This is a genomic window from Dokdonella sp., from assembly GCF_017744955.1.
Taxonomy (GTDB): Bacteria; Pseudomonadota; Gammaproteobacteria; order Xanthomonadales; family Rhodanobacteraceae; genus Dokdonella_A.
This window is the reverse complement of the sequence record NZ_JAGIAG010000002.1, coordinates 511,746-627,088: the sequence shown is the minus strand read 5'-3', so window position 1 is coordinate 627,088 and position 115,343 is coordinate 511,746. Positions and strand designations below refer to the sequence as shown.

Sequence of the window (115,343 nt, the reverse complement as noted above, 5' to 3'; positions counted from 1 at the left end):
CTCTACGGCGTACCGTGGTACGTCGACACGCGATTGCTGTTCTATCGAAAGGACCTGCTCGCGCAAGCCGGCTTCGCCGAGCCGCCACGCGACTGGGACGAGTGGCGACAGGCGCTGGCGGCGATCAAGCGCAACGCCGGCCCGGACAAGTACGCGATCCTGCTGCCGCTGAACGAGTACGAGCCGCTGCTGAATCTCGCCGTGCAGATGCCCGATCCGCTGCTGCGCGAGCGCGACACGCGCGGCAACTTCGAAAGCGCGGGCTTCCGCCGCGCGTTCGAGTTCTACCTGGACATGTTCCAGCAGGACTGGGCGCCGCCGATGAGCGCGACGCAGATCTCCAACGTCTGGGACGAATTCGCCAAGGGCTTCTACGCGTTCTACATCACCGGCCCGTGGAACGTCGGCGAGTTCCGCCGGCGCCTGCCGGCGGAACTGCAGGACGACTGGGGCACCGCGCCCCTGCCCGGCCCGGACGGCCCCGGCGCCGCGGTCGGCGGCGGCAGCAGTCTGGTGATGTTCGCCAGCTCCGCGCGCAAGCCGGAAGTCTGGCAGCTGATCGAATTCCTCTCGGCGCCCGAGCAGCAGCGCCGCCTGCACGAACTCTGCGGCGACCTGCCGCCGCGGCGCAGCTCCTGGAACGCACCCGCACTCGCCGACGACCGCTACGCGCGCGCGTTCCGCGACCAGCTCGAACGCGTGAAACCCACGCCGAAGATCCCGGAGTGGGAACGCATCGCGCAGGAACTGCGCCTGGCCGCCGAGCGCGCCGTGCGCGGCCGCGAACCGCTCGACCAGGTGCTGCCGCAGCTCGACGCGCGCACCGATGCGATCCTCGACAAGCGCCGCTGGATGCTCGCGCACGAGGCGGCGCGATGAGCGAACGCCGCGCCGCCTGGCTGTTCGCCGCGCCCGCGCTGATCGTCATCGGCGGCTTCTTCTTCGTGCCGGTGCTGGCTGCGTTCGCCCTGAGCCTGACCGACTTCGACCTGTACGCGCTGGCCGACCTGCGCAACCTGCGCTTCGTCGGCCTGCACAACTACCTCGACATCCTGCAGACGCCGCTGTTCTGGAAGTCGCTGCTCAACACACTCTATTTCGTCGGTGTCGGCGTGCCGCTGTCGATCGCCGCCTCGCTCGGCGCCGCGCTGCTGCTCGATTCCAAGCTCGCGCGCTGGAAAGGCTTCTTCCGCACCGCGCTGTTCGCGCCGGTGGTCACCACGATCGTCGCCGTCGCGGTGATCTGGCGGTATCTCCTGCACACGCGCTACGGCCTGATCAACTACACGCTCGCGCATTTCGGCATCGCACCGATCGACTGGCTCGGCGATCCGCACTGGTCGATGCCGGCGATCATCCTGTTCGCGGTGTGGAAGAACTTCGGCTACAACATGATCATCCTGCTCGCCGCGCTGCAGGGCATTCCGGGCGAGCTCTACGAAGCGGCGCACATCGACGGCGCCTCGTTCCGGCAGCGCCTGCGCCACATCACGCTGCCGATGCTGCGCCCGGCCCTGCTGCTGGTCGCGATCATCACGGTGTCCGGCTACTTCCAACTGTTCGCCGAGCCGTACGTGATGACCCAGGGCGATCCGCTGCAGAGCACCGTCAGTGTGCTGTACTTCATGTACGAGGAAGGCTTCAAGTGGTGGAGCCTCGGCCGCGCCTCGGCGATCGCGTTCCTGTTGTTCGCGCTGATCCTGCTGGTGACGCGGGTGCTGCTGCGCTTCGGCCGCCGCGGAGACTACGCATGAAGAGCCCGCTGTGGCAGCGCTTTGCCGTCAATGGCCTGCTGATCGCGATGGCCTTCGTCGCGCTGTTTCCCTTGCTGTGGATGCTCTCGGTGTCGTTCATGCAGCGCGGCGAGGCGAGCACGTTCCCGCCGCCGCTGCTGCCGGCGCAGGCGACGCTGGCGAACTACCGCGAATTGTTCGAGCGCGCCGGCATGGGGCGCTACCTGCTCAACAGCCTGATCGTCGCCGGCGCGACGACGCTGCTCTCGCTGGCCTTCAACCTCGCCGCCGGCTACGCCTTCGCCAAGCTGCGCTTCGCCGGGCGCGAGCGCGTGTTCCAGGTGCTGCTCGGCGCGCTGGTGATTCCGGCCCAGGTCACGATGATCCCGCTGTTCCTGATGATGAAATGGCTCGGCCTGGTCAACAGCTACGGCGGCGTGGTGGTGCCGCTGCTGGCCGGCGTGTTCGGCATCTTCCTGGTGCGCCAGTACGCGCGCTCGATCCCGGACGACCTGCTCGAAGCCGCGCGCATCGACGGCGCCGGCGAGCTGCGCATTTTCCTGGCCATCGTGCAGCCGGTGCTGAAGCCGATCGTCGTCACGCTGGCGATCTTCACCTTCCTGGCCAGCTGGAACGATTTCATGTGGCCGCTGATCGTGCTCAGCGACCAGACCTGGCAGACCGCGCCGGTCGCGCTGGCGTCGCTGTCGCGCGAGCACGTGCAGGACAACGAATTGATGATGGCCGGTTCCGTGGTGACGATCGTGCCGGTGCTGGTCCTGTTCCTGGCGCTGCAGCGGCACTACATCCAGGGCCTTCTGCTCGGGAGCGTGAAGGGATGAGACTCGGCATCGCGCTGGCCGCCGCGCTCCTCCTCCGCACTGTCCTCGCCGGCGCGACCGAAGCACGCCTGCTCGACGATTTCGCCGATCCGCAGGCCTGGACCGCCGTCGCCTCCGATCAAGTCGAGGCGAAGCTGCGGCCGCTGCGCGACGGCGCCGCGAATGCGCTCTGCCTCGACTTCGACTTCCACGGCGTCTCCGGCTACGCCGCGATGCGCCGCACGCTGCCGGTCGACTATCCGGACAATTACGAATTCTCGTTCCGCGTGCGCGGCGAGGCGCCGGACAATGCCCTGCAATTCAAGCTCGCCGACGCCAGCGGCGACAATGTCTGGTGGGTGAATCGGCCCGATTTCTCCGTTCCGCGCGAATGGCGCGAGCAGCGCTACAAGCGCCGCCAGGTCGACTTCGCCTGGGGGCCGATCAAGGACAAGACGCTGCGCCACAGCGACAGCGTCGAATTCACGCTCTACGCCGGCAACGGCGGCCGCGGTTCGGTCTGCTTCGACCGGCTGACCTTGCGCGAACTGCCGCCGGCGCCGACGAGCTGGCCGGCGCCGCACGCGCGCGCGAGTTCCGAACGAGCCGATGCACCGGCCGCGAACGCCGTCGACGGCGATGCGAACACGCGCTGGCGCAGCCGCCGCGGCGGCGAGCAGACGCTGACGCTCGATTTCGGCGCGCCGCGCGAATTCGGCGGTCTGCTCCTGCGCTGGGCCGACGGCGCGCATGCCTCGCGCTACGACGTCGACCTCTCCGACGACGGCGAGCACTGGCGCACCGTGCGGCGCGTGACGCAAGGCAACGGCGGCATCGACCCGCTGCATCTGCCCGAATCCGAATCGCGCTACCTGCGCCTGAGTCTGCACGACGGGCCGCGCAAGGACTACGCGATCGAGGAGATCGAGATCAAGGATCTCGCCTTCGGCGCCTCGGCCAACTCGTTCTTCGCCGAACTCGCCCAGGCCGCGCCGCGCGGTCGCTATCCGCGCGGCTTCTACGACGAGCAGACCTACTGGACCGTGGTCGGCGTCGACGGCGGCCACCAGACCGGACTGTTCTCCGAGGACGGCGCGCTCGAAGTCGCGCGCGGCGGATTCTCGATCGAGCCGTTTCTGCTCGAGACGGAAGGCCGGCAGCGCCGCCTGCTGAGCTGGGCCGACGTCGACCTCTCGCACAGCCTGCAGGACGGCTACCTGCCGATTCCGCGCGTGCACTGGCGCCGCGACGACCTCGCTCTCGACGTCGAGACGTTCGCGACGTCGACTGCCGGACCGGCTGCACCAGAAGCGCAGGACTCGAACCTCTACGCGAGCTACACGCTGAAGAACGAAGGCGCGAAACCACGTTCGCTCACCCTCGCGCTCGCGCTGCGGCCGTTCCAGGTCAACCCGTCGGTGCAGTTCCTCAACACGCCGGGCGGCATCAGCCCGATCCACGAGCTGGCTTGGCGCAAGCCGTCGGACGACGGGCGCGAGGCGGTCTACGTCGACGGCAAGCCGCGCGTCTACCCGCTCGACCACGCCGACGGTTTCCGTGCCAGCGCGTTCGACGCCGGCATGGCGACCGATCGTCTCGCCGACGGCACGCTGCCGGACGCGAGCGCGGTGCGCGACGACACCGGCTTCGCCTCCGGCGTGCTGCTCTATCGCGTGGACCTGCCGCCGAATGCCGCGCGCACGATCGTGTTGCAGATGCCGCTCGACGGCGCCGCACCCGCCGACCAGTTCCAGGTCTTCGCCGAGACCTGGTATCGCCTGTTGCGCGACAAGACCGCGCAGGAGTGGCGCGAAAAGCTCGACCAGGTGCGCTTGCGCGTGCCGGCCGCGGGCCGCGCGCTGGCGGACACACTGCGCACCGCGCTCGCACACATCCTGATCAACCGCGACGGTGCGGCGATCCGGCCCGGCACGCGCGCCTACGCGCGCTCGTGGATCCGCGACGGCGCGATGACCTCCGAGGCGCTGCTGCGCCTCGGCCGCGACGACGTCGCGCGCGACTACCTCGCGTGGTACGCGCCGTACCAATTCAAGAACGGCAAGGTGCCCTGCTGCGTCGACCGGCGCGGCTCCGATCCGGTGCCGGAGAACGACAGCCACGGCGAGCTGATCCACCTCGTCGCCGAAGTCTGGCGCCACGGCGGCGACCGTGCCCTTCTCGAAACGATGTGGCCGCACGTCGATGCCGCCGCGCGCTACATGGACGAGCTGCGCGCGAGCGAACGCACGCCGGCCAACCGCTCCGGCGAACGCAAGGCGCTGTACGGCCTGATGCCGGCGTCGATCAGCCACGAGGGCTACTCGGCCAAGCCGATGCATTCGTACTGGGACGACTTCTGGGCGTTGACCGGCTACAAGGACGCCGTCGACCTCGCGACCGCGCTCGGCAAGGACGACGCGGCGCGGCGTCTGGCGCGTTCGCGCGACCAGTTCCGCACCGACCTCTACGCCTCGATCCGCGCCGCGGTCGCGGCGCATCGCATCGACTACCTGCCCGGCGCCGCCGAACTCGGCGACTTCGACGCGACCTCGACCACGATCGCGCTGTCGCCCGGCGGCGAGCAGGCGCGCCTGCCGCAGGACCTGCTGCGCAACACCTTCGAGCGCTACTGGAAACAGTTCGCCGAACGCCGCGACTCGACCGCCTGGAAGGACTACACACCGTACGAATGGCGCACGGTCGGCACCTTCGTGCGGCTCCGCTGGCGCGAGCGCGCGCACGAGGCGATCGAGTGGTTCTTGCACGATCGCCGCCCGGCCGAGTGGAACCAGTGGGCCGAAGTGGTCGGACGGCTGCCGCGCGAATCGCGCTTCATCGGCGACATGCCGCACGGCTGGGTGGCATCGGATTTCATCCGCTCCGCACTCGACCTGTTCGCCTACGAACGCGAGGACGATCGTGCCCTGGTGCTCGCCGCGGGCGTACCGGACGCATGGCTGTCCGGCGACGGCGTCGCGATCGAGAACCTGCGCACGCCGTACGGAAAACTCAGCTATTCACTGCAACGCGAAGGCGACGCTCTGCACCTGCGCATCGCCGATACCGGCGCGAAGCCGCCGGGCGGTTTCGTCTTCGCCGCGCCGAAGGAATACGTCGGCGGCGAGGCGTGGCTCGGCCGCGAGGCATTGAAGTGGCGCAGCGGCGAGCTGGTCGTACGCGACCTGCCGGCCGACGTGATCCTGCAGCCGGCGGCGCAGCGCTGACAGGTTGCGTGATGGTCACCTCTCCCGCTCGCGGGAGAGGTCGGCGCGCGCAGCGCGACGGGTGAGGGAAATCCGCAATGCCCTGTCGAGCAGGTCCTACCCTCTCGCGCAAGCGAGAGAGGGTAAGGGCGAGCAACCTTACGATCTAGACGAGCGCCACCGCGTCGACCAGGCGCCGCGCGCGCGCCGCTGCGGCAGCGACCTCGTCGTACTTGCCCGCGGCCAGCCACTCGCGCGGCACCATCCACGAACCGCCGACGCAGACCACGTTCGGCTGCGCCAGATACTCCGGCGCCTCGGCCTCGGTGATGCCGCCGCTCGGCGCCAGCAGCAGGTCCGGCAGCGGACCTTGCAGCAGGCGGATCAGTTTCAATCCGCCGAGCGCGCCGACCGGGAACAGTTTCGCGATGCGGAAGCCGCGCGAGGCGAGTTCGAGCAGTTCGGTCGGCGTCGCCGCCGCCGGCGTCGCCGGAATGCCCGATTCGACCAATGCCTCGGCCAGCGCCGCCGTCGTGCCCGGCGTGACCAGGAAATCGGCGCCGGCCGCGCGGGCGCGCTCGACATCCTCCGGCACGCGCACGGTGCCGGCACCGACGATCACCGCAGGCAACTCCTGCTTGATCGCCGCGATCGCGTCGCGCGCAGCCGGCGTGCGCAATGCGATCTCGATGGTGCCGAGGCCGCCCTGCGCCAGCGCGCGCGCGACCGCGACGCCCTGCGCGGCGGAATCGACCGTCACCACCGGCAGCACGCCGGCGGCGCGCAAGGTCCGGATGGCGACGTCCTGACTGGATTGAAAATCGGAATGGGTCTTCATGGAGAACGCGCCGAAGTCGGAGGAAGATCGAGCAGCGCAGAGGCGATCGGCGATGCCGGCCGCGCGACGCGGCGAATCGAGTGCGTCAGGATGCCTGATTCCACCGGCCGCTCCAACCGCGACGGGTTCACCGCGCGCTGTCGTCCAGCCCGCGACACATCGCATTGACGCGATGCCGGGGCGCGTCCAAGCTCGCCGCAAGGCGGGAGCGACCCCATGTCAGGGCAGTACTGGCAGCGTCTCGAAGATCTCTTCGCGCAGGCGTGCGACGTGCCCGCGTCGGCGCGCGATGCGTTCATCGCGGGGCGCTGCGCGGACGATCCGACCCTGCGCGACGAACTGGCGGCGCTGCTGCGCGCGCACGACGCCGCGGCGGAATTTCTCGAAAGCCCCCGCTTCCAGGCCGACGCGATCACCGTCGAAGCGCCGGGTCTCCTCGCCGGCAGCCGTTTCGGCGCCTGGCGCGTCGTGCGCGCGATCGGACGCGGCGGCATGGGCGAGGTCTACGAAGTCTCGCGCGCGGTCGGCGGCTTCGAACAACGCGCCGCGCTGAAGCTACTGCGTCACGAAGCGGCTGCGCAGACCGAGCGCTTCCATGCCGAGCGCAGCATTCTCGCGCGGCTCGACCATCCGGGCATCGCGCGTCTGCTCGACGGCGGCGTCGCCGACGACGGCCGCCCCTGGGCCGCGCTCGAATACGTCGAAGGCCAGACGATCACCGCCTGGTGCGAAACGCACCGAGCCGATGTGAATCGACGCCTGGAGCTGTTCCTCCAGGCCTGCGCGGCGGTCGCCTACGCGCATCGCAACCTGATCGTGCATCGCGACCTGAAGCCGTCGAACATCCTGGTCGACGAACGGGGGCGCGTGCGCTTGCTCGACTTCGGCATCGCCAAGCTGCTCGATCCGGCGCTCGGTCGCTCGAGCGACACCACGCAGATGATGCTGACGCCCGACTACTGCGCGCCGGAGCAACTGGTCGGCGAGCCGGTGACCACCGCGACCGACGTATACGTGCTCGGGCTGCTGCTGTACGAACTGCTCACCGGCGCCAAGGCATCGCCCGTCCAGGGTCTGCCGATCATGCGCGCGATGCTCGCCCTGGTCGACCCGGACACGCCGAAACCGAGCGCGACCGCGCTGTCGCTCGCCGATGCGCCGGTGCCCGCGCGCCTCCTGCGCGGCGACCTCGACGCGATCGTCGCGCGCACCTTGCGCAAAGAGCCCGCGCACCGCTACGCGACGGTCGACGCGCTGCACGCGGACGTCGAACGCCACCTGCGCGGCCAGCCGGTCGCCGCGCGCAGCGGCGCGCGCCTGTACGTGTTCGGACGCTTCCTGCGCCGCTATCGCTGGGTGGTGGCCGGCGTCGCCGCCCTGATCCTCGCCCTCGGTGCCGGCCTGGCCGGCACCGTCTGGCAGGCGCGGCGCGCCGAGGCGCAGGCAGCGCGCGCCGAACGCGAAGCGCGTACCGCCACGGCGGTGCAGGATTTCCTGCGCGATATCTTCCGCGCCAATTCGAGCGCGCAGAGCGACCCGGTCAAGGCGCGCGCGACCACCGCGCGGCAGCTACTGAACCTCGGCGCGGACAAGATCGACACGGCGATGGCCGACGCGCCGGAAGCGAAGCTCGGCGTCCTGCAACTGCTCGGCGGCCTCTACAAGGACCTCGCGATGCGCGACGAACGCATCCGCGTCCTGCGCCAGAGCGTCGCCCTGGCGCGCGACCACTACGCGGTCGACGCGCCGGAACTCGCCGCCGCCCTGGTCGATCTCGCCGACGCGATGTACGGATCGAGCGAGAACCCGGAAAGCGAGAGCCTGCTGCGCGAAGCGCAAGCCATCCTCGACCGCCGCCGCGACGACCGCTCCGCGCTTCGCGGTCGTCTGCTGGTCGCACAGGCGCAGTACTACCGTTTCGTCGATCCGTCGCTGGCCGACGACGCCGTCGACCGCGCCGTCCGCCTGTACGAAGCGCTGCCGCCATCGCGCGGCCTGGCCGACGCGCTGCAGTTGCAGGGCGGCGCCGAATGGATCGACGGCGACCGCGCGGCGGCGATCGCCTCGATGAAGCGCGTCATCGAGGTGCTGAGCGCCTTGCCGGAGGAACGCTTCGGGCTGGTCAACGCCTACAGCGATCTGGCCACGCTGCAATACGAAGTGGTCGACGTCACCGGCGCGGAAAAGAACGCGCGCCTGGCCCTGGCGACGGCGCTGGCCATCAACGGCGAGCAGCACGTCGGCACGATCCTGGAGAAGACCTGGCTCGGCGGTACGCTGTTCGCGCTCGGCCACGTGCGCGAGGGTCTGGACCTGCATGCGCAGGCCAAGCGGCAGGTGCTCGCCCTCCCCGGCGCGGAGAACCAGACCGAGATCGCCAGCGTGCTGGAGAACCGCGGCGGCGATCTCGCCGAAGCAGGCGATCTCGAGGCCGGACTGGACGACCTCGACGCGGCGCTCGCCATACGCCGACGCGGTCCGAGAAACCTGGTGCTGGCGACCTTGCTCGACAACACCTCCGTGGTTCTGGCGGAGCTGGGACGCTACGACGCCGCGCGCAAGGACTCGCAGGAAGCGGCCGGCATTCGCGCGGCGGCGGGCGGCACGCTGGCGCCGACCGCGGTCGTCGACATGCGCGTGGTGCTGCCGTTGCGGCAAGGCCGTTTCGCCGACGCACGCCGGGCGCTCGACGGCTATGCCGTGTCGAACGTCTCGGGGCAACGCCTGTCGCGCTCGGCCATCCAGCGCTGGCTCTACGCCGCCGAGATCGCAGTGCGCTCGGGCGATGTCGACGGAGTCGCCGAGCCCGTCGCGAACGTGCGCGAAGCGATCCGCTCGGCGGGACTCGGCGATTCGTTCAAAGGCGCCCTGGCCAGCGCCGATCTGTTCGACGGGATGGCCAAGCTCGCCGGCCGCGACGCGGCCGGCGCGCTGCCGTTGCTGCGGCATGCGCTGCTGCTGCGCGAGGAGCTGTTCCTGCCGACGAGCCCGAAGATCGCCGAAGCGCAGATCGAACTCGCCCGATGCCAGCTCGCGCTCGGGCGCGTCGCGCAGGCGCGCGAACTGGCCGCGCAAGCGCAAGCCATCCATGCGCGGCACAAGGAGCTCGGCGAGCATTACCGCGAGCCCTTGCGCCGCCTGCTCCGGCAACTGTCCGCCCCTGCGCGCAGCTAGCGGGTGCGGCGAAATCGGTTCGGCCGAACGCGCAGCACCTCGCTCGAACCGGTTCGCCGGCGGTGCTACGCGTCCTTCGCCTCGAACGGAGCGTATGCGGTCAGCCGGCCGACGTCGTATTCCGTTTCGGTACGACGCTTGTCGTCGCCCTGCCCCGTGAACGGACCGCAGGAAATCGACAGCGCGCCCTCGTCGGCCGGGCCCACGTTGGCGCGGTTGAACGCGAACAACGCGCGACCAATGTCCTGGCCCGCCGGCGCGGTATTCGGTGCCGGACGGCGTGCGCGCCACTCCTCCTCGGCGACGGCGAGATCGAGCCGGCCGTGCTCGCAATCGAGCACGACGATGTCGCCGTCGCGCACGCAGGCGATGGCGCCGCCGACCGCCGCTTCCGGCGTCACGTGGATCGCCGACAGCACCTTGCCCGACGCGCCGGACAGGCGGCCGTCGGTGACCAGCGCGACGCGACGGCCCTGGTTCTGCAGCATGCCGAGCAGCGGCATCAGGCTATGCATCTCCGGCATGCCGTTGGCGCGCGGTCCCTGGTAGCGCACCACCGCGACGAAGTCGCGCGGCAGCGTGCCGGCCTTGTGCCGCGCGCGGAGTTCTGCCGGATCGTCGAGCACCACGGCCGGCGCCTCGATGCGTCGGTATTCGGGCTTCACCGCCGACACCTTCGCCAGCGCACGGCCGAGCGCGCCGCGCACGAGGCGCAGGCCCCCGGTCGCCTCGAACGGATCGGACGCCGGACGCAGCACCGCCTCGTCGGCGCTGGCGGCGACTGCGTCGGCCCACACCAGCCGCTCGTCGACGAACAGCGGCTCCTGCGCGTAGCCGCGCGTGCCGCCCGCGACGACGGTCTCCAGATCGAACAGCAGCCCCGCATCGAACAATTCGCGCAGCAGGAATGGCGTGCCGCCGGCGGCGTGGAAATGGTTCACGTCAGCCTCGCCGTTCGGATAGATGCGCGCGAGCAGCGGCACGACTTCGGCGAGATCGTCGAAATCCTCCCAGGTCACGACCAGCCCGGCGGCGCGCGCGACGGCGACGAAATGGATCGTGTGGTTGGTCGAGCCGCCGGTCGCCAGCAAGGCGACGATCGCGTTGACGATCGCGCGCTCGTCGACGAGGCGGCCGATCGGCCGGTAGTCCTCGCCGAGCGCGGTGATCGCCGCGGCGCGCGCAGTCGCCGCGTCGGTCAGCGCGTCGCGCAAGCGCGTGCCCGGATTGACGAACGAGGCGCCCGGCAGCTGCAGGCCCATCGCTTCGAGCAGGATCTGGTTCGAGTTGGCGGTGCCGTAAAACGTGCAGGTACCGGGCGCGTGGTACGACGCCGACTCGGTGTCGAGCAGCTCCGCGCGCGTCGCCTGGCCGGCCGCGTAGCGCTCGCGCACCTCGGCCTTGGCCTTGTTGGCGATGCCGGACGGCATCGGGCCCGCCGGCGCGAACACCACCGGCAGGTGGCCGAACGCGAGCGCGCCGATCAGAAGGCCCGGCACGATCTTGTCGCACACGCCGAGCATCACGGCCGCGTCGAACATGTCGTGGCTGAGCGCGATCGCGGTCGCCTGCGCGATCACGTCGCGCGAGAACAACGACAGCTCCATGCCGACGCGCCCCTGGGTGACGCCGTCGCACATCGCCGGCACGCCGCCGGCGACCTGCGCCGTCGCGCCCGCAGCGCGCGCGGCCTGCTTGATGCGCTCGGGATAGGTCTCGAACGGCTGGTGCGCCGAGAGCATGTCGTTGAACGCGGTGACGATGCCGATGTTCGGCGCCGCGCCGTTCTTCAACGCGTCCTTGTCGGCCACGCCGCAGGCGGCGAAGCCGTGCGCGAGGTTGCCGCAGGACAGATGCGCGCGATGCGGTCCGCGCGCGCGCGAGGCTTCGATCTGGTCGAGATAGGCGCGGCGGCTGACGCGGCTGCGCTCGCGGATGCGGGCGGCGACTTGTTCGAGACGTGGATGCATGGATGCCGTGGTCTTCCTCGTGACAGTCAAGATACCGTTGCGGCGGACCGCTCAGACGGAGCCGATATCGGCCAGCTGTTCGACCAGCAACGGCATTCGCCTCTCCCGCTTGCGGGAGAGGTCGCGCCGCAGGCGCCGGTGAGGGAATCGAAGCATCGCGCTCCGCCCTCTCTCATCCGGCCCTTCGGGCCACCTTCTCCCGCGAGCGGGAGAAGAAAAGCAGAGAAACGACACTTCCGATCGTTTCTAGGGACACCAATAGACGTGGAGCGGCTCGCCCGCCAGATCAACCGCAACGCGGATCGGCAGCTCGCTCGCCGCGCCGTCCTTCAGCGCGCGTTCGAGCACGGCGCGCTTGGCGGCGCCGCGGATCAGCAGCACTCGCTGCTGCGAACGCGCCAATCCGGCCGGAGTCAGACTGATGCGCCACGGATACGCGCCGGCGACGGCGCAGCCGCGAGCGTCGATCGCCGCGTAAGGTTCTCGGCTCGCCAGCGCTTCGGTGAGATCGGCCGCGCCGGGAAACAGCGACGCGGTGTGGCCGTCCTCGCCCATGCCGAGCGCGCACAGCGCGATCGGCGCATCGGTCAGGCGCGCGTTCGCGCTCGTCACCGCCTGCGCCAACGATTGTCCTGGCCCGCGCAGCGGTTCGAAGCGCGCGCTGGCCGCCTGTCCGCGCAGCAGCGATTCGCGCACCAGCCGCGCGTTGCTGCCGTCCGCGTCCGGTTCGACGTCGCGTTCGTCGACCAGGCCGACGACCACGCGCGACCAGTCGAGCGTCCGCGCGGCCAGCGCGCGATAGACCGGCGCCGGCGTGCTGCCGCCCGACAAGAGCAGGCGCACGTTGCCGGGGACCGCCAAGGCCGCGCGCAGCCCCTCCGCGACGGCCGTCGCGGAGGCGTCGATCCATTCGTGCTCGTCGCCGGCCTCGTGCCAGACGACGCGATCGGCGCGCCCCGTCATGCCGACGTTCCTCGCTGCTGCAGCGCGAACGCGGCGGCGCCGAGCAAGCCGGCGTCGCGATGCAGGATCGCCGTGCTCGGCACCTGCGCCATCGCCTCGACGAAACGTCCCTTGTCCTCGAAACGGCGGCGGAAACCGCCGCGCTCCAGCCACGGCAGCAGCAGCGGCGTCAGGCCGCCGGCGAGCCAGGCGCCATCCCAGGCGCCGAAGGCGAGCACGAAATCGCCGGCGACCGCGCCGAGCAGTTCGCAAAACATCTCGACCGCTCGCACGCAGCCGGCATCCTCGCCGAGGTCCGCGCGGCGCGTGATTTCCTCCGGCGTCAGGCGGCCGTCGTAGATGCCGTGCAGGTCGCCGAGCGCCTCGTGCAGGTTGGAAAGGCCGCTGCCGCAGAGCAGGCGCTCGTTGGAAACGCGGCCGAAGCGCGCGGTGAGGCGCCGCAGCACCTCCACTTCCTCTTCCGTGCGCGGCGCGAAGCTGGTGTGGCCGCCTTCCGTTTCCAGCGCGGCGGGAACGCCGTCGCGCAGCAGCAGCGCGCCGACGCCGAGACCGGTGCCGGGCCCGATGACGGCGTAGGTGCGCGTGCCGGTCAGCGGCGCGGGCGAGGCATGGCCGATCACGTGGCGGTCGCCCTCGGCCAGCAGCGGCAGGCACAGGCTCATCGCGGCGAAATCGTTGATGAAGGTCGCGCTCTCCAGCGCCAGCTCGGAGCGCACGCGCTCGCGCGAGACCGACCAGCTGTGGTTGGTGACCTGCACCTCGCCGTCGCGCACTTGCCCGGCGAAGGCGAACACGCCGCGGCGCGCGCGCGCTCCGCTGCTACCGAGGTAGGCCAGCGCGGCGTCGGTGAAGGTAGCGTAGTCGGCGACGCGGTAGCGGCGCACGCTGTCGGACACCAGCGGCTGCGCGCGCGACGGATCGGCCAGCGCGAAGCGCACGTTGGTGCCGCCGACGTCGGCCAGCAGCACCGGATCGAGCGGAACGGCGCCGCTCACGGCGTACGCCGCTGTCGCTGCGCGCCGAGCGAACGCGCCGGCGCCTGCGGCAGGAAGTTCGCCGCCGCGGCCGGTCCCCACGAGCCGGCCATGTACGGCAGGATCGGCGCCTCGGCCTCGCGCCAGGCGGCGATGATGCTGTCGATCCAGGTCCACGCCGCCTCGACCTCGTCGCTGCGCACGAACAAGGTCGAGTTGCCGTTCAGCGCGTCGAGCAGCAGGCGCTCGTAGGCGATGCGCCGCTGCACGGTCGGCATCGACAGGTCCAGCGGCAGCGGTTGCAGCTCCAGCGCGCCCCACTCCGGCCCGGCCAGGCTGCTCATCAGCTCGAGCTCGACGTTCTCCTGCGGCTGCAGGCGCAGCACCAGGCGGTTCGGCGTGGCACGCTCACGGCGAGGTTTCTCGAATACCCAGTGCGAGGTCGGCCGGAACGTGACCACCACCTGGGTCACGCGCTCGGCCAGGCGCTTGCCGGTGCACAGGCGGAACGGCACGCCGGCCCAGCGCCAGTTGTCGATCGAGGCGCGCAGCGCGACGAAGGTCTCGACCGGCTCGCGCGCCTGCACCGCCTGCAGCGAGAAGCCGCGCACCGGCTCGCCGTCGATCAGGCCGGCCTCGTAGCGTCCGCGCACCGAATCGGTCAGCGCGCTGTCGGCGCGGAACGGTCTGAGTGCGCGCAGCACCTTCAGCTTCTCGTCGCGCAGCACCGCCGCCTCGAGCGAGGCCGGCGGCTCCATCGCGATCAGGCAGAGCAGCTGCAGCACGTGGTTCTGCACCATGTCGCGCAGCGCGCCGTAGTCGGCGTAGTAGCTCTCGCGACCGTCGACGCCGGCGGTCTCCGCGACAAGGATGTCGACCGATTCGATCCAGCGGTGGTGCCAGACCGCTTCGAGCAGGGTATTGCCGAAGCGCAGCGCGAGCAGGTTCTGCACCGCCGCCTTGCCGAGGTAGTGGTCGATGCGGAAGATGCGGTCTTCGCTGAGGCAGGCACCGAGCGCGGCGTTGATCGCGCGCGCCGATTCGAGGTCGCTGCCGATCGGCTTCTCGAGCACCAGCCGCGACGGCTCCTCGAGCAGGCCGGCCGCCTTCAGGCCTTGCGCGATCGGCACGAACAGGTACGGCGGCGTCGACAGGTAGCTGACGCAGCGATGGCCGTCGGCGTAGCCGCGCAGGGTCTGCGCGATCGCCTCGGGCTTGCTGAGGTCGACCGCGACGTACTCGATCCGGCGCAGCAGCTCGGCGCGCACGTCGGCGCCGTTCTCCTGGTCGGCCAGGCGCTCGCCGAGCCAGGCGCGGAAGCCGTCGTCGTCGTAGTCGTGCCGGGCGACCGCGACGATGCGGAAATCCTCCGGCAGCAGCCGGTCGCGCAGCAGGTGCAGCAGCGAGGGAAACAGTTGCCGCGCGGCGAGATCGCCGGTGGCGCCGAACAGCAGCAGCGTGTCGTGCACTCGCAGGCTCTCCGAAAGTTGGGACGCGCCGAACGGCGGGTTTCTCGCAGAGAGGCGGAGAACGCAGAGAATAAAGACTCTGCGGATTCTTCCTCGTCTTTCTCTGCGGCCTCTGCGCCTCTGCGAGAGAACGGCTTTTTGTTACGCCGACTCCGACAAGGCACGTCCGTTCGAGGCAACGATCTTCGCATACAAGCGGCCGCTTGCCTTCGGCGTGCGCTTCTGCGTCTGGAAGTCGACGTGCACGATGCCGAAGCGCTTGGAGAAACCGAGCGACCATTCCAGGTTGTCGAGCAGCGACCAGGCCATGTAGCCGCGCACGTCGCAGCCCTGCCCGATCGCGTCGTGGATCGCGCGCAGGTGCTTCCTGAGGTAGTCCACGCGCAGCGGATCGTCGAGCGTGTCGCCTTCCACCGTCGGCGGATCGTAGAAGGCCGAGCCGTTCTCGGTGATGTAGACGGGCGGATTGCCGTAGCGGTCGCGCAGCCAGGCGAGCGTATCGGTGAGTCCCTGCGGGAAGACTTCCCAGCCGGTCTCGCTGTAGGTCGCATGCTGGCGCACGACGCCGGCGCGCAGCGGCCAGGCATGCTCGTCGTGGCGCGTCACGCTGCGCGTGTAGTAGTTGAAGCCGAGCCAGTCGATCGGCTGGCGGATCAGCGCGTAGTCTTCCTCCGGCCACTCCGGCCAAGCTTCGCCGAAGATCTCCTTCATCTCGTCCGGATAGCGGCCGAAGAACACCGGATCGAGGTACTGGCGGTTCATGTAGGCGTCGGCGCGCTGCACGGCGGCGCGGTCCTCGGCGCTGTCGCTGGCCGGATACTTCGGTTCGAGGTTCACCACCAGGCCGATCTCGTGCTTGCCTTCGGCGCGATACGCCTGCACCGCCGCGCCGTGCGAGCGCAGCAGGTGGTGGCTGGCGATCGGCGCCTCGAAGCGGTTGCGATGCCCCGGCGCGAGCGCGCCGTGCAGATAGCCGCCGTCGGTGACGACCCACGGCTCGTTCAAGGTCGCCCAGCGCTTCACGCGGCCGTCGAGCCTGCGGTACATCACGCTGGCGTAGTCGGCGAACCAGTGCGCGACGTCGGGGTTCAGCCAGCCGCCGCGGTCGTCGAGCGCGGCCGGCAGGTCCCAGTGGTACAGCGTCAGCAGCGGCTCGATGCCGTTCTCGAGCAGGGTGTCGACCAGGCGCTCGTAGAAATCCAGGCCGCCCGGATTCACTCGCCCGCGGCCTTCGGGCATCACGCGTGCCCAGGCCACGCTGAAGCGGTAGGCCTTGAGACCGAGATCGCGCATCAGCTTCACGTCGTCCTTGTAGCGCCGGTAGTGGTCGCAGGCGACGTCGCCGGTGTCGCCGTCCTTGACCATCCCTGGCGTGCGCACGAAGCGATGCCAGATGCTCGGCCCGGCGCCGTCGGCCAGCGGCGAACCCTCGATCTGGTAGGCCGAGGTCGCGCTGCCCCACAAAAAGTCCGGCGGAAACTGGTAGTCCTTGCTCATCGGTTCGCCTTGCCCTTCAAAATGCTGGAAATGCGCGGATGAAAACGATTACATTCAGTGTAGCCCAGCGCTTTGCGAAGCAAAAGCTCTGCGGCGAGGAGCCGCCGGACGCGGCCGGCGAGGCAGCAGGAATCCGCAAGTTCGCGCCTGCGCTCGTTCGTGCCGTTCGCGTTCCTCGTGCTTCAATCTTTTCGTCCTCCGCCATCGGCAATCCGGGAAAGCATGGCCAGCGTCCGACTCGATCAGCTGCGCAAGGTCTACGACAACGGCTACGTCGGCGTCGCCGATGCCAGCTTCGACATCGCGCACGGCGAGCTGCTGGTGCTGGTCGGCCCGTCCGGCTGCGGCAAGTCGACCCTGTTGCGCATGATCGCCGGGCTGGAATCGATCACCTCGGGCACGCTGACGATCGGCGAGCGCGTGGTCAACGAGGTCTCGCCGCGCGACCGCGACATCGCGATGGTGTTCCAGAACTACGCGCTGTACCCACACATGAGCGTGGCCGACAACCTCGCCTTCGGACTCAAGCTGCGCGGCACGCCGAAGGGCGACGTCGAGCGGCGCGTGCGCGAGGCGTCGGCGATGCTCGATCTCGACCGCCTGCTGCCGTTGAAGCCGGCGCAATTGTCCGGCGGCCAGCGCCAGCGCGTTGCGCTCGGCCGCGCCCTGGTGCGCCAGCCGGCGGTGTTCCTGCTCGACGAGCCGCTGTCCAACCTCGACGCCAAGCTGCGCCTGTCCACGCGCGTGGAGATCGCCAAGCTGCATCGCCAGCTCGACGCGACGATGATCTACGTCACCCACGACCAGATCGAGGCGATGACGCTCGGCCATCGCATCGTGGTGATGAAGGACGGCCGCATCCAGCAGATCGACACGCCGATGCGACTGTACGAGCGCCCGGTCAACACCTTCGTGGCGACCTTCCTCGGCAGCCCGAAGATGAACCTGCTGCACGGCACGCTGGTCGACGGCGAAGGCGGCCTGCGTCTGCGCGTCACCGACGGCGTCGAGCTGCCGCTGGCGCCGCCGCCGGCGCTGCTGCGGACGTTGCGCGGCCGCATCGGCCGCGAGCTGATCGTCGGACTGCGTCCCGAGGATCTGCATCCGGCCCGCGACGGCGAGGCCGATGGCCTGCCGGCGCAGGTCGAGACGGTCGAGCCGGTCGGCAACGAGGCGTTCTTGAACCTCGCCTGCGGCGGCGGCGAGCTGGTCGTGCGCGTGCCGCCGCACGACCTGCCCGGCGCCGGCGAGCGCATCCGCCTCGGCTACGACACCGCGCGCATGCACTATTTCGATCACGACAGCGAACTGCGTCTGGAGGAGGAAGCCGCATGACGTGCGCCCCGCTCCGCCGCCTCGCCACCCGCGCGGCGCTGGTGTCGCTGCTCCTGCTCGGCGGCGCCGCCTCCGCGCAACGAGCGCCGGCCGACGTCTGGGAAGCGGACATGCAGCGCTTCGCCGCCGCCGACCGCGCGCAGCCGCCCGCTCCCGGCGGCATCGTCTTCGTCGGCAGTTCCTCGATCCGCCTGTGGACGGGCCTGGCCGAGGACTTCCCCGGCCGCCACGTGCTCAACCGCGGCTTCGGCGGCTCGACGATCGCCGACGCCACGCAGCATGTTGACCAGCTCGTCACGCGGTACACGCCGCGCACGATCGTGTTCTACGCCGGCGACAACGACCTCGCCGCCGGCGCCGCGCCGGCGCAGGTGCGCGCCGACTTCGACGCCTTCGTGCGCGCCGTGCGCGAGCGGCTGCCGGACGCGCGCATCCTGTTCGTCTCGATCAAGCCGAGCCCGTCGCGCATCGCTCTGCTGCCGGCGATGCGCGAGGCGAACGCGCTGATCCGCGACGACGCGCGGCAGCTGAACAACGTCGGCTACGTCGACGTGTTCGCGCCGATGCTCGACGCACAGGGCCGTCCGCGCGCCGAGTTGTTCGGCGCCGACGGCCTGCACATGAATCGGGCCGGCTATGCGCTGTGGGTCTCGATCATCACGCCGGCGCTCGACGGATAGGCAGGTCGCGCGGAGGGATTTCTCGCAGAGGCGCAAAGGCGCAGAGAAAGAACTTGTCGACCTCTGCGCACTCCGCGGCTCGGCGAGTGCCGTTTCTCGGGCGAGGCCGATCTCAGGCCTTCGCCGAATGCAGCAGGACGACGCCGAACACGATCAGGCCGACGCCGGAAAGACGCAGCGGCGTCAGTGCCTCGGCGAAGAAGAATGCCCCGGCGAGCAAGGTGCCGGCTGCGCCGATGCCGGTCCACACCGCGTAGGCACTGCCGACCGGCAAGGCGGTCAGCGCGCGCCCGAGCAGGAACACGAACGTCGCCAGCGCCAGCAGCGAGACGATCGTCCACAGCGGTCGCGTGTAGCCGTGCGAGAGTTTCATCGTCGTGGCCCAGACCACGTCGACGATGCCGGCGACGATCAGCATCGCCCAGGCGGCGGAGGCGCTCATCGCTGCTCCGCCGCGGCGGCCTTCTCCAGGCGCAAGGCGCTCGCCACGCTGTCGCGGCCGCGCACGCGTTCGAGATAGGCGGCGAGGTGCGGATACGGCTCCAGCGAGATGCGGGTCGCGCGCGCCCAGTCGGCGATCGTGAACAGGTAGGCGTCGGCGATGCCGAAGCGCTCGCCGAGCAGGAAGTCCCGATCGCGCAGGTGCCGCTCGACCAGGGCGAAGCGCTGCGCGATGCGCGTTCGCGCGACCTCGGCAGCCTGCTCGCCGTATTTGGGGTGGAACAGCCACGGACTGAACGACTTGTGCAGCTCGGCGCTGATGAAGGTCAGCCAGCGATGCAGCTCGACGCGTTCGCGCGTTCCCGCCGGCGGAGCCAGCCCGGCTTGCGGCACCAGATCGGCGAGGTACAGCAGGATCGCGACGCCTTCGCTGAGCAGGCTGCCGTCGTCGAGTTCGAGCAAGGGCACGTAGCCGAGCGGGTTCAGCGTGCGGTAGTCGCGGCCGTCGGCGAGGACGACGGCGTCGGCGCCGAGGCGCACGCGGCGCAGTTCCGCGTCCAGACCGAGTTCGCGCAGCACGATGTGCGGCGCCAGCGAGCAGGTGCCGGGAGTGAAGTAGAGTTTCATGACGGACTCCTTAGGTGTGTGGAGCCGCCAATTTCGGCGCCGCGGCGCCGCGTTCCAACACGGCGTACGCACAAGGATTGCTTGCAGATGCGACAAGAACGGCTGTCCCTCGACGATCTCGACCTGCTGCGCGCGATCGGCGCGCACGGCAGCCTGACCGGCGCCGCCAAGGCCCTCGCGATCGAGCATTCCAGCGCATTCCGGCGCCTCGCCGCGATCGAGGCGCGCGTCGGCAGCGCGCTGTTCCGGCGCAGCCGGCGCGGCTACGCGCCGACCGAGGCCGGCGAGCTGGCGATCGTCGGCGCGCAGCGCCTGCTGGTCGACGTCGACGAGCTGCAGCGCCAGCTCGCCGGGCGCGACGCGCGTACCGAGGGTCGCATCCGCGTGACGATCCCCGACACGCTGGCCGGCCTCGCTGCGCGCCTGTGCCGCGAATTCCACGCGGCGCATCCGGCGCTGCGCTGCGACCTGGTCGTCGCGAATGCGTTCTTCAGCCTGCAGCAGCCGGAAGCCGAGGTCGCGCTGCGCGCGAGCGCCACGCCACCGGACGGCCTGTCGGCCCGGCGCATCGGTGCGATCGCCACCGCGGCGTACGCGCCGGCCGACCACGGCGACGACCTCGCGCCGGCGGACGCGGACTGGATCGGTTTCGACGACACGCTGGCGCATCTCTCGTCGGCGCGCTGGCTGCGCACGCACGTACCACCGCAACGCATCGCGATGCGCGTCAACTCGCTGCCGGCGGCGCTGGCGGCCTGCCAGGCGGGCATCGGGCGCGCGTTGTTGCCTTGCTATCTCGCCGAGGCGGCGGCGGGCGTGCAGCGGCTGCCGGGAACGTTCGAGGAGATCCGTACCGATCTGTGGTTCGTCACGCACCCGGATCTGCGCCGGTCGGCGAAGATCCGCCTGTTGCGCGAGTTCGCGATGCGCTGGTTGCCGGAGCGGATTGCTTAGCTCATTCCTCGTGCGAGGCATTCATCTCTCCAGCTTGCGGGAGAGGTCGCGCCACAGGCGCGGTGAGGGAGTGGTGAGGCAGCCTCGCAGGAGACGACTTCGCCAATGACTGCCTCGCAAAAAAGAACCCTCACCCCGGCCCTCTCCCGCAAGCGAGAGAGGGAGAACAGCGCTGCTGTCGCCGCCATTCCCCTTGCCGTCACCTCTCCCGCTTGCGGGAGAGGTCGCGCCGAAGGCGCGGGTGAGGAAGTCGTGAGGCAGCCTCGCAGGAGACAACCTCGCTAGTGAGCGCCTCGCAAAGGAACCCTCACCCCGGCCCTCTCCCGCAAGCGGAAGAGGGAGAACAGCGCCGCGGCCGTCGCTGCCTTGCCGTCGCCTCTCCCGTTTGCGGGAGGAGGAATGTCACCGGACGCCCGCCGAAGCTTCAGTCCGGCTTCGCCGCCGCGCGGCAATCGGCGCACACGCCGTGCACTTCCAGCGTCTGCGCACGCGCGCCGAAGCCGCGTTCGCGCGCCTGCTCGCTGAGCAGCTGCGAGACGCGCTCGTCGCAGATCTCCTCCGCGCCGGAGCAGACGTCGCAGATCAGGAACGGCACCTGATGCGCCTCGTTCGGGTGATGGCAGCCGACGAAGGCGTTGATCGATTCGAGCTTGTGAATGAAGCGGTTCTCGAGCAGGAAGTCGAGCGCGCGATAGATCGTCGGCGGCGCCGCGCCGCTGTGCTCGTCCTTGAGGCGGTCGAGCAGATCGTAGGCCTTGACCGGCTTCTCCTCGGCCGCGATCAGCTCGAGCACGCGCAGGCGCAGCGGCGTCAGGCGCAGGCCGCGCGATTCGCAGGCGCTGGCGACCTCGCCGACGAACGCGGCGGCATCGTGGCGATGATCGTGGTGCGGGTGCTGGCGGGCGGCTTGCGACATGACGGGGATGATAACGCGGGAACGCCGTACCGATCTGGCGGCGTGACGCGCGCAATGCAAGCGTGACGGCCGGAGCGGCGGCCCTCGGCGCGCGTCAATCGCGCTTGCGGCTGGCCCAGTCGTCGCGTTTCAGGCGCGAACGCTCCGAGCGCTGCGATGCTCTGCGCACGTCGACGCCGCAGTGCCGGCACACCTTGGCCGACGGCGCGTTCGGCTGGCCGCAGTCGGGACATTCGACGAAGCCGGACTTCGACAAGGCGACGATCAGCCAGCCGATCGGGCCGAGCGCGGCGCCCCACAGCAGACCGGCCAGCCAGCGGCCCTTCGCCTTGCCGATGAGCGCGCCGATCACGGCGCAGGCGACGGTGATCGCCAGCGCCCATTCCCACAGCATCGGATCGAACAGCGATTCGATGCAGGTCTGCAGCAGCGCCTGCACGGCGTCCGGATCGGTCTGATCCAGACTCGTCAACGCGGACAGCGTACAGGCCTGTTCCACGGGCGTCAGTCCACGCGCTGCAAGGCCGCTTCGATGCGGCGCAATGCCTCGTCGCGGCCGGCGAGATAGGCGGTGTGGTCGATCGACGGCGACACCTGCGTGCCGGTCAGCGCGACGCGCAGCGGCTGCGCGATCTTGCCCATGCCCTCGCCGATCGCCGCCGCGGCGGCTTCGATCGCGCCGTGGATCGCCTCGACCTTCCACTCGGCCAGCGCCGCCAGCTGCGCGTGCGCGGCTTCCAGCGCGGCGCGCGCGGTCGGCGTCTTCAGGTGCTTGCTCACCGCCTGTTCGTCGTAGCTTTCCAGCGGCGCGTACCAGACGCGCGCCTTCTCGGCCATTTCCTTCAACGTCTTCGCGCGGTCGCGCAGGGCGACGATCACCTCGGCCGGATCGGGGCCTTGCGTCGGGTCGATGCCGGCGGCGCGCAGGTGCCACTCGAAATGCGGCGCGATCTCGCGCGGATCGTCGTTCTTCAGGTACTGCTGGTTCAGCCAGGACAGCTTCTCCAGGTCGAAGCGCGAGGCCGACTTGTTGACGTCGGCGGCGTCGAACAGTTCGATCATCTGCGCGATCGAGAAGATCTCCTGGTCGCCGTGCGACCAGCCCAGGCGCACCAGGTAGTTCAGCAGCGCGTGCGGCAGGAAACCGTCGTCGCGGTACTGCATCACGCTGACCGCGCCGTGGCGCTTGGACAGCTTCTGCCCGTCCGGCCCGAGGATCATCGGCAGGTGCGCGAAGCTCGGCACCTGCGCGCCGAGCGCGTGGTAGATGTTGATCTGGCGCGGCGTGTTGTTGACGTGGTCGTCGCCGCGGATCACGTCGGTGATGCGCATGTCGATGTCGTCGACGACCACGGCGAAGTTGTAGGTCGGAAAGCCGTCGGAGCGGATCAGCACGAGGTCGTCGAGCTCCTCGTTGCTCCACTCGATGCGGCCCTTGACCTTGTCCTCGAACACGACGCTGCCGCCGAGCGGGTTCTTGAAGCGCAGCACGCGGTTCGGGTCGTCGCGCAGCGGCTCGTCGCGGTCGCGGTAGTGGCCGTTGTAGCGCGGCTTGAGCCCCTTGGCCATCGCCTCGGCGCGCATCGCCTCCAGTTCCTCCTTGGTCTCGTAGGCGTAGTAGGCCTTGCCGGCCTTGACCAGATCGGCGGCGACTTCGCGGTAGCGCTCCATGCGCAGGGTCTGGTAGTACGGGCCTTCGTCGTGCGCCAGGCCGAGCCAGCTCATGCCGTCGAGGATCGCCTGCACGGCGGCGTCGGTGGAGCGCTCGCGGTCGGTGTCCTCGATGCGCAGGATGAACTCGCCGCCGCGATGGCGCGCCTCGAGCCAGCAGTACAGCGCGGTGCGCGCGCCGCCGATGTGCAGGTAGCCGGTGGGACTCGGGGCGAAGCGGGTACGTACGGTCATTGGAAACGTTCGCAGGACGGGGCGCGAAGTTTAATCGAAGGCGGGACGGCGGCGGAGGCGATGGCGCAGTGCGTCGCGACTTGCCCCGCCGCGCTCGCTAGCATCGCGCGGATGACGCCAGCCCGCTCCCGCACCGCCGCCGGACGCCAGCCAGCCGCCGCACGCGCCGCCGCGCGCGGGCTGCTCGCCGATGCGCGTTACACCGCGGCGGTGATTCCGACCACGATCCTCGCCGTCCTCGCCCAGCTCGCCGACGCCGAGGGCGTGGCGGTCGAGCCCTGGCTGGCCGGTCTCGGCATCACGCGCGCGCAGATCGACGACGCCTCGGTGCGCGTGTCGTACCGCCAGGCCAGCCTGATCATCAAGCGCGCCCTGCGCGCGATCCCGCGCAGCGAATTCGGCCTGGAAGTCGGCTCGCACCAGTCCAACGGCACCTTCGGCGTGATGGGCCTGGCGATGATGACCGCGCGCACGTTCGGCGACGCGGTGGCGATCGGCGTCGAGTACGCCGACATCACCGGCGCGCTGATGGACGTGGAGACCGAGACGCCGAACGCGCACGAAGTCGCGCTGGTGGCGCGGCCGCGCTTTCCGGACGAGGAGATCCTGGTGTTCCTGTGCGAGGAACTGTTCGCCAGCACGCTGCAGCTCGCGCGCGGCCTGGTCGGCGGGACGTTCAAGCCGGAATGCCTCGAACTCACCTATCCGGCACCGCCGCACGCGGCCGACTACCGCAAGCTGTTCGGCTGCGAGATCCGCTTCGGCGCCAGCCGCAACCGCATGGTGGTCGGCGCGCGCTGGCTCGAACAGCGCCTGCCGACGCACCACCCGGTCTCCGCGCAGCAGGCGCTGGCGATCTGCCGCGAGCAGGCCGCGCAGATCCGGCGCCAGAGCGAGATCATCGCCTCGGTCGAACGCATCCTGCGCCGCCGGCTGGCCGAGCATCCGACCTTGAGCGAGATCGCGCAGAACCTGAACCTGTCCGAGCGCACGCTGCGCCGCCATCTGGCCACCGCCGGGCGCGTCTACCGCGACATCCACGACCAGCTGCGCGCCGAGCGCGCGCTCGAACTGCTCAGTGCCGGCGCGCTCAGCATCGCCGCGATCGGCAGCGAGGTCGGCTATTCCGATGCGCGCGAATTCCGCCGCGCGTTCAAGCGCTGGACCGGGGCGCCGCCGACCGCGATGCGACACGCGGCGGTGGCGGAGTAGCACCGCGTGGCGCCTGCGGCCACACGAGAATGGCCGCTTTGCCCCCCAATTTGGCCCGGCGCCCCCTACCTTCGAACGTTCGTTCGGCGCACATTCCCACGTCGGATATCGAAGGGGTCTCGATCATGCGCAAACTCGCCGCCAGCCTTGCTCTGTGCGTCCTCGCCACCGGCTGCGGGCCGGGCACACCACCGCCGCCAAGCGATGCGGAGGCCGCGTTCGAGAAGAAGCTGCAGGAGCAGTTCCTCGACGCCAAGCCGGGCTCGGTGATCGACATCCCGGCCGGCAGGCATTCGCTGACGCGCGTGCTGACCCTGCGCGCCAGCGGCGTGACCGTGCGCGGCGCCGGCTCGGACAAGACGATCCTGTCGTTCAAGAACCAGGTGTCCGGTCCCGAGGGCATGCTCGTCTACGCCAACGACTTCACCGTCGAGCACCTGGCGATCGAGGACTCCAAGGGCGACGGACTGAAGATCAACGACGGCGAGAACATCACGATCCGCGACGTGCGCGTGGAGTGGACCGCCGGCCCGTCGAAGGACAACGGCGCCTACGGCATCTATCCGGTCAAGTGCAAGAACGTGCTGATCGAGGATTCCTCCTCGTACGCCGCGCGCGACGCCGGCATCTACGTCGGCCAGTCGCAGGACATCGTCGTGCGCCGCAACCGCGCCGAGCGGAACGTCGCCGGCATCGAGATCGAGAACTCGATGCGCGCCGACGTCTACGAGAACACCGCGACCAACAACACCGGCGGCATCCTGGTCTTCAACATGCCGGACCTGACCCTACACGGCGAGCACACGCGCGTGTACAAGAACAAGGTCGTCGCCAACAACCTCGGCAACTTCGCCGCCAAGGGCACCGCGGTGGCGAGCGTGCCGGCCGGCACCGGCGTGCTGATCATGTCCAACCCGAAGGTCGAGATCTTCGACAACGACATCGGCGACAACCGCACCGCCAACGTGATCATCGCCAGCTACTTCATAAGCAACTTCGCCGACAAGAAGCCGAGCGAGGGCTACGATCCGTATCCGAAATCGATCTTCATCTACGACAACCGCTTCAGCGGCGGCGGCGACTCGCCCGACGGGCTCGACTGGAAGGCGCTGAAGGTGTCGATGTTCGGCTTGAACGGCCACTTCCCCGACGTGCTCTGGGACGGCTATGTCGACACCAAGGCGATGACCAACGGCCAGTATCCGGCCGAGCAGCGCATCTGCATCCGCAACGGCGACGTCGAGGTGCTCAACGTCGACGGCCCGCACGGCTTCGACAAGCCGAAGGTCGGCAAGGAAGAGTACCAGTGCGACCTGCCCAAGCTGGCGGCGGTCGAGTTGAAGGGCAAGGCGTGACGATGCGCGTGGCCGAGTCGACGTTTTTCCCGAAAAGCTCCGGTACGCCGTCGCTCCCGCGAACGCGGGATGGCATGTCCGCTTTTGCTTCGCAAGCCGGGATCCGGATGGATTCCCGCGTTCGCGGGAACGGTGCCGCCCTGAAAAGCCTGGTGTTGTGCGCCGCCCTCCTCGCCGGCTGCGCGCGTGCGCCGCAGCCCGTGCACTTCTTCGCCGAGGGCAAGCCGGCGAAGCTGAGCGACTGGCACCTGGTCGAAGCGCAGGGCGGCAAGCTCGCGCCGAATGCCGACGTCGTGCCGTACGACTTGAACACGCCGCTGTTCAGCGATTATGCGCACAAGTTCCGCACCGTGTGGATGCCCAAGGGCACGCCGGCGAAGTACGACGCCGAAGGCCCGTTCGATTTTCCGGTCGGCACCGTGCTGACCAAGACGTTCTACTACCCACGGGTGGCGAACGAGGCCGGCGCAAGCAAGGCTGTCGCGCGCACGTACGATCAGACGCCCGACTTCGCCGCAGGCTCGGCCGGCGCGCTCGATCTTTCCAAGGTACGCCTGATCGAGACGCGCCTGCTGGTGCGCCGTGAACAAGGCTGGGAAGCGATCCCCTACGTCTGGAACGCGGCGCAGACCGACGCGGAACTCGCGCGCACGGGCGATGCGATCGCGCTCGAACTGGTCGACACGGAAGCGGCGAAAGGCGACCGCGACGCCGCGCATCCGGCGAGCGAACGGGAAGCCTTCACCTACGTCGTGCCGAACGAGAACCAGTGCGCCGGCTGCCACGTCACCAACGTGAAGGCGAAGCGGATCGAACCGCTGGGCCCGAGAGCGCGTCATCTCAACCGCGACTACGCCTACGCCGACGGCAAGGCGAACCAGCTCGCGCACTGGAGCGAGAAGGGTTACCTGAGCGGCCTGCCGACCGCGGACCTGCCGCGCGACGCCGACTGGCGCGACACGACGCAGCCGCTCGAGGCGCGCGCACGCGCCTATCTCGACGTCAATTGCAGCCAGTGCCACAGCCCGACGGGGCCGGCCAACACGACCGCGCTCGACCTGCGCAGCGCGGCCACCGACTTGCGCCGCCTCGGCCTGTGCAAGCCGCCGGTCGCGGCCGGACGCGGCACCGGCGACCGCCTGCTCGACATCGTGCCCGGCAAGCCGGACGAGTCGATCCTGCTCTATCGCATGCTGTCGAACGAACCCGGCGTGATGATGCCCGAGATGGGCCGCAACACGACGCACCGCGAAGGCGTCGACCTGATCGGCCAGTGGATCGCCGCGATGCCGGGAAACTGCGACGCCTGATGACGGCGTCTGATGACAACGAGGGGGAGGCTTTCGTGAAGAAAATCCATACCAGGCCGTTGGCCTTGCACGTGCGCGCGGCGCTGATCGCCGGCGCCGCCACGCTGATGACGAGCGGCATGGCGTTCGCCACCGCCGCCGAAGACGCCGACAAGAGCGAAGCGCAGGAACAGACCGCGCCCGCCGAGCAGGATCCGGCACCGGCCCCGGCCGCCGCCGACGCCGCGCAGCAGCTCGGCAACATCACGGTCACCGCGCAGAGCCGCACGCAGCAGGTGCAGGAAGTGCCGATCGCGATGCAGGTGGTCACCGCCGCGCAGATCGACAAGCTCGCCGCCACCGACCTGTCGAAGATGGACATGTACATCCCCGGTCTGTCCGTCGACGGCAACCAGGCGACGCAGCCGTTCTTCGGCCTGCGCGGCATCTCGCAGAGCGACTTCGGCATCGGCACCGATTCGCCGGTCGGCGTGTACGCGAACGGCGTGTATCTCGGCAAGACCGGCGGTGCGCTGATGATGTTCAACGACATCGAGCGCGTGGAAGTCCTGAAGGGTCCGCAAGGCACGCTGTTCGGCCGCAACAGCGCGGCCGGCGCGATCTCGGTCGCGACTGTCGCGCCCGGCTCGGAATTCGAGGTGCAGGGGCGCACGCGCATCGGCAACCACGGCCAGCGCTATCTCGACGGCGTGCTGAACCTGCCGCTGGGACAGGACTTCGCCGCGCGTTTCAGCTTCGTCGACAATCAGAGCGACGGCTGGCTGCGTGACGCGGCGAATGGTGATCGCTACAAGAAGGACGACGACTGGGGCTTGCGCTCGCAACTGCAGTGGAACGTGCCGACCGGCACCACCGTCAACCTGTCCTGGGAACACGAGCGCCTGAAGCAGCCGTCGCGGCCGGCGATCGGCGTCACGCGCCTGCCCGACTGGCCGGCGCTGCCGCCGACCGACCCCGACGTCAGCACCTATCTCGACCCGCGCAAGGCGCCGGTGCTGAACGACACGATCGACAACCGCGAATCGCGCACCTACGACTCCTTCGTGCTGCGCGTGGAGCATCCGTTCGCGTTCGGCGACTTCACCTCGCTGACCTCGTTCCAGCGCTACCACACGTTCAACCGCGCCGACCAGGACGGCACCAACCGCCTCTATCTCTACCTCGACGACGTCAACATCGAGCGCCACAAGACCTGGTCGCAGGAATTCAAGCTCGCCGGCAAGACCGATCTCGCCGACTGGGTCGGCGGCGTCAGCTGGTACAAGGACGACGGCCGCCAGACCAGCCAGATCAACCTGTTCACCAACAGCATCGACACGCTGCTGAACAACCTCGGCATCGCACCCGGCGGCTTGTACGGCCCGCTGACGCAGGGCATCCAGGCGGCCGGCTTCCAGTATTCCCTGCTCGGCGATCCGTGGCAGGAGAACATGAACAATCGCGGCGTCTCCAAGGCGGCGGCGATCTACGGCGACGTGATCTGGCACCTGACCGACCGCCTGAACCTGACCACCGGCGCGCGCTTCACGCGCGACCAGCGCGACTTCAGCTGGTCCACGCCGCCGCGCGTCGCCGACGAGCTCGACAGGACCCTGCTCAGCCTGCAGTCGCTCGGCCTGCTCGACGCGCTCGGCATTCCGATCGAGACCTTCCAGCAGAACATCTATTTCGTCACGCCGTCGACCCTGCACCATCCGGTCGCGCTGAAGCGCAGCTGGAACGACACCAGCCCGCGCGTGGTGCTCGACTACAAGCTGACGCCCGACGTGATGCTGTACGCCTCGGCGACCAAGGGCTACCAGGCCGGCGGCTTCAACGCGCTCGAAGTCGCCTCGGTGTACCGGCCGCAGACGGTGCGCAACTACGAGGCCGGCATCAAGAGCTGGTTCCCCGACTACAAGCTGCTGCTCAACGCCTCGGTCTACTACTACAAGTATTCCAACCTGCCGAACCTGACCCTGGTCTCCAACGGCGGCGGCAGCGGCGAGGACCTGCCGCAATACCAGATCATCCCGAGCGACCAGGAAGCCAAGGGCCTGGAATTCGAGGCGCGCTGGCAGGCCACCGACAGCCTGCGCGTGACCGCCGCCGCGGCCTACATCGACCAGACCTACAAGAAGTACACGACCTCCGACGGCCGCGACCTGTCCGGCCAGGCGACCGGCCTGCCGCTGTGGTCCGGCACGCTGGGCCTGGACTACGTGCTGCACGACGTCTTCCACGGCGACCTCGACTTCACCCTGCAGGGGGCGTTCACCGGCAAGACGCGCTGCAACGCCGACTCGGCCCTGCAAGGCACCTGCATCAGCGCGCTGCCGTTCAAGGTCGGCGAACGCCACACGCGCGCCGACTTCCGCGTCGGCTGGTCGTCGCCGGACATGCCGTGGAGCTTCGCGGTGTTCGTCAACAACGTGTTCGACAAGCGCTACGTGACCGGCATCAACAACATCAGCACCTCGGTGCTCGGCACGACCAGCGCCGGCATCACCGCGCCGCGCCTGTGGGGCGTGGAGGCGGCGGTGAAGTTCTAGGCATGCGTTCACCTCCACCGCTCGAGGGATGAGGTCGCGCCGCAGGCGCGGGTGAGGGGAACGGTGATGCCGCGCTCCGACTTCCCTCACCCCAGCCCTCTCCCGCAAGCGGGAGAGGGGGAAATGCAGCGCCGTCGCGAATGCGCGAAGCAGCCGCAGTGGCGGTGGCGGTGGCGGTGGCGGTGGCGGCAGTGACGGTGGCAGCGGCAGTGAAATTTGGGCATGCGTTCACCTCTCCCGCTCGCGGGAGAGGTCGCGCCGCAGGCGCGGGTGAGGGAAGCGGGCGAGAGCCCCGACGACCTGCCGTCACACGACATCAGGCAAAATGGCCGGCATACCTTTCGCTCCGATGCCCTGCCATGATCCGATTCCCGTCGCGCGACCGCCTCGCGCCGCTGTCCTTGCTGCTGGCCGCCGCTCTGACCGCCTGCGCGTCCGCGCCGTCCACGACACGACATCCGGAGAAGAAGGTCGTCGTCCCCGAGGGCGCCCGCGCGACCCTGGCCCTGCTCGAATCGACCGACATCCACTCCAACATCCGCAGCTACGACTACTACCAGCTCGCCGACGACCCGTCGCTCGGCTTCGAGCGGCTGGCGACCCTGATCAAGCAGGCGCGCGCGCAGTACCGCAATTCCCTGCTGTTCGACGCCGGCGACACCATCCAGGGCACCGCCCTCGCCGACTACCAGGCGCAGGTCTTGCCGATCGGCTGCGACGAGGAACTGGCCATGTACCGCGCGATGGACGCGCTCGGCTACGACGGCGGCACGGTCGGCAACCACGAGTTCAACTACGGTCTGCCGTTCCTCGCGCAGGTCACCAAGAACCCGATGAACGTCGACGGCGTGTCGGCGCAAAAATGCAAGGGCCCGAACTTCCCGCTGGTGCTGTCGAACGTGTTCAGCGCGCGCGACGGCCAGCCGATCTACGCACCGTACGGCTGGGTCGACGCGAAGATCGCCTACCGCACACCCGACGGGAAGGAAGCCGAGGACGACCTGCGCGTCGGCCTGCTCGGCTTCACGCCGCCGCCGATCCTGCAATGGGACAAGCGCAACCTCGAAGGCAAGCTCACCACCAAGGGCCTGGTCGAAGCCGCGCGCGAATTCCTGCCGACGCTGCGCGAGCAGAACACCGACCTCGTCGTCGCGATCTCGCACGGCGGCCTCGACGCCTCGCCCTACAGCGACCAGATGGAGAACGCGAACTGGTATCTCGCGCAGGAGCCCGGCATCGACGCGCTGCTGCTCGGCCACTCGCACGCGGCGTTCCCGGATCCCGGCAACGCGAAGTCGCGCTTCGCCAACATGCCCGAGGTCGACAACCAGCGCGGCTTCGTGCACGGCAAGCCGGCGGTGATGGGCAGCTTCTGGGGCAAGGGTCTCGGCGTGATCGAGCTCGCCCTGGTGCGCAAGGACGGCCGCTGGCAGATCGACCCCGCCGCGACGCATTCGGAAGTGCGCAGCATCAAGCAGGCCGACGGCCGCTTCGTCGAGCCCGACGCCGAGATCGCGCGACTCGTCGACGACGTGCACCAGGCGACGATCCGCTACGTCTCCACGCCGATCGGCGACAGCGACTTCGCGATGACGACCTACTTCGCCGACGTCGGCGACGTCAGCGCGCTGCAACCGGTCAACAGTGCGCAGCGCGACTACGTCGAGCGCTACGTCGCCAAGAACCTGCCACAGTACGCGAACGTGCCGGTGCTGTCGGCGGCGGCGCCGTTCAAGGGCGGCTTCGGCGGACCGGCCGATTACACCGACATCCCGGCCGGACCGCTGGCGATCCGCAACGCGGCCGATCTCTACCTGTATCCGAACACGCTCACCGCGGTGAAGATCGACGGCAAAGGACTGAAGGCATGGCTGGAACGCTCGGCCGGCCGCTTCAATCGCATCGACCCGGCGCAGACGGCGCCGCAGGAGCTGATCAACCGCAAGTTCGTCGGCTACAACTTCGACGTGCTGCAGGGCGACTTGAGCTACGAGATCGACGTGACGCAGCCGGAAGGCTCGCGCATCCGCCGTCTGCGCCATCGCGGCAAGCCGGTCGACGATGCGCAGCCGTTCCTGGTCGTCACCAACAACTATCGCGCCAGCGGCGGCGGCCACTTTCCCGGCCTCGACGGCAGCAACGTCGTGCTGTCGGCACCGGACGCGAACCGCGACGTACTGATCGAGTGGGTGAAGGAACGCAAGCACCTCACGCGCAAGCAGGACGGCTCGGATCGCAGCTGGCGTTTCGCGCCGGCGAAGACCAAGGGGCCGGTCGTGTTCACCTCGGCCTCTGGCAAGCTCGGTCTGGCCGAAGCCGCCGGCCTCAAGGGCATCCGCCAGCGGGAAGACGGCGGCGACGGCAAGGCGACCTACACCATCGACCTCGCCGCGCAGCGCTGAGCTTTGCGGCGCGGCATGCAAGTCCTGCGGGGGCTGAGCTAAAGTCCGCGCGCGGCCGTTCGCGCCGCGCTGCGGAGATCGTCGATGTCGCGTCTGCTACGCCTGTTGTCTCTTTGCGCCCTGCTGGTGGCCTGCAGTTCCTCGCCGCCGCAGAAGGCCGAGGCCATCTCCGATCCGCCGCTGATGTCCAATGCCGACGAGCATTTCGCCGATCTCTCGCGGCGCTGGCTCGACGGCTATTTCAAGCTCTCCCCGGTCGGCGCGACGCAGATCGGCGAGCACCGCTACGACGGTGAACTCGACGACCTCAGCGAAGCCGGCCGCCGCCGCGGCCTGGAATTCTCGCGCGGCATGCTCGCCGAGCTGGAGAAGATCGACCGCAGCAAGCTCACGCGCGAGAACCAGGTCGACTACAGCATCCTGCGCAACCAGCTGCGCTCGGACATCTGGAACGTCGAGACGCTGCAGAGCTGGGCCTGGGATCCGCTGGTCTACAGCCAGCTCGCCGGCGGCGCGCTGTACAGCCTGATGGCGCGCGACTTCGCGCCGCTGCCCGAGCGCCTGCGCTCGGCCACGGCGCGCATGGAAAAGCTGCCCGACCTGTTCACGCAGATGCACGCCAACCTCGACCCGGCGCGCGTGCCGAAGATCCACGCCGACACCGTGTCGAAGCAGAACAAGGGCGTGCTCAGCCTGGTCGACGGCCTGATCGTGCCGCATGCGAAGGAACTGCCCGAGGCGGATCGGCAGCGGCTGGAAGCGGCGATCGCCGGCCTGCGCCACGCGGTCGAGCAGAACCAGACCTGGATCGACCGCGAGCTGGTGCCGAACGCGAAGGGCGATTTCCGCATCGGCGCGGAACGCTACGACGCCAAGCTCGCCTTCGCGCTGAACTCGCCGTTGACGCGCCAGGACATCCGCCAGCGCGCCGAGGCCGCGCTGAAGAGCACGCGCGAGGAGATGTACGGCATCGCACGCCAGGTGCTGGCCGGCAAGCGCAAGGCGCCGCCGACGCCGGAGAAACCGACCGAAGCGCAGCAGCAGAAGGCGATCCAGGCCGCGCTCGAGCTGGCCTATGCCGAGCGCCCGAAGCGCGACCAGGTCATCGCCACCGCCGAGGCTGCGCTCGCCAGCGCCAGCGAATTCGTGCGCGCGAAGAACATCGTCGGCATGCCCGACGCGCCGCTGAAGATCATCCCGATGCCGGAGTTCCAGCGCGGCGTCGCCCTCGCCTACTGCGACTCGCCGGGCCCGCTCGACAAGAACCTCGACACCTTCTACGCGGTATCGCCGATCCCGAACGACTGGACGAAGAAACAGGTCGACTCCTTCCTGCGCGAATACAACACGCGCTCGATCGAGGAGCTGACCATCCACGAGGCGATGCCGGGCCACTATCTGCAGCTGTGGCATTCCAACAAGTATCCGTCGGTGCTGCGCGCGGTGCTGTCGTCCGGCGCCTTCATCGAGGGCTGGGCGATGTTCGCCGAGAAGGTCATGGCCGACGAGGGCTATCTCGACGGCGACCCGCTCTATCGCCTGGTGCATCTGAAGTGGGATCTGCGCGCGATCGCCAATGCCCTGCTCGACCAGGCCATCCACGTCGACGGCATGACGCGCGAGCAGGCGATGCGCCTGATGACGGTGCAGACCTTCCAGGAGGAGCGCGAAGCGGCCGGCAAGTGGGTACGCGCGCAGCTGACCTCGGCGCAGCTGCCGACCTACTTCGTCGGCTGGCAGGAACACCTGGACCTGCGCGCGGAGACGCAGAAGCGCTGGGGCGACACGTTCGCGCTGCGTCGTTACAACGACACCGTGCTGTCGTTCGGCTCGCCGCCGGTGCGCTACGCGCGCCAGTTGATGCTGGAGCAGCCGATCGAATGAGGCGGTGCGAGGAATGAGAAGCGAGGAACGAGAAGCGAGAAGGGATAGGAGTGAGAAACGAGAGAGGCAGCGTACTGTCCTGCTTGTTCGTTCCTCGTTCCTCGTTCCTCGTTTCTCATTCCTCGTTTCTCGTTCCTCACTTCCTCACTTCACGTGAATCGTGATCTTCTCCGATACGATCGGCGGATCGAACTGCACGTGTCTGGTATCGCCGAAATCGAGCTGCAGCGTGTGCGTGCCCGGCTCCAGCGTGATCGTGTCCTCGGTCTGGCCCTTGCCGTAGTGCTTGTGCGTCGCATCGGCCGGGATCGGCATGTCCAGCGGCGGCAGTTCCTTGGCGTCGATCAGCAGATGGTGATGGCCCGTCCCGGGCGTGGTGTCGCCGGCCGGCTTGATCGCGATGCCCTCGACGCCGAACTTGACCTTGACCTCGCGGCCGACCGTGGCGCCGTCCTTCGGCTCGACGAAGAACACCTTCGCGCCGCTCGGCGCCTTCTCGCGCGCGATGCCGGTTCCGGCCGGAGCGGCGTGCGAAGCCGGGTGGCCGGCATCCTGGGCGGCCATCGCAAGACCGCTGCCGAGCAGCAGGGCCGCGGCAATCAACGGGATCGGACGCATGGGGTTTCTCCGTTCGACGAAAGGGACTGCATCATAGCGCCGCCGCCACTGAGCGGATTGTTAATTGCCGCGGTGGCCGCATCTGCATGATCCGTCCATGACTACGACACCTCCCGCCACCACGCTGTCCGTGCTGCGCCGCCTCTGGCCGGAGGTGTGGCGTTATCGCCGCCGCGTCGGCGTCGCCCTGCTGTTGCTGGTCGCGGCGAAGCTGGCCAACGTCGGCGTGCCGCTGGTCATGAAGGACCTGATCGACCACCTCGATCTCAAGCCTTCTCCGCTCCTGATCCCGCTCGGCCTGCTGCTCGCCTACGGCGCGCTGCGCCTGTCGACCTCGCTGTTCCAGGAGCTGCGCCAGATCGTGTTCGCGCGCGTGCTGGCGCGCACCTCGCGCAACATCACCTTGCGCGTGTTCGAGCACCTGCATTCGCTCTCCCTGCGCTTCCATCTCGATCGACGCACCGGCGGCGTCGCGCGCGACGTCGAGCGTGGCATGACGGCGACCTCGGACCTGCTCGACTGGACCATCTACACGATCCTGCCGACGCTGCTCGAAATCGCGCTGGTCTGCGGCATCCTGATCGCGCACTTCGACTGGACGTTCACCGCGATCACGCTGGCGACGCTGGTCGCCTACATCGCCTTCACCTTCACCGTCACCGAGTGGCGCATGCGCTGGTACCGCGCGGCGAACACCGCCGACACCGAGGCCAACGAGCGCGCGGTCGACTCGCTGCTCAACTACGAGACGGTCAAGTACTTCGGCAACGAGCGGCACGAGTTCGCGCGCTACGACGCGAGCCTGATCAAGCTCGAGGAAGCGACCGTTCGCAGCCTTAAGACGCTGGCCGTGCTCAACGTCGGCCAGGCCGGCATCGTCTCGCTCGGCCTGACCTTGCTGCTGTGGCGCGCCGCCGCCGGCGTCGTCGCCGGCACCATGACGCTCGGCGACTTCGTGCTGGTCAACGCGTTCCTGCTGCAGTTGTCGGTGCCACTGAACTACCTCGGCATGGTCTACCGCCAGGTCAAGCAGGCGCTGATCAACATCGAGCGCATGTTCGGCCTGCTCGCCGAGGCGCGCGAGGTGGAGGACGCGCCCGATGCGCCGCCGCTGGCCGTGCGCGGCGGCGAAGTGCGCTTCGAGCAGGTCGATTTCTCCTACGATCCGGCGCGACCGATCCTGCGCGGCGTCGACTTCCGCATTCCCGCCGGCCACACGCTGGCGGTGGTCGGCACCACCGGCGCCGGCAAGTCGACCCTGGCGCGGCTGCTGTTCCGCTTCTACGACGTCGGCAGCGGCCGCATCACGATCGACGGCCAGGACATCCGCGAGGTGCGGCAGGACAGCCTGCGCGCGGCGATCGGCATCGTGCCGCAGGACACCGTGCTGTTCAACGACACCATCTACTACAACATCGCCTACGGCCGCCCGGACGCGAGCCGCGAGGACGTGATCACCGCCGCCAGGGCCGCACACGTGCACGCGTTCATCGAATCGCTGCCGCAAGGCTACGAAACCACCGTCGGCGAACGCGGCCTGAAACTCTCCGGCGGCGAGAAGCAGCGCGTCGCGATCGCACGCACCCTGCTGAAGAATCCGGCCATCCTGGTCTTCGACGAGGCGACCAGCGCGCTCGACACGCGTACCGAGAAGATCATCCAGAGCGAACTGGCCGAGATCGCCGAGCACCGCACCACCCTGATCATCGCGCACCGGCTGTCGACCATCGTCCACGCCGACCAGATCCTAGTGCTCGAGCACGGCCACGTGGTCGAGCGCGGCACGCACGAGGAACTGCTCGCCGAGCGTGGCCGCTATGCACACTTGTGGAACTTGCAACAACGCGAACAAACGCCGGCGGTCGAAGAAGCCGCTGTCCAAGTCTGACATCCGGCGTCAGCTTTCCGGCCGGCGCCGGGCAGATTCTCGGCGTTCGCGCCCGCATCGGCGTCGGCACATTCCTTGCTCCACGACCTTCCGGTCGAACAGAGGGAGCCGGGATGGTCATCACGGGAACGCGCACGATCTGCATCGTCGGCGCCAATGAACAGGTCCACGCGCGCCTCGCCGCGCTGCTCGACGAGCACCGCGCGCAGCTGAGCGCGCGCTGGCGCATGGCCGAGCGCAACGGCGCCGATCTGCTGCTGGTCGACGCGGAGTCCGTGCACGGCCACATGGACTGGTTGCGCGAGAAGGCCAACGGCCGCCTCGTCGCCGCCTGCACCTCGCAACCGGAGGCGTACAAGAACGAGCTGTGGCTGTCCAAGCCGATCGTCGCCGCCGAGCTGGTCGAACTGCTGAACCAGGTCGGCGCCCGCGCGGCCGCAACCGCGCCGATCGACGACGTCGATCCATATGCGATCACGCAGCCCGCGCCGCCGCCCACGCCGACGGCGCCCGCCTCGCTGCTGGCCCTGCTCGAAGGAGCGGACGCCGGCCGACACATCTGCCTTGTCGCGGACGGATTGCCGACGCTGCTGCTCGACCCGGCCGCGCGCAGCTGGCGCGCCGAAGGCACTCTCAAGTCGGTAGCCGCCTGGTGTTCGCGCACGCTCGGCGACGGCGACGTCCGCCATCCGACCGCGAACGAATTCGAGGCCGCCGCGGCGAATCTGCCGGCGCAATCGTACGCGCGGCTGATCTGGCTGACGCACCTCACGCGCGGCGGCGGCCAGCTCGACGCACGCTTCGATCCCGACGCCCGCTTCAAGCTCGCCAGCTGGCCGCAGAGCGAGCGCGAATTCCCGAAGCATTTCCGCATCGCGACCGCGATGCTCAAGGAAGCCGGCACGCTCGAAGACATCGCCGCCCGCAGCGGCGCGCCGGTCGGCGATGTCGCCGACTTCGTCAACGCTTATCATGCGATCGGCCACGTCGAAGTCAGCGCCTCGGCGCCGGTCACCGGGGCGTCGCAGCGCGGCCTGTTCGGACGCATGCGAAAAAGTTCGCCGAACAGTTGACGAACGCCCGCGCGGTCACTATTCTCCCGCGTCTTTCCCGGGGCCATAGCTCAGCTGGGAGAGCGCTACAATGGCATTGTAGAGGTCGCCGGTTCGATCCCGGCTGGCTCCACCAAAGTTTCAGTTCCACTAGTTTCACGCAGTACGGTTTTCCTAAGCGTCCCCATCGTCTAGAGGCCTAGGACACCGCCCTTTCACGGCAGTAACAGGGGTTCGAATCCCCTTGGGGACGCCATTAGGTGAAGGGCGAAACGGATCAGGAAGATCCGCTTGGTTTGTTCGGCGCAGTGCACTACACTCGCCGCCCCCGCGAAGCGCAGGATGCGCCGAACGGAAGCGAAAAATGCGGAGCGGTAGTTCAGCTGGTTAGAATGCTGGCCTGTCACGCCGGAGGTCGCGGGTTCGAGTCCCGTCCGCTCCGCCACACACGCGCCGGTTTGGAGAGTTGATCTCCAAACCGGTTTTTTTATGCCTGACGTCCGGCGATTTCCGCGATCGCGATCGGGACTCTTCTCGGCCCTGCCCGCTGCCATTCTCCGAAACCGGGTCGCTGTTTCTCGCGAGCGATTTCGCGAGTCCGGTTCTGCTTTTGCCCTCCCTTAAAACACCTTGGGTTAGCGCCGGGCGACCGCCGCCTGATCAGCGCGCAGGCGTATACATTCGATTCAACCAGCCGCTTGGCTAAGCGCGGCATGCCGTAGTAGAGGAGACGCTGCTCGTCCCAGTCCACAGCGGGAACCGCTGCAATGACTTCACCGTGAAGCCGACCGGCTGCCGGCCCAGGCGATCGCGATCACCGCGCCACTGCCGATTCCGAGATTCAGGACGCGACATGTACGACTCAATCGCTTGTCCAGCCCATACAAGCCATCGGCGAAGCTCTTTTCAATTCATCGAACAGCATGCGCCGACGGCGGTGAAATACCTCTTGCGTCCCCGTCCACGGCCGTTCCATACTGAACCATATGGTTCAGTGTAATCAAACCCACTTCAACGCTTCCTTCGCCGCCCTCGCTGATGCTACCCGCCGTGGCGTCCTCGACCAGCTCGCTCGCGGCAACGCCTCCATCACCGACCTCGCCGACAAGTTCGAAATGACCCTCACGGGAATGAAGAAGCACGTCGGCGTGCTCGAGCTGGCCGGCCTCGTGACCACCGAAAAGGTTGGCCGCGTGCGCACGTGCCGCCTCGGCCCCTGCCGTCTCGAGGAGGAAATGGCGTGGATCGCGCGTTACCGCCAGATGTGGGACATGCGCTTCGAAGGGCTGGACGGTGTCATCGACGAACTCAAACGACAGGAGAAGGCTCGTGGTCGCAAGAAACGACAGTGAATCCCAACGCACGACGGTGCAGAAGAAGTCGGAGCGCGAAGTCGTCGTCACACGGACGTTCGATGCGCCCGCGCGGCTCGTGTTTGAGGCATGGTCCAAGCCGGAGCTTTTCAAGAAGTGGTGGGTGCCCCGCTCCATGGGCATGACACTTCGCTCGTGCGAGATGGACGTGCGCACCGGCGGCAGCTACCGCCTGGTGTTCGGCGACGATCCTGCGAACACCATGGCGTTCTTCGGCAAGTATCTCGAAGTGGTACCTGACAAACGCATCGTCTGGACGAACGAGGAAAGCGGCGACGCGGGATCCGTCACCACCGTGACGTTCGACGAGCGCGATGGAAAGACGCTGCTCGTCCTGAGCGAGCTGTATCCCACGAAGGAAGCGCTCGACGCGGCTGGCACCGGTGCGCAGGAAGCGATGCACGAGACGTTCGGGCAGCTCGACGAACTGCTCGCTGAGCTATCCGCGCGTTGACTACCTTCGCGGCGAATCCGGAGGATAACAAGGTCGGTGCGACGGCCTTGGCGTAAGCCACCCTAGCGACAATGTTTCGATGAAGCCCGGCCTTGTGCCGGGCTTCGGCGTTTCGGGCGGACTTCTTACCCTAACGTCCGCAAACGACCCAATGTCGCCATCGACGTCTGCATCTCGCTTGACGAGCTACGTCTCGATTCCCTCTCGCGACGGCCCGGCCAATCGTTCAATTACCAGATCCAGCAACGCCCGCAACCGCGCCAGCCGACGCAGGTCTCGGTGATAGCCGATCCAGGTGTCGCGGCCCGGCGGCTCTGCGCCGAGGTCGATGCGTTCGATGCCGTCGGTACTGTCGCCGAGCGGGATCGGCAGCACCGCGACGCCGAGCCCCAGCGCGCACATCCGTGCCTGCACGTCGCGGCTGTTGCTGCGGAACGTCACGTGCGCCCTGGGCAACATCGCTTGCAACCAGCTGTCATCGGGCGTGCCCGCAAACGCCGCGTCCAGCGCGATCAGCGCACTGCCCGCACCATCGCCGACGACCGGTCGCTCGAGTCCTCGGCGCAGGTACACGCCGTAACGCATGCGCAGCAACTTGCGCGAGACGACGTCGGTGTCGTCGAACGGCCGGATCCGGAACGCCACGTCGGCCTCGCGGCGGGAGAGGTCCAGGAAACGTGCGTCGGTCAGCAGCTCGATCGCGACGCGCGGATGCAGGACGGAGAAATCAGCGAGCACCGGCGCAAGAACATGCGCGCCGAACCAATCCGACGAGGTGATCCGCAATGTCCCTTCGAGCTGCTGCGCCTGTCCGGCGAGCCGCCGTTCGATCGCCAGCGCTTCCTCCTCCATGCGTTCGGCATGGCCCAGTAGGGTGGTGCCGTCGTCGGTCAGTACGAAGCCCCCTCGTGTGCGCTGGAACAGCGGGTGTCCAACCGCTTCCTCGAGCTCGCGCAGGCGCCGGCCCATGGTGGGCTGTGTGAGCGCGAGAGTCCGCGCCGCGGCGACCAAGGTGCCTTCGCGGGCGATCGCGAGAAACAGGCGCAGGTCGCTCCATTCCATTCGGGATCGCATCTTGCGTGCTCCAGTTCATGCAATTGTGCATGCACTTCATGCGGGTTTGTGGATTTTCATGCAAGTTTCGTTGGCATAGCTTTGCAACCTACGACGAACCCTTGTCGTCGACGTCCCTCGCAGGAGCTTTTCGATGCACGTCTTCCCGACCATCCGAAAGGTCGCCCCGCGACTTCTATTGGCCTACGCCGCCTTCTTCGCCGCCATGCAGTCGTTCCGGCTGCTACTGCTGCCGGCGATCCAGCACCTTTTCCACACCGGCGACGCGGCAACCAGCCTGGTGCGGCGCACCGGCATCTTCTGCTTCATCGTCCTGGGCTATTGGGCCTACGTCCGCCTCATCGAGAAGCGAGCGGTCACCGAGCTAAGCCTGAAGCCGCTCGACATCGCCGTGGGGGGGCTTTCCGGTGCGCTTTTGATCGGGTTCGCGATGGCCCTGCTCTTCGCGGGCGGTGCATACGTGGCGACTGCTTGGCGCGGCCTGCAGTCGGACCTGTGGGGCGTCGCCTGCGTGATCGTCATCGCCGCGCTGATGGAGGAACTCGTCTACCGCGGCATCCTGTTCCGCATCCTGGAGACCGGCTGGGGCACGGTGCCGGCGCTGTGGGTGTCGTCGGGGATCTTCGCGCTCATGCACCTGGGCAACCTCGACGGCCACGACACCGTGCCGGTGGTGGTCACGACGATGGTCTCGTGCGTGCTGACCGGCGCGCTATGGACGATGGTGTACGTGCACTCGCGCAACCTGTGGGTCTCGACCGCGAACCACGCCGCGTGGAACTTCACGATTCTGCTGTCCGGCCTGCCCCTGTCCGGCCTCGAGGACTGGCGCAAGATGGCGCCGCTCGCTGGCGAATACCGCGCCCCCGACTGGCTGACCGGCGGCATCTTCGGCCCAGAGGACTCGCTGGTCACGCTCGTGCTGCTCTCGACGACCTTGGTGGTTCTATTCCGTTGGGCGCGGGCGAAGCAGCGGCTCGTCACGCCCTCGACACCGACCGCCGACGGTTCCACGCCGCCTCCTGAAGCCGTCCAACATGGATAACGTCCTCTCTCCACGCGCCATCGCCGCGCGCCATCGCCGAAGTCGACGAGCACTACGTCAAGGTCGCCCGCCTCCAGGGCACGCTCGGATGGCACAGCCACGAGCACGGGGACGAGTTGTTTCTGGTGATGCAAGGCAGCCTGCGCATCGACCTGGAAGCGCGCTCGGTGACCTTGGCCGAAGGCGACTTGTTCGTCGTGCCCAAGGGCGCGCTCCACAACCCGAGCGCTCCCGATGGATGCCTGGTGATGCTCATCGAGAACAAGTCCACGCGCCACACCGGCGATTTCGTCGGTAAATGGACGCGCTCGCTGGAGGAGCAACTGCGGCCAGTGCAATGCGGCGACAATCGCCAAGGCCGATGAGGGGTCGCCGCTTTTTGTGAGCGAACAACGCGGCTTGGCATTCCATTGAATGTTCGCTCCTGGCCGAGACCAGACACACACCTAAGCGACGTCCCTTTCATCTAAGGATACGAGCCCACGCTCGATCTGCCCGCAAAAACTGGATACCCCCGCACAAGTCATGACGAGCCGATCGGTCGCCCGCGTCATCGCCACATAGAGCAGCTTCGCTTCCGCTGTCGAGTCAGTTTCCTTTTCAGGCATCGTATCGACAGCCGGGATGAACACCCGCTCGAACTCCAGCCCTTTGCTCGAATGCATCGAAACGAGCTTCACCGAAGACTCCCCCTCGAACAGTCGATCCTTGCTGCCGCTGTCCTTGGCCCAGACGAAGGGAACCCCTCTCCGCGTCAACGCGCGTGAGATGACTTCCGCTTGGTTCCAATGCCGCCAGATCACGGCGATCTGGTTCAAGTCGCAACCGTCGTTCCGGGCGTCGTCGATCTGTGCTGCGATCGCATCGGCTTCGGCTGAGCGCGATTCGTATCGAAGAAGCTGTGGGCGCGGCCCATGTCGCCCGATGCTTTCCGGCGCGATGAGCATCGGCGTGTCGTCGTCGGCCGCGTCGCCATCGAACTGCTCACCTGCGAACGCCTTGGCGACCGCGAGCACTTCCCAGGTATTGCGATAGTTGAGCTTGAGAATCGTCGTTCGCCCAACCGCCTTGATCCCTAGGCTGGCGAAACTGACCTTGCGGCGTTCCGGCTTCGCGTAGATCGCCTGTGCGTCGTCATAGAGCAGGAGCAGCGAGTTCGTTTCCGGATCGACCATCTGCGCAACGAGCTTCAGCCATTCCGGTTCGAAGTCATGGCCTTCGTCGATCAGAACAGCGCCGTACTGCGCACGCGGAATCGCACCCCGCTCCACTCCGTCGATGACCGCCTGCACCTGCGCCGCGAAGAAAGCCTCCGCATTCCTGGCGTTCTTCGGTTCCGCAACGTGGTACGTGCGGAGCATTTCCTTGCACCAGACATGGAACGATCGGACATCGACGCGGGCTTTCAAGGATTGCGCACCGATCACCTGGGCGAGCCGAGCGGCCAAAGTGCGGTTGAAGCACAGCACGAGAATCGGTTTCTCCAGCGTCCGGGCGAGCTGCACGCAGCGATAGCCGAGGATCATCGTCTTGCCGGAACCGGCGACGCCGTGAATGACGCGGTGCCCGTCGCCGAGAGAGCGAGCCAACTGCTCCTGTTGAAGATCCATCACGCGCACGAGATCGGGGATGGCGATGACCTTCGAAGAACTCGCCGGCATTTCCAGTAAATCGGGTTGCACGGGAGATTGGACGCGGATCTCCGGAAAGACATGCCAGCGCACACGCTCGATCTGCGGCAGCGTCATCACGTGGCCGAAGGTGTAGATGAACATGCCCCACAGCCGTTGCTGGAACGCTTCGACCTCGGCGCCTTCCGTCATTTCGTCCTGGCAGATGACGAGGTGCGGCGCCAGGACGTTCCCCAGTTCGTGCTGATCGAACTGCGCGCGGGTGATGTGTGTCAGCACGACACCATGGCCCCACGGCAGAACCAGCTTGCCGGCATGGGCGTGGTCAGCGGGATGAACCAGGGCCGGGTCGCGCTTCAGCGTGTCGACCAACTCCAAGAGGATGTCGCGGGCCTGCAACAGCGGATTGATCTGCTTGACCAGCCCTCGCTCGGTGCGCAACTGTGCGGTGTACTTGTCGAGATCGTGCAGCGTCTCGAGCCTCCAGTCCTTGATCTCGAGAACCAGCAGTCCGCGACGCGGGTGCAGCACGACGAAATCAGGGCGGCGCTGCTTCGCGCCCACGGGCACGTCGTACCAGACGAGATAGTCGTCTTCGAGCTTCTCTTCGAGCCGCTGCGCGAAGCGGCGCTCCCCGTTCGTCATTCTCGACTGGCACGTGCTCCGTGCTGGAATCAGTGTGGCCATCCTTTCCCCCAACCGCCTGGCTAAAGACAGCAAGCCGTATGCCATGCCCGCAGGACCACGGCCGCACGACGCGAAGCCGCGTCACAACGCCAAGTGGCGTGTGCCCATTGTCCACATTGTCCACCCACAGGACATTTTCCGCGCAGGACAACGACGCGAGAGCTCCTCGTGTCAGCTGACATTTTCGCATCCGTCCAATCAGCCCACCCGGATCTCGAAACTCCGCTCCATCCCCCTCCTCCGTCGCGGCTCCACAGGCGTTCTCGACCTGCGGCCTCGCCACCCTGCTCCCGCGATCGACGGCGCGCGATGAGAACCATGTCCGGATTCGTCGCTCTTTTGCGAGTTAGGGGCGCCAGCGAGGAGCAGGCACGAGCGGTGTCGCCTTGACCTTTCGATCGATGCGTCGTTCGTCAACGCCTGCCGGACGCGCGGCAACGGCGTCGACGATGGCGTCGTGACTTTTTTTTACGCCGGGCCTCTGCATGAGAGACACCACTCAGGCGGCCCCGCTGTTTACGCGTCTGCGGCACGGGCGCGGCAACCGCTCCATGTCTATCCGTTGCTGCACGTCGTGCGACGAGGAGCAACGGGTCGAACAAGGCACTCCGGCTCCGTTTCTGTCTTTCTGCTTGCTATTTCTGTTTGCTACAGCATCTAAGGGGATGATCGTTATGAACACTGCTGTGTTGCGTTGGCGTAAGCGGCTGGCCTCGGCTGCCGCCGCTTGGGTCCTAGTGACGATGGCGGTCGCATCATGGTTGCCGTCGAGCGCGGCTTCTGCAGCTGAGCCCGGCGTGGGTGACTCGGTCTATGTCGCAAACAAGATGCAGGGCTACGGCGGGACCGGCTTGGAAGGCATCTTCGCCAGCACGCCGCCCGACATCGGCAATCTCGGCACCCCGGACTATTGGGGCTACTGCATCGAGCACGACATCCCCGCAGGGACCTTTCGGACGGCGACGGTCGAGGCGCCGCCGTCGTACCTGGGCAGCAACTACTTCACCAATGCCGCGATCCAGGCAAAGGTGCTCTGGGTGCTGGCGCACAGCTATCCCTACCTGAGTCTGTCCGACTTCGGTACCGCTGCCGGTGTTCCGGGGATCTCGGCGAATGACGCCATCGAGGCGGCTCAGTACGCGATCTGGCGTTACACCGACCTGACCTTCGACGCTTCCTGGAGCTGGTCGACTCCGGACTCGGAGACCGCCTACTGGTACCTCGTCAATGGAGCGAACGCCAGCAGCGGCATGACCCCTGCCGAACTTCAGAGTACGGCCACGATCGTGGCTCCAGGCGGCACGCCTGTCGCGGGCACCTTGGTCGGCCCGTTCACGGTCAGCACCAACCAGCCGATCGCCAGCGTTTCGGTGACGGGCGGCTATACGCTGACCGATGCCAGCGGTACGGCGATCGACACCTCGGCGGTCACCGACGGGCAGAACATCTATATCGATCTCACCGGGGTCACCGCGGCGGGCTCGGCAACCGTCACGGTCTCCGCCGCGGGCTCGGGTATCTCCGGAAACATCGTCTCCGTTCCGAAGACTGCGGGCGGCATCGCTACCGCCGACAGCCATGCTCAGACGCTGATGATCGTCGCGCCGAGCACCGCCCGTGTCACCGATTCCGCCGCAGTTTCGTGGGCTTCCAGCGCGCCGCCGGCGTTTCCGTTCTGTCCGGCAGCCGGCGACCCGGCGCAGGTCTTCAACCTCGTCAACGGCGTCAACATCTACGGCTACACGCCAGGCACGACGTCCGACGCGCTGCTGCCGCTGCTTCCGGCCACGGTGTCCGGCAACCTCAATGCGCTCATGCTCGATCCGCTGCGCAACCGCCTGCTGATGATCCAGCGGTCGAGCGGCACCCAGTCCACCCTGTGGGCCTACGACTCCGCCAACGGCGGCTGGTACGTGGCGTTCGGCCCCTTCGTTTCGCCCGATTTCCCGCGCGGCGGATTCAACGCGGGCGGCACCGGCTACCTGCTGGGTACCGGGTCGAACCCGGAGGTGTGGAAGGTGGAGTCGTCCTCGACCTTCGGCTACACCGCGACCTCGATCGGTGTGGTGAACTACGACCATGCGCCGACCGACGTCGGCTCCGGAGACATCGCATTCGACGGCAGCGGCAGGGCCTGGCTGGCGGTCGGCCAGGATCTCTACCACCTCGACCTGAGCGGCAGCTCGCCGTTCCCGGCGGTGCGCCAGACGCGCCCGCTGCTCGGCGGTTCGCCGAGCACGATCGGCTGGGCCGGCATCGCCTTCGCCGGCGACGGCACGCTGATTCTCGCCAACAACGCGCCCTCGCCGAGCGCCTACTACCAATACGACCCGACGACGGGCGTCATCGTCCATCTGGCCGACACCACGGCGAACGCGTCCCGCGATCTCGCCTCCTGCGTCTTCCCGGCGCAGTCGGATCCCGCGCTGTCGGTCGCGAAGACCCTGACCGCCGTGAATGGCGCTCCGTACGTGCCGCCGGCCGCCGTGTCGCCCGGCGACCTGCTGACCTACACCATCACGATCACCAATTCCGGCGGCGCCGTGGCAACCCTGTTCGCCGGCGACGTGGTCGAAACCGTACCGGCCGAGACCACCCACACGGGCGGCGACAGCTTCACCTGCGCCGCCGCCACAGCCGGATCCTCGTGCGGCAACACCTCGGCGTTCAACGTCGCGGCCGGCGCCAGCGCTGACCTGAGCTTCACGGTCCAGGTGGGCGCGACGCTCACCGGCGCCGCGATCACCAATACCGTCGCCATTCCGGGCGAAGTCGACTGCGCGGTCGCACCGAACGATTGCGACGAGGTGACACCGGTGCTCACGCCGGCGAACGTCACGCTGGTCAAGACCCTGAGTGGGGAGAGCGGCCGTCTGGCCGGCCTCGCCGAAGCAGGCGAGCAGCTGACCTACACGATCACGCTGACCAACAGCGGTGGCACGCCGGCCCTGAACTACGGCGTCACGGACACGCTGGACCCGAACGTCACGTTCGTGTCCGCCGACAACGGCGGTGGCGCCGCCGCCGGCGTCGTGACCTGGGCGGGCCTGACCGTGCCGGCGAACGGCTCGCTGACGCTCACCGTCGTGGTGCAGGTGGTCGATCCGATCCCGGCCGGCGTGACGCAGATCGGCAACGTCGCCTACGAGACCGGCACGACGCCGCCGGCGTGTCCGCCGGCGGGCGGGCAGTGCGTGGTCGTGCCGACCGCGCCGATGGTGTCCATCGTGAAGTCGGCCGGTACGCCGACGCCGACTGGTGTGCCGAACCAGTACTCGCTGACCTACATGGTCACCGTGCACAACGCGGGCGGCAGCGTCGGCACCTACGATCTGGCCGATACGCTGACGTTCAACGGCGCCGCGGTCACCGCGGTGACGACGCCGGCCTATGCCTCGCCGAGCGGCGAGGTACAGGACGGCGTGCCGGGCGTGTTCACGCCTCCGGCCGGCGGCACGATCGTGACCGGCGAGCGCATCGGCGCGCAGGGTTCGGAGACCTGGACCTACACCGTGACCTACATGGTGGACGACGCCGACGTCGCGGCGGATTGCGTGATGCCATCCGGCGGCCTGCGCAACCATGCGTTGCTCGGCGGCGCGTCCGCCGGTCCCCCGGCAGCCGACACCTGCACCGGCGCGCCGAGCGTCAGCATCGTCAAGACAGCGGCCGCACCGGTACCGACCGGCACGCCGAACCAGTTCGCGCTGACCTACACGGTCGAGGTGGCCAACACCGGCACGCTGCCGGGCGCCTACGACCTGGCCGATGCGCTGACGTTCAACGGCGCCACGGTCGACGCGATCAGCGCGCCCGCGTACACCTCGTCGACCGACACGCAGGACGGCACGCTCGGTGCGTTCACCGCGCCGACCGGCGGCACGATCGTCAGCGGCGAGTCGATCTCGGCCGGCGGCACGGAGACCTGGACCTACACGGTCACCTACACCGTGACCGACGCGGCGACGGCGCAGGATTGCGCCGATCCGTCCGGCGGCCTGCGCAACCGTGCGCAGCTCGGCGGTTCGCTCGCCGGTGAGTCGACCACCTGCACCGGCGCGCCGGCGGTGGTGATCGGCAAGAGCGCCGGCGCTCCGATGCCGACCGGCAACCCAAACGAGTACCGCCTGACCTATCTGGTCAACGTGCAGAACGACGGCAGCTTGCCGGGCACCTACGATCTCGCCGACACGTTCACCTTCGGCGGCGTCACGGTCGTCTCGGTCGGCGCCGTGCAGCACGGCGGCAGCGATCCGCTGGCGACGACGCTCGGCACGCTGACGGCGACCGGCGGCACGATCGTGACCGGCGAGACGATCGCCGCGGGCGCGAGCGAGAGCTACACCTACACGGTGACGTTCACGATCGACGACGTGAACGGCGTCGGCCTCTGCGCCGGCGGCGGCGGCCTGAGGAACCAAGCCGAGCTCGGCGGCAGCTCCAGCGGCCAGGTCGGCACCTGCAGCGACGTGCCGGACATCGCGGTGATCAAGACCGCGACCGGTCCGGTACCGACCGGTACGGCGAACCAGTACGCGATCACCTACACGGTTGCCGTCAGCAACATCGGCGCCGCCGGCGGCAGCTACGACCTGTCGGACGCGTTCGCCTTCGCCGGCGCCACGGTCGACGCCGTCAGCGCGGTCGCGCACGCCGGTCCCGATCCGCTGGTGACGACGCTCGGCTCGCTCGGCACGAGCGGCGGCAGCATCGTCACTGCCGAGACGATCGCCGCGGCCGGCAGCGAGAGCTACACCTACACGGTGACGTTCACGCTGACCGACGCGGACCTGGCCGACGACTGCGCCAACCCGAACGGCGGCCTGCGCAATACCGCCGCGCTGGGCGGCAGCGCCGCCGGCGACGCGCGCACCTGCACCGGTACGCCGCTGCTGGCGATCGCCAAGGCGCTGACCGGCGAGAGCGGCAGCGCGGCCGGCGTCGCCGAAGCGGGCGAGCAGCTGACCTACACGATCACGCTGAGCAACAGCGGTTCGAGCGACGCGGTCGGCCAGGGCATCACCGATCGTCTCGACCCGAACGTGACGTTCGTGTCGGCCGACAACGGCGGCACCCTGGTCGGCGGCAATGTGCAGTGGACCGGCCTGAGCGTGCCGGCCGGCGGCAACCTGACGCTGACGGTGACGGTGCGCGTCGTCGATCCGATTCCGGCCGGTGTGACCGCGATCGGCAACGTCGCCTACGACCCGACGATCGGCCCGCCGACGGATTGCAGCGTCACGCCGCTGCCGCCGAACTGCACGAGCACGCCGACGCCGTCGGTGGTGGCGATCGTCAAGGCGCTCGCCGGCGAGAGCGGCGCGCTGCCGGGCGTGGCCGAACCGGGCGAGCAGCTGACCTATACGATCACGCTGAGCAACGCCGGCGGCAGCGATGCGACCGGCTACGGCGTGACCGACGCGCTCGATCCGAACACGGGCTTCGTGTCGGCCGACAACGGCGGCATGCACACGGCCGGCGTCGTCACCTGGAGCGGACTCACGGTGCCGGCGAACGGTTCGCTGGTGCTGACGGTGATCGTGCAGGTCGCCGATCCGCTGCCGGCCGGCGTCACGCAGGTCGCCAACGTCGCCTACCAGACCGGCACGACGCCACCGGCGTGTCCGCCGGCGGGTGACCAGTGCGTGGTCGTGCCGACCGCGGGCGCGGTGACGATCGCCAAGTCGGTGAGCGACGCGGACGGGAACGGCCTGGCCGAACCGGGCGAGCAGCTGACCTATGCGATCGTGCTGACCAACACCGGCGGCAGCGACGCGACCCACTACGGCGTCACCGATCCGCTCGACACCAACACCGCGTTCGTGTCGGCGGACAACGGCGGCACGTTCGCCGCCGGCATGGTGAGCTGGAGCGGACTGACGGTGCCGGCGAACGGCACGCTGACCTTGACCGTGGTCGTGCGCGTCGTCGATCCGGTACCGCCGGGCGTGACGCAGATCGGCAACGTCGCCTACCAGACCGGCACCACCCCGCCGGATTGCGAGGCGACGCCGCGGCCGGCGAACTGCACCTCGATCGAGGTGCCGCCGGCGACGGGCACGCCGCAGTTGCTGATCACCAAGACCGCGGACACCGCGACGCTGCAGCCCGGCGGCGCGGTGGTCTACACGATCACCGTGCGCAACGTCGGCAACGCCGACGCGAGCGGCGCGATGATCAGCGATCCGATCCCGGCCGGAATCGACGCGTTCGCCTGGACCTGCGCGGCCTCCGGCGTCGCCTGTCCGAACGCCAGCGGCAGCGGCGCGATCGCCGAGACGGTGGCGACGTTCCCGGTCGGCGCGACGCTGGTGTACACGGTCACGGCGACCTTGTCGGCGGATCCGCCGCAGACGGTGGTCAACACGGCCACGGTCACGCCGAGCGGCATCGCCACCTGCGCGCCGGCCGGAACGCAGCCGCCCTGCCCGGCGACCGTGATCGGCACGGTCACACCGACGCAGACGCAGCCGCCGCTGCCGGTGCCCGCCGTGCACAATTGGGCGCAGCTGTTGATCGCCCTCAGCCTGTTCGGCCTGGCCTGGCGCAGCTGGCGCCAGGCTGGTAAGTAGCGCACTCGATCTCGCTGCCTGAAAGATCGAGTGGTTTGCAATACCGGACGTTCTGCCGCGGTTTGCGATAAGCAGCCGCGGCGTCTTCTTCACGTCAAGCGTGTGCAGGCTCGATGTGGTGGCGCCTTTCTGAGCCAGAGCGGCTTTGCACGCCGCTCTGGCTTCGTTCGTTCAAGTCCTGCGAGCCGTCGATGGCGTCAATCACTGCACACAGTGAATAGCTGCAAGCGTGCGTGTGCCATACCGCGGCGACGTGCTCGCTGCGCCGAACTCGTCGCGCTGCTCGGACAGCTCGGTTATCGCGCCGACGGAACGCGCGAGGCCCATCGGGTCGAAGCGAGCAGCGTCGTCCTCAACGTCGGCGTGAGCGGTACTCGAAAAATGAAGCTCGTCGAGCACGGAGAGGCGACATTCATCGCTCGTGGACCGCGAAGCCGCAGTCGAGCAAGATACGCCGAAACCGCCGCCCCGGCCGAGACCCGCCGGCAGAGACCCGCCGGCAGAGAAAGTGTCGAGCTTCCAGCTCCCGGCGCGTACCGCACGACACCCGGCCGCGCATCGCGCCGGCTCCGTGATCGACGCACGAACCCTCCGCGGTTATCTTTTGCGGTCTTCCATATTTATCCTGCTTCATGCGCTCACCGCGTTACCGCTTCGGCGACTACGAACTGCACCCGCACTCGCGCGAACTTCGTCGCGACGGTGCACCGGTGTCGCTGCCGCTCAAATCCTTCGACTGCCTCGTCTATCTGATCCAGCGCAACCATCGCGCGGTCGGGCGCGACGAATTGATCAGCGCGGTCTGGGGCCGCACCGACGTCAGCGACGCGTTGCTCGGCCAGACGCTGGCGCGGGCGCGCCGCGCCGTGGGCGACAGCGGCGAGGCGCAGAGCGTCATCCGCACGGTGTCCGGCTTCGGCTATCAATGGGTCGCGCCGGTGTCGACAGAGGACATTCTCGCCCCGGAAAGCGAAGCGCCTGCCCTGACCGAACCTCCGTCCACGCTCGACCCTGCGGAGTCCCCCGCGGTGCGTGCATCGCCCCGCTCCACGCGTATCGCCTTCGTGGCCGCGCTCGTGCTCGTCGCCGCGATCGCGGCCTTCGTGCTCGTCCGCCGCGAGACCGGCGCCGAACCGGAGGCTCCGGCGGCGGCGGACACGTATCTGGTCCTGCCCGTCGCGGTTGCCGAGGACGAGCCCGACACGCGCTGGATCCGCCTCGGAGCGATGGATTTCATCGCTTCGCGGCTGCGCGAGCGCGCCGGCTTGCCGGTGCTTCCGGCCGACCAGACGATCGCGTACATCGGCGGGCGCCGAGACGCCGACCTCTCCGACCGGGCCGAGCGCTGGCGTCTCGCGCAAGCGGCCAGCGCGACGCACGTGCTGACCGCGAGCGCTCGGCGCACCGAGAACGGCTGGTCCTTCGAGCTCGACGCGCAGGACGCCGAGCAGACCAAGCGCTACGCCGCCACGGCGGCGACGCCGCTCGAAGCGGCTGACCTCGCGATCGGCGAGCTGCTCGCGGCGAGCGGCATGCGCGCGTCCGTCACCGAGCCGCAATTCCCGACCCTCGTCGAGCTTCGCCAGCGCATCGACGCCGCCTTCCTCGAGGGGGACTTGCGTCACGCGAGCGAATTGATCGAAGCCGCGCCGCTCGAAGCGCAGCAGGATCCCGGCATCGCCGTGCGCGCCGCCGAGGTCGACGAGCGCTCGGGCCGCATGGAGCTCGCCGAGCGCGAGTTCGCGCGGCTGGCGGAAGGCGGCGCCGCGACGGCGGTGCACGGCCGCGCGCTCTACGGCCTGTGCGCGATCGCCTACCGGCGCAACGATCTCGAAGGCGCCGAGCGCCGCTGTCGCGATGCGCTCGCGGCGCTGGCCGACCAGCGCGAACCGATGCTGCTCGGCCGCATCTACATGCTGCGCGCGGTCATCGACGACGATCTCGGCCGCATCGACGAGGCGATGAAGGGTTTCGGCCTCGCGCGACTGGAATGGCGGCGCGCCGGCAACCTGCCGGGCGAAGCCAGCGTGGACGTCAACGAAGGCCTCGCCGATACCCGCAACGGCCGGCTCAACGATGCGGTCGCGGCGTTCGACCGCGCCACGGCCGTGTTCGCGCGCTTCGGCGTGCAGGATCATCTCGCCTCGGCGCGGGCCGCCAAGTCGGATGCGCAGCGCATGCTGCTCGACCACGAAGGCGCGCTCGCCAGCAGCGCCGAGGCCTGGCAGCTGGCCGCGCACATGTCCGATATCCGCGCGGTACGCGCGATCGGCTACTCGCGCGCGCTGGCGCTGGTGTCGACCGGCCGCTTCGACGAAGCCGAACGGCTGCTCGAGCGCTTCGATGCCGCCGCCCCCGAAAGTCCGCCCGAGTTCGCGGTGCTGCATCTGGAGATCCTCGCCGAGCGCGGCCATGCTTCCGAAGCCGCCGATCGGGCCGACGCGATGCTCGACCGCGTGCGCCACCCGCCCGATCCGAGCAGCGACGCGCGCCTTTCCTACGCGGCGCTGGTACTCGTCGAGGCCGCGCTGCGCGCCAATCGCCCCGCCGTCGCCGAGCGGGTGGTCGAGCGGGTGCGCGACGCCGGTGCCGACCCGCAGGATCCCCGACGGCCCTACGCGCTCGACCTCGCCTCGGCCGAGGTCGCCGCGGCCAAGCGCGAGGATGCCGCGGCCGACCGGCAGTACGCTTCGGCGCTCGACCGGGCCGTCCGCGCCAACCGGCCCGACGACACGGTTCGCGCCGCATCCGGTTATCTGGGATTCCTGCTCGATCGCGGCCGCGTCGACGAGGCGAAGCAGATCGCCGGCCGCCTCGTCGTCCACGCCGATCGCGACTTCCGTGCCGCCCAGGCGATGGCGCGGTTCTACGCCGCCCTCGGCGACACGCAGTCCGCGGAGGAGGCCCGACGCCGCACCGTTGCCCTTGCCGGCCAGCGGACGCCGTGATCGGAGGCATCGAGGCCGCTTCATAATGACTGTGTCATCGCGATGTCACGCCTGTTTGATGCGCGAGCCGGGCCGAACGCTACCCTCGCCGAGGGCGCCACGCGGCCCGCTCCCTTCCTCAGACAGGCGGTTGTTCAGGTGAATGTTCCTGCATATTCCTTCCGTGCCCGGCCGCTGGCTGCGGCGACCGTACTTGCCGCCCTGCTCGCCGCGGGTGGCCGCACGGCACCGGCCGATACGCTCCGGCTCGCCGCGCATGCCGCAGCGCCGACCGGCGACGGCGTCGCCTTGACGGTCGGCCTCATGCCCGACGACGGCGACCCGAACGCCTGCGGCACCGCGCAGACGCTGGCCGTGCGCGTCGGCGATTCGGTCAACTTCTGCTATACGATCACCAACGCGAGCGCCCTCACGCTCGGCTACCACACGCTGACCGACAGCGTCGACGGCACGATCTTCGCGCTGCTCCCGCACGACCTCGCCCCGGGCGAGAGCTTCCAGTTCAACCGGCTCGTGACCGTGCGCGCCGACGTGGACACCTACGACGCGACCTGGACCGCGCAGGACTACGCGCCCGGCTACCGGCCCGTCGAGGCGACGCCCGCCTTCGTCGACGTGCGGACGACCGGTACCGCGCTCGGCCTCGCCGACGACGGCGTCGCCGGGATCAGCCTGCCGTTCTCGTTCTCCCTGTACGGCGTGTCGTCGACCGACCTGGCGGTCGGCAACAACGGCGAACTGGTGTTCGGCACGCTCACCGCATTCAGCGCGGCGTTCAACGACACCTTGCCGTCGACGTTCGCCATCCTGGGCCAAGGCGCGCTGGTCGCGCCGTTCTGGGACGACCTCGGCCAGGCCAACGGCGACGTCTACTGGGACGTCGTCGGCACCGCGCCGAACCGGCGCGCCGTCGTCCAGTGGGACCGCCCGCATTTCCTGTTCGACGACGGCGGACACGCGAACGTCGAGGCGATCTTCGGCGAGGACGGCTCCCTCTCGTTCCAGTACGCCTCGACGGTATTCGGCGATCCGGCCAACCCGGACTGGGACAACGGCGGCAGCGCGACGGTCGGGTTGCAGAACGCCGACGCCTCGATCGGCAACCTGTACTCGTTCGACACGCCGATCGTGACTTCGCCGCTTGCGATCGACTGGATCGCGACGAACCCGATCGCATTCACCGCCGACGCGACGGCGACGCTCGAGGTCAGCCCCGCCCTGCTGCCGGCGACCGCCAGCGTGATGCCGGCGCAGATCGATGCGAGCGGCACGCCCGGCGGCGTGCCGGTGAACGTGCCGGTGCAGATCGCCAACGCCGGCGACGTGGAACTGTCGTGGAATCTCCTCGAGGCACCGGGCGGCGCGTCGACGCGCCCCGGCACCACCGCCCATCGCGCGGCGTCCTCGCCGGTCGCGCCCAAGATCGCCGCGAACGACGCGACGCGCGACCGCTTCCGCTCGCGCGCACCGGCGACGCCGGCCGTGCGCGGCGAATCCACGCCCGGCTGCGACGAGGCCACGCCCGGCCTGCTCGTGCACGACGACGGCACGCCCGAGGACGGCTATCGCGACGGCTCGGGCCTGTTCTCGATCAACGCCTACGTCGACCGCTTCACTCCCAGCGCCTATCCGGCGACGTTGACCACCGCGTGCGTCTCGTTCCTGACGCTCGGCCCGACGACGCAGGATTTCGATCTGATCATCTACGACGACACCGGGTTCGACGGCAGCCCCGGCAACCTGATCGCCTCGGTGCCGGCGACCGCGACCGGCATTCCGGACACGGCGACGGCCGCCTTCGTCAAGATCGATCTCGGCGCGCTCGGCATCAGCATCCCCAGCGGCAGCGTCTACATCGGCGCGCAGTGGAATCCGCTCGACCCCGGCAACGTCTTCATCGCTGCCGACGTCGACGGCGATCCGGACGCCGGCCACGGCTATCACATGCGCGGATCCGATCTCGGCCTCGGCTCGTGGGACCGGACGATCGAGCAGTTCGCCGACTACCACGCGCTGCTGGTACGCGCGGTCGAGGCGCCGGACGTCTGCGCGAACCCCGCCGACGTGCCGTGGCTGACGCTGAGCGAAACCTCCGGCAGCGTCGCGGCGCACGACAGCGGCACGATCACCGCGACGCTCGATCCGACAGGGCTGGCCAACGGCAGCTACGCGGCGACGCTGTGCATCGCGAGCAACGATCCGGCGCACCCGCGCCTGGTCGTGCCGGTCCGCTTCGAGGTCGGCGACACCCTCTTCGCGAACGGCTTCGATCCGTAGCGCGGACGACGGCGGGCCGGTCGCGTTCGACGCGCACGGCCCGCCTCACGTTCGCGCCGGTCCGGTGGTCTCGACAACACAGGGGTACATGATGCGCAAAGCTGCACTGACGATCGGTTCCTTGCTGGCGTTCGGTTCCTGCGCGCCGGCCTTTTCCGGCGTTGCCGCCACGACCGACGGCGTCGTCGGCGTCTCGATCGGCGCCGATCTGACGGTCGACGCCGGCTTCGGCGACCAGGGCTACACCGTCGTCAATTACAACGACGACGGCGGCACCTGGGACGAAGCGGTGCGCGTGATCCCCGCGCAGGGCGACGGCTTCTGGCTCGTCGGCTTCCACCGCACCGACGCGAGCGCCGACCGGCTCGCGATCTCGAAGCTCGACGCCGACGGCAGGCTCGACCCATCGTTCGGCACGGAAGGAAAGACGCTGATCGACACCGGCATCAGCTACGTTCGCGACGCCATTCGCGTGGACGACCGCTTCTACGTCGTCGGCATGCACCTGCTCACGTCGCAGGGACCGGGCGTGATGGCCGTCGCCTGCGTCGACGTCGACGGCGCGTACTGCCCCGGTTTCGGCGACGAACACGGCACGGTCACGATCGCGCTGAACGCCCCCGGCTTCACCAGCGAGGCATTGCGCGTCCTGCACCGCGACGGGAAGCTGTACGCGATCGGCAATACGGATCCGGGCGGCGAACGGGGCCACTCCAGCGCGATGGCGGTCGCCAAGCTCGACGCGTCGACCGGCGCGCTCGACGCGACGTTCGGCGACGGCAGCGGCCCGCTGCCGGGTACGGTCGTGTTCGATCCCGACGTCTATCCGGACGGCAACGACTTCGCCTACGCAACCGCGTTCGCCGGCGACGGAATGATCCTGGTCGGCGGCGCCGCGCAGAACAACGACAACCAGGGCAGCGACGGCTACGTGCTCGCGTTCGACCCGGCCAACGGCGCGCTCGACACCTCGTTCGGCACGGACGGCTACACGTTCTTCTCGTTCGACACCGGCGTGCATTTCGACCAGGTGCTGGTGCGCAAGATCCACGTGTTCGACGACGGCCGGATCCTGCTCGCCGGCGAAGCCAACCACGACGACGAGTTCTTCAACACGCTCACCGACGTCCTGCTCGCGTCGCTCCAACCCGACGGAACGCCGACGCTCGGCTTCGGCGTCGGCGGCGCCACCCACGTCAACGTCGGCCTGAACGCCGTCGTGCAGGACATGGGCGTGCGGTCGAACGGCGACATCGTCGTTTCGATGTCGGCGAACGGCATCAATCCCAATCCCTATACGCCGGCCACCCAGCAGTCGATCGCACAGTTCGACGCGTCCGGCAACGGTCCGACGGCGACGGTGTCGATCGAATACCCTTCGCAGGTCACCCCGCAAGGCGCGCCGACCTCGCTCTACGTCGACGCCAGCGATCGCGTCCTCGTCGCAGGATTCCGCCTGTGGGATTTCAACTTCCCGGTGCCCGACTCCGACCACACGCTGACGCGCCTGGTGCGCGACGGAATTTTCGCCGACGGCTTCGAGCCTTGATGCAGCGACCGGAAGCACCTGCGCCTTCGCCGGCCTGCTCCGCCGGCCACAGGTGTTTCCGGTCGCGCCGACCGCTCGCTAGCTCTTGATGAAGGCCAGCAGATCCGGATTGACGATCTGCGGATGGGTCGTGCACATGCCGTGCGGAAGACCCTTGTACGTCTTCAGCGTGCCCTTCTTCAGCAGCTTGACGGAAAGCAGCGCCGAATCGGCGATCGGCACGATCTGGTCGTCCTCGCCGTGCATGACCAGGGTCGGCACCTCGATCTTCTTCAGATCGTCGGTGAAGTCGGTTTCGCTGAAGGCCTTGATGCAGTCGTAGTGCGCCTTCGCGCCGCCCATCATGCCCTGGCGCCACCAGTTCCAGATGACGCCCTGATCGACCTTCGCACCGGGCCGGTTGTAGCCGTAGAACGGACCCGACGGCACGTCGAGGAAGAACTGCGCGCGATTGGCCGCCAGCGCCTTGCGGAAGCCGTCGAACACCTCCAGCGGCAGGCCGCCGGGATTGGCCGCCGTCTTCAGCATGATCGGCGGCACCGCGCCGATCAGCACCGCCTTGGCGACGCGGCCGGGTTTGGCGCGGGCGACGTAATGGGCCACTTCGCCACCGCCCGTCGAATGGCCGACGTGGATCGCGCCCTCGAGGCCCAGGTGATCGGTGAGGTCGGCGACGTCGGCCGCATAGGTGTCCATCTCGTTGCCGGTATCGGTTTGCGTGGAACGGCCGTGCCCGCGCCGATCGAACGCGATGACGCGATAGCCGTGGGACAGGAAGAACAGCATCTGATTATCCCAGTCGTCCGCGGACAGCGGCCAGCCGTGATGGAAGACGATCGGCGTCGCGTCCTTGGCACCCCAATCCTTGAAGAAGAGGTCGGCGCCGTTCTTGGTCTTGATGGTCGAGTTCATGCGGGAAGCTCCAGCAGGATGGGAAAGTGCATGCGCCGGCGACAGGCCGAACACGGATGGCAGCGCGACTCCGGCAGCGACCGCGGTACCCGCGGCGAGCATGCGCCGCCTCGAAACATCATGAGGGGAATCGGGATCGTCGGTAGAACCTTTCATGGCAGCCTCCTTCGAGGGGACATTCGCCATTTCGATTCCGGTCCGCTCGCGCTGCGTGACGTCTGCCGCCGCGCCGAGCATGCGCCGAGCGCGCCCGTTTTGCACGAAGCAGAAGCGCCCGCCACCGGCCACGGAGGACCGGATCACGCTTCGCCCCGGAAGATCAGGGTCGGCGCCCGGACTCACTGAGCTCGGCTCACCGACGGGAAGTCGACGCGAGAACTGCGGCCCCGCACCCATGACTTGCGAGGGATGCCGCCCCCGGTGGGCTCGGTGATAGCGTGTGCCGCATCCTTCTCCCGCCGCCGAGAGAGTCCGTCGATGCTTGCGATCCGCGATTTGTCCAAGACCTACGCCAACGGCGTGCGCGCGCTGAAACAGGTTTCGCTCGACATCCCGGTCGGCATGTTCGGTCTGCTCGGCCCCAACGGCGCCGGCAAGTCCTCGCTGATGCGCACGATCGCGACCTTGCAGGATCCCGACAGCGGCACGATCACCCTGGACGGCCGGGATCTGCTCGCCGACAAGCCGGCGACGCGGCGTCTGCTCGGTTATCTGCCGCAGGAGTTCGGCGTCTATCCGCGCGTCGCGGCCGAGACGATGCTCGACCATTTCGCCGTACTGAAAGGACTGGTCGTACGCAGCGAACGCCGCGCCGTGGTCGAGTCGCTGCTGCGCCAGGTGAACCTGTGGAAAGTGCGCAAGCAGAAGCTCGGCACGTTCTCCGGCGGCATGCGCCAGCGCTTCGGCATCGCCCAGGCCCTGCTCGGCGATCCGAAACTGATCATCGTCGACGAACCGACCGCCGGCCTCGATCCGGAGGAGCGCAACCGCTTCCTCAATCTCCTCGCCGAGATCGGCGAAAAAGTGGTGGTGATCCTCTCCACCCACATCGTCGAGGACGTCACCGACCTCTGCCCACGCATGGCGATCATCGCGCAGGGCCAGGTGCTGCTGTCCGGTCAGCCCGCCGATACCATCGCCGCGCTGACCGGCCGCGTCTGGCGGCGCGAGGTACCGAAGGCCGCGCTCGAGGAATACCGCCAGCGCCTGGTGGTGCTGTCCACGCGCCTGGTCGGCGGCCGCACCATCGTGCACGTGCTGGCCGACGAGCGGCCGGAGGACGGCTTCGTGACGGTCGATCCGGACCTCGAGGACGTCTACTTCGGCGAACTGCGCCGCCACGCGCTGCGCGCGGCCTGAGTCCGGCACGGGAGGTCGAACGCATGTTCCTCGAAATCCTTCGCTTCGAGCTGCGCCAGCAGCTGCGAAGCCCGCTGTTCTGGATGGTCGCCCTCGCCTTCGGCGCGATCGCGTTCGCCGTCGCCGGCTCCGATTCCGTGCAGATCGGCGGCGGCATCGGCAACGTGCACCGCAATGCGCCGCTGGTGGTGACGCAGTGGCTGACCTACTTCACCCTGTTCGGCCTGTTCCTGATTCCGCTGTTCGTCGCCAACGCGGCCTTGCGCGATTTCGAGACGGGCACGGCGGAGCTGTTCTTCTCGACGCCAATGCCGCGCTCGGCCTATCTCGGCGGGCGATTCCTGGCTGGCTATCTCGCCGCGATCGGCATCCTGGTCGTGGTCGCGATCGGACTTGGCCTCGGCGCGCTGATGCCGTGGGTCGATCCGGAACGGCTTGGACCGACGCGGCTGTGGACGTACCTGTACGCCTTCGCCGTGTTCGTGCTGCCGGGCCTGTTCTTCCTGTCGGCGTTCCTGTTCCTGCTGGCGACGCAGACGCGTTCGATGCTGGCCACCTACATCGGCGTCGTCGCGTTCTTCGTGCTGTGGCAGATCGCGTCGATCGCGCTCGGCAACCTGGAACATCGCACGCTCGGCGCGATGCTCGACCCGTTCGGTCTCGGCGCGATGGATCTCGCCACGCGCTACTGGTCGGCGGAGGAACGCAACACGCGCCTGCCGGAACTGTCCGGCACGCTGCTGGCCAACCGCGCGATGTGGGCGGCGATCGCGCTCCTGCTGCTCGGCGCCGCCTTCGCCTGGTTCCGCACCGAGCGTGCCGGCACCGGACGGCGGTGGTGGCGCAGCGCGGCCAAGAAGGCCGTCGTGCAGGCCGCCGATGCGCCGACCGTGCTCGCACGGCCCATCGCGATCGCGCGCACCGATGCCACAGCACGCTTCGCGCAGTGGCGCCAGCTCGCCTGGTTCGACACGCGCGGCGTGCTCGGCGGCGTCGCGTTCCTGGTCATGCTCGCGTTCGGCCTGATGAATCTCGGCGGCTCGCTGGCGTTCTCCAACGAGCTGTTCGGCACCAAGGTCTATCCGGTCACGCACCTGATGACACGGGCGATGGACGGCAGCTACAACTTCCTGCTGATCATCATCGTCGCGTTCTACGCCGGCGAACTGGTCTGGCGCGAGCGCAGCCATCGCATCAGCGACGTCACCGACGCGTTCCCGCTGCCGGACTGGATTCCGCTGCTCTCCAAGCTGACCGCGCTGGCGACGGTCATCGTCGCGTTCCTCGCCGCCGGCGCGGTCGAATGCGTCGTCTACCAGCTCTGGCGCGGCGACACGCCGATCGAGCCGGGCCTGTACCTGTCCTACATCGCGCTGACCGCGCTCGGCTTCCTGCTGTTCGGCGCGCTGGCGCTGTTCCTGCAGGCGATCTCGAACAACAAGTTCATCGGCTATCTGCTGGTGGTGGTCTATTTCGTGGTGCGCATCGCGCTCGGCCAGCTGGACTACGACCACCATCTGTACAACTACGGCACCGCGCCGGCCGCGCTGTATTCGGACATGAACGGCTACGGCCACTTCCTGGCCGGGCACCTGTGGTTCCGCGCCTACTGGACTTGCCTGGCGATCGCCCTGCTGGTGCTCGCGGCGCTGTACTGGGTTCGCGGCACGGCGCGCGGCTGGAAGGAGCGCACGCGCATCGCGCGGCAGCGCCTCACGCGGCCGTCGGCGGCGCTGCTCGCCGCCGCCGTGGCCGGCTTCGCGGTGCTCGGCGGCTGGATCTACTACAACACCAACGTGCTCAACCGCTACGTGCCCGGCGATCTCGCCAAGCAGCACAAGGCCGACTACGAGAAGCGCTACCGCCAGTATCTCGACCTGCCGCAGCCGAAGATCACCGACGTGCGCGCCGACGTCGACATCTATCCACACCAGCGGCGCGTCGACGTCCGCGGCCACTACGTGCTGGCGAACAAGGGCACGCGGCCGATCGGCGACCTGCACGTGCGCGTGCCGCCCGAGATCAAGCTCGTCGCGGTCGATTTCGTGCCGCACGAGATAGTCAGCGACGACCGCACGCAGGGCTACACCATCTATCGCCTGAAGCAGCCGCTGGCGCCCGGCGCCACGATGGATTTCGACTTCACGCTCCAGTACCAGAGCCGCGGCTTCCGCAACGCGCCGGAGGACACTCGCGTGGTCGACAACGGCACCTTCCTCGACAGCAGCTCGTTCCCGCATTTCGGCTACGACGAGAACGGCCAGCTCGAGGACCGCAACGACCGCCGCAAGTACGACCTGCCGCAGCGCCCGCGCATGCCGAAGATCGACGACGAGCCGGCGCGGCAGTTCAACCTGCTCGGCCGCGACGCCGACTGGGTGCGCTTCGAGACGACGGTGTCGACCGTACCCGAGCAGATCGCGCTGGCGCCCGGCTATCTGGAAAAGGAATGGACCGCGGACGTGCCCGGGCACGGGCCGCGCCGCTACTTCCACTACAAGATGGACCAGCCGATCCTGGGCTTCTTCTCGTTCCAGTCGGCGCGCTACGAGGTACGGCGCGACCGCTGGAACGACGTCGCGATCGAGGTCTATCACGACCCCAAGCACGCCTACAACGTCGAGCGCATGGTCGAGGCGACGAAGAAGTCGCTCGAGCATTTCAGCAAGGCCTATACGCCGTTCCAGTTCCGCCAGATGCGCATTCTGGAATTCCCCGGCTACGAGACCTTCGCGCAGAGCTTCGCCAACACCGTGCCGTTCTCCGAGTCGATCGGCTTCATCGCCGACCTGCGCGATCCGGACGACGTCGACTACGTCTTCTACGTGACCGCGCACGAAGTGGCGCACCAATGGTGGGCGCATCAGGTGATCGGCGCCCTGGTGCAGGGCGTGACGATGCTGGACGAGACGTTCGCGCAGTATTCGGCGCTGATGGTGCAGGAGCGCGAATACGGCCCCTCGCAGATGCGCAAGTTCCTCAAGTACGAGCTCGACCGCTATCTCGGCGGCCGCGGCGGCGAGGTGGTCGAGGAGACGCCGCTCGGGCTGGTCGAGAACCAGCCGTACATCCACTACCGCAAAGGCTCGGTGGTGATGTACGCGCTGAAGGACTACCTCGGCGAGGATCTGGTCGATCGCGTGCTCGCCGGCTACGCGCGCGAGAAGGCGTTCCAGCAACCGCCCTACACGACCACGCGCGAATTCCTCGCGGAATTGCGCGAAGCCGCCGGGCCGTCATGGTCACCACTGATCGGCGACCTGTTCGACCGCATCACCGTGCACGACAACCGCGTCGTCGAGGCGGTTGCGAAGAAGCGCGACGACGGCAAGTACGACGTCACCCTGTCGCTGCACACCGGCAAGGTCTACAGCGACGGCGTCGGCAAGGAAACACCGGCCGCGTTCGACCAGCCGGTCGACATCGGCGTGTTCGCCCGCGCCGCGGACGGCAAGGAAGCGCACCAGAAAGTGCTGTTCCTGGAAAAGCGCCGCGTCGGCGACGGCGACAGCCACCTGACCGTGACCGTCGACGAGCCGCCGTACGAGGCCGGCATCGACCCGTACAACAAGCTGATCGATCGCGTCTCCGAGGACAATCGCAAACGCATCACGCTGCAATGATCCTCCTGGCGCGGGAAACTCGGATCGGAGATACGAAGTCCTGCGTTTTTCCACACGCCTCGCCGACCGTCATCGAGTGCCCTTGGCCTTGCCCGCCGGCGGCGCCCGCGGCTTGTCGCGCATCTGCTGCAGCACGTCCGCGCACGGGTTCTCGTCCTTGCCGTTGCTCGGCGCGATCAACGCCAGCAACGCCGCCGCCGGCGCCGCGGCCACGCCGAGCGCGACCGCGCCGCCACCGCGCAGCAGCAGCTTGCTGGTCTGCACGCCGACGTCCGGGTTGCCGAGCGTTCCCCTCACGTAGAGCGGCGAGCGCAGCGAGAAGATGCGCAGGCCCTTGGTGTGCGGCGTGATGTCGAGGTCGAGCGCTTCGGTGGCGAAGTTCACCGTGCCGTCGATGTCGATCGTGGCGTTCTCGGTGTCGAACACCGCCAGGCGCGATTCGAGCAAGCCGTCGGTCGCAGCGAAATCGGCGGCGGCGCAATTGATCTTCACCGGCTGGTCGCCGAACAGCTTCACCACGACGTAGTTGCCGACGTTGAGGCCGGCCAGCTCCATCAGTTCGCGACTGACGACGCCGTCGTTCATCACCAGCTTGAGCTCGCCATCGGAAGAGCCGAGCAGCGCGGCGACGGAATTTCCGCTCGCCGACAGCGCCGCATCCAGGTTGAGCTGACCCAGCGCGCTCTGCATGGTCTTCATCTTCGGAAACAGCTGGCGCAGTTCGAGACCGCGGGCGGCCAGCTTGACGTCGCCCTTCATCGTCTCCTTGCGACCGTCGAGGTGGATGGTCGAACGCGCCTCGCCGCCGGCCAGGCCGAAGTTCAGCGGCGCCAGCGCCAGCGCGCCGGCCTCGAGGATCACGTGCGCCTGCAGATCGCTGATCGGCAGGCTGCCTTCGCGCACGATCCGCTTGCCGTTGAAGGCGACGTCGGCATCCATCGCGCGCCATCGCTCGGTGCGGAAGGACGCATTCGGCAGCACCTTGCCGCCGGCGGGACGGCGAGGCGCGTCCTTGCCGCCCGGCGGCGTCGCGTTCGAGGCATCGCTCTTGTCGCCGGTATCCAGGCCGATCAGCGGACCCAGGTCGGCGAACTGCAGCTGCTCCGACCACACCTTGCCGCTCAGCTTCGGCCGCGGCGCGCCTTGCGCATAGGTGAGCGTGCCGTGCAGGTCGCTGCCGCCGACGCGGCCGTTGAAGTCGTCGTAGGTGAAGGAACGGGCGTCCGCCTGCAACGCCGCGGTGAGATGACCGTCGGTCCGGAACGGCGGCGTATCCGGCAGCGTCACGCCGATCACCGGGTACAGATGCGCCATGCTGTCGGCGGCCAGGCGCAGATGCAGGTCGACGGCGTCGGGGCTGCGCGGGTCGGTGATCGAGCCGGTCAATGCGATGCGCACGTCGCCGATCTGCAGCTCGGCCTGCAACGGAAACGCGCCGGCGACGCCGCGCAGCGCCAGCACGCCGCCGGTCTTGCCGGTCCCCGACACGCGCGCGCCGTTGTAGGTGCCGCGCGCGTCGAAGCCGAAGACGAAGTCCTGCGCATGGGCCCGCACGGACTTGCCGGCAGCGGACTTCCCGACCTTGCCCAAGACCTCGGCGAAGGCGATCGGCTGGCCGAGCGGTTCGACGTCGACGGCGACGTCGATGCGGTCGGCCGGATCGTGCAAGGTGATCTTGCCGGCGTCGAAGCCGACGTCGCCGAGATCGAGCGTCCAGGTCGAAGGCGCAGCGCCGTCGCCCTGTGCGAACGCAAACGTCCAGTTGTTGCGCCGCTCGCCTTCCTTCTCCAGGTGGATCGTCGGCCGGCCGAGCTGCACGTGCGGAATGGACACGCGATGGACGAGCAGATCGAGCAGGGAAAGACGGAACTCGACCTGTTCCAGATGGGCGAACTGCTTCTCGCGCGCCCATGGCGGATTGTCGATGCGCAGGTCCTTTGCGATGAACACCGGCCCGGGCAGCCAGTCACCCGGCTCCCGGCGCCAGCGCACCGACAGGTCTCCGTCGATCGCGAACGCGCGCCCCAGCGCGGCGCTCGCCTTCTCGTTGATCGTCGGCTTCGCCCGATTCCAGTCGAACGTCGCCACGAACACGATCGTGACGACGATCAGCAAACTCAGTACACCGCCGAGCCAGGCGGCGATGCGATATCCACGTCTCATGGCGCTCCCATCGCATACGCGGCAGGCGTCCGAGTCTTCACGAACGCGGCGGAATCCTTCCTGACCGAGGGTACGCGCGAGTCAGGCCGCGTTGTCGTGATGACCTGCGTCGTCCGTTCGATGACGAAGAATCAGCGCCATCACCCCTCGTCGAAGCACATCGTGCTCATCACGCGACGGCACCGTTTCCGCAAACGACCAGCCCGCCGATACGGCGGGCTGGTCGTCACGAAGCCGGATCACCTCACGGCGAACCACCGCAGTCGAGATCGAACCCGTTCCGGAAGATCGGATCGGCCGGATCGAGGTTCTCCAGCGCGAAGTGCGTGACCTGCGCGGTCGGCACGCCCGCTTCCTGCGCCGAGACCTGGTACTTGCCGGGGATGGCGTTCGCGGTCGCCTCGACGTAGGCGACGCCGTCGAGATCGGTCACCGCGGTCGCCGTCGGGCCGCCCGCGCCTCCGTTCGCCGACAGCGATGCCGACGCCCCGCTGGCCGGAGCGGTGAAATCGACCGAGATGCCGGCACGCGGCTGACCCTGCGGATCGGCCAGGCGCACGATCAGCGCGCACGCGAACGGTTGGTCGACCACGGCCGCCTGCGTACCGCCGCCGATCGGCGTCGACGAATTGCCCGGCGTGTTGCTGAGGTGGTAGGTGACCGGGGTCGACACGCCGGCGACCTGCGCGGTCACCGTGTAGCTGCCGACGGTGGAGTTCGCGGTCGCCTGCACCACGGCTTCGCCGGCGGCGTTAGTGGCGACGTTGAGCGTCGCGCCGTTCTGCGGGCCGGCCGAGAGCATCGCGCTCGCGCCCGAGGCCGGCGCGACGTACTGCGCGACGACACCGGCGACCGGATTCTGGAACTCGTCGCGCACACGCACCTTCAGCGGCAACGGGAACGCGGTGTCGATCGGCGTGCTCTGCTGCGTCCCGCCGCCGACGCTGCCGTCGCCGCCGATCGGCACGACGTCGTGCGGCGTGCCCGCCGTGTTGGTCAGGTCGAAGTCGAACGCGCCCGGCACGCCGGCGACGGTCGCCGATACGAGGTAGTGGCCGGCGACGGTGTTCGCGGTCGCCTGCACCTGCGCCTCGCCGTTCGCGCCGGTCGTCGCGCCGGTCGCGGACAACGCGGCGCTCGCGCCCGATGCCGGCGGCGTGAAGGCGACGGCGACGTTCGGCACCGGGTTGCCGTGACTGTCGTTGATGCGCACCACCAGCGGCGTCGGGAACGGCGTGTTCACCGTCGTCGACTGCGTGCCGCTGCCGCTCGCGCCGATCACGATCGCCGACGGCGGACCGGCCGTGTTGGTGAGGCCGAATACCGCGGCCGTGGCGCCGCCCGCGCTGGCGCCGACGGTGTAGGCACCGGCGATCGAATTGGCGGTCGCGCCGACGTTGGCGATACCGTCTGCGCCGGTCATCGCGACGCTGGCCGACAGCGTCGCCGACGCGCCGTTCGCCGCCGGCGTGGCGACGAAGCTGACGCTGACGTTCGGCACCGGATTGCCGAACGCGTCGCGCGCCTGCACCGCGAGCGGCTGCGGGAACGGGTTCTCCACCGGCGCGCTCTGCGTGCCGCCGCCGGTCGCAACGATCGCGGTCGGCGCGCCGGCGGTGTTGGTGAGCTGGAACGCCGCCGCGGTACCGACGCCGGACACCGACGCGCTGACGACGTAGCTGCCGGCCTGCGCGTTCGCGGTCGCGCCCACCGAGGCGGTACCGTCGGCGCCGGTCGTCGCGGAGGCGGCGCTCAGCACGGCGCTCGCGCCGCCGGACGTCGCCGCGCTGAACGCGACCGCGACGCCGGACACCGGATTGCCGAACGCATCGTTGACGGTGACCTGCAGGGGCTGCGCGAACGGCGTCGTCACGGCCGTGCTCTGCGTGCCGCCGCCGGACGCGGCGATCGTCGCCTGCGTGCCCGCCGTATTGGTCAGCGAGAACGCGGCGGCCTGCGGCACGCCGGCGACGCTCGCGTTGACCGCGTACTGGCCGGCGAGGAGATTCGCGCGCGCCGTGATCGTCGCGCGGCCGTCGGCTCCGGTCGTCGCCTGCGGCGAGGACAGCGTCGCACCGGCGCCGTTGGCGGCGGGCGCGACGGCGAACGAGACCGACGTCGCCGCGACCGCGTTGCCGAACGAATCGCTGACGCCGACCACCAGCGGCTGCGGGAACGGCGTGTCGACGGTGGTGCTCTGCGTGCCGCCGCCGCTGCCGTCGTTCGGAATGGACACCACCGCCGGCGCACCGGCCGTGTTGGTCAGATGGAAGATCTGCGGATCGGCGAGGCCGGCCACCTGCACGCTGATCGTGTAGGCGCCGGCGACCGTGTTCGCGGTGGTCGCCACGCTGGCGTCGCCGTTCGCATCGGTGAGCACGGCGAGCACCGAGCCGCTGTTGCCGCCGGCGTTGAACGTCGCGCTCGCGCCGGCTGCCGGCGCGGTGAACGTGACCTGCGTGCCCGCCACGCCGTTGCCGACGCCGTCGAGCACGCGCAGGCCGAGCGGCACGGGGAACAACGTGTTCACGGTCGCCGACTGGCCGTCGCCGGCGATGTTGCCGACCGCGGCGGGCACGCCGAGCGCGACCGCGTCGAGCGCCACGTTGTCGAACGTGATCGTCGGCAGCAGGTCGACCGTCAGCAGCCCTCGCGGCTGCGCGAACAGCCGAACTTCGATCGGACTGGCCGCGATCGACGTCGGCGACACGTAGGTCATCGTCAGCCGGTACGTCGTGCCCTGCAGCAGCTGCAAGGTGACCGCGCCGGCCGGCTGGGTGTCGCTCGACGCGAGCACGGCGCCGCCGGCGGCGATCGCCACGCCCGTGTGCGTGTTGTTGAGCAGCCCGAGCTGCAGCACGCGCCCGGCGTCGACGTCGGCGGAAAGAACGTAGCGCGTGTTCGATTGCACGTTGGTCGTCAGCGTCTGCCCGAGGTAGCCGCCGTTGTTGACCAGCACGAGCGCGCTGATGCCGAGCAGGCCGCTGATCGACGCCTTCTGCGTCGTCGCCGAGATCGACAACGTCGGCGGCGCGAGCAGGCCGATCGCGCCGGCGTAGGTGCCGGTCCACGGTCCTGCGCCGATCGGCACGTCGGTGCCGCTGCCGCCGAGGACGCCACCACCGACCGAACCCGCATTGGCGGCGGAAGAGAAATCGCCGTTGCCGACGGCTATCGGGGCCGCGACGGCGCCGGTGGCCGTCGCCAGCAGCGCGATCGCGCACGCAGCCAGCCACGCAAGCGCACGGCGCGGCGTGCGATGCCGATGCGCGCCGCAGCGCGCGCGAAGCGTCCGGGGATCGCAGGAATTCATCGGCATGCTCCTCGAGTACGGCCTCGAACGGCGAGGCAGTCAGGGACGGCGGCAGACCTGCGAAGCGACGTTTGTCGAGTCGGTCGCGCCCGACGTTCAACCTACCGGTGACAAACGTGAGCGGCATCCTGTCAAGAATGACAGGGCCGTTTCGAGGATGTTTTCACGTGGTCGCCACTCGCTCGCGCGCAGCATGGAAATCTCGTGCGCTCGAAATCGCGTGAAACGCAGGTGAAGGGCGCGGCCGCCGCGCGAGCCGGCGACGACGGACGCATTCCCGACGTCGCCTGCCCTGTTTCGACACTCCGTTCGGATCGTTCCTTCACCGTGTGCGATCGCGAAGGACCGCACCACTTCGCCGCGCGCCGGTCAGTCTCCATCGGGACCGCGGCTGCGCACGGCATACCAGTGCCGAACGCGCTCCGGCACGTAGTCGTCGACGTCCAGTCCGACCGAACGGAACGCATCGAGCGTGTCGAGCAGCGCGCGTTCGTACACGGCTCCCGCCTGCGCCGAGGCGACGGGCGGCGCGTTGTGCCGCTCGAATTCGAGCGCTTCCAGCATCGCCGAGGTCCACGCGAACAGGACGTCCAGCCGCGCCGTCAGCATCGAGCGCATCCATTCGTCCGGCTGCTGCCATCGCCAGCCCTGACGCGATGCCGCGTCCTTCGCGGCATCGACCGCCTCCGCCATCACGCCGCGGAACCATTCGGAACTCCCACCTGCCGTCGCCCGCACCGCCAGCGGCGCCAGGGCCTGATCGCTCGAAAAGGTTTCCAGCAATCGGCGCTCCAGCGCACGCGCCTCGCCGACCTTCTCGGTGGCGACGAGAATGCCCTGGTCGAGGCCGAAGAACTCGAAGAAGCGCGGATGCAGCGTGCGCCAGCGGTCCATCGGATCGCGCGTGAAGCCGATCTTGAGCAGCGTGTCGTCGCGGCATCCGACCACGTAGACGAACGCGCGTCCGCACGAAAGCCTGCGCGGAAACGCTGCCGGGTCGTCATGTCTCGAACTGCGGGTCACTCTTCCGGAAGGCGAAAACGCCGATGTCCGCCACAGCCGGCATTCTCGCGGACGCGCGCGCGGCGCGCACTCACGGATTGCCGCGTCCGCCGGCGGCGCCGTAGACCTGGCCGGTCACGTAGCTCGCCTCGGCCGAAGCCAGCTCCACGTAGACCGTGGCGATCTCGGCGGGCTGGCCGGGCCGGCCCAGCGGAACGTCGCGGCCGAATGTCACGAGCTTGTCCTGCGTCTGGCCGCCGCTCACCTGCAGAGGCGTCCAGTACGGCCCGGGCGCCACGGCGTTGACGCGGATGCCGCGTTCGGCCATCTGCTTGGCCAGTCCCTTGGAGAAGTTGGCGATCGCGGCTTTCGTCGAGGCGTAGTCCAGCAGATTCTCCGACGGATCGTACGCGTTCACCGATGCCGTGTTGATGATGCTGGCGCCGGCTGGCATGCGCGGAACGGCCGCCTTGGTGATCCAGAACATCGCGTAGACGTTCGTCTTGTACGTCCAGTCGAAGTCGTCGGTGCTGATGTCGAGAATCGACGCGGCGCTCTTCTGTCGGCCGGCGTTGTTGACGAGGATGTCGAGCCCGCCGAGCCGCGTCGCGGCCTCCTCGACCAGCTTCGTGCAGAAGGCTTCCGAGCGGATGTCGCCGGGCAGCAGGACCGCCTTGCGACCCGCGTCGCGGATCAGCTGCTGCACTTCGTCGGCGTCTTCCTGTTCCGCCGGCAAGTACGAAATCGCGACGTCGGCCCCTTCACGGGCGAAGGCGATCGCCACCGCGCGGCCGATGCCGGAGTCGCCTCCGGTGACCAGCGCCTTGCGTCCCGCCAGGCGTCCGCGCCCCTTGTAGCTGCGCTCACCGTGATCGGGGCGCGGCTTCATTTTTCCGCTGAGCCCCGGCCACGGCTGCGATTGACGCTCGAACGGCGGCTTGGGATAGAGCGAACGCGGGTCGGCCAGGGGCGGCGGCGCGGCGGCCGCGGCAGCGACGCGTTCGGCCGCCATTCCGGTGGCCGCCACGGCGCCGGCGGCGCCGAGGAACAGGCGTCGTTGGGTCGAATACATGTCCAGTTCGCTCGGCATCGTGAATTCCTCGTCGGCCACGGAGAGCGCTGCGCCGATCCGCGAATTCCCGATCGGCGGCGCGATGAATGACCGGCGGAGTTCTGCACCATCCATGCCACCGAAGCCGACGACTGCCGCGTCCGCGCGCGCAGGCGCCGCGCGCCGTGCGCGCCACAAATTTCCCGCTTCGCGGAAATTTATTCCTTGTGCTCGCGCACCGCCCGAATCCGCGCGGCCGCTGCGGCGAAGGCGTGCTTCCGCGCCGACGATGCCGATGCATGGATGGATCGGTTCTTGCTGCCCGACAATACGCGCGGCCCACGTGCGACATTCCGACGAGGCGAGCCATGACGACGCAAGATCCCACGCGGGAAAGCCCCTTCACCCCGAGCACCGATACGCCCTACGAAGAAGATTCGACGCAGGGCGATCGGCGGACGACGGACGTCGATCGGGACGACGCCGATTCCTGGGACGAGCCGGTCGACGTCGCCGAGGAAGTGGAATTCGAGGAGATTCCGCTGCCGGGTTCACTGCGCGAAGGCTTCGCCCAGGTCGCCGAGGCGCTCCGCGGCATCGTCCGCGCGCAGCCGCTGGCCGTGCTCGCCGCCGCCGCGGGAGCGGCCTACATCGCCGGGCGCATCGCCTCGCGCCGATAGCGCGGCAGGGCGAAGGAGGCGATATCCGCACGCGATTGCGGCGGGCGGATCTCAGCGCAAGGATCGGAGTGTGCGGGAAGCGGAGACCTTCCACACTGGCATCACCGTCCCCTACGCGAGCGATTGCCATGCAGCCTGTTCCCTCTCCTGCGTTCCGCTATCACTTCCGCGCGCCGGACAGCCCGGTCGACGGCCCGATTCGCTTCGCGGTCGGTCGAACGGCGCTGGGCGCGATCCTGGTCGGCCGCAGTCGACGCGGCGTCTGCGCGATCCTGCTCGGCGAGAATGCGCAAGCGTTGCGCGACCGGCTCGCCGTGGCGTTTCCGGAAATCGAACTGCAAGCGGATCGACGTTCGCTGCGGCGCGAACTCCGCCAAGTCGTCGCCTGCGTCGAGGGAGAGACGTCCGAAGATGCGGTGGACCTCGACATCGGCGGCACCGATTTCGAGCAGAACGTCTGGCGGGCGTTGTCCGGCATTCCGGCGGGACGCACGCGCAGCTACGGCGATGTCGCGCAGGATCTCGGCGCGCCGACGGCGGCTCGCGCCGTCGCCGGCGCCTGCGCGGCCAATCTGCTCGCGCTCGCCATTCCGTGCCATCGCGTGGTGCGCCGCGACGGCGCGATCGCTGGCTACCGCTGGGGCACCGAACGCAAACGCGCCCTGCTCGCCAGGGAAGGCGTGCGATGACGATCGACGACGCCGCCGTCGACGCGGAGACGTTCGATTGGGCGGGCATCGAGCGTTCGCTCGACGCCCGCGGAAACGCCGTGCTGCCGGGCCTGCTGAGCGCAGCGCAGTGCGCCGGGCTCGCGGCGCTGTATTCGCTGGAGCGCGGCTATCGTTCCCGCGTCGTCATGGCGCGCCACGGTTTCGGCCGTGGCGAATACAAGTATTTCGCCTATCCGTTGCCGCCGCTGCTCGACCGGCTGCGCCATGCGTTGTATCCGCATCTGGTACCGGTCGCCAATCGCTGGAACCGGCAGCTCGGCGTCGACGTGCAGTATCCGGGCGAGCTGGATGCCTTCCTGCAACGATGCCATCGCGCCGGCCAGACGCGGCCGACGCCGCTGATCCTCGAATACGGCGAAGGCGACTACAACTGCCTGCACCAGGACCTCTATGGCGAGCACGTCTTTCCGTTGCAGGTGGCGATCCTGTTGTCCGAGCCCGGCAGCGATTTCACCGGCGGCGAGTTCGTCGTGACCGAAGCGGCGGCGAGTGGCCAACGCGCCGAGGTCGTCGCACTGCGCCAGGGCGACGCCGTGGTGTTCACCGTCCACCAGCGGCCGGCAGCCGGCCGGCGCGGCGTGCGGAAAGTCGCGATGCGGCACGGCGTCAGCCGCCTTCGCGGCGGCCGGCGCCACACCATCGGACTGATCTTCCACGACGCACGCTGACGCAGACCCGGATCTTCCGAATTCGACCGCAAGCGACGGAGTGTTTCCTTCGCCGCCGCGCCGAGAATCGTCGACCTCGCCGAGCGCTCCGATGATCGCGATGCCCGCAGCCCAGACCGACGACAGCGACGACGCACGCGACCGCGTCGAGGCGTACTGCCGACTACTGGCCGCCGCCGGCGTGGCCCGATGGCGGACCGACGAGGCCGGCGGGGCCGAATTGCATCTCGAAAACGGCGAGATTTACCTGTTCGGCGAACTCGGCGTCACACGTCTGCGTTGAGCCGCCCCGAAAACGAGGATCCTCCCATGCATCTTTTCTCGACCCGTCTGCCATCTCCGCTCGGCGATATGCACCTGGTCACCGACGCGCAACGGATCGTGCGCGCGCTCGATTTCGCCGATCACGCGGCGCGTCTTCGTCGAGGCCTGCGCGAGCACTACGGCGACGTCGACACGCTCGAAGGACCTGCGCCGGCCGAGATCGCCGAAGCCCTGAGGCGCTATTTCGCGGGCGAGCTGGACGCGCTCGAGGCATTGCCCACGGCGACGGCCGGCTCCGAGCTGCAACGCCGCGTCTGGGCCGCACTGCGCCGGATCCCGGCCGGCACCACGACGAGCTACGGCACGCTGGCCAGGCAGCTCGGTTTCGACGACCCGCGCGCGGCCATCGACGTCGGCGCGGCCATCGGCGCCAATCCGATCGCCCTCCTCGTGCCGTGCCATCGCGTCATCGCCGGCAACGGCGATCTCAAGGGCTACGCCTGGGGCGTGCATCGCAAGCGCTGGCTGCTGGAACACGAGAAGGCGCTCGCGCCGCGCCCGGCGGTTGCGCGCACGGCCACGCTTCCCGGATTCTGAGTTCGATCCGAGCCCGTTGCGATCGATCGCCGGAGACGCATTTCCAGCCAGGAAATCCGCCCTCAAGAATCGGCGCGCAAGAATCGGAGTTCTTGCGCGACAACTCGGACCTATGCTGGCAGCCTGTCCGAAGAGCCCGGGATCTGCACGATGAAGACGAGTCCAGCCTACGCGACCGAGGATGCCCGCTGGGAAGCCTTGCGCGCACGCGATGCCGGCGCCGACGGGCACTTCGTCTACGCCGTGCGCACGACCGGCGTGTACTGCCGCCCGAGCGCTGCCGCACGGCTGCCCAGGCGCGAGAACGTGGAGTTCTTCGACTCGGCCGCGGCGGCAGAAGCGGCCGGCTACCGTTCCAGCCGCCGCACGCGCGGCGACCGCAGCAGCGCCGCCGGGCGCGCCGCGCTGGTCGAGCGCGCGTGCCGCCTGATCGAATCGTCGGAGACGCCGCCGCACCTCGACGAACTCGCGGCCGGCATCGGCATGAGCCCGTTCCATTTCCATCGCCTGTTCAAGGCGGAGACCGGACTGACGCCGAAGGCCTACAGCTCCGCCTATCGCGCGCGCAAACTGCGCGAGGAACTGAACGCGCCGAACGCATCGTCCATTACCGATGCCATCTACGGTGCCGGCTTCAACTCCAACAGCCGTTTCTACGAAGCGTCCGACCAGTTGCTCGGCATGCGCGCGCGCGATTACCGCGCCGGCGGCGCCGGCGCGGTGATCCGTTTCGCCGTCGGCCAGTGCTCGCTGGGCGCGATCCTGGTCGCGCAGAGCCAGCGCGGCATCTGCGCGATCCTGCTCGGCGAGGATCCCGACGCACTCGTACGCGACCTGCAGGACCAGTTCCCGAAGGCGCAACTGGTCGGCGGCGATGCCGAGTTCGAGCAACTGGTCGCGCGGGTGGTCGGCTTCGTCGAAGCGCCGTCGCTGGGCCTGAATCTGCCGCTGGACGTGCGCGGCACGGCGTTCCAGGAACGCGTCTGGCAGGCGCTGCGCGAGATTCCACCCGGCACGACCGTCAGCTACGCGCAGATCGCCGAACGCATCGGCGCGCCGAAAGCGGTGCGCGCCGTCGCGCAGGCCTGCGGCGCGAATCATCTCGCCGTGGCGATTCCCTGCCATCGCGTCGTGCGCCGCGACGGCGATCTCGCCGGCTACCGCTGGGGCGTGGAGCGCAAGCGCGCACTGCTGCGCCGCGAAGCCGAAGCCTGATCGGGACGCACGCATGACCGCCTCCATCGACCGCCTGGACTGGGCGGACATCGCCGCGCAACTGGACGCCGAAGGCTACGCGATGCTGCCCGGCCTGCTCGACGCGGAAGCGGCGCGCGATCTCGCGCGCCGCGCCGGGAACCTGCAAACCGCGCGTCGCACTTCGTTCGCTTCCGCCGATCTCGGGCGCGGCGAACGGATCCGCTTCGACGCGGAACTGCCGGCCCCGCTGGAGTCGTGGCGCCACGCGCTCTACCGGCCTCTGGCCGTCATCGCCAACCGCTGGAACGCCATCCTCGGCATCGACGATCGCTATCCCGCGGACCTCGACGACTTCGTCCGCCGCAACCGGCAGGCGGGACAAGTCCGTCCGCAATCCCACGTGAATCGCCTGGGCGAGGAAGACTACGTCGCCTTGCACCAATGCAGCGACGACGGGCCGGTGTTTCCAATGCAGGTCGTCGCGCTGCTGTCCGAGCCGGGCACGGACTTCGACGGCGGCGAGTTCGTGCTGACGGAACGGCGTCCGCGCATGCAGACGCGCCCGATGGTCCTTCCGCTCGGCCTCGGCGACGCCGCCGTCATCGCCACCGCGGCACGGCCGTTCAAAGGGAGCCGCGGCTACTATCGCGTCAATCTCAAGCATGCCATCAGCCGCGTGCGTCGCGGCGAGCGCGTCGGCGCGGAACTGACGTTCCACGACGCGCGCTGATCCGGCGGGATCGACACGGCACCTAGCGGGCGCGGCAACCCTCTCCGTACCAGAACCCCTCGACGTCCAGTTCCACATTCGGGGTCGCCGCGCTGCAGACCGGGTAACGTTCGTCGCCGCTGCGCTTGAGGGCCAGCTCGCGCAGGCGCGACTTGCGCTCATCCGCCCGTTCCTGATTCCGCTGCGCGGCGTATTCCCGCTTCTCGTCGGAACGCATCATGCAGTCGGCGAACGCGTCGGTTCCCTCCCGGTAGCCGTAGTCGGCGCAGCGCTTCTGGTCCGAGGCGCGATGCTCGGCCCTGACCTGGGCCGGATCCGTGCAGCCGGACGACGACACGCATACCGCGAGAGAAACCAACCATGCCGCGTGTTTCATGCTTGCTCTCCTGGCCGGGGGCGACGGGGATTCCGCCGGCGCATTCTAGAAGGGAATTTCTTGCAAAATTCGTGAATTCCACCGCGCAAGCCGGCGCGCGCAAGCGGCCTCGCCACGACGTCCCCGGCGTGCCGGGCGCCGGCCGGCACCTCCCTTGAGCACGCCGGTCCGACGTGACACGATCCCGCGAATGACCAGCAACCCCGCCGCCGCGCAGCGATTGCGCGATCTCGCCCGGCTGCGGCGCGTGCGCGACCGCATCGACCGCGAGTACGCGCAGCCGCTGGACGTCGAAGCGCTCGCCCGCGGCGCGCACATGTCGGCCGGGCATCTCAGCCGCGAGTTCCGGCTCGCCTACGGCGAATCGCCCTACTCCTACCTGATGACGCGGCGCATCGAGCGCGCGATGGCGCTGCTGCGCCGCGGCGACCTCAGCGTCACCGAGGTCTGCTTCGCGGTCGGCTGCGCGTCGCTCGGCACCTTCAGCACGCGCTTCGCCGAGCTGGTCGGCATGCCGCCCAGTGCCTATCGGCAGCAGGCCGCGCAGGCGACGGCGGGCATGCCCCCGTGCGTGGCGAAGCAGGTGACGCGACCGGTCAGGAATCGAGAAGCGCCGGCCGGCGAGCCGCCACTAGACTGATCGCGTGGACTTCACCACGCATCGAGACCGATCGCCATGGATCTTTCCATCCACCAGAGTTTCCTTCCGCACACCGACGCCGACGCCGCCCTCGCCTTCTATCGCGACGCGCTCGGCTTCGAAGTCCGCAACGACGTCGGCTACCAGGGCATGCGCTGGATCACCGTCGGCCCCGCCGGCCAGCCCGGCACCTCGATCGTGCTGCATCCGCCGGGCGCCGCGCCCGGCATCACCGACGAGGAGCGCCGCACCATCGCCGAGATGATGGCCAAGGGCACCTACGCGATGATCATCCTCGCCACGCACGATCTCGACGCCACCTTCGAGAAGCTGCAGGCGAGCGGCGCCGAAGTGGTGCAGGAGCCGACCGAGCAGCCGTACGGCGTGCGCGATTGCGCGTTCCGCGATCCGGCCGGCAATCACATCCGCATCAACCAGCTGCGCTGAAGCGAGCGGCGCGCACGGAGACCCGATGAGCAAGGCCAAGACGAAGGACGCGCCGGCGAGCGCGCCGCACGCCGCCGACCGCCACGACCTGATCCGCGTGGTCGGCGCGCGCGAGAACAATCTCAAGAACGTCAGCGTCGAGATCCCCAAGCGCCGGCTGACGGTGTTCACCGGCGTCTCCGGCTCGGGCAAGAGTTCGCTGGTGTTCGACACCATCGCCGCCGAATCGCAGCGGCTGATCAACGAGACCTACAGCGCCTTCGTGCAGGGTTTCATGCCGAGCACCGCACGGCCCGACGTCGACGTGCTCGACGGCCTGACCACCGCGATCATCGTCGACCAGGAGCGCCTCGGCGCCGATCCGCGCTCCACCGTCGGCACCGCCACCGACGCCAACGCGATGCTGCGCATCCTGTTCAGCCGCCTCGGCAAGCCGCACATCGGCCCGCCCAGCGCGTTCGCCTTCAACGTGCCGTCGGTGAAGGCCGCCGGCGCGATCACCATCGAGCGCGGCGCCAAGACGAAGACGGTGAAGGAAACCTTCGAGCGCACCGGCGGCATGTGTCCGCGCTGCGAGGGCCGCGGCACGGTCACCGACTTCGACCTGACGCAGCTCTACGACGAGGCCAAGTCGCTCAACGACGGCGCGCTGACCATTCCCGGCTACAGCATGGACGGCTGGTACGGGCGCATCTTCCGCGGCTGCGGCTTCTTCGATCCGGACAAGCCGATCCGGAAGTTCAGCAAGAAGGAACGGCACGACCTGCTCTACAAGGAACCGACCAGGATCAAGGTCGACGGCATCAACCTGACCTACGCCGGCCTGATCCCGACGATCCAGAAATCGTTCCTGGCCAAGGACGTCGACGCGATGCAGCCGCACGTGCGCGCCTTCGTCGGGCGCGTGGTGACGTTCAGCACCTGCCCCGACTGCGGCGGCACCCGCCTCGCCGAAGCGGCCCGCTCGTCGAAGATCGGCAAGATCAACATCGCCGACGCCTGCGCGATGGAGATTCGCGACCTCGCCGAATGGGTGCGCGGCCTCGACGAGCCGTCGGTGGCGCCGCTGCTCGCCAAGCTGCTGCACACGCTGGACTCGTTCGTGGAAATCGGCCTCGGCTATCTCTCGCTCGAGCGGCCGTCGGGCACGCTGTCGGGCGGCGAGGCGCAGCGCACCAAGATGATCCGCCATCTCGGCTCGCCGCTGACCGACGTCACCTACGTCTTCGACGAGCCGACGATCGGCCTGCATGCGCACGATATCCAGCGCATGAACGAGCTGTTGCTGCGGCTACGCGACAAGGGCAACACCGTGCTCGTCGTCGAGCACAAACCCGAGGCGATCGCGATCGCCGACCACGTCGTCGACCTGGGCCCGGGTGCCGGCGCGGGCGGCGGTGAAATCGCCTTCGAAGGCGGCGTCGAGGCCCTGCGCGCGAGCGGGACGCTCACCGGCCGTCATCTCGACGACCGCGTCGCGCTGAAGAAGACGCCGCGCAAGCCGAACGGCCAGCTGAAGATCCGCGGCGCGAACGCGCACAACCTGCGCGACGTCGACGTCGACGTTCCGCTCGGCGTGCTCGTCGTCGTCACCGGCGTGGCCGGCTCGGGCAAGAGTTCGCTGATCCACGGCTCGATCTCCGAGCGCGACGGCGTGGTGACGGTCGACCAGAGCGCGATCCGCGGTTCGCGGCGCAGCAATCCGGCGACCTACACCGGGCTGCTCGATCCGATCCGCAACGCGTTCGCGAAAGCCAACGGCGTGAAGCCGGCGCTGTTCAGCGCGAACTCCGAGGGCGCCTGCCCGACCTGCAATGGCGCCGGCGTGATCTACACCGACCTGGCGATGATGGCCGGCGTCGCCACGCTCTGCGAGGACTGCGAGGGCAAGCGCTTCCAGCCCGCGGTGCTGAAGTACGAATTCGGCGGCAAGGACATCAGCGAAGTGCTGGCGATGCCGGTCGCCGAAGCGCGCGAGTTCTTCGGCGCCGGCAAGGCGCGCACGCCGGCCGCGCACGCGATCCTCGAACGACTCGCCGACGTCGGCCTCGGCTATCTCAGCCTCGGCCAGCCGCTGACCACGCTGTCCGGCGGCGAGCGGCAGCGTCTCAAGCTGGCCACCCACCTCGGCGAGAAAGGCGGCGTCTACGTGCTCGACGAACCGACCAGCGGCCTGCATCTCGCCGACGTCGAGCGACTGCTCGGCCTGCTCGACCGGCTCGTCGACGCCGGCAAGTCGGTCATCGTCGTCGAGCATCACCAGGCGGTGATGGCGCACGCGGACTGGATCGTCGACCTCGGCCCCGGCGCCGGTCACGACGGCGGCCGGATCGTGTTCGAGGGGACGCCGGCCGAACTCGTCGCCGCGCGCTCGACGTTGACCGGCAAGCATCTCGCGGCCTACGTGGGCGCCACGGGACGGCGATGAAGCCGGCGAGGAAGAGCGCCGCGGGCTAGCTCCGCGACGGCGGCAGCAGCAACTCGGCGGAACGCGCCTGCAGCGTCGAGCGCAGCGCCGCCACGACGCGGTCGCACGCCGACGCGGCCGCCTCGACGATCGACGCGCCGCCGAGCAGACCGCCGAGCACGGCCGCACTGAACAGGTCGCCGGTGCCTTTCGGCGCGATGTCGACGCGCGCATGCGTCAACACCTCCGCCTCGTCCCTGGTCACCACGGCCACCTGCATGCTGCCTTCCGCCCAGGCGCCGGGATTGGCGCTGGTGACGATCACCCACTGCGTGCGGCCGACCAGCAGCCGGCGCGCCGCTTCGACGACGTCGTCGAAGCCGGTCAAGGCGCGTCCGCTCAGCTGCTCCAGCTCGAAGCCGTTCGGCGTCAGGCCGTCGGCCTGCGGCAGCAGATGCTCTCGGTAGGCGTCGATCAGGCCCGGCACGACGTAGATGCCGTGGTCGTGGTCGCCGATCACCGGATCGACGATGACGCGCACACCAGGCTGCGCCTCGCGCATGCGGGCGATCCATCCGCCGAGCGCGCCCGCCTGCTCCGGCGTGCCGAGATAGCCCGTCACGATCGCCCTGAGTTCGCGCAGGGCGCCGCGCGCCGACAGATCCTCGAGGTAGCCGGCGAACCAGTCGATCGGCACGGTGCCGCCGTGGATGCTCGGGTAATGCGGCGTATTGCTCAGCACCACGGTCGGCACGGCGGCGACGGCGAGGCCGAACGCCTGCAGCGTCGGCACCGCGACGTTGTTGCCGACGCGGCCGTAGACGACCTGCGACTGCACCGACACCACGTCGACGGAAAGCGGCTGCATCGCCTCGGCGACGACGTCGGTTCGCGAAAGACTCATCGAGATTCCCCTTCTCCGGCCGCCGGCCAATAGTGGCTGTCCGGCAACGCACGCGCGCCGTAGATCGCCTGCCCGACGCGGACGACGGTGGCGCCCTCCTCGACGGCGATCTCGTAGTCGCCGGACATGCCCATCGACAGTTCGTCGAGGCCGACGCCTTGCGGAGCGTCCTGGCGCAGCCGCTCGCGCAGGTCGCGCAGCAGGACGAAGCAGCGGCGCACGCGCGGCGCTTCCGCCGACAGCAGGGCGAGGGTCATCAGCCCGCGCACGCGCAACGCGGAGAACGCCGGCAGCCGGCGCAGGAACGGCGCGACTTCCTCGGGCGGGAGGCCGTACTTGCTGTCTTCGCCGGAGGTGTTGACCTGCACGAACACGTCCAGCGCGCGCCCCTCGACCTGCAGGCGCCGCTCCAGCGCCTCGGCCACGCGCAGGCTGTCCAGTGCCTGGAATTCGCTGGCGAAACGCGCGACCAGCTTGGCCTTGTTGGTCTGCAGATGGCCGATCACCGACCAGCGCAGATCGGGCAGGTCCGCCATCGCCTCCCACTTGCGATACGCCTCCTGCACCTTGTTCTCGCCGAGCTGCCGGCAACCGGCGGCGTAGGACAGGCGGATGCGCGCCTCGTCGACGGTCTTGCTCACCGGCAGCAGGCGCACCTCGCGCGGATCGCGCCCGGCCCTGACGCTGGCCTCTTCGATGCGCCGCTGCACGTCGGCGAGATTGCGGCGGAAGTCCTCCACCGTCTCGGCACGCGCCCAGCGGCCGTGGCGGTCGTGCAGGGTTCGCGTCCCCGGGGCGGAGCGCGCGTCGTCGCCGGTCATGCCGCAACCTCCGTTCGACGAGCCGCCGGCTCGTCGTGTGTTATTGTCCTAGGCCAAACTCTAGCACGTCCCAGACGGTCATGAGGATCACGGGAAGCACCGCCGCGCAGATTTTCGAAAGCGTCCGCGCGCTCGCGCAGCGCGGCGAACTGGCCCACGGCCAGGCGTTGCCGACGGTGCGCGATCTCGCCGCTAGGCTCGGCGTCAATCGCAACACCGTGTCGATGGCCTACCGGCGCCTGGCGACGGCCGGCATCGCGAGCACCCAGGGCCGCCTCGGCACCACCGTGCGCGGGCCGCTGCCCGCGGGAGAGCAGGAAGGCTTCGTCACAGGCTCGCCGCTCGACGATCTCGGCAGCGGCAATCCCGATCCTGCCTGGCTGCCCGATCTTTCCTCGGTGCTGGCGCGCAAGCGCTACCGCAAGCGGCTCTACGGCGAAGCGCCGGTCGATCCGGAACTGGAACGGATCGCGCGCGCATGGCTGGCGCCCGACTGCCCGCGGGACTTCGCGGTCGACCTGACGCACGGTTCCGTCGACGCGCTCGAGCGCCTGCTGTCGGCGCATCTCGCCGCCGGCGACAAGGTCGCGGTGGAAGATCCCTGCTTCGTCAGCAGCGGTAACACGCTGCGCGTGGCCGGATTCCAGATCCTGGCGGTGCCGGTCGACGCCCGCGGCATGCGCGTCGACGCGCTGGAAGCGGCACTGGCCGCCGGCGCGCAGGCCGTCGTCGTCACGCCTCGCGCGCACAACCCGACCGGCGCCAGCCTCGACGCGGCGCGTGCGCGCCGGCTGCGCTCGACGCTGGCGCGGTATCCGCACGTGCTGGTGATCGTCGACGACCATTTCTCGCAGCTGTCCTGCAACGAGTACCACGACGTGATTCCGCGCGCGGCCGGCCGCTGGGCGCTGGTCCGCTCGGTCTCCAAGATGCTCGGTCCCGACCTGCGTGTCGCGGTGGTGGCCAGCGACGTGCGGACGTCGCAGCGCCTGCGCCTGCGCCTGGCGAGCGGCACGAACTGGGTCAGCCATCTGCTGCAGGACGTCGTCGTCGCCTGCTTGTCGTCGCCGACGGTGACCCGGCGGATCGCGCAGGCGCGGGCCGACTACGCCCGGCGCAGGAACATCCTCGCCGCCGCGCTGGCCGAACGGAACGTCGCCGTGGTCACGCCCGCCGACGGCCTCAGCCTGTGGTTGCCGCTGGAAGAAGACAGTCGGCCCGTGGCGCTCGCCCTGGCGCAGCGCGGCTGGCTGGTGCGCGACGGCGAGGCCTTCGGCGTCCTGCGGCCGGCGCACGGCCTGCGCGTCACCGTCTCGACGCTCGACGAGCCCAAGGCGCGGGCCTTCGCGCGCGCGCTGGGCGAGATTCTCGGACGCCGCTGATCGAGCCGGCGGCGACCGCCTACGCGCCGAATTCACTTCGCAAAAAATCTACTTTGCGTGATGTACTACACTGCGATCGCTCGATCGTTCGACGGGTGAAAACCTCTCGACGCGCACCGTTCCACAGGGGGAACATCATGACCATTCGCTCTCGCCGTCTCCGCGGCCGGCACATCGCGGTGCTCCACGCACGGCGAACCGGCGCGCTGTGCGCGCTGCTGTTCGTCGCAGCTCCGGCATTCGCCCAGACCATCGTCCCGAACGCCAATCTCGACACGCAGTTCGCGCCCTGGCAGCCGTTCGTCTCCACCGCGCCCGACCCGGTCGGCAACGGCGACGCGCCGGTCTGGGTCGCCGCGCCGGATTGGAACGGCAGCCCGACTTCCGGCTCGGCGCGCATCGACCTGCACGCGAGCGGCGCCGCGGCGAACGCGGCCTCGGGAATGGCGCAATGCGTGGATTTCAGCAGCGCGACGCTGATCCATTTCGTCAACTACGGCATGAGCTTCGAGGTGCCGGCGACGACCGCCGACGACGGCAGCCTGAGCGCGACGATCGAACTGCGGCTCTTCACCGATCCCGGCTGCAGCGGTTTCATCAGCGGCGGCACGCAGGGGCAGACGATCGCGCCGGGCACGGCCGCGGACGCGGTCTGGTACGGCCTCGGCGACAACAGCTTCGTGCCCGCCGGCGCACCGGTGACGGCGGCCAGCGCCGAGGTGCGCGGCTACCTGCGCCGCACCGGCACGGCTCCCTCGCAGTCGGACTATCCGATCCATCTCGACCACTTCGTGCTGGTGTTGAACGACACCACGCCGGTCGAGCTGATGCAGTTCTACGTCGAGTGAGGGGAACGCCATGACGAATCGATTCCTCCGCTGGCCGATGCTCGCGCTGCTGGCGGCGACCGGCCTCGACGCCGGCGCCGCGTGCCTGACCACGTCGATCTCCCCCACGGCCCTGCCCGCCGCCACCGTCGGCGCCGGCTACGACCAGACGCTGACCGCCAGCGGCGTCGGCGCGCTGCCGTACGATTTCGCCGTCACCAGCGGCTCGTCGGCAGGCCTCGATCTGGGCGTCGTCGACGCCACCAATGCCAGGCTGAACGGCACGCCGGCGCAGGCCGGACGGTACCTGTTCACCGTCACCGCCACCGACGCGAGCGGCTGCAGCGGCGGGCGCACGTACCAGCTCGACGTCGGCGCCGGCACCCAGACGATCAGCTTCACCTCCAGCGCGCCGAGCGACGCGCGTTTCGGCGGCGCGCCCTACACCGTGAGCGCGACCGCGACGTCGGGGCTCGCGGTGAGTCTCGCGATCGACGCGTCGGCCGCCTCGGTCTGCTCGCTGAGCGGATCGACGGTGAGCTTCGACGGCGTCGGCACCTGCGTGATCGACGCCGACCAGGCCGGCGACGCCGACTGGAACGCCGCGCCACGCGTGCAGCAGAGCTTCGCCGTCGGCAAGGCGACGCAATCGATCACGTTCACCAGCAGCGCACCGCCCGCCGCCGTCGTCGGCGGTGCCGCCTATGACGTTGCCGCGACGGCGTCGTCCGGGCTCGCCGTCACCTTCAGCATCGACGCCAGCGCCGCGGCGGTGTGTTCGATCGCCGGATCGAGCGTGAGCTTCCACGGCGCCGGCACCTGCGTGATCGACGCGAACCAGGCCGGCGACGCCAGCTACGAAGCCGCGCCGCAGATGCAGCAGAGCTTCGCCGTCGGCCGCAGCCAGCAGACGATCAGCTTCACCACCACGCCGCCGGCCGCCGTCGTCGGCGGCGCACCCTACGCCGTCGCGGCGACCGCATCTTCCGGACTGCCGGTGACCTTCAGCATCGATCCCGCCGCCGCGGCGGTGTGCTCGATCAGCGGCGCGACCGTGAGCTTCCACGGCGCCGGCACTTGCGTGATCGATGCGAACCAGCCCGGCGACGCCAGCTACGATCCCGCGCCGCAGATCCAGCAGAGCTTCGCCGTCGATCGCGGCCAGCAGACAATCAGCTTCACCACCACGCCGCCGGCCGCCGTCGTCGGCGGCGCGCCCTACGCCGTCGCGGCGACCGCATCCTCCGGACTGCCGGTCACCTTCAGCATCGATCCCGTCGCCACGGCGGTGTGCTCGATCAGCGGCTCGACCGTGAGCTTCCACGGCGCCGGCACCTGCGTGATCGACGCGAACCAGCCCGGCGACGCGAACTATGATCCCGCGCCGCAGATGCAGCAGTCGTTCGCGGTCGGCATCGGCAGCCAGACGCTGACGTTCACGTCGACGCCGCCGGCCGCTGCCGCGGTCGCCGGCGCGACCTACACGCCGACGGCGACCTCCAGCGCCGGCCTGCCGGTGACGTTGACGATCGACGCCAGCGCCGCGTCGGTCTGCTCGATCGCCGGCGGCGTGGTGAGCTTCCAGCACGCCGGTACCTGCGTGATCGACGCGAACCAGCCCGGCGACGCGAACTACGCGCCCGCGCCGCAGGTGCAGCAGAGTTTCGCGGTCGCCCCGGGCGTGCAGACTCTCAGCTTCACCAGTGCAGCGCCGACCGGCGCCGTCGTCGCCGGCGCCACCTACACGCCTACGGCGACCTCCAGCGCCGGCCTGCCGGTGACGCTGACGATCGACGCCAGCGCCGCATCGGTCTGCTCGATCGCCGGTGGCGTGGTCAGTTTCCAGGGCGCGGGCACCTGCGTGATCGACGCGAACCAGCCCGGCGACGCCGACTGGAGCGCCGCACCGCAGCTGCAGCAGAGCTTCGCGGTCGGCAAGGGCAGCCAGACGATCAGCTTCACCTCGACCGCGCCGACCGATGCGCGCATCGGCGGCACGCCCTACTCCGTCGCCGCCACGGCGACGTCCGGCCTGCCGGTCGCGCTCTCGATCGACGCCAGTGCGAGCGGCGTGTGCTCGATTTCCGGGAATACGGTGTCCTTCCTCGGCGCCGGCACCTGCGTGATCGACGCCGACCAGGCCGGCGACGCGAACTGGACTGCCGCGCCGCGCGTGCAGCAGAGCTTCGCGGTCTCCGCCTGCCTCACGCTCGCCGTCGGCCAGGTCGTGCTCGACGGCATGCCGGGCGGCGCGAACGTGTGCGTCCAGAACGCGGACGGCGCCAACGCCGAGTTCACCTACCTGCCGATCAACATCGCCGCGAGCGGCGACGTCAGCCTCAGCGTGACCGGCAACAACATCGTCGCCGTGAGCGGACCGCCGGCGCCGATCGCGCCGACCGGATCGTCGCCGCTGGCGCCGCTGCACGATCCGCTCGACGAAGAACTCGAGGTCGACTACCACGCCGCGGAAACCTCGACGCTCCTGCCGGACCCCGTGGCCGACCCGAGGTCGCTGGTGCCGCCCTTCGGCCTGACCGCCGGACCGCTGACGGTCGGACAGCTGATCGATCTCAACGCCTCGGTCGGCGGCTGCAGCGTCGCGCCGGACATCCGCAAGGGACGCGTCGAAGCGATCACCACGCCGCAGGCGCCCGGCCAGCAGGTGCTGTACGCCGTGCAGGAAGTGGTCGAGACCTCGCCGGGCAGCGGCGACTGGCATGCACCGGTTCCCGGCGGCTACACGACCGCGTTGTTCCAGGCCATCATCGACGCGTTCGTCCAGGCTCCGCCGGGAAGCGTGGGACCCGCCGGTACGCCGGGGCCGCTGCTGAAGAACGGCATGATGGACACGTTCACCGGTACGTTCGGCGACCTCACCGACGTCGACGGCAACGGCGGGGTGATCGTGTTCTTCACGCCGAAGATGAACGAACTGTCTCCGCCGGCGAGCAGCACGGTACAGATCGGCTTGTTCCAACCGCGCGACCTGTTCTCCGCGGCGACCTGCGCGGGCAGCAACGAGGCGGAAATCCTCTACCTGCTGGTGCCGGATCCGACCGGAGTGGTCAACAGCAACGTGCGCACGCTGTCGTTCGCCTACGGCAACGCGGGGCCGACGCTGGTGCACCATTTCGAGCACTTGTTCAACGCTGTCCGCCGCCTGTACTTCAACAGCGCTCCGGCGCTGGAAGAGCCGTGGCTGGACGAGGCGCTGGCCTGGTCGGCGCAGGAGCTGGCGTTCTTCAACGCCTCCGTCGGGCTGACTCCGCGCAGCAACATCGTCGTGACGAACCTGACGACCGGTCCGAATGCGGCGGTCCGCGTCAACGACTTCAACATGTACGAAAACCCGATGTACGGCGCGATGCGAACCTACTTCCTGCAGCTGAGTTCAGGCGCCAACGGCAACAAGCGCCTGGGACCGTTGCGTCGCTCGGCGTACACGAGCGGATTGCACGACGCGACCGCGCCGAACTTCGTGCACACGTACATGTTCCTGCGCTACGCGATCGACCGGAAGAACACCGGCGACGCCGCGCTGTTCAGCGCCCTGGTCAACACGACGCAAATCGGCGTGGCCAATCTGCAAACGGTGTTCGGCGCCGATCCGAACGACTGGATGCGCGACTTCCTGGTGGCGATCTACGCCGACGACGCCGTCGCGGGCTTGGACGCGCGCTACACGCTGCCGAGCTGGAACATCCGCTCGCTCTATACCGCGCTCAACGGCAGCTACCAGCTCGTGGTCGATCCGCTGGCCAATGCCGTGCCGCTGTCGTTCGCCCTCTCGCCCGGCGGCGGTACGCGCTATCTGCGCTTCGGCGTGACGCCGGGCCAGGCGGCGAACCTGACGCTGACCGAGGGCGGCGTCGCGCCGACCTCGCCGGTCACCATGGCACTGGTGCGCACGAAGTAGGCGGCGCCCGGCGGTCCGCCACGGGTACGAGAACTCTTCGTACCCGCGGCGCAACGGCGGTTTCCGCGAGTGCCGGCCGGGATTCAGCGGCCGGGCCGCCCGCCGCCGCCGGCCTGAACGGCCGGCGATCCGGCCCGCTGCCCGCGATGCGGCCCTCGTTCCGATGCTCGCGCATCACCGCTATGATGCTCCCCGTCTCCGGGGGAGCGTGGGGCCTTCGCCATGCGCACTGCCTCCGCGGGACATCCATTCACATCTACTACCAACGGAGCCCTGTCCCAACGATGGCCACCCAACCGAAAGTCAAACCCGTGACCGAACCGCTGTCCAAGAGCGGCCTGGTCGACCATCTCGCCGGCAACAGCGGCGTCGAAAAGCGCGACGTGAAGGCGGTTCTGCAGGCGCTCGAGCAGGTCGTCGCCGGCGCGGTGCACAAGAAGGGCGCTGGTCAGTTCACCCTGCCGGGTCTGCTGAAGATCACGGTGCAGGCCGTGCCGGCCAAGCCGCGCCGCAAGGGCATCGATCCTTTCACCAAGGAAGAGCGCTGGTTCGAAGCCAAGAAGGCGACCGTCAAGGTCAAGATTCGTGCGCTGAAGAAGCTCAAGGACGCGGCGCTCTGAGCGATCGCGCCACTCTGGGGGCATTGCCGCGTCCGCGGCAATTGCCCTTTCTGGGCACGAGGCGGAACCCCGCCTCAATGAAAGTCCCTTGATTCGAATCCCAGCTCGGGCAGCAGCCCGCTGTAGTCATACAGGCGCCGTGCGATCAGATGATGCACGCCCTCGCTCGATTCGAGCACGCCGTCGACGCCCATCACCACCGCATCCAGCAGCACGTCCTGCTGACGCTCCGCGAGCCGCTGCCAGACGACGACGTTGACCACGCCGGTCTCGTCCTCGAGCGTGACGAAGGTGACGCCCTTGGCCGTGCCGGGATGCTGGCGCACGGTGACGAGGCCGGCGCAGCGTATGGAGCAACCGCGATTGGTCGCCTCGACGGCGGCCCGCGTCGTCATCACGCGGCGACGCGCGAGCAGCGGCCGCGCCAGCGCGAGCGGATGCCGCGCCAGCGACAATCCCTGCGTCGCGTAGTCGGCCATGACGTCCTCGCGCAGGCTCGGCGGACGCAACGCGATGCGCGCTTCGGCCACGGTGGAATCGGCCAGCAGCGGCGTCGGCACTTCGGCGGCGGCGATGTCCCAGTGCGCGCGATGGCGATGGCCGCTGAGTCGCCGCAGCGCGCCGGCGTCGGCCAGTCGCGCGCGCTCGAAACGGTCGAGCCGCGCGCGCCGCGTCAGGTCGGCGACGTCGCGGAACGGCGCCGCCGCGCGCGCGGCGACGATGCGCGCGGCCAGGTCCGACGAAAGTCCGTCGACCTGGCGCAGGCCGAGGCGCAGCGCGAGCGTTTCGCCTTGTCGTTCGAGCGTGCAATCCCAGTCGCTCGCGGTGACGTCGACCGCGCGCAGCGGCACGTTCTGCCGCCGCGCCTCCTGCACGATCTGCGCGGCCTGATAGAAACCCATCGGCTGCGAGTTCAGCAGCGCGCAGGCGAACGCGGCCGGATGATGCCGTTTCAGCCAGGAGGAGACGTAGGCGAGCGAGGCGAAGCTGGCCGAGTGCGACTCCGGAAAACCGTATTCGCCGAAGCCCTTGATCTGCTCGAAGATGCGTTCGAAGTACGCTTGCTCGTAGCCGTTGGCGAGCATGCCGTCGCGGATCTTGTCGTGGAAATGCTCGAGGCCGCCCTTGCGCTTCCACGCGGCCATCGCGCGGCGCAGCTGGTCGGCTTCGCCTGGCGTGAAGTCGGCGACGACCTCGATCAGGCGCATGACCTGTTCCTGGAAGATCGGTACGCCGAGCGTGCGCTTGAGTACCTTCTCGACCTTGGAAGTCTGCGCGCCGGCTTCGCGTTCGCGGTTCGACTGCGGATAGTCGATCTTCTCCTCTCCGTTCCTTCGCCGCAGATACGGATGCACCATGTTTCCCTGGATCGGCCCCGGCCGCACGATCGCGATCTGGATCACCAGGTCGTAGAACGTGCGCGGACGCAACCGCGGCAACATCGCCATCTGCGCGCGCGATTCGATCTGGAACACGCCGATCGTCTCGGCCTGGCAGATCATCGCGTAGGTCTGCTCGTCGTCCTGCGGCACGCTCGCCAGCACCAGGTCGGGACCGTCGTGCCGGCGCAGCAGGTCGAAGCACTTGCGCAAGCAGGTCAGCATGCCGAGCGCGAGGCAGTCGACCTTCAGCAGGCCCAACGATTCGAGGTCATCCTTGTCCCACTGGATCACGGTGCGGTCGACCATCGCGGCGTTCTCGACCGGCACCAGATGATGCAGCGGCCGCTCCGAGATGACGAAGCCGCCGACGTGCTGCGACAGGTGCCGCGGAAAGCCGCGCAGTTGCCGGGTCAGCACGAACAAGCGCTTCAGCAAGGGACTGTCCGGATCGAATCCGCGCTCGCGTAGCCAGTCCTCGCGCGATTTGTCGCTGTGCACGCGCGAGTGCAGCCGGCTCAGGCGGTCGAGCTGTTCGTCGGGCAGCCCGAGCGCATGGCCGACGTCGCGCAACGCGCTGCGGCCGCGATAGCGGATCACCGTCGCCGCCAGCGCGGCGCGTTCGCGACCGTACTTGCCGAACACGTACTGGATCACCTCCTCGCGCCGCTCGTGCTCGAAATCGACGTCGATGTCGGGCGGTTCCTTGCGCTCGCGCGAGAGGAAGCGTTCGAACAGCAGGTTGCCGTGCGCAGGATCGACCGCGGTGATGCCGAGGCAGTAGCACACGGCCGAGTTGGCCGACGAGCCGCGGCCCTGGCAGAGGATCGGCGGTTCCCGCGTGCGCGCCCAATGGACGATGTCGGCGACGGTCAGGAAGAACGCCTCGTACTCGAGTTCGGCGATCAGCGCGAGCTCCCTTTCGACCTGATCGCGCACGTCGTCCGGCATGCCTTGCGGCCAGCGCTCCGCCGCGCCGTCGAAAGTCAGTTCGCGCAAATACGCCGTCGGCGTCGAACCGGGCGGCACCAGTTCGTGCGGGTACTCGTAGCGGATGTCGTCGAGCAGGAACGTGCAGCGCGCGGCGATGCGCAGCGTCTCGGCCAGCAGCTCTTCGGGATACAGATCGGCGAGATCGTCGATCCGGCGCAGATGCCGCTCGCCGTTCGCAAACAGCGCCTCCCCCGCTTCGGCCACCGTGCGGCCGAGACGGATCGCGCACATCACGTCCTGCAGCGCGCGCCGCGCGCGCACGTGCATGTGCACGTCGCCGGCGGCGACCAGCGGCAGCCCGTGCCGCGCGCCCAGTTCACGCAGCGCACGCAGCTCGGCCGCATCGTCCGCGCCGCGGTGCAGCTCGACCGCGATCCAACTGCGCCCGCCGAAATGCCGCGCCAACCAGGCGGCCTGCGCCGGGCGCTCGTCGCACGGCGACGCCTGCGCGATCCATAGCACGAGCACGCCCTCGCCCAAGCCTTCGAGGTCGGTGCGTTCGAGCCGGTATTCGCCTTTCGCACTGCGCCGCCGGCCCAGGGTAATCAATCGGCACAGTTCGGAATAGCCGTCCCGATCCGCCGCGAGCAGGACGAGTTTCACGCCGTCGATCAGGCGGATTTCGCTGCCGACGATCAGCGGCAGACCGACGTCCCTGGACGCCTCCCAGGCACGCACGATGCCGGCCAGCGAGCATTCGTCGGTGATCGCCAGCGCCGCGTAGCCGAGCCGGCGCGCGCGCTCGAACAATTCCTCCGCGCTCGATGCGCCGCGCTGGAAGCTGAAGGCGCTGAGGCAATGCAGCTCGGCATAGCTCATGCGAACCAGCCGTGCAGCATCCAGCCATCGCTCGCGCCGGCCTCGACGAAGACCCAGGCGCGCTGGCCGACGCGCGTGCGCACGAGATAGTAGTCGCGGCGGCAGTCGCCGCCGTCCCACCAGCCGCTTTCGATGCGCTCCGGCCCGGCCAGGATCGCGGCCGGCGCCGGTCGCAATGGCCGCGGTTGCGGCAGCAGCCAGAACGGCCGCGGCGGCGTGCCGCGACGGTCGACGGTCTCCACCGACGGCGCGGAACGCGTCGCAACGCTCTTCCCGGCAGGCGCGGGCGCGACGAAGCGCCAGGCGCGTTCCGGTCGATGCTCCGCGACCCGGGCCAGACCGCGCACGGACGTCGCCCCGAGCCGCGCGCGCAAGCGCTCGACCAGGGCCGGCCACTCCAGCGCTTCCCCACGCGTGTCGTCGAACAGGTCGCGATGCAGCGGACACAACGGCGGCAGCTCGTCGGCGCGCACGCTCAAGGAATGCACGGCGGCCGGCAGCTCGATGCGTTCCAGATGTGTGCGCGCGAGTTCGAACAACGTCGCCGCCTCGCGCGCCGGCGTCAGCAGACCGATTTCGATCCGCGTCTTCGCCTCGCGCTCGTGACCGAGCACCAGCGCGAAGCGTTGCACGCCGCCGTCGCGCGCGCTCAGGAACAGCGCCAGTTCAGTCAGCAGGCGACGCAGCGGGAACAGCAGCGCGGTGCTGTTCTCGATGCCGTAGTTCAGCTCGATGCGCCGCTCGTAGCGATCCGGCGGCCGATAGCGCGGCAGGCGTTCGGCCGCCTGGCCGCGCAGGCGGTCGAGATGATCGAGCGCGGCAGGACCGACGCGCCGCGCGAGTTCGGCGCGCGGCAGGCGGAACAGCTCGCGCAGACCGCGAAAACCCATGCCGCGCAGCGCCGCGACGACAGGCTCGTCGAGACCGGCGGCCGTCAGCGGCAACGCATCCAGCGCCTGCAGCAGCGACGCCGGCGCGGTGATCGCGAGGCCGTCGTGACGCGCCGCCAGCACGTGCGCCGCGGTCGCGTTCGGCGCTGCGGCCAAGGTATGTGCGTAACCGAGTTCGGCAAGTTCGCCGCGCAGTCGACGCTGCAAGGTCGGCCAGCCGCCGAACAGGCTCAGGCTGCGACCGACCTCGAGCAGCAGCGCGTCCGGCGGCGCCAGCACGACCTCCGCGCTGAAGCGATAGGCCCAGGCCGCCAGCGCTTCGAGACCGTGGCGCTCGGCCGCCTCATCGCGCTGGCGCAGCTTCAGGCGCGGGCACAGCGCCTGCGCCGCGGCGAGCGTATGGCCGCTGCGCACGCCGGTCGCGCGCGCCGCCGCATTCGCGAACGCAATCCGCCGCCGCGGCGGCTGGCCGTCGACGACGGCGCAGGGCTGCGCCTCGTCGCCGCTGCCGATTGCCTGCAGCGGCCAATGCGGAAAACGGATGCAGGCCCACATGGCACACGGCTCGTGCCGTCATGCGTACAGGCGCACCGCCTCGCTGACGCGGCCGCGGCACTTCAGGATCTCGATGCCCATCGCATCCGCCTCGGCGGATACGCGCAGGCGCAGCGCGGCGGGACTGGATTGCGCGGCCGCGCCGGCGGGACGGAACACGAAGGCCAGCGCCGCCCCGCTCTCGGCGGCGAGCTGCAGGCGCCGCAGCTGGCGATAGTCGGCCGCCGGCAGCCAGTTCAGCACGGCGCCGCAGCAACCGGCGCGCAGGCATTGCTCGGCGGTCCAGTGCGCGTCGGTCGAATGCGCGTCGATCTGCACCACGTACGTCAGGTCGATGCCGGCGGCGGCCAGCGCCGGCGCGTACGGCACGTACGGCGGCGCGATCAGCATCACGCGCTGCCGCGCGCGCGTCAGCGCGGCCAGCGCCGGCGCGACCAGGGCGAACTCGCCGATGCCATCGTGCTCGACCAGGATTTCGCTGAGCGCGCCGCGCGGCCAGCCGCCGCCGGGCAGTTCGGCGTCGAGTTCGGCGCAACCGGTCGGCAGCGCATCGACGTGGCTCTGCGCGGAAGCGCTGCGCCGCCAGACCCGCGGATGGCGCAGCACTTCGGCCAGCGCCGCCTCGTCGCGCCGCGCCGGCGGCACGCGCAGCGGCGTCGGCGCTGGCGCTGGCGCAGCGAAACTCGTGAACGCGACCGTCGCGGACGGCGCCAGATCGAAGGAATCGGAGAGCAGCATCGTCGTTGACCTCGTTCGGAACTAGGGGTGTCGTCTTACGCCCGGCCGTCGCGCCGCAGCAGACCGACGTACAGGCCTTCGATGGCGAAGGCGTGGCGCTGCGGATCGACCTCGATCGGCGCGAAATCCGGATTGGCCGGCAGCAGGCGCACGCGGCCGCTGCGGCGTTCGAGGCGCTTGACCGTGACTTCGTCGTCGAGCCGCGCGACGACGATGCGGCCGTCGTCGGCCTCGGCGCTGCGCCGCACCGCGATCAGGTCGCCGTCGAGGATGCCGGCGTCGCGCATGCTGAGGCCGACCACCCGCAGCAGGTAGTCGGCGCGCGGAAACAGGGAGGGATCGAGCGCGTACTGCGCCTCGACGTTCTCGGCCGCCAGGATCGGGCTGCCGGCGGCGACCCTGCCGACGAGGGGTAGCGAGGTCGCCGCCGGCGCCCTGGAACGCTCGGCTCCGAAACGACCGGCCAGACGCAGGCCGCGGTGCTGCGGCAGCCGTTCGAGCGCGCCCTTGCGCACCAGCGCCTCGACGTAGTCCTGCGCCGAGCTGTGGCTGGACAGGCCGAGCGCCTCGGTGATCTCACGCAGGGTCGGCGCGCAGTCGTGGCGCTCGAAATGCTGCCGGATGCAGTCGAGGACGCGGCGCTGGTTCGGGGTGAGCGCGATGTCGTTCATACGTACTAATGTACGTATTTCCAAAATCGATGCAAGCCCCCGGCTTCACAAACCCGAGCCGCGAGCCGATGGAGGGCTGCGGCTGGACGATACGAGCGGGTCATCCGGCCAGACGCGGACTGCGGCGATCGGAACGATCGCACGAACCCGATACGAAAAACCCGGCGCGAGGCCGGGTTTTTCGTGCATCCGATCAGCGGCTCGCGGCCTTGCGATCGGCGGTGCGTCCGCCCTTGGCCGAAGGTCCGGCGGAAGGCTGCGGATCGAGATCGTTGAGCAGCGCGCGCAGGTCGACCGAGATCGTCGCGCCGTCGCCGGCGAGATCGAGCGCGCCCATCGCGCGCTTCGACAGCGCCGCGCGATCGACGTACAACTCGCGATCCGGCTCGGGCGGACGCGTCGCGCTGCACAGGTTCCGATTGAGGCGCAGCAGGCTGGTGCCCGAACGCTGCCAGGGATGGTCCGGCGAAAGACGCTTGACCATCACGCTTTCCAGTTTGACGACGACGGTGTCGCCACTCACTTCGGTGCAACGACCGATACCGATATCGTAAGACATGACTATCCTCTTGAACGGAGACCCGCGGTCACGCCAGCCATGTGGCACCGCGACCGTGCCGCGCAAGCCGCGAGGCCGCGCGTGGGAACTCGCGAGTATGACAGCTTCGGCAGTAAAATTCCGTTATCCGACCAGGATTTAGCCGGAGCGCCCCTGGCGGACGAAGGTCGCGAGACGCTCCGCGACGGCGTCCGGCGCCTTCATCCAGGCGAAATGGTCGGCCGCCACGCCACCGAGATCGGCCGGGCCGAGCAGCGCGGTTTCGGCGCTCGACTGCGGCATCTTGCCGAGCAGCCAGTCCAGCGAAGGCAGCGGCGCGAGCCAGTCGTCCTGCAGGCGCAGCGCCAGGATCGGCAGCCGCAGCGTGGACAGGCGCCGTTCGAGATCCTCGTCCAGGCCGGCCGCCGCATAGCGTCCGGTGCGGCCGCTGCGCGTCCAGTCGGCGATCACGCCGCGCGCCTCGTTGCCGCCGAAGCCGAGGCGCCGCCCCGGGAAATGGCCGCGCACGGCGGCGATCCACGGCGCGACGGCGAAGAAGACGCCGATGCCCCGATACCACGGGAAGGTCCGCCAGTACGGTGCGCCGCTGGCGACCAGCAGCAGGCCGGCGTGTTCGTCCGCGTGCAGGCCGGCATACAGCGCGGCGAGCTGGCCGCCGAGGCTGTGTCCGCCGAGCCAGAGGCGCGCGCCGGGAAAAGCCTCGCGCGCGGCGGCGAGCGTCGCCGGAAGATCGAACGCGAGCAGCTCGCGATAGCCCCAGTTCGAGGCACGACCGGCGCGCCGGTCGCTGGAACCGATGCCGCGCCATTCGTGCAGCGCGACGGCGACGCCGCGGGCCGCCAGCGCGTGCGCGAACGGCAGGTAGTTGCGTGCGGCGACGCCGAGCGCCGGCAACCAGACGACCGCCTCGCGCACGGAGGCGCGCGGCTGCACCACATACACGTCCGCCGCCGCGCAATCGCCGGAGACCACGCGCACGGCGCGTTCGTCGATCGTGGCGTCGAGCGAAGCGGCCATCGCTCAGATGTATCCGGACTCGGCGGAACCCGTCAACGCGGCCGCCGGCGCGCGCAGCAGCTCGGCGTCGTGCCGCCAGTGCTCGCGATCGAAGATCAGGAGGCGCGGATCGCGGCGATGCAGCTTGGCGTAGATCGCGACGGGCGGCGTTTCGAATTCCGGCAGCGAAACGGCGAGCGCGCGAGCGCCGCATTCGATCGAGTACCGGCGCCCGCGCCCGTCGACCGCCTCGCGCACGCCGGCGCCGCGCGGCAGCGCGACACGCAGGCGCACCGGCTCCTCGGGCAGCGCGATCACCAACAGCAGATCGCAGCGCCGCAGCGGCGAACGGCTCGTCAGGCGAAGCAGGCGCGGCGGACCGGGCGGCAGCGGAATCCTGTCGACCGGCTCGAAGCGGTTGGGCAAGGCGGCGAGCCCGAGCAGCCGCTTGCGGCTCAGCGCAAGCTGGCTGGCGTGGTGTTCCATCGCCCGCTGCTTGGCCGACGCATCGCGCGAGGCGACGGTGAGCAGGCGGCCGGCATCCTGCGGCTTCTCGCCGTGCACGATGTAGCCCAGGCGCTGCGCCGGACTGCCGGCGCGCAGCGCGGCCAGGTCGGCCAGCACGCGCAGCGCGCTGTGGTCCGGATGCCGATCGGCCAGGATCGGCATGACCAGGTGCGTCGGTGCGAAGCGCGCGAACTCGTTCGCGAGGACGGCGACGGCCGCGTCGTCGCGCATCAGCAGCGCGGTCAATCCCTGGTCCGGCCAGCCGAGGAAGCGCGCCTCCCGCTCGACGTCGCGCACGCCGAGGGCGGCCAGCGCCGCCAGCGCTTCGCCACGTCGCCGCGCACCCCAGCGCGCGCGGGCGCGCGGGCCGATGCGCCAGCGTCGTTCGAGCCAGCGCTGCGGCCAGGGATTGTTGTCGCCGTCGGTGGCGAAGACGACGCGCAACGCGGAGCCGGCGGCCAGCGCGGCCTGGATCAGGTCGCCCGCGGCCAGCGTCTCGTCGTCGGGATGCGGCGCCAGCACGAGCACGCGATCCTGCGGCGACAGCTTCAGTTCCCTCGTCATCGGCGACCCACCTGCACTCCTTCGAACGGCGCCTCTCCTCTCGCGGCAAGACTAGCGCAACTGCCGCGCGAGGCGAGCGTTAAGAAGATGCAGGGGCGTATTCATCCGCGGTTGTCCTCGCCGACGGAAAGATGCGAGGCCGCCTGCTCGAGCACCGTACGATGAAGAACGACGACACCGGCGCTCGACGCCTGCACGAGGGAGCCTCGAAGAGTGTCGAGGTTTCTGCGGCACACGGAAGCGCCGCCCGCGAACGGACGCGGGAATCCCACGAATACCGCGACCGCCCCGACGACCATTTCTACCGCGCCGCCATCCTGTTCGGCTTCGCCGCCCTGCTTTACCTGAGCTGGCGCTACCCGATCTTCCAGGGCATGGTGCGTTCGGCACGGCATCACGAATGGGGACGCCACCTGGTCGGTCCGGTGCTGGTCTGGGCCGCGCTGGGACTTTCGATGCTGATGCTGCGCACCGCGCTCTGGTTCCGCTACCGCACCCCGCCGCTGGCCGACTTCGCCGACGCGCCGACGATGACCGTGGTGATCCCGGCCTACAACGAGGGCGCGATGGTCGCACGCTCGATCGCCTCGGTGGCGCAGGCGCGCTATCCGCACGAGCGGCTGGAGATCTTCGTCGTCGACGACGGCAGCAGCGACGACACCTGGCAGCACATCGAACGTGCCGCGGCGGAGTTCCCCGGCCTGGTCACCACGCTGCGCTTTCCGCACAACCGCGGCAAGCGCGCCGCGCTCGAAGCCGGCTTCCGTCGCGGTCGCGGCGAGATCGTGGTGACGATCGACTCCGACAGCGTGATCGAGCCGGATACCCTGCTTGCGATGGCCGGCGCATTCCGCGATCCGAAGGTCGGTGCGGTCGCCGGCAAGGTCAGCGTGTTCAATCGCGAGGACGGTCCGATCCCGCGCATGCTGAAGGTGCGCTTCGCGCTGTCGTTCGATTTCCTGCGCGCGGTGCAGAGCACCTACGGCACGGTCTACTGCTGTCCCGGCGCGCTCGCCGGCTACCGCGCCGAGGTCGTGCGCCGCGTGCTCGACGCCTGGATCCGCCAGCGCTTCCTCGGCCGCGCCTGCACCTACGGCGAAGACCGCGCGCTGACCAACGACATCCTCAACCAGGGCTACGACTGCGTCTACCAGCGCGCCGCGATCGTGCACACGCTGGTGCCGACGACCTACCGGCGGCTGTGCAAGATGTACCTGCGCTGGGACCGCAGCTACGTGCGCGAGGAACTGCGCTTCCTCGGCCGCGTGGTGTGGAAGCGTCCGCCGATCGCGCGCGCGATGGCGCTGGCCGAATTCGTCACCGGCAACCTGCGCTATCCGATCGCCTGGGCCAGCTTGCTGCTGCTGATCGCGCTGATTCCGCTGCAGCCGGACGTGCTGCTGCGCTTCTTTTGCGCCCTGCTGCTGATGTCCGCGTTCCACATGCTGTACTACCTGCGCAGCGAACGCAGCTGGGATTTCGTCTACGGCATCGGCTACGCGTTCTTCTCGACCTTCGCGCTGTTCTGGATCTTCCCATACGCGCTGTGCACGGCGCGCGCGCAGGGCTGGCTGACGCGTTAGTGAAGCGTGCGGCCGTGGATGGCCGCTGATGGACTCCACGAAGAAGTCCACTTCGTGCCGCGCAATGCGCCGGCCGCAGCAGCGATCAAGGACGACCGCAGCAGCCGTTCACGGCACCGGCGGATGCCTCACCTGCCCTGCGCCGCGCACGACGAAACGCTCGATCGTCAGCGCCTCGGCGCCCATCGGCCCGTAGGCGTGCAGGCGCGTGGTCGAGATGCCGATCTCGGCGCCGAGGCCGAGTTCGCCGCCGTCGCTGAAGCGCGAGGATGCGTTGACCATCACCACCGCCGAACGCAGTGCGCCGACGAAGGTCTCCGCCGCGTCGTCGTCGCGCGTGGCGATGACTTCCGTGTGGTCCGAACCGTAGCGGCGGATGTGCGCGATCGCCTGCTCCAGGTCGTCGACCACGCGCACGGCGATGACCAGGTCGAGGAATTCCGCCGCGTAGTCGGCGTCGGTGGCCGCCGCGACCGCCGGCGACAGCGCGCGCGTGCGCTCGCAGCCGCGCACCTCGACGCCGCGTTCGCCCAGCGCGTGGATCGCCGCCGGCAGGAAGGTCGGCGCGACCGCCGCATGCACGAGCAGGGTCTCGAGCGCGTTGCACACCGCCGGTCGCGTGGTCTTGCCGTCGATCAGCAGGCGCAGCGCCAGCTCGGGATCGGCGCTCGCATCGACGTAGAGATGGCACACGCCCTGGTAGTGCTTGATGACCGGCACGCGCGCATGCTCGGCGACGAAGCGGATCAGGCTCTCGCCGCCGCGCGGGATCGCCAGGTCGACGAGGTCGCTGAGCTGCAGCAGTTCGAGCACGCTTTCGCGGCGCAGGTCTTCGATCAGCGTGATCGCCGCCTCCGGCAATCCGCTCGCGCGCAAGGCGTCGCGCAGCGCGGCGGCGATCGCGCGATTGCCATTGAACGCCTCCGAGCCGCCGCGCAGCAGGACCACGTTGCCGGCCATGAAGCAGAGCGCGGCCGCGTCGGCGGTCACGTTCGGACGCGCCTCGTAGATCATCGCGATCAGGCCGAGCGGAATGCGCACGCGCGTCACGCGGATGCCGTTCGGCCGCGTCTCCTCACGCGTGACCTGCCCGACCGGATCGGGCAAACCGGCGACCGCGCGCACGCCGGCGGCGATCGCGGCCAGGCGTGCCGGATCGAGCCGCAGGCGGTCGATCAGATGCGCGGCGCGGCCAGCGGCGGTCGCCGCGTCGACATCGAGCGCGTTCGCGGCAAGGATTGCCGGCGCCTGCCGCTCGAGTTCGTCCGCCATGCGCAACAGCGCCGCGCGCTTGGCCGCGCTCGACAACGCCGCGATCGCCGGCGCCGCCGCGCGTGCGGCCAGGGCGAGTTCGCGCATCGATGCACTCATGCCGTCGTCTCCTCGAAGCCGACCAGGTCGTCGCGCCGGATCACCGTGTCGCCGTAGCTGAAGCCGAGGATCGATTCGATCTCGCGCGTGTGCCGACCGGCCAGCCGGCGCACTTCGCCGGCGGCGTACTGGCACAGGCCGCGCGCGACGACGCGCGCGCCGTCGCCGTCGGGCGCGACGACCTCGACGAGGTCGCCGCGCGCGAACTCGCCGTCGACGCCGACGATGCCGCCCGGCAGCAGCGAAGCGCCGCCGAGCACCGCGCGCACCGCACCGGCGTCGACGCGCAGGCGGCCGCCCGAACCCGGCGCGTGGCGCAGCCAATACTTGCGCGCGGCCAGGCGCGAACCGGACGCGGCGAAACACGTGCCGTGCAAACGGCCTTCGGTGAGCGCCGCGACGGTCGCCGCGTCGGTGCCGTTGAACAGCACGGTCGCGATGCCGGCCTTGGCGGCCTTGGTCGCCGCTTCGAGCTTGGTGCGCATGCCGCCGGTACCGACCGCGCTGCCGGCGCCGCCGGCCATCGCCAGCACGGCCGGCGTGATCGCGTCGACGCGGTCGATCGGCTGCGCGTGCGGATCGAGGCGCGGATGCGCCGTGTACAGGCCGTCGACGTCGCTGGCGATCAGCAGCAGGTCCGCGTCGACCAGCGCGGCGACGATCGCGGCGAGATTGTCGTTGTCGCCGAGCTTGAGTTCCTCGACCGCGACGGTGTCGTTCTCGTTGATCACCGGCACGGCGCGCAGGCGCAGCAGTTCGAGCAAGGTGTCGCGCGCATTCAGGTAGCGACGGCGGTTGCGCAGGTCGTCGTGGCTCAGCAGCACCTGCGCGACGGCGCCGTCGAGCAGGTCCTGCCAGAGGCCGACCATGCGCGTCTGCCCGAGCGCGGCCAGCGCCTGACGCAGCACCAGGCCGCCGCCGCGCGGAGCATCCGCCGGTACGCGCGCGCGTCCGGCGGCAACCGCGCCGGAGGACACCAGCACGACTTCCCGGCCAGCCGCGCGCGACGCGGCGATGAACGCGGCGAGGCCGCGCGCATGGCGCCCGGAAAGCTCGCCGTCGGCGCCGGTCAGCAGGCTGCTGCCGACCTTGAGGACGGCGCGGCGCCAGTTCGGCAGGGCTTGCTCGGCGAACGCTTGCGACACGTGATTTCTCCGACTCGATTTTCCGGCTCACCGGTTCTATGCGTGGAAACCCGGAAAATCTCGACTCTCGTCATTCCCGCGACGGCGGGAATCCGTTGTGTTCTTGCGTCGCGCGGGAGCCGGCTCCCCGCTTTCGCAGGGATGACGGCGCTCTCACGCGCTGCTCAGTTCGTGCAGACGCAGACGCAGCTCGTCCAGACGCAGGTCGGCCGCCGCTCCCGTCGACACGCGCGCCGCCAGACTCGCCTCCGGCGTCCTGCCCTGCCCGGCCTCCGCGGCCGTCTCGGCCGCCCGCCGGTACGCCTCGCGGAACGGCATGCCGGCGGCGGCCTGCTCGATCGCGACGTCGGTCGCGTACATCGACGGCTCGATCGCCGCGCGCATCGCCTCGGCATTCCATTCCAGCCGCGCAAGCAGGTCGGGCAGCAGTTCGAGCGCCGGCAGGCCACGGTGAAATCCATGGAAGATCGCGCCCTTGGAGAATTGCAGATCGCGCTGATAGCCGGACGGCAGCGACAGCAGGTGTTCGATCTCGCTGCGCGCCGCAGCAACGCTGGAATAGCTCGCGCGCATCAGTTCGATCACGTCCGGATTGCGCTTGTTCGGCATGATCGAGCTGCCGGTGGTGTATTCCGGCGGCAGGCGCACGAAACCGAATTCGGCCGTGGTGAACAGCGACAAGTCCCAGGCCAGGCGGCGCAGGTCGAGCAAGGCCGCGCCGAGCGCTTCCAGCGCGCCGATCTCGAACTTGCCGCGCGACAGCTGCGCGTAGATCGGATTGAATTGCAGGCGCGCGAAACCGAGCGCCTGCGTGGTGTGCGCGCGGTCGAGCGGCAGGTTCACGCCGTAGCCGGCCGCGGTGCCGAGCGGGTTGGCGTCGATCCAGGCCAGCGTGTCGCGCGCGCGGCGCGCGTCGTCGATGAAGCCTTCGGCGAAGCCGGCGAACCACAGCGCCGTCGAGGAGACCACCGCGCGCTGCAGGTGCGTATAGCCTGGCAGCGGCAGCGCCTCGCGCGCGGCGCGGTCGAGGCAGACTTCGGCGGCGGCGCGGCAATGCGCCTGGAGTTCCCGCAGCTGCGCCTTCAGCCACAGCCGCGTCGCCACCAGGATCTGGTCGTTGCGGCTGCGGCCGGTGTGCACCTTGCGGCCGGCGTCGCCGAGCCGTTCGGTCAGACGCGCCTCGATTGCGGAATGGCCGTCCTCGTAGCGTTCGTCGAGGACGAAGCTTCCGCTGCGGAAGTCGTCCGCCAACGCGTCGAGCTCGCGCGCCAGCGCCACCGCCTCGTCCGCGTCGAGCAGGCCGATGTTCGCCAGCCCGCTTACGTGCGCCTTGCTCGCCTCGACGTCGTAGAGGAAGAACTCGCGATCGAGCAGCACGTCGTCGCCGGCCAGGAAGCGCATGATGCGCTGGTCGGTGTGGATTCCCTGTTTCTGCCAGAGCAGGTCGCTCATGCGCGTGTCCTCGAGGTGCGTGCGTCGACCAGCCGCGCGACCGCGTCGTCCGGTGCCAGCTCGATGCGTTCGCCGCCGGCGCGGCGCTTGAGTTCGACCCGGCCGGCGGCGAGGCCGCGCGGACCGATCGCGATCTGCCACGGCAAGCCGATCAGATCCATGTTGGCGAACTTCGCGCCGGCGCGCTCGTCGGTGTCGTCGTACAGGACCTGCACCCCGGCGACGTCGAGCTTCGCGTACAACGCGTCGCACGCCGCCTCGACCGCGGTGTCGCCGGGCTTCAGGTTGATCAGCCCGACGTCGAACGGCGCCACGGGCTCCGGCCAGACGATGCCGTGCTGGTCGTGGCTGGCCTCGATGATCGCGCCGGTCAGGCGCGAAACGCCGATGCCGTAGGAGCCGCCGTGGATCGGCCGCGAGGAACCGTCCGGCAGCGTCACCGCCGCGCGCATCGGCTCGGAGTACTTGGTGCCGAAGTAGAAGATCTGGCCGACTTCGATGCCGCGCGTGTGCAGCCTGCGCTCGGCCGGCACGTCGCCGTCGAAGCGTGCCGCGTCGTGCACGTCCGAGGTCGCCGCATACGGCGCGGTCCAGCGCCGGATCACCGGTTCGAGATCGCCCGCGTAGTCGGTGTCCGCGCCGGGCACCGGCAGGTCGAGCAAGGCGCGATCGCAGTACACCTCCGACTCGCCCGTTTCGGCCAGCACGATGAACTCGTGCGAGAGGTCGCCGCCGATCGGGCCGGTCTCGGCGCGCATCGGGATCGCGCGCAGGCCCAGGCGCGCGAACGTGCGCAGGTACGCCACGAACATGCGGTTGTACGAGCGGCGCGCGCCGGCTTCGTCGAGATCGAACGAGTAGCCGTCCTTCATCAGGAACTCGCGCCCGCGCATGACGCCGAAGCGCGGACGCTGCTCGTCGCGGAACTTCCACTGCAGGTGGTACAGGTTCAGCGGCAGGTCGCGGTACGAGCGCACGCCGGCGCGGAAGATCTCGGTGATCATCTCCTCGTTGGTCGGCCCGTACAGCAGCTCGCGCTCGTGGCGGTCGCGGATGCGCAGCATCTCCGGGCCGTAGGCGTCGTAGCGACCGCTCTCGCGCCAGAGGTCGGCGAGCTGCAAGGTCGGCATCAGCAGCTCCAGCGCGCCGGCGCGGTCCATCTCCTCGCGCACGATGCGCTCGATGTTGCGCAGCACGCGCAGGCCGAGCGGCAGCCAGGCGTAGATGCCGGCGGCCTCCTGCCGGATCAGGCCGGCGCGCAGCATCAGGCGGTGCGAGACGATCTGCGCCTCGGCGGGGTTGTCCTTCAGGGTGGGCAGGAAATAGCGGGAAAGGCGCATGGGATACCTCGATGGCGAGAAAGGGCTGACGGCGATGCGACGCGCGAGCGTCACGGTCGCTCAATGCCGCCCACCTCGATGCCGGCCGTCTCGTCGACGCCGAACGCGCGGTTGAGGTTCTGCAACGCCTGCGTCGCCGCGCCCTTGAGCAGGTTGTCCAAGGTCGCGACGACGACCACGCGCTTGCCGCCCGGCGCGAGCGCGAAGCCGCCGATTTCGGCGTGGTGCCTGCCGGCGATCGCGCTGACCCACGGCGCCTCGTCGACGATGCGCACCAGCGGCTCGCCGGCGTAGAACTCGCGGTAGCGCTCGCGCAGCGCCTCCGCCTTCGCGGCCTGCTGCAGCCACAGGTTCACGGTCATCGTGATGCCGCGGAAATGCGGCGCGACGTGCGGCATGAACTCGACCGGCAGACCGAGCTGGCGCGTCACCTCGCGCTCGTGCAGGTGGTCGACCAGCGAATACGGCATCAGGTTGTCGCGTAACTTGTCCGGATCGTTCTTGTCCGACGGCGTGGTGCCGGCGCCGGAATAGCCCGATACGCCGAAACAGACCGGCGGCGCGGCGAGATCGGCCTTCAGCGGCGCGATCGCCAGCTGCATCGCGGTCGCGTAGCAGCCGGGATTGCTGATGCGGCGCTGTCCCGCGTAGCGTGCGCGCGTGAGTTCGGGCAGGCCGTAGTACCAGCGATCGTCGAAGCGGTAGTCGGCGGAAAGATCGACGACGACCGTCTCCGGCGCCACTGCGTCAATCGCCGCCACGATCTCGGCGGCCTTTCCGTTCGGCAAGGCGAGGACGACCGCGTCGGCGCGCTTGTTCGCCACGTCCTCGTGCGACAGATTCTCGTAGCGCAGCTCGCCGTCGAATTCGGCGACGTGATCGGTCACGCGCTGGCCGTCCAGCTCGCGCGAGGAGACGAAGGCGAGTTCGAATGCCGGATGCCGCGCGATCAGCCGGATCAGCTCGGCGCCGGTATGGCCGCGGGCGCCGACGATGCCGACCGTGGTCTTGTTCTCAGTCATGGGTTTCCTCCACGAGATATCGTCGCGCCTCAATCCGACAGCGTCGCCGGACGCGTGCGGCAGTGCGCGACGCAACGCTCGATGTCGGCGAACTCGCGCAGGCCGTACCAGTACACCTTCCAGCGCGGCTCCTTGTAGCAGCCGTCCGACTCGGCGTAGTAGAACTGGTTGATCAGGTTGTGATGGCGCGAGCGCCAGAACAACTGCGGATTGTCCGCGCGCATGACCTGCCAGGCGGCGCGGCCGAGACCCTCGCCCTGTGCGTCGTCGGCGACCGCGAACTTGTCGAGATAGGTGTAGCCCTCCTCGCGCGTCAGGATCAGCGCGGCGCGGTAGTTCTCGCTCAGATAGACCTTGTACGGCTGCGTGCGATCGAAGTAGTCCGGCACCAGCTTGCGCCCGAATCCGGCCTCGATCAGCGCGCGCAGGCGCTCGCGGTCGATGCCGTCCCAGCCTTCGTACACGTCGACCCGTTCGCCGCGGCGCACCAGCGTGCCCGAACCCTTGTGCGTGAACAGTTCCTTTGCCAGCTCGTCCGGCTTGGTGATCGACACCGACGAGGACAGCGGCAGGTGGTCGAGCAGTTCCTTGATCTGCTCGATCTTCACGCGCATGCCGCCATTGATCCACGGCTGCGCGATCAGGTGCTCGTACTCGGTGCTGAGGTTGATCGAGTCGATGACCTTGCCGTCGGCGTCGAGCAGGCCGCCGGTGCCGGTCAAAAAAATGATCTTGTAGGGCTTCAGCACGCGCACCAGTTCGTTGGCGGCGAAGTCGGCGTTGATGTTGAGGATCTGCCCGCCGCCGGTTTCGCCGAGCGAGGCGATCACCGGGATCGATCCCGCGCGCAGCGACGCCTCGATCGGCGCGAGGTTGACGCGCGATACGCGGCCGACCAGGCCGAGCGCGTCGCGGTCGATGAATTCCGCCTCGAACACGCCGGACAGGATCGAGGTCGCGCGCGCGTCGCCTTCCTGCAGCGCCTCGACCAGATTGAGGTTCTGCGTCTGGAACACGCGCCGCACGATCGCCAGCGTTTCCGGCGTAGTCACGCGCAGTCCGTCGACGGTGCGCTTGACGATGCCGGCGGCGGCGAGTTCCTCGTCGAGCTGCGGGCCGGCGCCGTGCACCACGATCGGCGTCAGGCCGACCTGTTGCAGGAACGCCAGCGACGAGGTCAGCGCGTCGAGGTCGTCGCGCAGCACCGCGCCGCCGACCTTGACCACCGCGAAGCGCTTCGCGTCGAGCTGCGAGAAGCGCTTCAGGTACTGCTCGATCTCGCGCGCGCTGGCCATGCTCGACAGCAGGCGCACGATGGTCTGGCGGACTTGCAGATGCGTTTCGGCGTTCACTCGTGCGTTCCTTCCTGAGCGCGGGAATCGAGCAGCGGCAATCCTCTGCCGCCCTGTTCGACGATGCCTCGGATGCTTTCCGCGTAGCGTTGCAGTTGTTCCAGAGCGACCCATTCGTCGGCCGTGTGCGCCTGCGCGATGTCGCCCGGCCCGTAGACCAAGGTGGTGTAGCCGGCCTGCGAGAACAGTGCAGCCTCGGTCCAGAAATCGACCGCGTTGCCGATCGGAATGTCGAGCGCGTCGGCGAGATCGCGCGCGGCGAGGCGCCTGGCCTCCGCCTCGGCGACGTCGCCGGACGGTAGCGAGCCGCCATGGAAGGTCTCGGTGAACTCGACCGCAGCGGGTTCGGCGAAGCTGCGGAACGTCGCCAGCAACTCGCCATTGTCCATCGACGGCAGCGGACGGAAACCGAAGCGCAGCTCGGCCGTCGGCGCGATCACGTTCGCCTTGATGCCGCCTTCGATGCGGCCGATGTTGAAGCGCAGCCCGGTCAGACCGCCGAAGCGCGTCCGCGCCAGCGAGTCGACGTGGTCCAGTGCGCGCGCGCTCCAGCGCACCGCCTGGTGCAAGGCGCTGTCGGCCACCGACTGTTCGCCGGAGGCGTGTCCCGCGCGACCGGCGAAACGCATCAGCACCGAGCTGATGCCGCGGTGCGCGAGCACGGCTTCGCAGCGGGTCGGTTCGGCGACGATGACGGAGTCGAAAGCCGGGATTCGCGATTCGCGATTCGCGATTCGCGGAAAGGCGCTCAGGAAGCCGGCGATGCAGCGGGCGTCGTTGGCTTCTTCGTCGCTGGTGAACAGGAAGGCGCAGTCGCCTTGCGTCGCGTTCGCGGCGGCGACGAAAGCGGCAGCGGCGCCCTTGATGTCGCAGGCCCCGAGGCCGACGGCGCGGTCGCCGTCGACGCGCAGCTCGAACGGGCTCGCGCTCCAGTGCGGCGAATCCGGCACGGTGTCGAGGTGCACGTTGAACAGCAAGGTCGGCTTGCCGCGGATCGCCAGCAGGCTGACCGCGCCGGCGCCGTGGTCGGTCGTCGTGCACTCGAAGCCGGCGAGCTGATCGCGCAAGTACGCGAAGATGCCACCCTCGTCGATCGCGCGCGGCGGATTGCGCGTGTCGAAGGCGACCAGCGCGCGCAGGTGGCTCAGGGTGCTGGCCAACAGCGGGCTCACAGGCAGGCCCCGATCGGGTCAGCGGTGAGCGGTGAGCGGTGAGCGGAAAAGGCGGAAGACATCGCACGGCGAGAGCGGCCTTTGGTTCCGCTGACCGCTGACCGCTGACCGCTCACCTCCGACTGCCGGCCGCTCACCGATTCACCTCGGCCCACAACGTGCTGCTCATGCCGAACAGCTTGATGAAGCCTTCCGCTTCAGCCACGCCCCAGTCGGCCGCCTGCGCGTAGGTCGCGCCTTTGGCGTTGAGCAGGTGCGGCGATTCGACGGCGATCGCGTCGATGCGGCCGCCGGCGGTTTCCAGCACGACTTCGCCGGCGACCATTGCCTGGCTCGACGCCAGAAACGCTTCGAGGTCGGTCTTCAGCGGGTCGTGGAAGAAGCCTTCGTAGACCAGCTCGACCCATTTGCGCGCGATCTCGGGCTTGAAGCGGTTCTGCTGCTTGGTCAGCACCGCTTCCTCCAAGGCGCGGTGCGCGACCAGCAAGGCGGTCATCCCGGGCGCCTCGAACACGATGCGGCCCTTGAGGCCGATCGTGGTGTCGCCGGTGTAGAGACCACGACCGACGCCGTAGGGCGCCAGTCGCTCGTTGAGCCGGGCCAGCAACACGTGACCTTCGATCTTCTCGCCGTCGAGCGTGACCGCTTCGCCGCCGGCGAAGCCGAGGCGCAGACGCAACGGCGCGGACGGCCATTCCGCGCGCGGCTTGCACCAGCCGACCGCGCCGGCGCCCGGCGCCTGCCAGCGGTCGATCTCGCCGCCGGACATGGTCACGCCGAGCAGGTTCTCGTTGATGGTGTAGCTCTTCTGCTTCGCGCGCACGCCGAAGCCGCGTTCTTCGAGGTATTTCTGCTCGTAGGCGCGGACTTCGGTGTGCTCCTTCTGGATCTCGCGGATCGGCGCGACGATCTCGTAGTCGCCCTGCGCCTTCACCGCGAGATCGAAGCGCACCTGGTCGTTGCCCATGCCGGTGCAGCCGTGCGCGATCGCGCGCGTGCCGAGTTCGGCGGCGCGCTGGAGCGCCGCGTCGACGATCAGGTAGCGATCGGAAACGAGCAGCGGATACTGGCCCTGGTACCCCTCGCCGGCCCAGACGAACGGCTTGACGAAGCCGCTCCAGATCGCCGGACCGCCGTCGACGGTGCGATGCGAGGCGACGCCGAGTTCGTGCGCGCGCTGTTCGATGTAGGCGCGCTCCTGCGCATCGACGCCGCCGGTATCGGCGAACACGGTATGCACGGCCCAGCCGCGTTCCTTCAGGTACGGGACGCAGAAGCTGGTGTCCAGGCCGCCGGAGAAGGCGAGGACGATGTCTTGTGAGCGGTGAGCGGCGAGCGGTGAGCGGTCGGAGTGCGTAGCCATTGAGTGGAGTCCTGTGATTCGTCGAAAAAATCAGGTCGAGGCCGTGGGCGTGCAGTTGCTTTTTCCGCTCACCGCTCACCGCTCACCGCTCGCCGCTGACCCGCCCGCCAGGGCAGCCATCACCGCCTTCTGCACATGCAACCGATTCTCCGCCTCGTCGATCGCGATGCACGCCGGCGAATCCATCACCGCGTCGGTCGCCTTGACGTTGCGGCGCAGCGGCAGGCAGTGGCTGAACACGCCGCCGTCGGTCAGGGCCATCTTCGCTTCGTCGACGATGAAGTGCTTGTGCGCGTCGCGGATCGGTTTCTCGTCGGCCCAGCGGCCGAAATACGGCAGCGCGCCCCAGCTCTTCGCGTAGACGACCTGCGCGCCGCGGTACGCGTCCGCGGGATCATGGCTGATCGTCAGCGAACCGCCGTTCTCGGCCACATTGGCGCGCGCGAAATCCATGTAGCGCGAGTCGAGCAGGTATTCCGGCGTCGGGCACAGCAAGGTCACGTCCATGCCGTAGCGCGTGGCGATCTGCAACGCGGAATTCGCCACCGCGGTGTTGAGCGGGCGCGGGTGGTAGGTCCAGGTCAGGACGTACTTCTTGCCACTTAGATCGGCACTGCCGAAATGTTGCTGCAGGGCCTGGATGTGCGCCAGTTCCTGCATCGGGTGCGTGATCGTCTCCATGTTGATCACCGGCACGGTCGAATACTTCGCGAACGCGTGGATCACGCGGTCCTCGCGATCGACCGACCAATCCTGGAACTTCGGGAACGCGCGCACGCCGATCAGATCGACGTAGCGCGACAGCACCCGCGCGACCTCGGCGATGTGCTCCTCGGTGTCGCCGTCCATGACCGTGCCGAAATCGAATTCGATCGGCCAGGCGTCCTTGCCGGGCGCCAGCACGATCGCGTGGCCGCCGAGCTGGAACGCGCCGAGCTCGAAACTCGTGCGCGTGCGCATCGACGGATTGAAGAACAGCAACGCGATCGACCGGCCCTGGAGCTGGCGGCCGAGCTTGTCGCGCTTGAACGCCGCGGCCTGCTCGAGCAGCGCATCCAGTTCGGGGCGGGTCCAGTCTTGCGTACTGAGGAAATGTCGAATCGTCATCGAAGCCTGCCGTTGGTGGGGATTCCGGCCATGGAAAAGCCGGCTTTTCTTGCGTGGACGGACTTGCACACCGGTATATCGAGAGCCGCAAAAACGCGCAAAACAAAAACCCGGCGCAAAGGCCGGGTTTTGTCGTCGAATCACATTGCAGACGTGCGACAGCCTACCCGGCGGAAGTGAAGGTTTCCGGTCGGCGCGCGCGCGAAGTCATGCCAGCGGCCATGCGGGCGCTGGTGACGATCTGCGGCTGGAGGGCGACGTTCTGCATGCGGCGAACGTTAACGGCAAATGTGATGCAGCGCAATACGTCGCCGCGAATGCCGCAAACGAAACGACCGGGCCAGGCCCGGTCGTCTTCAAGAAAAGTGCGCAACCGCCTACTCGGCCGGCGCGACGCTGACGCGCACCCGCAACCGGTCACCCGGATCGTAGTTCAGTCGCGACATGTAGACGTCGCCGCGGTAGCGGTACTGCACGTCGTAGGCGACCACGCGACGCTCGTCGCTGCGGTCCTCGATCATGCGGCAATGGCGTTCGGTGTCGGCGTAGTAGCCGCCGTCGCCCTTGGCCACGTTGTTGCCGACCGCACCGCCGATGACCGCTCCGGCGACCGTCGCTGCCTTGCGACCGTCACCCTTGCCGACCGTATTGCCGAGCACGCCGCCGACGATCGCACCGAGCACGGTACCCGCTGCGCGGTTGCCGCCGTTGTCGACGCGGCGGTCGACCGGCACGTCCTCGCAGACTTCGCGCGGCGAGCTGACCACCCGGTCGTAGATCGGATCGACGCGCAGCACGTCAGCCCAGGCGACCTTGACATTGTCCGAATCGTCGGGACCGCCTCGGTCGTAACCGCGATCCTGCGCGTGGACCTGGGTTCCCGCCAGGACCACCGCGATCGCGGCGAACACCATCTTCTTCATTACCGTCTCCAGCGAAAGGCTCTCTCGTGTGGGTCTTCACCACCGGTCGTCGCCGGTTTGGGTGTCCAACTGTGCAGGGGCCCATCAGGTTTTCCGGCGCGATTACAACAGCCGATCGCTGAACCCACGCCTAAGCCATTCCTAACATTCAGAAAACCGCCTTCCGTCGACGGCGGCGCCGAAACGCCCTGCTATCATCGACGACCGATCGAGGCCCAGCCATGCCACTGCGACTCCACAACAGCCTGACCCGCCGCACCGAAGACTTCGTTCCTGCCGATCCGAACCGCGTGACGATGTACGTCTGCGGCCCGACCGTCTACAACTACGTCCACATCGGCAACGCGCGTCCGCCGGTCGTGTTCGGCCTGCTCGCCCGCCTGTTGAAGCGCCTCTATCCGAACGTCGTCTACGCCCGCAATATCACCGACGTCGACGACAAGATCAACGCCGCCGCGAAAGAAGCCGGCGTACCGATCGACCGCATCACCGCGCGCTACACCGACGCGTATCGCGACGACATGGCCAAGCTCGGCGCCGACGTGCCGGACGTGATCCCGCACGCGACCGCGCACATCGGCGAGATCGTCGCGATGTGCGAGCGACTGATCGCCTCCGGCCACGCCTACGCGGCGGAAGGGCACGTGCTGTTCGACGTCGCCACCTTCGGCGACTACGGCCGCCTCTCCGGCCGCTCGACCGAGGATATGATCGCCGGCGCACGCGTCGAGGTGGCGCCGTACAAGAAGAACCCGGCCGATTTCGTGCTGTGGAAGCCGTCCACCCCCGACCTGCCCGGCTGGGACAGCCCCTGGGGCCGCGGCCGCCCGGGCTGGCACATCGAGTGCTCGGCGATGGCCGAGAAGCACCTCGGCGAGACGATCGACATCCACGCCGGCGGCAACGATCTGATGTTTCCGCACCACGAGAACGAGATCGCGCAGAGCACCTGCGCGCACGGCGGCAAGACCTTTGCGCGCTACTGGCTGCACAACGGCATGCTCACCTTCGACGGCAAGAAGATGTCGAAGTCGCTCGGCAACGTGCTCGTGTTGCACGAACTGCTCGAACAGCATCCGGCCGAGGTGCTGCGCTTCCTGCTGTTGAAGGCGCACTACCGGCAGCCGCTGGACTGGTCCGACACGACCCTGCAACAGGCGCGCGCGACGCTGGACGGCTGGTACAACCTGCTGCGCGACCTGGCCGACGTACCGACCGCGGCCGACGCCGGCTCCGGCGCCGGCGAGGTCGAGGCCGCCCTGCTCGACGACCTGAACACGCCGGCTGCGTTCGCCGTGCTGGCCAGGCTCGCCGATGCCGCGCGCGCGGCGAAGACGCCAGCCGAGCGCGGCGCGGCCAAGGCCGCCCTGCTCGCCGGCGGCGAACTGCTCGGCCTGTTGCAACAGGACCCGGAAGCCTGGTTCAAGCAGGCCGTCGGCGTCGAGCTGGACACCGCCGAAATCGAACGCCTCGTCGGCGAGCGCACCGCGGCCAAGCAGGCGCGCAACTTCGCCGAGGCCGATCGCCTGCGCGACCAGTTGCTGGCGATCGGCGTCGTGGTCGAAGACACTCCGCAAGGCCCACGCTGGAAGCTCGTGAAATCCGATGAACGCGCCGCCTGACCCCGCCGAAGCCAGCGCCGAGCTGGCACAAGCCGCGATCGCCGAGGAATTCGCGTTCTTCGGCGACTGGACCGAGCGCTACCAGTACCTGATCGACCTCGGCCGCAAGCTGCCGCCGCTGACCGACGCCGACAAGACCGAGGCCAACCGCGTGCAGGGCTGCCAGTCGCAGGTCTGGCTGGTCGCCGAGGGCGACGCGAAGCGGCTCGACTTCCGCGCGGTCAGCGATTCCTCGATCGTCTCCGGCCTGATCGCCCTGCTGCTGCGCGTCTACTCCGGCCGCGCGGCTACCGAGATCCTGGCCACCGAGCCGCGCTTCGTCGAGGCAATCGGCCTCGCCAAGCATCTGTCGCCGACGCGCTCGAACGGCCTCGCCTCGATGCTGGCGGCGGTCAAGCAGCATGCGCGCGCGGCGCTCGACCTCCCGTCCGCCTGAGGCGACGCAATTCAGTCACGCTTGGTCACGCCGAAATCATGAAACCGTCAAGCGCGGGCGCCGCCGGATTGCTGCAATATCGGCTTCGATTCGCGCGGATCCCCTCATGACGTTCACCGGCAGCAAGCACACCCGCAAGACTCCTCTCGTCGCTGCACTGGCGATCGCGCTCGGCGCCAGCTTGGCCGGCGCATCGGCTGTCGCCGCACCCGCAGGCGCGTTCGACGCGGAACGGTTCGTCGCCGTCCAGCGCGAACAACGCGCAGCGATCGAACGGCAGTTCCTGCTGCGCCACGGCCCGCTGCCGACAGCCCCCGACCGGCCGGCCGGCACCGTCATCGTGTCCAATTGCGACGACAGCGGCCCCGGCTCGCTGCGCGAAGCCTTTACCCAGGCGGTCTCCGGCGACGTCATCGACCTGACGGCGCTCAGCTGCAGCACGATCAGTCTGACCAGCGGCGCACTGATCAGCGGCGTGGACTACCTCACCTTGAACGGCCCCGGCGCCGATCAGTTGGCCATCGACGCCGGCGGCAACGATCGCGCGATCGCGCTGATGGGCAGCGCCGGCAAGCTGACCATCGACGGCCTGACCGTGCGCAACGGTTCCTACGTCTACGACGGGCCGGGCACCTACGCCAGCCTGGCCGCCGGCGGCTGCGTGCTGGCCGAGCAGTACGTCACTATCAGCAACAGCGTCGTCAACCATTGCAGCGCGAGCGGCAAGAGCGTGCATGGCGCCGCGATCAACGCGACCGGCGCGACGACCCTGGTCAACAGCATCGTCAGCGACGCCACCGCCTCGGCGCAGGCCGACGATCTGTCCGCGACCATCGTCGGCGGCGCGATCGCCGGCGGCGCGGTGTACCTGACCGACACGCGCGTCCTCGGCGCCGACGTCGACGCGCACACCACCACCGCCTACGCCGGCGTGTTCGGCGGCGGCGTGTTCGGCATGTACGGCGTGGTGCTGACCGGCAGCACGGTCAGCGGCGTCGACGTACAAGTGACCGCGGCGAAGGACGCCTACGCCAAGGGCGGCGGCGTCGGTTCGCCGATGACGGTGATCATGGATCGCAGCACGGTCTCAGGCAATCGCGTGCAGGGAACGCCGGGCACCGGCGCCGGCGAGCAAGGCGTCTATTTCAGCGCGATCAGCGGCGGCGGCGTGTACATCGCGTCGGTGCCGCGCACCGCGCCGGCGCCGTCGTCGATCGTGAATTCGACCATCAGCGGCAACGCCGCGATCTGCGACGGCGAGGCCGGCGAATACACGCGTGGCGGCGGCGGCGGTCTCGGCACGGTCGCGCGCGTGCCGGTGCTGATCGCCAACTCGACGATCTCCGGCAACAGTACGAACCTGAAAGGCGGCGCGCTGTACACGCGCGACTTCGGCGCGCTCACGCTGACCAATTCGACCATCGCCGAGAACCGCGCCGACTTCGGCGCCGCCATCGCCGACAACGGCACGCAGTTCCCGTACGCGCTGAGCCTGACCAGCAGCCTCGTCGCCGCCAACGTGGCGTTCGGCGCCGGCACGCCGGTGCAGATCGAGACGGTCCACGCCATCGAAGGGGCGAGCAACCTGATCGCCTCGGCGAACGTCGCCCTGCCGGCCGGCACGCTGACCGGCGATCCGCTGCTCGGTCCCCTCGCCGACAACGGCGGCCCGACGTGGACCCACGCCCTGCTCGCCGGCAGCCCGGCGATCGACCACGGCGCCAATCCGTACACGGCGGAGTACGACCAGCGCGGCGAAGGCTATCTGCGCGAATACGGCGAGGCCGCCGACATCGGCGCTTACGAGGTCCAGCCGCTCAGCGACGGGATCTTCGCCGACGGCTTCGACTGAACTTTTGCCTCACGCCGCGGGGTTCGCCTCGCGCCCGGCCTCGTACACGCGCACGTGCGTCAGCGCTGCCGCCAGCAGCGGCGTGTCCACACCGAACGCGATCGCACGCCGGCGCAGATCGCCGAGGATGTGCTCGCCTTCGGTGCGCGCGCCGCGTTCGAGGTCGCGCAGCATCGAGGACTTCAATGGCGAGCCGGGCGCGGCGAGGATACCGAGCGCGGCGTCGATCGCCTCGCCGCCGAGCGGATGTCCGCTGCGTGCGGCCACTTCCGCGCACTCGCCGTGCAGGCGGCGCATGAGGTCGGCGCCTTCCGCCGTCGCGACGATCTCGCCGACCGCGCCGCGCAGCAGGCAGGTGCCGCCGGCCAGCGCGGCGATGAAGGCGAACTTGTCCCACATCGCGCCGAGCACCGCGTCGCTGCGCGTGACCTGCGGACCGATCGAACGCAACGCGGCATCGAGCCCCGCCGGAATCGCGAGGTCCGCCTGGCGGCGGCCGTACGTCAGCCGTTCGAGCGCGCCGAACTGGCGGATCGCGCCGTCCGCCTCTAGCGTGACCGAGATGTGGCAGAGCCCGCCGAGCACGCGCTCGGCGCCGAACGCGGCGTCGAGCGCGTCCAGATGGCGCAGGCCGTTCAACAGCGGCAGCACCAGCGAACCGGCACCGACGGCCGGGCGGATCGCCGCGATCGCCGAATCGAGGTCGTAGGCCTTGCAGGAGAGCAGGACGAGATCGTAGGCGCCGTCGACCTCGCTGATCGCGCGGACCGGCCGCGCGACGTCGCCGCGCGCGGAAAATACGCGCAGGCCGTGTTCGGCGAGCAATGCCGCGCGCGCGGGTCGGACAAGAAACGTGACGTCGACACCGGCCTCGATCAGCCGTGCGCCGAAGTAGCCGCCGATCGCGCCCGCGCCGAGGATCAGGATGCGCATGATT

Annotated in this window: 86 protein-coding genes and 3 tRNA genes (2 of these 89 cut by a window edge); 47 read left to right on the top strand and 42 right to left on the bottom strand. The window is 69.2% G+C overall.

The window, feature by feature from the left end; all coding sequences use genetic code 11:
• The 4 genes in view from J7520_RS07770 to J7520_RS07755 are tightly spaced (each overlapping or abutting the next) and all read left to right on the top strand, a layout consistent with a single transcriptional unit that may run on beyond the window.
• On the top strand, positions 1-879 hold the 3' portion of the coding sequence (locus J7520_RS07770; RefSeq protein WP_291186558.1) for a sugar ABC transporter substrate-binding protein. Its footprint begins 357 nt before the window's first position; the window shows 879 of its 1,236 coding nt (coding positions 358-1,236); its start codon lies off the left edge, out of view; the stop codon is at positions 877-879.
• The gene (locus J7520_RS07765; protein ID WP_291186193.1) at positions 876-1,754 is read left to right on the top strand and encodes a sugar ABC transporter permease; all 879 of its coding nucleotides are present in this window, start codon (positions 876-878) and stop codon (positions 1,752-1,754) included. Before J7520_RS07770 ends, J7520_RS07765 begins: the two co-directional genes overlap by 4 nt.
• Positions 1,751-2,575, top strand: a complete 825-nt coding sequence (locus J7520_RS07760; RefSeq protein ID WP_291186190.1) for a carbohydrate ABC transporter permease — start codon at positions 1,751-1,753, stop codon at positions 2,573-2,575. The genes J7520_RS07765 and J7520_RS07760 overlap by 4 nt, the downstream gene beginning before the upstream one ends.
• Positions 2,572-5,778, top strand: coding sequence for a discoidin domain-containing protein (locus J7520_RS07755; RefSeq protein WP_291186187.1), 3,207 nt, complete (start codon positions 2,572-2,574; stop codon positions 5,776-5,778). The genes J7520_RS07760 and J7520_RS07755 overlap by 4 nt, the downstream gene beginning before the upstream one ends.
• Positions 5,779-5,923: 145 nt before the next feature.
• On the opposite strand, the gene eda is transcribed toward J7520_RS07755, so the two are convergent.
• Complete coding sequence (gene eda, locus J7520_RS07750; protein WP_291186184.1) at positions 5,924-6,595, bottom strand: bifunctional 4-hydroxy-2-oxoglutarate aldolase/2-dehydro-3-deoxy-phosphogluconate aldolase; 672 nt, start codon at positions 6,593-6,595, stop codon at positions 5,924-5,926.
• Positions 6,596-6,811: 216 nt separating this feature from the next.
• Between eda and J7520_RS07745 the strand changes: the two genes are divergently transcribed.
• Positions 6,812-9,769, top strand: a complete 2,958-nt coding sequence (locus tag J7520_RS07745) for a serine/threonine-protein kinase (protein ID WP_291186181.1) — start codon at positions 6,812-6,814, stop codon at positions 9,767-9,769.
• 65 nt (positions 9,770-9,834) lie between these two features.
• On the opposite strand, the gene edd is transcribed toward J7520_RS07745, so the two are convergent.
• From edd to J7520_RS07720, 5 genes are all read right to left on the bottom strand, one after another.
• Positions 9,835-11,739, bottom strand: coding sequence for a phosphogluconate dehydratase (edd, locus tag J7520_RS07740; protein ID WP_291186179.1), 1,905 nt, complete (start codon positions 11,737-11,739; stop codon positions 9,835-9,837).
• A 246-nt stretch (positions 11,740-11,985) separates the two neighbouring features.
• Positions 11,986-12,702, bottom strand: coding sequence for a 6-phosphogluconolactonase (pgl, locus tag J7520_RS07735; RefSeq protein ID WP_291186176.1), 717 nt, complete (start codon positions 12,700-12,702; stop codon positions 11,986-11,988).
• Positions 12,699-13,697, bottom strand: a complete 999-nt coding sequence (gene glk / locus J7520_RS07730; RefSeq protein WP_291186174.1) for a glucokinase — start codon at positions 13,695-13,697, stop codon at positions 12,699-12,701. The genes pgl and glk overlap by 4 nt, the downstream gene beginning before the upstream one ends.
• The gene (zwf, locus tag J7520_RS07725) at positions 13,694-15,145 is read right to left on the bottom strand and encodes a glucose-6-phosphate dehydrogenase (RefSeq protein ID WP_291186171.1); all 1,452 of its coding nucleotides are present in this window, start codon (positions 15,143-15,145) and stop codon (positions 13,694-13,696) included. Before zwf ends, glk begins: the two co-directional genes overlap by 4 nt.
• A gap of 141 nt (positions 15,146-15,286) precedes the next feature.
• Complete coding sequence (locus J7520_RS07720) at positions 15,287-16,642, bottom strand: GH1 family beta-glucosidase (RefSeq protein ID WP_291186168.1); 1,356 nt, start codon at positions 16,640-16,642, stop codon at positions 15,287-15,289.
• 222 nt (positions 16,643-16,864) lie between these two features.
• On the opposite strand from J7520_RS07720, the gene ugpC reads away from it, so the two are divergent.
• Complete coding sequence (gene ugpC / locus J7520_RS07715; RefSeq protein ID WP_291186166.1) at positions 16,865-17,977, top strand: sn-glycerol-3-phosphate ABC transporter ATP-binding protein UgpC; 1,113 nt, start codon at positions 16,865-16,867, stop codon at positions 17,975-17,977.
• On the top strand, positions 17,974-18,657 hold the full coding sequence (locus tag J7520_RS07710; protein ID WP_291186163.1) for an SGNH/GDSL hydrolase family protein: 684 nt from the start codon (positions 17,974-17,976) through the stop codon (positions 18,655-18,657). The genes ugpC and J7520_RS07710 overlap by 4 nt, the downstream gene beginning before the upstream one ends.
• Positions 18,658-18,769: 112 nt before the next feature.
• Here the strand turns inward: J7520_RS07710 and J7520_RS07705 are convergent, their stop codons facing one another.
• Positions 18,770-19,099: a multidrug efflux SMR transporter gene (locus J7520_RS07705; protein ID WP_291186160.1), complete on the bottom strand. Its 330-nt coding sequence runs from the start codon at positions 19,097-19,099 to the stop codon at positions 18,770-18,772.
• Positions 19,096-19,725, bottom strand: coding sequence for a glutathione transferase GstA (gene gstA, locus J7520_RS07700; protein WP_291186158.1), 630 nt, complete (start codon positions 19,723-19,725; stop codon positions 19,096-19,098). Before gstA ends, J7520_RS07705 begins: the two co-directional genes overlap by 4 nt.
• A gap of 87 nt (positions 19,726-19,812) precedes the next feature.
• On the opposite strand from gstA, the gene J7520_RS07695 reads away from it, so the two are divergent.
• Positions 19,813-20,679, top strand: coding sequence for a LysR family transcriptional regulator (locus tag J7520_RS07695; protein ID WP_291186155.1), 867 nt, complete (start codon positions 19,813-19,815; stop codon positions 20,677-20,679).
• A gap of 424 nt (positions 20,680-21,103) precedes the next feature.
• Here J7520_RS07695 and J7520_RS07690 read toward each other — a convergent pair whose 3' ends face one another.
• The 3 genes from J7520_RS07690 to gltX form a co-directional block, all read right to left on the bottom strand.
• The gene (locus J7520_RS07690) at positions 21,104-21,595 is read right to left on the bottom strand and encodes a transcriptional repressor (RefSeq protein WP_291186153.1); all 492 of its coding nucleotides are present in this window, start codon (positions 21,593-21,595) and stop codon (positions 21,104-21,106) included.
• Positions 21,596-21,689: 94 nt separating this feature from the next.
• Entirely contained in the window at positions 21,690-22,094 is a 405-nt protein-coding gene (locus J7520_RS07685; RefSeq protein ID WP_291186151.1) for a zinc ribbon domain-containing protein, read from the bottom strand.
• Between the two features lie 5 nt (positions 22,095-22,099).
• Positions 22,100-23,500: a glutamate--tRNA ligase gene (gene gltX, locus J7520_RS07680; protein WP_291186150.1), complete on the bottom strand. Its 1,401-nt coding sequence runs from the start codon at positions 23,498-23,500 to the stop codon at positions 22,100-22,102.
• 111 nt (positions 23,501-23,611) lie between these two features.
• Here gltX and J7520_RS07675 point away from each other — a divergent pair, with 111 nt between their 5' ends.
• The 6 genes from J7520_RS07675 (at position 23,612) to J7520_RS07650 (ending at position 34,194) form a co-directional block, all read left to right on the top strand.
• The gene (locus J7520_RS07675) at positions 23,612-24,712 is read left to right on the top strand and encodes an AraC family transcriptional regulator (RefSeq protein ID WP_291186147.1); all 1,101 of its coding nucleotides are present in this window, start codon (positions 23,612-23,614) and stop codon (positions 24,710-24,712) included.
• A 125-nt stretch (positions 24,713-24,837) separates the two neighbouring features.
• Complete coding sequence (locus J7520_RS07670; RefSeq protein WP_291186144.1) at positions 24,838-26,067, top strand: parallel beta-helix domain-containing protein; 1,230 nt, start codon at positions 24,838-24,840, stop codon at positions 26,065-26,067.
• Positions 26,068-26,174: 107 nt separating this feature from the next.
• Positions 26,175-27,377, top strand: coding sequence for an SO2930 family diheme c-type cytochrome (locus J7520_RS07665; RefSeq protein WP_291186141.1), 1,203 nt, complete (start codon positions 26,175-26,177; stop codon positions 27,375-27,377).
• Between the two features lie 35 nt (positions 27,378-27,412).
• Positions 27,413-29,908 (top strand): TonB-dependent receptor, encoded by a 2,496-nt coding sequence (locus J7520_RS07660; RefSeq protein WP_291186138.1) that lies wholly within the window; start codon positions 27,413-27,415, stop codon positions 29,906-29,908.
• A 359-nt stretch (positions 29,909-30,267) separates the two neighbouring features.
• Positions 30,268-32,310 (top strand): bifunctional 2',3'-cyclic-nucleotide 2'-phosphodiesterase/3'-nucleotidase, encoded by a 2,043-nt coding sequence (locus J7520_RS07655; protein ID WP_291186135.1) that lies wholly within the window; start codon positions 30,268-30,270, stop codon positions 32,308-32,310.
• 84 nt (positions 32,311-32,394) lie between these two features.
• Entirely contained in the window at positions 32,395-34,194 is a 1,800-nt protein-coding gene (locus J7520_RS07650; RefSeq protein ID WP_291186132.1) for a DUF885 domain-containing protein, read from the top strand.
• 144 nt (positions 34,195-34,338) lie between these two features.
• Here the strand turns inward: J7520_RS07650 and J7520_RS07645 are convergent, their stop codons facing one another.
• Positions 34,339-34,812: a DUF4399 domain-containing protein gene (locus tag J7520_RS07645; RefSeq protein ID WP_291186129.1), complete on the bottom strand. Its 474-nt coding sequence runs from the start codon at positions 34,810-34,812 to the stop codon at positions 34,339-34,341.
• Between the two features lie 97 nt (positions 34,813-34,909).
• Between J7520_RS07645 and J7520_RS07640 the strand changes: the two genes are divergently transcribed.
• The 7 genes from J7520_RS07640 to J7520_RS07610 all read left to right on the top strand — a co-directional run bounded on the left by J7520_RS07640 (position 34,910) and on the right by J7520_RS07610 (position 39,579).
• Positions 34,910-36,700, top strand: a complete 1,791-nt coding sequence (locus J7520_RS07640; RefSeq protein WP_291186126.1) for an ABC transporter ATP-binding protein/permease — start codon at positions 34,910-34,912, stop codon at positions 36,698-36,700.
• Between the two features lie 113 nt (positions 36,701-36,813).
• On the top strand, positions 36,814-37,773 hold the full coding sequence (locus J7520_RS07635) for a hypothetical protein (RefSeq protein ID WP_291186124.1): 960 nt from the start codon (positions 36,814-36,816) through the stop codon (positions 37,771-37,773).
• A gap of 39 nt (positions 37,774-37,812) precedes the next feature.
• A tRNA-Ala gene (locus J7520_RS07630) sits at positions 37,813-37,888 on the top strand.
• Positions 37,889-37,932: 44 nt separating this feature from the next.
• A tRNA-Glu gene (locus J7520_RS07625) sits at positions 37,933-38,008 on the top strand.
• Between the two features lie 112 nt (positions 38,009-38,120).
• Positions 38,121-38,197 (top strand) — tRNA-Asp (locus J7520_RS07620).
• 541 nt (positions 38,198-38,738) lie between these two features.
• On the top strand, positions 38,739-39,104 hold the full coding sequence (locus J7520_RS07615; protein WP_291186121.1) for a metalloregulator ArsR/SmtB family transcription factor: 366 nt from the start codon (positions 38,739-38,741) through the stop codon (positions 39,102-39,104).
• Positions 39,082-39,579 (top strand): SRPBCC family protein, encoded by a 498-nt coding sequence (locus J7520_RS07610; RefSeq protein ID WP_291186119.1) that lies wholly within the window; start codon positions 39,082-39,084, stop codon positions 39,577-39,579. The genes J7520_RS07615 and J7520_RS07610 overlap by 23 nt, the downstream gene beginning before the upstream one ends.
• Before the next feature lie 186 nt (positions 39,580-39,765).
• Here the strand turns inward: J7520_RS07610 and J7520_RS07605 are convergent, their stop codons facing one another.
• Positions 39,766-40,641, bottom strand: a complete 876-nt coding sequence (locus J7520_RS07605; protein WP_291186117.1) for a LysR family transcriptional regulator — start codon at positions 40,639-40,641, stop codon at positions 39,766-39,768.
• A 145-nt stretch (positions 40,642-40,786) separates the two neighbouring features.
• Here J7520_RS07605 and J7520_RS07600 point away from each other — a divergent pair, with 145 nt between their 5' ends.
• Both J7520_RS07600 and J7520_RS07595 read left to right on the top strand, forming a co-directional pair.
• Positions 40,787-41,698, top strand: coding sequence for a CPBP family intramembrane glutamic endopeptidase (locus J7520_RS07600; RefSeq protein WP_291186115.1), 912 nt, complete (start codon positions 40,787-40,789; stop codon positions 41,696-41,698).
• Complete coding sequence (locus J7520_RS07595; RefSeq protein WP_345776904.1) at positions 41,695-42,063, top strand: cupin domain-containing protein; 369 nt, start codon at positions 41,695-41,697, stop codon at positions 42,061-42,063. The genes J7520_RS07600 and J7520_RS07595 overlap by 4 nt, the downstream gene beginning before the upstream one ends.
• 81 nt (positions 42,064-42,144) lie before the next feature.
• Here the strand turns inward: J7520_RS07595 and J7520_RS07590 are convergent, their stop codons facing one another.
• Positions 42,145-44,016 (bottom strand): 3'-5' exonuclease, encoded by a 1,872-nt coding sequence (locus J7520_RS07590; RefSeq protein ID WP_291186113.1) that lies wholly within the window; start codon positions 44,014-44,016, stop codon positions 42,145-42,147.
• Positions 44,017-44,813: 797 nt separating this feature from the next.
• Here J7520_RS07590 and J7520_RS07585 point away from each other — a divergent pair.
• The 4 genes from J7520_RS07585 (at position 44,814) to J7520_RS07570 (ending at position 57,362) form a co-directional block, all read left to right on the top strand.
• Positions 44,814-50,588 carry a Cys-Gln thioester bond-forming surface protein gene (locus J7520_RS07585; protein ID WP_291186111.1) on the top strand — a complete coding sequence of 1,925 codons (5,775 nt, stop codon included), beginning with the start codon at positions 44,814-44,816 and terminating at the stop codon, positions 50,586-50,588.
• Positions 50,589-51,220: 632 nt separating this feature from the next.
• On the top strand, positions 51,221-53,536 hold the full coding sequence (locus J7520_RS07580) for a winged helix-turn-helix domain-containing protein (RefSeq protein ID WP_291186109.1): 2,316 nt from the start codon (positions 51,221-51,223) through the stop codon (positions 53,534-53,536).
• A gap of 138 nt (positions 53,537-53,674) precedes the next feature.
• A complete protein-coding gene (locus J7520_RS07575; RefSeq protein ID WP_291186107.1) occupies positions 53,675-55,813 on the top strand; it encodes a hypothetical protein in 2,139 nt (712 codons plus the stop codon).
• Between the two features lie 91 nt (positions 55,814-55,904).
• Positions 55,905-57,362, top strand: coding sequence for a hypothetical protein (locus J7520_RS07570; protein ID WP_291186105.1), 1,458 nt, complete (start codon positions 55,905-55,907; stop codon positions 57,360-57,362).
• 78 nt (positions 57,363-57,440) lie between these two features.
• Here the strand turns inward: J7520_RS07570 and J7520_RS07565 are convergent, their stop codons facing one another.
• Positions 57,441-58,274: an alpha/beta hydrolase gene (locus J7520_RS07565; protein ID WP_291186103.1), complete on the bottom strand. Its 834-nt coding sequence runs from the start codon at positions 58,272-58,274 to the stop codon at positions 57,441-57,443.
• 477 nt (positions 58,275-58,751) lie between these two features.
• Here J7520_RS07565 and J7520_RS07560 point away from each other — a divergent pair, with 477 nt between their 5' ends.
• Both J7520_RS07560 and J7520_RS07555 read left to right on the top strand, forming a co-directional pair.
• A complete protein-coding gene (locus tag J7520_RS07560) occupies positions 58,752-59,633 on the top strand; it encodes an ABC transporter ATP-binding protein (protein ID WP_291186102.1) in 882 nt (293 codons plus the stop codon).
• 23 nt (positions 59,634-59,656) lie between these two features.
• Positions 59,657-63,256 (top strand): ABC transporter permease subunit, encoded by a 3,600-nt coding sequence (locus tag J7520_RS07555; protein WP_291186100.1) that lies wholly within the window; start codon positions 59,657-59,659, stop codon positions 63,254-63,256.
• A 69-nt stretch (positions 63,257-63,325) separates the two neighbouring features.
• Here the strand turns inward: J7520_RS07555 and J7520_RS07550 are convergent, their stop codons facing one another.
• From J7520_RS07550 to J7520_RS07535, 4 genes are all read right to left on the bottom strand, one after another.
• Positions 63,326-65,419: an AsmA family protein gene (locus J7520_RS07550; RefSeq protein ID WP_291186098.1), complete on the bottom strand. Its 2,094-nt coding sequence runs from the start codon at positions 65,417-65,419 to the stop codon at positions 63,326-63,328.
• A 244-nt stretch (positions 65,420-65,663) separates the two neighbouring features.
• Positions 65,664-68,732 (bottom strand): Ig-like domain-containing protein, encoded by a 3,069-nt coding sequence (locus J7520_RS07545; RefSeq protein WP_291186096.1) that lies wholly within the window; start codon positions 68,730-68,732, stop codon positions 65,664-65,666.
• A 369-nt stretch (positions 68,733-69,101) separates the two neighbouring features.
• Positions 69,102-69,680: a GIY-YIG nuclease family protein gene (locus J7520_RS07540; RefSeq protein WP_291186094.1), complete on the bottom strand. Its 579-nt coding sequence runs from the start codon at positions 69,678-69,680 to the stop codon at positions 69,102-69,104.
• Between the two features lie 145 nt (positions 69,681-69,825).
• Entirely contained in the window at positions 69,826-70,746 is a 921-nt protein-coding gene (locus J7520_RS07535; protein ID WP_291186552.1) for an SDR family oxidoreductase, read from the bottom strand.
• A gap of 338 nt (positions 70,747-71,084) precedes the next feature.
• Between J7520_RS07535 and J7520_RS07530 the strand changes: the two genes are divergently transcribed.
• The 7 genes from J7520_RS07530 to J7520_RS07500 all read left to right on the top strand — a co-directional run bounded on the left by J7520_RS07530 (position 71,085) and on the right by J7520_RS07500 (position 75,652).
• Positions 71,085-71,465, top strand: coding sequence for a hypothetical protein (locus J7520_RS07530; RefSeq protein WP_291186093.1), 381 nt, complete (start codon positions 71,085-71,087; stop codon positions 71,463-71,465).
• Positions 71,466-71,593: 128 nt separating this feature from the next.
• On the top strand, positions 71,594-72,154 hold the full coding sequence (locus J7520_RS07525; RefSeq protein ID WP_291186092.1) for a methylated-DNA--[protein]-cysteine S-methyltransferase: 561 nt from the start codon (positions 71,594-71,596) through the stop codon (positions 72,152-72,154).
• Entirely contained in the window at positions 72,151-72,864 is a 714-nt protein-coding gene (locus J7520_RS07520; protein WP_291186091.1) for a 2OG-Fe(II) oxygenase, read from the top strand. Before J7520_RS07525 ends, J7520_RS07520 begins: the two co-directional genes overlap by 4 nt.
• Before the next feature lie 91 nt (positions 72,865-72,955).
• Positions 72,956-73,147, top strand: coding sequence for a hypothetical protein (locus J7520_RS07515; protein ID WP_291186090.1), 192 nt, complete (start codon positions 72,956-72,958; stop codon positions 73,145-73,147).
• Positions 73,148-73,173: 26 nt separating this feature from the next.
• Entirely contained in the window at positions 73,174-73,725 is a 552-nt protein-coding gene (locus tag J7520_RS07510; RefSeq protein ID WP_291186088.1) for a methylated-DNA--[protein]-cysteine S-methyltransferase, read from the top strand.
• 150 nt (positions 73,726-73,875) lie between these two features.
• Complete coding sequence (gene ada, locus J7520_RS07505) at positions 73,876-74,940, top strand: bifunctional DNA-binding transcriptional regulator/O6-methylguanine-DNA methyltransferase Ada (RefSeq protein WP_291186086.1); 1,065 nt, start codon at positions 73,876-73,878, stop codon at positions 74,938-74,940.
• Positions 74,941-74,953: 13 nt separating this feature from the next.
• Complete coding sequence (locus tag J7520_RS07500) at positions 74,954-75,652, top strand: 2OG-Fe(II) oxygenase (protein ID WP_291186085.1); 699 nt, start codon at positions 74,954-74,956, stop codon at positions 75,650-75,652.
• 22 nt (positions 75,653-75,674) lie between these two features.
• On the opposite strand, the gene J7520_RS07495 is transcribed toward J7520_RS07500, so the two are convergent.
• On the bottom strand, positions 75,675-76,028 hold the full coding sequence (locus tag J7520_RS07495; RefSeq protein ID WP_291186083.1) for a hypothetical protein: 354 nt from the start codon (positions 76,026-76,028) through the stop codon (positions 75,675-75,677).
• A gap of 190 nt (positions 76,029-76,218) precedes the next feature.
• Between J7520_RS07495 and J7520_RS07490 the strand changes: the two genes are divergently transcribed.
• From J7520_RS07490 to J7520_RS07480, 3 genes are read left to right on the top strand one after another with little or no spacing between them, the layout of a single operon-like run.
• On the top strand, positions 76,219-76,668 hold the full coding sequence (locus J7520_RS07490) for a helix-turn-helix transcriptional regulator (RefSeq protein WP_291186081.1): 450 nt from the start codon (positions 76,219-76,221) through the stop codon (positions 76,666-76,668).
• 36 nt (positions 76,669-76,704) lie between these two features.
• Positions 76,705-77,115, top strand: coding sequence for a VOC family protein (locus tag J7520_RS07485; RefSeq protein ID WP_291186080.1), 411 nt, complete (start codon positions 76,705-76,707; stop codon positions 77,113-77,115).
• 25 nt (positions 77,116-77,140) lie between these two features.
• On the top strand, positions 77,141-79,543 hold the full coding sequence (locus J7520_RS07480; protein WP_291186077.1) for an excinuclease ABC subunit UvrA: 2,403 nt from the start codon (positions 77,141-77,143) through the stop codon (positions 79,541-79,543).
• 25 nt (positions 79,544-79,568) lie between these two features.
• Here J7520_RS07480 and pdxK read toward each other — a convergent pair whose 3' ends face one another.
• Both pdxK and J7520_RS07470 read right to left on the bottom strand, forming a co-directional pair.
• Positions 79,569-80,426 (bottom strand): pyridoxine/pyridoxal/pyridoxamine kinase, encoded by an 858-nt coding sequence (gene pdxK, locus J7520_RS07475; RefSeq protein WP_291186075.1) that lies wholly within the window; start codon positions 80,424-80,426, stop codon positions 79,569-79,571.
• Positions 80,423-81,247 carry a YggS family pyridoxal phosphate-dependent enzyme gene (locus tag J7520_RS07470; RefSeq protein ID WP_291186073.1) on the bottom strand — a complete coding sequence of 275 codons (825 nt, stop codon included), beginning with the start codon at positions 81,245-81,247 and terminating at the stop codon, positions 80,423-80,425. The genes pdxK and J7520_RS07470 overlap by 4 nt, the downstream gene beginning before the upstream one ends.
• A gap of 80 nt (positions 81,248-81,327) precedes the next feature.
• Between J7520_RS07470 and ptsJ the strand changes: the two genes are divergently transcribed.
• The 4 genes from ptsJ (at position 81,328) to J7520_RS07450 (ending at position 87,995) form a co-directional block, all read left to right on the top strand.
• Entirely contained in the window at positions 81,328-82,629 is a 1,302-nt protein-coding gene (gene ptsJ, locus J7520_RS07465; RefSeq protein WP_291186071.1) for a transcriptional regulator PtsJ, read from the top strand.
• A 137-nt stretch (positions 82,630-82,766) separates the two neighbouring features.
• A complete protein-coding gene (locus J7520_RS07460) occupies positions 82,767-83,477 on the top strand; it encodes a hypothetical protein (RefSeq protein ID WP_291186069.1) in 711 nt (236 codons plus the stop codon).
• Positions 83,478-83,487: 10 nt separating this feature from the next.
• A complete protein-coding gene (locus tag J7520_RS07455; protein WP_291186067.1) occupies positions 83,488-87,375 on the top strand; it encodes an Ig domain-containing protein in 3,888 nt (1,295 codons plus the stop codon).
• Positions 87,376-87,659: 284 nt separating this feature from the next.
• On the top strand, positions 87,660-87,995 hold the full coding sequence (locus J7520_RS07450; protein WP_291186065.1) for an HU family DNA-binding protein: 336 nt from the start codon (positions 87,660-87,662) through the stop codon (positions 87,993-87,995).
• Positions 87,996-88,069: 74 nt separating this feature from the next.
• Here the strand turns inward: J7520_RS07450 and J7520_RS07445 are convergent, their stop codons facing one another.
• The 7 genes from J7520_RS07445 to J7520_RS07415 all read right to left on the bottom strand — a co-directional run bounded on the left by J7520_RS07445 (position 88,070) and on the right by J7520_RS07415 (position 96,666).
• Positions 88,070-91,186 carry an error-prone DNA polymerase gene (locus tag J7520_RS07445; RefSeq protein ID WP_291186064.1) on the bottom strand — a complete coding sequence of 1,039 codons (3,117 nt, stop codon included), beginning with the start codon at positions 91,184-91,186 and terminating at the stop codon, positions 88,070-88,072.
• On the bottom strand, positions 91,183-92,631 hold the full coding sequence (locus J7520_RS07440) for a DNA polymerase Y family protein (RefSeq protein WP_291186062.1): 1,449 nt from the start codon (positions 92,629-92,631) through the stop codon (positions 91,183-91,185). The genes J7520_RS07445 and J7520_RS07440 overlap by 4 nt, the downstream gene beginning before the upstream one ends.
• An 18-nt stretch (positions 92,632-92,649) precedes the next feature.
• Positions 92,650-93,369 (bottom strand): translesion DNA synthesis-associated protein ImuA, encoded by a 720-nt coding sequence (imuA, locus tag J7520_RS07435; protein ID WP_291186060.1) that lies wholly within the window; start codon positions 93,367-93,369, stop codon positions 92,650-92,652.
• A gap of 35 nt (positions 93,370-93,404) precedes the next feature.
• Positions 93,405-94,040, bottom strand: a complete 636-nt coding sequence (gene lexA, locus J7520_RS07430; protein ID WP_291186058.1) for a transcriptional repressor LexA — start codon at positions 94,038-94,040, stop codon at positions 93,405-93,407.
• Between the two features lie 193 nt (positions 94,041-94,233).
• The gene (locus J7520_RS07425; protein WP_291186055.1) at positions 94,234-94,599 is read right to left on the bottom strand and encodes a hypothetical protein; all 366 of its coding nucleotides are present in this window, start codon (positions 94,597-94,599) and stop codon (positions 94,234-94,236) included.
• Between the two features lie 138 nt (positions 94,600-94,737).
• Complete coding sequence (locus tag J7520_RS07420) at positions 94,738-95,616, bottom strand: alpha/beta fold hydrolase (protein WP_291186053.1); 879 nt, start codon at positions 95,614-95,616, stop codon at positions 94,738-94,740.
• Positions 95,617-95,619: 3 nt separating this feature from the next.
• The gene (locus tag J7520_RS07415) at positions 95,620-96,666 is read right to left on the bottom strand and encodes a PIG-L family deacetylase (RefSeq protein ID WP_291186051.1); all 1,047 of its coding nucleotides are present in this window, start codon (positions 96,664-96,666) and stop codon (positions 95,620-95,622) included.
• A gap of 161 nt (positions 96,667-96,827) precedes the next feature.
• On the opposite strand from J7520_RS07415, the gene J7520_RS07410 reads away from it, so the two are divergent.
• The gene (locus tag J7520_RS07410; protein WP_291186049.1) at positions 96,828-98,249 is read left to right on the top strand and encodes a glycosyltransferase; all 1,422 of its coding nucleotides are present in this window, start codon (positions 96,828-96,830) and stop codon (positions 98,247-98,249) included.
• Positions 98,250-98,357: 108 nt separating this feature from the next.
• On the opposite strand, the gene J7520_RS07405 is transcribed toward J7520_RS07410, so the two are convergent.
• The 11 genes from J7520_RS07405 to J7520_RS07355 all read right to left on the bottom strand — a co-directional run bounded on the left by J7520_RS07405 (position 98,358) and on the right by J7520_RS07355 (position 110,496).
• Positions 98,358-99,620 carry a glutamate-5-semialdehyde dehydrogenase gene (locus tag J7520_RS07405; protein WP_291186047.1) on the bottom strand — a complete coding sequence of 421 codons (1,263 nt, stop codon included), beginning with the start codon at positions 99,618-99,620 and terminating at the stop codon, positions 98,358-98,360.
• Positions 99,617-100,765 (bottom strand): glutamate 5-kinase, encoded by a 1,149-nt coding sequence (proB, locus tag J7520_RS07400; protein WP_291186044.1) that lies wholly within the window; start codon positions 100,763-100,765, stop codon positions 99,617-99,619. Before proB ends, J7520_RS07405 begins: the two co-directional genes overlap by 4 nt.
• A gap of 153 nt (positions 100,766-100,918) precedes the next feature.
• On the bottom strand, positions 100,919-102,217 hold the full coding sequence (gene argH, locus J7520_RS07395; protein ID WP_291186042.1) for an argininosuccinate lyase: 1,299 nt from the start codon (positions 102,215-102,217) through the stop codon (positions 100,919-100,921).
• A complete protein-coding gene (gene proS / locus J7520_RS07390) occupies positions 102,214-103,557 on the bottom strand; it encodes a proline--tRNA ligase (RefSeq protein WP_291186040.1) in 1,344 nt (447 codons plus the stop codon). Before proS ends, argH begins: the two co-directional genes overlap by 4 nt.
• A gap of 50 nt (positions 103,558-103,607) precedes the next feature.
• Complete coding sequence (argC, locus tag J7520_RS07385) at positions 103,608-104,579, bottom strand: N-acetyl-gamma-glutamyl-phosphate reductase (protein WP_291186038.1); 972 nt, start codon at positions 104,577-104,579, stop codon at positions 103,608-103,610.
• 29 nt (positions 104,580-104,608) lie between these two features.
• Complete coding sequence (locus J7520_RS07380) at positions 104,609-105,931, bottom strand: acetylglutamate kinase (RefSeq protein WP_291186036.1); 1,323 nt, start codon at positions 105,929-105,931, stop codon at positions 104,609-104,611.
• The gene (locus J7520_RS07375; RefSeq protein ID WP_291186034.1) at positions 105,928-107,103 is read right to left on the bottom strand and encodes an acetylornithine deacetylase; all 1,176 of its coding nucleotides are present in this window, start codon (positions 107,101-107,103) and stop codon (positions 105,928-105,930) included. Before J7520_RS07375 ends, J7520_RS07380 begins: the two co-directional genes overlap by 4 nt.
• Before the next feature lie 133 nt (positions 107,104-107,236).
• Positions 107,237-108,466, bottom strand: a complete 1,230-nt coding sequence (locus tag J7520_RS07370) for an argininosuccinate synthase (RefSeq protein ID WP_291186032.1) — start codon at positions 108,464-108,466, stop codon at positions 107,237-107,239.
• Positions 108,467-108,541: 75 nt separating this feature from the next.
• The gene (locus J7520_RS07365; RefSeq protein ID WP_291186029.1) at positions 108,542-109,573 is read right to left on the bottom strand and encodes an N-acetylornithine carbamoyltransferase; all 1,032 of its coding nucleotides are present in this window, start codon (positions 109,571-109,573) and stop codon (positions 108,542-108,544) included.
• A 163-nt stretch (positions 109,574-109,736) separates the two neighbouring features.
• Entirely contained in the window at positions 109,737-109,946 is a 210-nt protein-coding gene (locus tag J7520_RS07360; RefSeq protein ID WP_291186026.1) for a hypothetical protein, read from the bottom strand.
• Positions 109,947-109,950: 4 nt separating this feature from the next.
• Positions 109,951-110,496 (bottom strand): glycine zipper 2TM domain-containing protein, encoded by a 546-nt coding sequence (locus J7520_RS07355; RefSeq protein WP_291186023.1) that lies wholly within the window; start codon positions 110,494-110,496, stop codon positions 109,951-109,953.
• Between the two features lie 221 nt (positions 110,497-110,717).
• Here J7520_RS07355 and cysS point away from each other — a divergent pair, with 221 nt between their 5' ends.
• The 3 genes from cysS to J7520_RS07340 all read left to right on the top strand — a co-directional run bounded on the left by cysS (position 110,718) and on the right by J7520_RS07340 (position 114,406).
• Positions 110,718-112,118, top strand: coding sequence for a cysteine--tRNA ligase (gene cysS, locus J7520_RS07350; protein WP_291186021.1), 1,401 nt, complete (start codon positions 110,718-110,720; stop codon positions 112,116-112,118).
• Complete coding sequence (locus J7520_RS07345) at positions 112,102-112,554, top strand: SufE family protein (protein WP_291186018.1); 453 nt, start codon at positions 112,102-112,104, stop codon at positions 112,552-112,554. The genes cysS and J7520_RS07345 overlap by 17 nt, the downstream gene beginning before the upstream one ends.
• A gap of 106 nt (positions 112,555-112,660) precedes the next feature.
• Positions 112,661-114,406 (top strand): choice-of-anchor Q domain-containing protein, encoded by a 1,746-nt coding sequence (locus J7520_RS07340; protein WP_291186015.1) that lies wholly within the window; start codon positions 112,661-112,663, stop codon positions 114,404-114,406.
• 9 nt (positions 114,407-114,415) lie between these two features.
• Here J7520_RS07340 and J7520_RS07335 read toward each other — a convergent pair whose 3' ends face one another.
• Together J7520_RS07335 and J7520_RS07330 are read right to left on the bottom strand one after the other, a co-directional pair.
• The gene (locus J7520_RS07335; RefSeq protein WP_291186013.1) at positions 114,416-115,339 is read right to left on the bottom strand and encodes a ketopantoate reductase family protein; all 924 of its coding nucleotides are present in this window, start codon (positions 115,337-115,339) and stop codon (positions 114,416-114,418) included.
• A 2-nt stretch (positions 115,340-115,341) separates the two neighbouring features.
• On the bottom strand, positions 115,342-115,343 hold a 2-nt sliver of the coding sequence (locus J7520_RS07330; protein ID WP_291186010.1) for a PilZ domain-containing protein. It continues 364 nt past the right edge of the window; only 2 of the gene's 366 nt are visible here; its start codon lies beyond the right edge, outside the window; its stop codon straddles the right edge of the window (only 2 of its three bases are visible, at positions 115,342-115,343).

What these genes read in the sequence shown, in the direction of transcription:
- J7520_RS07485 (WP_291186080.1), top strand. Translation starts at nt 76,705, where the DNA reads ATGGATCTTTCCATCCACCAGAGTTTCCTTCCGCACACCGACGCCGAC.
- argC (WP_291186038.1), bottom strand. Translation starts at nt 104,579, where the DNA reads ATGACTGAGAACAAGACCACGGTCGGCATCGTCGGCGCCCGCGGCCAT.
- J7520_RS07615 (WP_291186121.1), top strand. Translation starts at nt 38,739, where the DNA reads ATGGTTCAGTGTAATCAAACCCACTTCAACGCTTCCTTCGCCGCCCTC.
- J7520_RS07415 (WP_291186051.1), bottom strand. Translation starts at nt 96,666, where the DNA reads ATGACGAGGGAACTGAAGCTGTCGCCGCAGGATCGCGTGCTCGTGCTG.
- J7520_RS07340 (WP_291186015.1), top strand. Translation starts at nt 112,661, where the DNA reads ATGACGTTCACCGGCAGCAAGCACACCCGCAAGACTCCTCTCGTCGCT.
- J7520_RS07710 (WP_291186163.1), top strand. Translation starts at nt 17,974, where the DNA reads ATGACGTGCGCCCCGCTCCGCCGCCTCGCCACCCGCGCGGCGCTGGTG.
- J7520_RS07495 (WP_291186083.1), bottom strand. Translation starts at nt 76,028, where the DNA reads ATGAAACACGCGGCATGGTTGGTTTCTCTCGCGGTATGCGTGTCGTCG.
- cysS (WP_291186021.1), top strand. Translation starts at nt 110,718, where the DNA reads ATGCCACTGCGACTCCACAACAGCCTGACCCGCCGCACCGAAGACTTC.
- pgl (WP_291186176.1), bottom strand. Translation starts at nt 12,702, where the DNA reads ATGACGGGGCGCGCCGATCGCGTCGTCTGGCACGAGGCCGGCGACGAG.
- J7520_RS07550 (WP_291186098.1), bottom strand. Translation starts at nt 65,419, where the DNA reads ATGAGACGTGGATATCGCATCGCCGCCTGGCTCGGCGGTGTACTGAGT.
- J7520_RS07535 (WP_291186552.1), bottom strand. Translation starts at nt 70,746, where the DNA reads ATGGCGGCCGAACGCGTCGCTGCCGCGGCCGCCGCGCCGCCGCCCCTG.
- imuA (WP_291186060.1), bottom strand. Translation starts at nt 93,369, where the DNA reads ATGCTGCTCTCCGATTCCTTCGATCTGGCGCCGTCCGCGACGGTCGCG.
- J7520_RS07590 (WP_291186113.1), bottom strand. Translation starts at nt 44,016, where the DNA reads ATGGCCACACTGATTCCAGCACGGAGCACGTGCCAGTCGAGAATGACG.
- J7520_RS07745 (WP_291186181.1), top strand. Translation starts at nt 6,812, where the DNA reads ATGTCAGGGCAGTACTGGCAGCGTCTCGAAGATCTCTTCGCGCAGGCG.
- J7520_RS07650 (WP_291186132.1), top strand. Translation starts at nt 32,395, where the DNA reads ATGTCGCGTCTGCTACGCCTGTTGTCTCTTTGCGCCCTGCTGGTGGCC.
- J7520_RS07555 (WP_291186100.1), top strand. Translation starts at nt 59,657, where the DNA reads ATGTTCCTCGAAATCCTTCGCTTCGAGCTGCGCCAGCAGCTGCGAAGC.
- J7520_RS07565 (WP_291186103.1), bottom strand. Translation starts at nt 58,274, where the DNA reads ATGAACTCGACCATCAAGACCAAGAACGGCGCCGACCTCTTCTTCAAG.
- J7520_RS07450 (WP_291186065.1), top strand. Translation starts at nt 87,660, where the DNA reads ATGGCCACCCAACCGAAAGTCAAACCCGTGACCGAACCGCTGTCCAAG.
- J7520_RS07440 (WP_291186062.1), bottom strand. Translation starts at nt 92,631, where the DNA reads ATGTGGGCCTGCATCCGTTTTCCGCATTGGCCGCTGCAGGCAATCGGC.
- ptsJ (WP_291186071.1), top strand. Translation starts at nt 81,328, where the DNA reads ATGAGGATCACGGGAAGCACCGCCGCGCAGATTTTCGAAAGCGTCCGC.
- J7520_RS07645 (WP_291186129.1), bottom strand. Translation starts at nt 34,812, where the DNA reads ATGCGTCCGATCCCGTTGATTGCCGCGGCCCTGCTGCTCGGCAGCGGT.
- J7520_RS07455 (WP_291186067.1), top strand. Translation starts at nt 83,488, where the DNA reads ATGACGAATCGATTCCTCCGCTGGCCGATGCTCGCGCTGCTGGCGGCG.
- J7520_RS07640 (WP_291186126.1), top strand. Translation starts at nt 34,910, where the DNA reads ATGACTACGACACCTCCCGCCACCACGCTGTCCGTGCTGCGCCGCCTC.
- J7520_RS07470 (WP_291186073.1), bottom strand. Translation starts at nt 81,247, where the DNA reads ATGACCGGCGACGACGCGCGCTCCGCCCCGGGGACGCGAACCCTGCAC.
- J7520_RS07560 (WP_291186102.1), top strand. Translation starts at nt 58,752, where the DNA reads ATGCTTGCGATCCGCGATTTGTCCAAGACCTACGCCAACGGCGTGCGC.
- J7520_RS07530 (WP_291186093.1), top strand. Translation starts at nt 71,085, where the DNA reads ATGGATGGATCGGTTCTTGCTGCCCGACAATACGCGCGGCCCACGTGC.
- J7520_RS07760 (WP_291186190.1), top strand. Translation starts at nt 1,751, where the DNA reads ATGAAGAGCCCGCTGTGGCAGCGCTTTGCCGTCAATGGCCTGCTGATC.
- proS (WP_291186040.1), bottom strand. Translation starts at nt 103,557, where the DNA reads ATGCGCCTTTCCCGCTATTTCCTGCCCACCCTGAAGGACAACCCCGCC.
- J7520_RS07365 (WP_291186029.1), bottom strand. Translation starts at nt 109,573, where the DNA reads ATGACGATTCGACATTTCCTCAGTACGCAAGACTGGACCCGCCCCGAA.
- pdxK (WP_291186075.1), bottom strand. Translation starts at nt 80,426, where the DNA reads ATGAGTCTTTCGCGAACCGACGTCGTCGCCGAGGCGATGCAGCCGCTT.
- J7520_RS07500 (WP_291186085.1), top strand. Translation starts at nt 74,954, where the DNA reads ATGACCGCCTCCATCGACCGCCTGGACTGGGCGGACATCGCCGCGCAA.
- J7520_RS07405 (WP_291186047.1), bottom strand. Translation starts at nt 99,620, where the DNA reads ATGAGTGCATCGATGCGCGAACTCGCCCTGGCCGCACGCGCGGCGGCG.
- J7520_RS07370 (WP_291186032.1), bottom strand. Translation starts at nt 108,466, where the DNA reads ATGGCTACGCACTCCGACCGCTCACCGCTCGCCGCTCACCGCTCACAA.
- J7520_RS07480 (WP_291186077.1), top strand. Translation starts at nt 77,141, where the DNA reads ATGAGCAAGGCCAAGACGAAGGACGCGCCGGCGAGCGCGCCGCACGCC.
- gltX (WP_291186150.1), bottom strand. Translation starts at nt 23,500, where the DNA reads ATGACCGTACGTACCCGCTTCGCCCCGAGTCCCACCGGCTACCTGCAC.
- J7520_RS07755 (WP_291186187.1), top strand. Translation starts at nt 2,572, where the DNA reads ATGAGACTCGGCATCGCGCTGGCCGCCGCGCTCCTCCTCCGCACTGTC.
- J7520_RS07665 (WP_291186141.1), top strand. Translation starts at nt 26,175, where the DNA reads ATGGATTCCCGCGTTCGCGGGAACGGTGCCGCCCTGAAAAGCCTGGTG.
- J7520_RS07605 (WP_291186117.1), bottom strand. Translation starts at nt 40,641, where the DNA reads ATGGAATGGAGCGACCTGCGCCTGTTTCTCGCGATCGCCCGCGAAGGC.
- J7520_RS07635 (WP_291186124.1), top strand. Translation starts at nt 36,814, where the DNA reads ATGGTCATCACGGGAACGCGCACGATCTGCATCGTCGGCGCCAATGAA.
- J7520_RS07420 (WP_291186053.1), bottom strand. Translation starts at nt 95,616, where the DNA reads ATGGCCGCTTCGCTCGACGCCACGATCGACGAACGCGCCGTGCGCGTG.
- J7520_RS07425 (WP_291186055.1), bottom strand. Translation starts at nt 94,599, where the DNA reads ATGTCTTACGATATCGGTATCGGTCGTTGCACCGAAGTGAGTGGCGAC.
- J7520_RS07545 (WP_291186096.1), bottom strand. Translation starts at nt 68,732, where the DNA reads ATGAATTCCTGCGATCCCCGGACGCTTCGCGCGCGCTGCGGCGCGCAT.
- J7520_RS07765 (WP_291186193.1), top strand. Translation starts at nt 876, where the DNA reads ATGAGCGAACGCCGCGCCGCCTGGCTGTTCGCCGCGCCCGCGCTGATC.
- J7520_RS07490 (WP_291186081.1), top strand. Translation starts at nt 76,219, where the DNA reads ATGACCAGCAACCCCGCCGCCGCGCAGCGATTGCGCGATCTCGCCCGG.
- argH (WP_291186042.1), bottom strand. Translation starts at nt 102,217, where the DNA reads ATGAGCGACCTGCTCTGGCAGAAACAGGGAATCCACACCGACCAGCGC.
- ada (WP_291186086.1), top strand. Translation starts at nt 73,876, where the DNA reads ATGAAGACGAGTCCAGCCTACGCGACCGAGGATGCCCGCTGGGAAGCC.
- J7520_RS07600 (WP_291186115.1), top strand. Translation starts at nt 40,787, where the DNA reads ATGCACGTCTTCCCGACCATCCGAAAGGTCGCCCCGCGACTTCTATTG.
- J7520_RS07690 (WP_291186153.1), bottom strand. Translation starts at nt 21,595, where the DNA reads ATGTCGCAAGCCGCCCGCCAGCACCCGCACCACGATCATCGCCACGAT.
- J7520_RS07720 (WP_291186168.1), bottom strand. Translation starts at nt 16,642, where the DNA reads ATGAGCAAGGACTACCAGTTTCCGCCGGACTTTTTGTGGGGCAGCGCG.
- ugpC (WP_291186166.1), top strand. Translation starts at nt 16,865, where the DNA reads ATGGCCAGCGTCCGACTCGATCAGCTGCGCAAGGTCTACGACAACGGC.
- J7520_RS07355 (WP_291186023.1), bottom strand. Translation starts at nt 110,496, where the DNA reads ATGAAGAAGATGGTGTTCGCCGCGATCGCGGTGGTCCTGGCGGGAACC.
- edd (WP_291186179.1), bottom strand. Translation starts at nt 11,739, where the DNA reads ATGCATCCACGTCTCGAACAAGTCGCCGCCCGCATCCGCGAGCGCAGC.
- lexA (WP_291186058.1), bottom strand. Translation starts at nt 94,040, where the DNA reads ATGAACGACATCGCGCTCACCCCGAACCAGCGCCGCGTCCTCGACTGC.
- J7520_RS07670 (WP_291186144.1), top strand. Translation starts at nt 24,838, where the DNA reads ATGCGCAAACTCGCCGCCAGCCTTGCTCTGTGCGTCCTCGCCACCGGC.
- J7520_RS07705 (WP_291186160.1), bottom strand. Translation starts at nt 19,099, where the DNA reads ATGAGCGCCTCCGCCGCCTGGGCGATGCTGATCGTCGCCGGCATCGTC.
- J7520_RS07345 (WP_291186018.1), top strand. Translation starts at nt 112,102, where the DNA reads ATGAACGCGCCGCCTGACCCCGCCGAAGCCAGCGCCGAGCTGGCACAA.
- eda (WP_291186184.1), bottom strand. Translation starts at nt 6,595, where the DNA reads ATGAAGACCCATTCCGATTTTCAATCCAGTCAGGACGTCGCCATCCGG.
- J7520_RS07580 (WP_291186109.1), top strand. Translation starts at nt 51,221, where the DNA reads ATGCGCTCACCGCGTTACCGCTTCGGCGACTACGAACTGCACCCGCAC.
- J7520_RS07695 (WP_291186155.1), top strand. Translation starts at nt 19,813, where the DNA reads ATGCGACAAGAACGGCTGTCCCTCGACGATCTCGACCTGCTGCGCGCG.
- J7520_RS07655 (WP_291186135.1), top strand. Translation starts at nt 30,268, where the DNA reads ATGATCCGATTCCCGTCGCGCGACCGCCTCGCGCCGCTGTCCTTGCTG.
- J7520_RS07675 (WP_291186147.1), top strand. Translation starts at nt 23,612, where the DNA reads ATGACGCCAGCCCGCTCCCGCACCGCCGCCGGACGCCAGCCAGCCGCC.
- J7520_RS07510 (WP_291186088.1), top strand. Translation starts at nt 73,174, where the DNA reads ATGCATCTTTTCTCGACCCGTCTGCCATCTCCGCTCGGCGATATGCAC.
- J7520_RS07445 (WP_291186064.1), bottom strand. Translation starts at nt 91,186, where the DNA reads ATGAGCTATGCCGAGCTGCATTGCCTCAGCGCCTTCAGCTTCCAGCGC.
- J7520_RS07515 (WP_291186090.1), top strand. Translation starts at nt 72,956, where the DNA reads ATGATCGCGATGCCCGCAGCCCAGACCGACGACAGCGACGACGCACGC.
- J7520_RS07335 (WP_291186013.1), bottom strand. Translation starts at nt 115,339, where the DNA reads ATGCGCATCCTGATCCTCGGCGCGGGCGCGATCGGCGGCTACTTCGGC.
- J7520_RS07410 (WP_291186049.1), top strand. Translation starts at nt 96,828, where the DNA reads ATGAAGAACGACGACACCGGCGCTCGACGCCTGCACGAGGGAGCCTCG.
- J7520_RS07520 (WP_291186091.1), top strand. Translation starts at nt 72,151, where the DNA reads ATGACGATCGACGACGCCGCCGTCGACGCGGAGACGTTCGATTGGGCG.
- J7520_RS07570 (WP_291186105.1), top strand. Translation starts at nt 55,905, where the DNA reads ATGCGCAAAGCTGCACTGACGATCGGTTCCTTGCTGGCGTTCGGTTCC.
- J7520_RS07460 (WP_291186069.1), top strand. Translation starts at nt 82,767, where the DNA reads ATGACCATTCGCTCTCGCCGTCTCCGCGGCCGGCACATCGCGGTGCTC.
- J7520_RS07525 (WP_291186092.1), top strand. Translation starts at nt 71,594, where the DNA reads ATGCAGCCTGTTCCCTCTCCTGCGTTCCGCTATCACTTCCGCGCGCCG.
- gstA (WP_291186158.1), bottom strand. Translation starts at nt 19,725, where the DNA reads ATGAAACTCTACTTCACTCCCGGCACCTGCTCGCTGGCGCCGCACATC.